Below are 115,343 nucleotides of genomic sequence, written 5' to 3'. Positions count from 1 at the left end.
CACGGCCAGGAGTTGCTGCTTGAACAGCGCCTGCAGCTTGTCCAGCGCACCTTTGCTATCGGCCTCGAAACGCAGCACCAGCACCGGTGTAGTATTCGATGCCCGTACCAAGCCCCAACCCACGGGATAATCAACCCGTAAGCCATCGATGTCGGTAATGCTACCTTTACCAAACTTTCCATCCCGGCCCAGCTGTACCAGCTTGTCCACCAGAGCAAACTTGTTCTCTTCGGTAACGTCGATATTAATCTCAGGGGTACTCAGGCCTTCGGGGAAGGAGGCAAACAGCTCACCGGCCGGGCGGGATTCAACTCCGAGAATTTCCAGCAATCGTGCAGCGCTGTAGAGGCCGTCGTCGAATCCGTACCAACGTTCCTTAAAGAAGATATGGCCACTCATTTCGCCCGCCAGCAAAGCCCCGGTTTCCTTCATTTTTGCCTTAATTAGCGAGTGACCCGTTTTCCACATCACCGGACGGCCACCGTAGCCACTGATCAATGAGGTCAAGCGACGAGTGCATTTAACGTCAAAAATGATATCTGCCCCGGGATTACGGGAAACCACATCCTTGGCAAACATCATTAACAAACGATCGGGGTAGATGATTTTGCCCTGGTCGGTGACCACACCCACCCGGTCGCCATCGCCATCAAACGCAATACCCAGATCCGCACCTTCCGCTTTTACTCGCTCGATCAGATCCTTCAGGTTAGCCGGCTTTCCCGGATCGGGATGGTGATTTGGGAAGTTGCCATCGACGTCACAAAACAGGGGTATAACATCACAACCCAGCTCTTCAAAAAGCCGCGGGGCAATATCACCAGCCACGCCGTTACCACAATCGATGACCACTTTCAGGGGCTTGGCGATCGCCACATCATCGCGAATCCGCTCAATATAGTTTTCTCGAAGATCAACCTGGCTATGCTCGCCCTTTCCACGGGCAAAGTCACCTTTCACGATGCGCTGGTAAAGAGCCTGGATCGACTCATTGGCCAGCGTGGTACCGTTGATGACGATCTTGAAGCCGTTGTAATCAGGGGGATTATGACTGCCCGTCACCATAACGCCAGAGTTAGCATCAAGCTCGTGAGTCGCATAATAAAGAACCGGCGTCGGCACCATGCCAATATTGATGACGTTACAGCCGGTTTCCATGATGCCTGCAGCCAACGTATCGCTTATTTCAGGGCTTGAAAGACGACCGTCAAAACCTACCACTAAAGTAGATTCACCCTGTTCCAAAGCCTCACTGCCCAGGGCCATGCCCAACAGGCGCACCGTCGAACTTTGCAAGGTATCACCGACCACTCCACGAATATCATAGGCCCGGAAAATAGACGCGGGGACCTCATCCCCGGCGCCATAGTCATCGCCCAGTAGCAGATCTTCATCCTGATCGATGTCATCGATATCGAGAATATCCGTGGACTGGAACAGCGGTGAGGTTTCATCCGATACATCCGGGAATCCCTGCTCATCAAGGCCCCCCTCATCGACGGCCATAGCCGGGGGCTGCGCGCCGGTCAAGGGTTGCATGCCAGCAGGCGATTCCACAGGATCAATACTCGCGGCTGATTGCGGGACTTTCACCTGTTGCACAAGCTGTGACACCGTCAGTGCCACGTTATGAAACATTTCCAACACAAACGCGTTACTTTGAGCGGGCTTACGCTCGAGCAGTTGCTGGATAAAAGACACCAGCAATGCAGTATCGCTACGCGCCTCGCGTTCAAACATGCGATAGCCGACAAAGCTGCTTATCAGGATCAATGCGAGGGCAATTACCAGACCAATCAGCAGCGGCACCATGGAATTTGGCCCGCCTTGAGCCAACTCGGCAGAGGGCCGAAACTGGATTTTCCAGTAGCTGCTGCTGGTTACTCGAAGCAGCGGTGTAGCACTGGCACTCGCGCTACCCACCTTGAACAGCGTTCGCCCCCCGGAGCCATCAAAATCCTGAATCAAGGCAATTTCACCCAGGGAGTGATCAATACCTTTAAACAAATCATTGAGTAATGAGGCATCCCAGGACACCAAAACAGCGGCCAATACTGGCCCGGACGCTTGTTCACGAACCGGAGCAACCGCCAGTAACAAGCGCTTCTTACCCACAGTGTGCACTTCCGGATAAATATTCTGTTTGGCTTGCTTGGCCTTGCTGACCATATCCCTGGCCGAATAATTCATCGGGGCCGGGCCTGTCTCGTCCAGCGCATTATCACCCTTGAGTAAAATTCGAATCTGAAGCGCTTTCGGTAACGCACTGGTAAAGCGCTGCTCAAGCCGGTCCAGTGTCGCCTGATCGCTGTTTTTGGCAGCACTGAGCAGCTCCGGATCGGCTGCCAGCCCTTTGAGCTGGGCATTCAAGCGTCGCAATTGTTGATTCACCAGTGCTGCCGATTGGTTCAATTGGGTTTGCCCAATGGCATCACGATAATGGCTATTACCCGCTTCTATTAACAATAGATAGATCACCGCCATAGCCACAACCACACCCAGCACCGCGCCGCCCGCGGCAATCAGGCTGTACTTCAGCGTGCTGCTTTTTTTTCCTATCCGGGTAGTTTCAGCCGCCTGTGGCGCTACCGCTTCTTCCTGGTCCTTCGACTTTTTGGAAAACAGTTTCACAATTCTTTTCCCCAAGATCCCGTGTCATTTATCCATAGCTGTGCAGGCATCCGCCATTCGCACGGCCTTTCTATTTTGTCGTTTTAGCATCTAGTTGTTGGGCAAAGAGCGTTATCAAGCTATGTGATAACGACTGCTTGGATACCTGGGCAAAGCTCTGCTCAAGGTTCTCACCCAATACAGTGACGGCATTATCGTCGCTGTTAAAACCAATTTCCGTGTCAGAAACATCATTCGCCACGATCAGATCCAACCCCTTACGCATCCGTTTATCTGCCGCGTAGCTGAGTACATCGCGGGTTTCTGCGGCAAAGCCAACGACGAAAGGTCGCTGCTTCAGCGCCGCAACCGACGCGACTATGTCCGGATTGCGTACCAGTGTTAATTGCAACGCATCGTCATCGGTATCAACCGATTTTTTGATTTTATGCTCCTGTACGGTAGCAGGACGATAGTCGGCAACCGCCGCGCAGGCAATGAACAGGTCGCAGTCGATAACACGCTGATGAACTGCCTCCAGCATCGACTGCGCACTTTCAACATCGATCCGCGTTACCCCAGCAGGGCACGGCAAACTGGTCGGACCACTAACCAGGACCACTTCAGCGCCAGCATGGCTCGCGGCTTCTGCCAGCGCGAAACCCATCTTGCCCGAGCTGTGGTTGGAGAGGTAACGCACCGGGTCGAGGGCTTCACGAGTTGGCCCCGCCGTTATCATCACTCGCTTGCCGTTTAGAACCGGCTCAGGAAAAGCCCGGCAAACGCCATCGACCAACTCCGGCACCTCCAGCATTCGACCGGGACCATTGTCACCGCAGGCTTGCAGACCTACCGCAGGGCCCAGCAGTGCAACTCCCTGGCCGCGCAGCACCTCCTGATTACGCTGTGTCGCCGGGTTACTCCACATCGCCTGGTTCATCGCGGGCGCCAACATAACCCTGGCATCCGTTGCCAGGCAAAGGGTTGTCAGTAAGTCGCCGGCATGACCATGAGCTAGCCGAGCCATAAAATCTGCCGTCGCGGGTGCCACCAATACCAGCTCGGCCCAACGGGCTAATTCGATATGCCCCATGGCGGCTTCAGCTGCTGGATCCAGCAGGTCCGTCGAAACGGGATGCCCCGATAACGCCTGAAGGGTGAGGGGAGTAATAAACTGCTGGCTGCCCCGGGTCATGACTACCCGAACCTCAGCCCCCTGATCCTGTAATCGGCGAACCAGCTCTGCACTCTTGTAGGCGGCCACACCACCTGTGATACCGAGAAGGATCCTTTTATTTGCTAAGCACTGCATAGACTGCCCATCTAGGTAAGTAGGTAATTACAAACCATTAAAGATACCACTGAAATGTGCTGTTGCGTACCCTCAGAAGGACAGCAGCCTAAGGCTTCAACTGCTACTTTCTATTACAACCCGTCATTTTTTATGTGCAACAAGGAGGTTGCAATGGCGATTACAGACTGGCCTGCCATGGAGCGGCCCAGAGAGAAGCTATTGGCCAGGGGCGCCAGTCAGCTGAGCGATGCCGAGCTGCTGGCTATTTTTCTCCGCACAGGCATTACGGGTCGCTCGGCGGTCGACCTGGCACGGGACATGTTGCAAACTTTCGGCGGCTTGCGAGGGATACTGGAAGCCGATCAACGTCGGTTTTGCGCGGAAAAAGGCCTTGGCGCGGCAAAATACAGTCAGCTACAAGCAGTACTCGAGATGAGCCGTCGGCACTTGGCCAGCGAAATACAGCGGGGGGATGCGATCACCAGTAGCGAAGCGACTCGCCATTACCTGCTGGCCCAACTTCGCCACCATCAGCATGAAGTCTTCGCTTGTATCTACCTGGATAACCAGCACCGCATTCTCGACTACGAAGAAGTGTTCCAGGGAACTATCGATTCGGCGGCGGTTTACCCCAGGGAAATCGTTAAACGTTGTCTGGGGGTAAATGCGGCGGCCGTCATTCTAGCGCACAATCACCCCAGCGGAGTAGCTGAGCCCAGCACCGCCGATATTCAGATCACCGAACGCCTGGTCGCCGCCCTATCCCTGATGGATATTCGAGTACTCGACCATATGGTGGTGGGTGACCAGCAGGTGATCTCTTTTGCCGAACGGGGCCTGATGCCAATCACCTGACAAGTGGCCGGCAAATCAGGGCTGCAGGGTGAAAATTCACCAATTTTGTTGCACCCCCCCAACCCTTCTGGTATAAAGCACTGCTCTTTGAGGGGACCCGCGGCAAATGACCCCTCGACAGCGATCTACTCGCTTTCCGAATTCAGATTTCATTGGTCTTGGCGGCACACATGCCGACAAGTGGTTGAGAGGCTTTTTAACATGTCTAAGGTTTGTCAGGTAACTGGAAAGCGTCCAGTAGCCGGAAATAACGTATCACACGCTCAAAACAAAACGCGTCGTCGTTTTTCACCCAACCTGCACTATCATCGTTTCTGGGTTGAGTCCGAGAAACGTTTTGTGCGTCTACGCGTTTCTGCCAAAGGCATGCGTGTAATTGATAAGAAGGGCATCGACAACGTTCTTGTCGATCTCCGCAAACGTGGCGAAAAGGTATAAGGAGCGAAACCCATGCGCGATAAAATCAAATTGGTGTCCTCTGCTGGTACCGGTCACTTCTACACTACCGACAAGAACAAGCGCACCACCCCAGATAAGCTGGTGATCAAGAAGTTTGATCCGGTGGTACGTAAGCACGTCGAGTACAAGGAAAGCAAGATCAAGTAAGCTTGTGGCTTTCCTGTACTAAAAAGCCCGCTTCTGCGGGTTTTTTTATGTGACTATCAAATTTTTGTGCGTTTTTTGATCAAAGCTTTTCAAGGTGGGACATTACCATGAAGCCAGAACTGCTCTCCCCGGCGGGAACCCTGAAGAATATGCATTATGCCTTCGCCTATGGAGCCGATGCGGTGTACGCCGGGCAACCTCGCTACAGTCTGCGGGTACGCAATAACGATTTTAAGCTTGAGAACCTCGAGCAAGGAATTCAATTCGCTCACCAGCAAGGCAAGCAGTTCTATCTGGCGAGCAACATTGCGCCCCACAACAGCAAAGTCAAAACCTACCTTAAGGACATCGAGCCGGTTATCGCCATGAAGCCCGACGCCCTGATTATGTCCGATCCCGGGCTCATCATGCTGGTTCGGGAGCAATGGCCCGATATGCCGATTCATCTCTCGGTTCAGGCCAATGTGGTTAACTACGCCGCCGTTAAATTCTGGTATCAGATGGGCGTCAGTCGCATTATCCTCTCTCGCGAGCTGTCCCTGGATGAGATCGAAGAGATCCGCATGCAATGCCCGGAGATGGAACTTGAAGTCTTCGTTCATGGCTCCTTGTGCATCGCTTACTCGGGACGTTGCCTGCTGTCAGGCTACATCAACCATCGCGATCCCAATCAGGGCACCTGCACCAACGCCTGCCGCTGGAAATATGACTCCCATGAAGCCACGGAGACCCCGTCCGGCGACATCGTCCCCGTACAACAGATGGATCCAGCTGCTGAAACGGTTGAGCCGCAGTTGGGTGAAGGCGCTCCAAGCGATAAAATCGTCCTGTTGCAGGAACAGGGTCGCCCGGATGATTACATGCCTGCGTTCGAAGACGAACACGGCACTTACATCATGAATTCCAAAGACCTGCGAGCGATCCAGCATGTCGAACGACTGACCAAGATGGGCATCCATTCACTCAAGATCGAAGGGCGCACCAAGTCCCACTACTATGTTTCCCGCACGGCCCAGGTTTACCGCCAGGCCATTGACGATGCGGCGGCGGGCAAAAGCTTCGATCGCGGGCTAATGGATATTCTGGAAAATCTTGCCAGCCGGGGCTATACCGAAGGTTTCTACCGCCGTCACGTGCATGATGAGTACCAGAATTATGAGCGGGGCAATTCCGTCAGTACCACCCAGCAATTTGTCGGGGAAGTCGTTGAATGCGACCAGGGCATGGTCACCATTGATGTCAAAAATCGCTTCCAGCTGGGTGATCAGCTGGAACTGATGACCCCCCAGGGCAACCATCGCTTTACCCTGACGTCGATGGAAAACCACAAGGGCGCCAGCGTTGAAGTCGCCCCCGGCAACGGCCACCGCGTTCGCTTCCCGGTAGGTGACCTGGATGTCGATCCACACGGATTACTGGTCCGTGACCTGCCCACAGCAGCTGCTGGCAACTGATATCTACCTGCGGCCGGATGCCTGTTCCTTCCAAATTATCTGGGCTGTGGCTCTTATTTCGAGCTATTTGGCGGTAAGCATGTGAGGGTGGAAGTCATGAATTTCAGGCAAAAAAAACCCTGACGATCGGGGGGAGGCCAGGGCAATGCATAATCCATAGAATGAGGAATGTCTCATCGCCAATAATAGTATCCCAGTGATGCAGGTCTCTCTATGCGTACAAATGGCTACGGCATTTCGGTTTATACCTATACCAGCATTTTTACCCTGACCCCAAAGCACCATAGGCATTCCCCCTTAACGCTCTGTATTTGTAAACATCAGGCCGCTCGGGCCAAGCCATTTTACGACGAGGACGATATACTAGGCCCTCTTCTCGCATGGAGTAAGTAATGTTTCGCATTGGCGTTTTGGGTTCTGCTTTTGACCCCCCAACCAAGGGTCATGTTGACGTTATTGAGCAAGCAGCTACCCGGTTTGATCTTATTCTGCTGGTGCCTTCTGCGCGTCACGCGTTTGGCAAACGTAGCCAACCCTTCGCTCACCGAGTCGCCATGTTACAGGCTCTTTGCGAAACCCTGAACCCTCCCTGTGCGCTTGAAGTTTCCACCATCGAAGCCACTTTAGCTGCCAATTCAAACAGTCCGGTCTACACCTTTGACCTGCTAACGGCTCTCGAGGCGCAGTTGGGACCTGCGTATTCGAACCTTGAACTCGGTTTTATTCGCGGCCCCGACAACGCCGACCCCAAGGTCTGGCAGAACTTTTATCGCGCCGCAGAGATCGAACAACATTGGCCCATTTTTACAGCCAAGCAACGGATCAGGTTCCGCAGCAGCGATGCTCGGGTCCTGCTGCAAGGCCCGGCAAGGGTTGACCGCGATGCCCTTTGCACAATACTTCCAGACAGGGTTGTCGACTACATACTCGCTAACGATCTGTACGCACCCTCTGCGCTAAACCGCGTGCCACATTACAACCAGCAGGATGTTCAGGTGCTCGAACACGAACGCTGTTATGACGGTTTTTTTAAAATGGATCGTTATCAGCTCCAGCACCGCCGCTTCGCCGGGGGCTGGACTCACACACTGAGCCGTGAAATATTTCTGCGCACCAAAGCCGTGGCCATGCTGCCCGTTGACCTTCAACGCCAGCAAATTGTCCTGGTGGAGCAATTTCGTATCGGTGCATATGCGGCAGGTTTTTCCCCATGGATGCTGGAAATAGTCGCCGGCATTCTTGAGGACGGTGAAAGCCCAGAGGAGCTGGTACGCCGTGAAGCCATGGAAGAAGCCGGGCTTGAAGTAGGGGCTTTGCTTCCGGTTTGCCAATACCTGCCCAGTCCCGGCGGGAGCTCAGAAGAACTGGAAATATTCTGTGGTCTCGTGGATGCATCGACAGCCCAGGGTATTCACGGACTGGAAGCCGAGGGCGAAGATATTCGCGTACATGTCGTCAGCATCGACCAGGCCCTCGATCTGCTCCAGGATGGTGAACTGAATAACGCCGCCACCATTATCGCCCTACAATGGCTGCAATTGAATTTACCCCGATTACTTAAGGAGCATAATCCGTGCGACTAAGCCCAACGATACTCGTCCTGATAGCGCTTCTGCTTAGCGCCTGCGGCCATCAACCTAGCCAGATTCAAAGCAATGCCCGCTGGGCCTTAATGCCGCTGGCCGATTACACCAATAACGAAGAGGCCGCGGAGTGGGTATCACACCTGATTCGACAGGCATTACCTGCGCGAGGGGTGCGTCAATTCTCCGAGATGCCAGCTACCGAAACCCAGGGATCCAATGCCCAGCTGCATCAGGCCGACCGACACCAGCAAGCTCTCCAATGGGTTAATCAGGGATCCTTTGATTATCGTTTTCAGGGCAGTATCGATCAGTGGGAAACCGACTCACAGGGAAGAGCCCAGGTTGACCTGGAACTGGAACTGATTCAACAAAGTGATCAAAGCAGTCTATGGCAAACCCGGGTAGCAGCACAGGGTCGCGCAGGAGAATCACCAGAGGAAGTTGCTCGCAGGGCCGTCAGGGATGCCCTGCGCGCGCTTCCATTGGATGACTAGTCAATTTCCCAATCAGGCTTCGACCGACACCCGATTTCGACCTTGCTCCTTAGCTTTATACAACGCCGTATCGGCACGCTCAAACACTTCGGCCACCGTATCCCCGCCGCGGAATTCAGTAACACCAAAGGAGGCCGTGATTGTTAAAGCATCACTCTTATAATGCAGGGGTGTGACCTCGATCGCGGCGCGGACCTTTTCCGCTACCTGCTGCCCTTCCTGTAACGCTGTATTGGGCATCAGAATAATAAACTCCTCCCCTCCATAGCGGGCAATAAAGTCGACCTCTCGCAGGTTCTTCTGCAATTGGCGGGCAAATATTCGCAGTAGTTTATCTCCGGCCAGATGGCCAAAACGATCATTCACATTTTTGAACAGATCGATATCGGCAACAGCCAGCACCAAAGGCTCCTGGTACCGTTTCCAGCGGGCGTATTCGCTTTCTACCCGGGTTTCATAAGCTAATCGATTGGGCAGACCGGTTAACCGATCGCGGGTTGCTCGTGCACGTTCTTTCGACAGATTAACTTTTAGCTGCTGAGTTTCCTGTTCCATCTCCTGCATGCGGCTCGTCAGCTGCTGCAACTTGTCAGCCTGCTCATTATGCTCCAGTTCCTGCTTATGCACTTCAATGGTCTGCAATATCGTATCAAGTCTCTGGCCAACATCTTCCTTCAGCGCTTCCAGATCGGTGGCTGCCTCCATGGAACGCTGCAGGTGATCAATCCCCTCTCTCAGGCTGGCATCCAGCTTCTCGTTACTGCCCCTGGCCTGTTGCATGCCTTGCCGAACCAATCCAGCTCGCGCCTGAAAATCGGCAAGGCGATCGTGTATCACTTTTAGATAGTTTTCAAATTCGTTCCGAGTCTGACCCACCGTGCCCAAGACAATACGGTTCATCCGCTCCAGATTTGGCACCAGTTCGTACCAGGTAATACCACCATCAATATTTCGCTGTAATGAGTAACTGTCATTTTCAAGGCGATCGGGAATGGCCAGCTGGCTCAGCAGATCCATCAAGGTAGAGCCGATATGTCGGGACAATAGAGTAAAGTCCTGACCCAGTACATCCTGCTCCTGCTGGTCAGTGGTTTCAGGCTCATCATGCTCGAGAGCACCATCTTCAGCATTCTGATCTTCGGCGCCATCAGATACTGACTCCTCAAGCGCAGCTCGCCGCCCGCCCGGCTCGGCCAGGTCGAGTGTGCTGTCTTCATCCGCAAGCAATTCTTGTTCAGTGGCTATCTGTTGCTGGGTGTCAGAGTCTTCTCTCGTCTCGGGATAAATCTGGGCCTCTTGCTCATTGTCGCCACTGAACAGTCGCCGCCAAAACGGCTTTTCGGCCGGCTGAACTATCGCTCCGTTGCCCATCTGCATCAGCACATCACGTTGATGCTCCGCCATTTTTTCCAACAAGGGAGGAAGATCCTGATACCCTTTGAGTTGCTTCTGAAGCGCTTTTTCCTCCTGGACCAGACGTTTCTGCAGGGCTCGGTCTATGTCGCAATTTCTCAGCTGGGATAAAAGCTGGGACAACTGCTCTCGCAGCTGATCGAAATCCTTTCGATCGAGAACAATACCCGCGCGTTTCTGCACCTTGTCGACTAATGGCCCAACATGAATGTCTCGGGTGGCTCCACGCAACTGGTCAGCTAGTGCCTTGATACTCTCATCCAGCTCACTGTCGATGCCACGGCAAACCAGCATAACTACCAGCAGGGTTTTGCGCAGTTCATCAATCTGTTCCTGCATCGCCTTTTCGAGGCTATCACGCTTGTCCAGGCTACTGAGGTATTTACTGCGCCAACGTTCTGCGCTGTCACCATTATCATCTGCCACTGCTAAATAGCTCCCGTCATTTCAAAACTGTTATCTATCTTCAGAGTCTAGCTGCTCGATGGATATTAATGCTACCTAATGAACCGGTGGTGCCAGACGAAGCTCCAGACCAACCGGTAGATGGTCGGACAGGGGGAAATCAAGCACATCAACCTTATCCACCCGTATACCCGGGCTAATCAAAATATGATCCAATGCCCGAGTAGGCCGCCAGCTGGGGAAAGTGGGCACACCACTGTGAGCGGCAATCAAACCACTACCTTCCAGCGGAGATCGCTCGAGCAAAGCCGCTACCTGAGTATTCATATCTCCCATCAATACCGTGTGAGTCGCATCACGCATCAGGCTGCGGATATAACTTAACTGCTGGTTGCGACTGCGACGACTCAACGACAGGTGAAGCATAATCACGAGTAATTGACTGCCATCGATTTGATAGCGACTGACAATAGCTCCGCGTCCCGGGATGAGTCCCGGTAATTTATGGTCTTCCAGACTTTCCGGGGGTAGTCGACTCAGCAAACCATTACTATGTTGTGCAAACCGCCCCATATTGCGATTTAACTGTTGATACCAATAGGGGAAGGCTCCCTGTTGCGCCAGATACTCGATTTGGTTGATGTAACCACTGCGCAGGCTGCCACCATCCACCTCCTGCAGGGCGACCAGATCGTACTGACGTAGTAAACCGGCAATTTGTTGAAGGGAATCAAGACGGTGGCGATGGGGAAGCAGGTGCTGCCAGCAGCGAGTCAAATAATGGTGGTATCGTTCAGTTCGATTGCCCACCTGTACATTAAAACTGAGTAACCTGAGGGGGGTACCTTCTCCGTAGGAGACGGGTGATTGAGGTTGCCACACACGTTGGCACTGAGCACGGTGGGAAATACCATGGAAACGCCGGGCAAAGGGTTTAACGGACTCCATTGAATTGCCCCCCATTTACAAGGGGGCAATACGCCCCCTATAACAACAACACAGACTTGCCGATTACTGGCGGGCTTTGAGTTCTCTCTCCACCAGATAGGTAGCCACTTCGATCATCTTGGCGTTGCTACCGGCACTTTGTCCAGTGATACGGTATTTACCGTTAACAATAATAGCTGGCACGCCACGGATCTGGTATCCACGGGCCTTGGAATAGGCCTGTTGCATCTGGTTTTTTACCCCAAAGGAATTATAGGCTTCATTAAATTGTTCGGCGCTAATGCCATAGGGCTTGAGAAAAGCCGCCATTTTTTCTGGCGTATCAAGACGATTACCCATCTGGTGGTAGGCTTCAAAAATCGCCACATCCACCTCATCACCGAGGTTCAGTTCTCTTACGGTATAGAAAAGTTGGGCGTGGGTTTTCCAGATGGCAGAGAACATCGCTGGCGTCTTGGTAAAATAGGCGCCTTCGGGTAACTGTTTACTCCAGGGCAACACCAGAGGCTCCAGGTTGTAGCAGTGCGGGCAGCCATACCAGAACATCTCGTTAACTTCGACCTGATCCCGATTCATGGTCGGAACCGCTTGTGGCAGACGATCGTAATGAACGCCCTCCTGAAAGGTTTCTGCCTGTGCCATCAGCGGCAACCAACACAACAAAACAAGTACTCGGCGCAAAAGCTTGGCCATCAATAATCTCCTTGGTCGAAACGAATCCTGAATGGGCGACAGTGTCGCAAATATTTTTACTCGGGTGAACAAGAAACCCGATAAACGGCGAAAAGCTTTCACCGAGGTGGCGTCGCACGCTTTCTGCTGGATGTTAGCTGAGACCCCTGTAGGGCTATAAAGTGCCATGCCACTCTAAACAACGGGCCGTAGGCCACAATTAAGGGCATAAAAAAAGGTGGCCTGAGCCACCTTTTCTAGCGAACCAACCATCAAGCTAGCGCAAACCCTCAATAAAGCTGGCGAGTGCATCCACCTCTTTATTGCTGAGCTTCTCGGCAATGTCACGCATGATGCGCGTATCGCCATCATTTTTACGCTCACCTTCACGGAAAGCGCGAAGCTGCTTGGCCGTGTAGTCGGCTTTCTGGCCGCTCAATGCCGGGAAACCTGCCAATTCGTTACCCTTACCGGTTGGCGAATGGCAAGCATTACAAGCGGGAACGCCTTTCGCAGTGATGCCGCCACGATATACGGCTTCGCCCAATTCAACCAAAGCGGGATCCGCTGCGCCCTGCGCCGGGGTTTGTGAAGCAAAGTGCGCCGCGATATCGGCCAGATCCTGCTCGGACAGGTTGTCCAGCATGCCGGTCATCTCAAGAATGGGGCGAGCACCGGATTTAACATCTTGCATCTGCTTGATCAGGTAGCGTTCGCCCTGACCAGCCAGGTTGGGGAAGTTTGGCGCTGCACTGACGCCACTTGCGCCATGACAAGCACCACAGACCGCAGCTTTAGCTGCCCCTGCTTGCGCATCACCAGCAGCATGTGCGGTGACAGAAACCCCCAGGGTCAACATCAGACTTACAATCACTTTTTTCATCGGCGTACCCAGTTATAACCTATAAATTTTGGAATTATGTCAGCTTTCTCTGCACAGACTCTTCGGCCCATTGCCCAGAAAGCGCGTCCCCTCGCGCCCAACTCATTAGCAACCTACTGGCTGTTTATGGTTGCCTATGGTAAAAACCGCGCCATTATATACCAACAGTACCAAAAACGTAATCAGAGGCAGTAACCATGGCTGATAGCCCAGCGAACATCCTTCCGGCCCCCGATTATCGAGCCGCCCATTACCTGAAAAGTTCGCCCACACTTGCCCTTTGTCCTGCCGACCAAGGGCTTGAGGTCGCCTTTGCCGGGCGCTCCAATGCCGGTAAAAGCAGTGCTCTCAATGCCCTGACGCAATCCAGCAAACTGGCTCGGACCAGTAAAACTCCCGGCCGTACCCAGATGATCAACTTCTTTGCGATGGATGACCACCGCCGTTTGGTTGACCTGCCGGGTTACGGGTATGCCAAAGTGCCGGAAGCGATGAAGATCGAATGGCAAAAACATCTGGATGAATATCTGAGCGGTCGCCAAAGCCTGTGCGGCATCGTGCTGTTGATGGACATTCGTCACCCTCTCAAGGAGTTCGATCTCACTCTGCTTAACTGGGCACACAGTTGCCAGCTACCGACCCATGTTCTGCTCACCAAAGCGGATAAACTCAAATACGGTGCCGCTCAAAAAGCCCTGATGGCTGTCCGCCAGCACTGCAAGGCGATGTCAGAAGTAACGGTGCAGTGTTTCTCAGCACCCAAGAACACCGGCATCGATGAGCTCACTCGTCAACTCAATAGCTGGTTCAGCGCTCCTTTGCTCGATATGGATGCCGACACTAATGAGGTAGAGGGCGAGCAGGAATAGGCCCTAATGGGCCTCTTCCCAGTTATCACCTTCACCCACTTCAACCAGCAGGTCCACATCCAGCGCGGCGGCTTGCGACATAATGCTGACCAGTTGGTCGCGAACTTCATCCACCTGAGCTTCCGCCACCTCCAGAACCAGCTCATCGTGCACCTGCATGATGATGGCCGCATCCAGCTCTGACTCAAGCAGCCAGCGGTCAACATCAATCATCGCCCGCTTGATAATATCGGCCGCAGTACCCTGCATCGGCGCATTAATGGCTGTACGCTCCGCCGCCTGGCGACGCATACCATTGCGTGAATTGATTTCCGGCAAATACAAGCGTCGACCGTTCAGGGTTTCAACATAACCTTGTTCTCGGGCCTGCTCACGGGTTCGCTCCATATAATCGAGTACGCCGGGATAACGCTCGAAATAAAGGTCGATATATTCCTGTGCCGACTTACGTGTCACCCCCAGCTGCTTGGCCAGGCCGAACGCCGACATACCGTAGATCAGGCCAAAATTAATCGCCTTGGCACTGCGTCTTTGCTCTGTGGTCACTGCCTCCAGGGGGATACCAAATACCTCAGCCGCCGTCGACCTGTGCACATCACGCCCTTCCTGGAAGGCTGCTATCAAACCGGCATCACCAGACAGGTGGGCCATAATGCGGAGCTCAATTTGAGAGTAATCCGCAGCCAGCAATCGATAGCCTTTATCCGCCACAAATGCCTGGCGGATTCGGCGACCCTCTTCGCTGCGCACCGGTATGTTTTGCAAGTTAGGGTCAGAAGAAGACAAGCGCCCGGTGGCCGTGACCGCCTGATGATAGGAGGTATGCACCCGGCCGGTGGCAGGGTCAATCTGCTGAGGCAGCTTGTCGGTATAGGTCGACTTCAGTTTGGCCAGGCCGCGATGCTCCAGTATCAGCTTGGGCAGGGGATAATCGAGTGCCAGCTCCTGCAAGATCGGCTCAGCAGTAGAAGGTTGGCCCTTGGGGGTTTTTTTAATAACCGGCAGCCCCAGCTTTTCGAAAAAAATCTGTTGCAGTTGTTTGGGCGAACCCAGGTTAAACTTTTCCCCCGCCAGCTCCCAGGATTCGGTTTCCAGCTCATCCAGACGACGCGCGATCTCCTCACTCTGCTGCTGCAATAGCCAGGGATCGACCAGGGCACCGCGGCGTTCGGTTCTGGACAACGCCGACAACAGGGGCAGTTCCAAGGATTGATAAAGCTTTAATAACTCGGCTTCAGCCTCTAACCGAGGCCAAAGTACGCGGTGCAAACGCAGTGTGATATCGGCATCTTCGGCGGCATAGGGCCCCGCCTGTTCGAGCTCTACCTGATCGAAGGTTTTCTGCTTGGCGCCTTTGCCAGCGACCTCCTCAAAAGTAATGGTACTGATACCCAGGTGGTTGTTGGCCAGCGTATCCATATCGTGGCGGCTAGCCACCGAATCGAGTACGTAGGATTGCAGCATGGTGTCGTGGGCGATGCCCTGCAGGTTAATCCCCGCTCGGGCCAGAACGCTCATATCATACTTCAGGTTTTGCCCAACCTTGCTGCGTTTCGGGTCTTCCAGCAGGGGCTTCAACTGCCCCATCACCCAATCACGATCGAGTTGCCCGGGGCAACCTTCATAGCTATGAGCCAACGGCACATAGGCGGCTTCTCCGGGTTCGATAGCAAAAGACACGCCGACAATCTCGGCCTGCATATAGTCCAGACTGGTGGTTTCGGTATCGAAGGCAAACAGCTCTGCTGCCTGTAAACGTGAAAGCCATTCAAGGAACAGGGGCTTGTCGGTCACCAATTGGTAGTCCACAGCCGCCGGCGCCTCGGTGGTCAATGCGGCCGATTCGTTTTTGCTGCTGGCAAGCTCATCGATCCAACCTCGGAACTCCTGCTCACGAAAGATCTCGAGCAGAAGCTCATTATCCGGTTCGGAGGCCACCAGGGCGTCAATGCCCTGGTCCAGCTCAACGTCGCATTTGATAGTGGCCAGTTCATAGGACAGGCGAGCGAGTGCTTCGTGCTCTGCCATTTTCGCTGGCAAGCTTTTCGCTCCACGAAAACCCAGCTCGGGGATTTTATCCAGGTTGGCGTAAATGGCATCGATACCGCCAAGCCCTTGCAACAGCGCCAACGCAGTTTTTTGCCCAACACCCGGGACACCGGGAATGTTGTCCACGCTATCGCCCATCAGTGCCAGGAAATCGATGATCAGCTCGGGGCCAATACCAAACTTGTCCCGCACCCCTGCAACATCGAACCGAGTGTCGTTCATGGTGTTGATCAGGCTTATATGCTCGTTGACCAGCTGGGCCATATCCTTGTCACCCGTCGAGATCACCGTATCGACGCCGGCGGTTGTTGCCTGAGCTGCGTAGGTACCGATGACATCATCGGCTTCGACCCCCGAAACACTGATCAAGGGCAACCCCATCGCTTTGATAATGCGATGAATAGGCTCTATCTGTACCCGCAGGTCGTCCGGCATCGGCGGTCGGTGGGCCTTGTAATCAGGGTAAATCTCACTGCGGAAGGTCGGTCCCTTGGCGTCGAAGATAACCGCCAACTGGCTACCCGGGTAGTCGGCCTGCAAACGCCGGAGCATACTGATCACACCCTTTACCGCCCCGGTCGGCTGGCCTTTTGAGTTATTCAGTGGTGGCAGGGCATGGAAGGCACGGAACAGGTAGGAGGATCCATCAACCAACACCAGGGGTGCCGAGGCAGTTTCTTTCGTCATGAAGCAACACTTTTGGTTAGGGTAGAGTTACAATGGGTTCAGGGTCACCGAGCCATCGAGTAGCCTATTCTAACTGATCGATTTCCGAGGATACTAATGAGACGTTTGTTGCTGGCATCATTATTAGCACTTTCTACCAGTCTGACTGGTTCTCTGGCCCTGGCCGAAGAACGCGGCGAGATTCGCCCCAATACTGAAGTCGTCATCCACGAGAAAAAAGACAAGGTGATCTACGAGTACAGCACCAACGGCTTTATCTACGCCTATAAAGTTGTACCCAAGGTTGGCGGTAAACCCGGCAAGCCCTATTACCTGATAGCGGCCGACAACGAGGGTAACTTTTTCCGTACTGATGATGTCGGCGCCCTGACCCCTAACCGTATTGCTATTCCATCCTGGAAAATTATCGAGTGGTAGGACGGGTACATTCAGCGATGGTAGCAATCAGCTGCCGCTGGTGTTGAAAATATCCCGTTGCATTCGGCTCGATATCCCCGGCCAACGGATCCAGTTGAGCAACCTGTACCTCCAACCCGGTTACCAGTCGGTTCAACATAGCCGACTGAAACTGGGGCTCGGTAAACAGGCAGCTTTCACCGGCAGCCAGTAAACGCTCACGCACAGAAACCAGGTGACGAGTACCAGGTTGCATCTCCGGGCTCAGGGTAATTGCCCCTTCGACCTGAATGCCATAAAACGCCTCCAACCCCTGATAGGCATCATGGAAGACAAAGATTTCTCGCTGGGCTGGTACCTGTAGTAGCAAGCGGTTTTCTGCCACCAGATTATCCAATCCCTGCTCAAAGCGCTCCAAATTCTCTTGGTATGTTTGAGCAAATGCAGGATCTGCTGCGACCAGAACTCGCGTCATCTGCACCGCGATTTCACGGCCCTCGTCAGGGTTCAACCACAGGTGAAGATCCGTCCCTTCCTCGTGATCATGCTCATGGTTATGCCCATGATGATCATCGTGGTCATCATGGGCCTGCGATTCACCTGCATCGACAAATTGTTGCACCCGGATGCCATCCGTTCGGTTCGATAACAGCTTTTGCAAGTAGGGCTCCATCGCCGGACCAATCCAGAACACGACTTGGGCGTCTGCCAAGCGCTTCAGGTCCGAGGGCCGAAGGCTGTAACCATGAGGCGAGGCACCGACCGGGACCAGCAACTCAGGTTGACTGACGCCATCGGTGATCGCTGCAGCGATCAGCTGCAAGGGTTTAATCGATGTCATCACCTTGACCGGTTGGATATCGGCCTGGGCGGACATAGACAGGCACAACAGCAATGCACCCAGCGAGCTGCACAAAAATCGCATCATTTTCAGATAAGCCTTCGGTAAAATAGAGGGGGATGTCGATAAAAGAGATGTTATATAATAACAAATGTATTTTTCGCGGAACAAGCCGATTATGACCCTTTCCTCCGACAATCAGTCCGATGCCTTCCTGGGTTGCGCTCCCCACAACCACCAGCATTGCATCGATGACGCCCTGCGTACCGCACGGGAACAGTGCATCCAGAGTGGGGCCCGGTTAACCCCGCTGCGAGAACGGGTGCTTGAGCTGGTCTGGCAGAGCCATGAACCCCTAGGGGCCTATCAGATTCTGGAGAGCCTGACCCGTGAAGACGGTCGCCGTTCCGCGCCGCCGACGGTGTATCGCGCCCTGGAGTTTTTACTCGAGCAAGGCCTGGTCCACCGGATTGCATCCCTGAACGCCTTTATTGGTTGCCCATTTCCCGGTAAGGCCCATGAAGGCTATTTTATGATTTGCTCTCACTGCTCCGTGGCTATCGAAATTCAAGCCGATACCCTGCAAGCCCAGTTGCATCAACTGGGCGAAGCGCATGGCTTCCAGATTGAGCAATCGGTGGTCGAGGTCTCTGGCTGTTGCTCCGCTTGTCGCCAGGCAGGTATAGCTGAATGAGTTCAGCATTACTTAAGGTCCGCGATATCTGTTTCAGTCGCCAGCAAAGGCGATTACTGGATCGGGTTAGCTTCGACCTTCATCCCGGGGAAATCATGACTCTGATTGGCCCCAACGGCGCGGGTAAAACCACCTTGGTGCGGATCATTCTCGGTTTGATCAAGGCCGATAGTGGTCACTGTGAGCGCCAGTCCCGGTTGCGCATCGGTTATATGCCGCAGAAGATACACATTGAACCAACCTTTCCATTAACCGTTGAGGGTTTTCTTAAACTCAACGGTAAACCCAGTCAGGATCAGCTTGACGCCGCCCTTCATCGAGTCGACATCTCGCAGCTGGCCCGGCAACGTTTGCAAAAACTGTCCGGAGGGGAGATGCAACGGGTGCTGCTTGCCAGAGCCTTGCTGCAAAAGCCGCAACTACTGGTACTCGATGAGCCCGTGCAGGGCGTGGACATCAATGGCCAACGTGAACTCTACAACCTGATTCGCTCCATACGCGATGAACAGGGCTGCGCGGTTTTAATGATCTCCCACGACCTTCACCTGGTGATGGCTGCGACCGATCACGTAATCTGCCTCAATCATCATGTTTGCTGTTCAGGCCACCCTGATCAGGTCAGCAATCACCCCGCTTACCTCGAGCTGTTTGGTGATAATCAGCAAGAATTTGCCGTCTACACCCACCATCATGACCACAACCATAATATCGATGGCAAGGTGGTTCCCTGCGGAGAAGAGCATGTTTGATTTTCTCATCTATGCTCTGCTGGCCGGTATTGGGGTCGCCATCGTCGCAGGTCCCCTGGGCTCCTTTATCGTTTGGCGCCGCATGGCGTATTTTGGCGATACCCTCGCACATTCCGCCTTACTGGGCGTCAGCCTGGGTTTTCTGCTCGATCTGCCCTTAAATCTGGCGGTTGTGGTCTGCTGCTTGCTACTGGCTCTGTTGCTGGTCAGCCTGCAACGCCGGAGATTGATTGCCACCGATACCTTGCTCGGCATCCTGGCCCACAGCACATTATCTCTGGGCCTGGTGGCCGTCAGTTTTATGGACAACGTTCGCATCGACCTGATGGGGTACCTGTTTGGAGACTTGCTGGCTGTCGGCCCCCAGGACCTGTTATGGATCTATCTGGGGGGGGCCTGCGTAGTTCTGACCCTGGTTCTTCTTTGGCGTCCCTTGCTGGCGATTACGGTCCATGAAGAACTGGCTCAGGTAGAAGGACTACCAGTTGACTGGATTCGCCTGGCTCTGATGCTCCTCATTGCCCTGGTGATCGCCGTGGCCATGAAGATTGTTGGCGTGCTACTGATCACCTCTTTGATGATCATTCCTGCCGCAGCCGCACAAAGAATCTCAACATCCCCGGAACAGATGGCAATCCGTGCTAGCCTTATTGGGGTAATCGCCGTCAGCTTGGGGTTGGCTTTTTCCTATCTTGCCGATTCACCGACAGGGCCCTCCGTTGTGGTTTGTGCGGCAGCGCTTTTTCTGGTGACCTTGGTGTTGCCATATCCCAGAGCGGTAGAGTAAGTTAAACCTTGATCGCATAACGACAAAAGAAAAATGCCTTTTCGATTCTATTTACCATTAATCATTGTTCTGGGTTTTCTCGCTGGCTGTGCTCAACGCGCCGCGTCACCGCCCCCGGAAAAACCAGATTTGACTGCTGCTCAGGCAGCGCAAGAGCGCCAGCAATGGCTGGTCGAGCAAATCAAACAAGACATCAGGGATAACCGGTTAACGACACCGCAAGAAAACAATGCCATGCAAAAGCTGGCCTTGCTAAGCGATCCCGCCGAGCAACAACGTTACCGCCGTAAAATCGCCCATCGCTATGTGCAGTTAGCCGAGCGGGAGCTGGATCGAAACAACTATATCCAGGCCAGCAGCTATGCCATAAAAGCCGAAGAGATTGCCGACAATGCCGACGGCCTGAAACAGGTTCGCCAGCGCATCCAAAGCTATCGTGAGCAAGCCGCGGCTGTTCCTATCCCGGCTCAGATCCCCCCCCCTAAGAGTGTCGAGTCACTGGCCGATAAGGACGTACTGGAAACCCTCTACCTGGATCAGTCTGAGGTAGCGGAGCGCAAATTTGAGCTTCGTTATCGCATTGATCTTGTGATCGAGAAAACCGTCAAGCGAAACGCCCTGTTGGAGATGTCCAGCCAAAATGAGCAAGACGCCCGCTGGCTTGGTTCAGTGCTTCGCTCACGAATTCGATTGAGCCACCCTCATTTTGACCTGGTGCTGTTCTCCACCATAAACACCGATCAGGAACCCCGCTTTCGTCTTTATGAGCGTACACCCTGACTACCTCATTTAACGCGGTGCCCAATGGATTGCAAAGCCAATCCCTGAGCAAGGCTGGATCTCACCCTGCCAGGCCCTGGCTTGTACTGGGTGTTCTGGCTCTGGCCGGTGCCGGGCTTTTTTCTTTATTACTGGTGCTGTCCCGCACGCCGGTTATCGGTGCCTGGTTTCCCTGGGCCGATTTCTTTCGCACCGCGTTGGTGGTTCATGTCAATCTGTCGGTACTGATCTGGTTTCTCAGCTTCAGCGCCTTGTTATGGAGCCTGGATACCGCACCAGGCCAGAAAGGTATAACCCGAACCAGCCAATGCCTGGCCTATGCCGGCACAGGGATTATAGTGCTGGCGCCTTTCTTAGGCGCTGCCGATCCCCTTTTGAACAATTATGTACCCGTACTGCAGCACCCGTTGTTTTATAGCGGTTTAGTGTTATTCGCCGCGGGCGTTGGTTTACAAGCCCTGCAGCGATTGTTCTCGGCTAATAAGGGCTATTTGGGTTCGTTGACCACCGCCGTGCGTTTGTCATCCCTGATGGTGCTGGCCACCCTGCTGGTATTGGCCTTTACCTGGTCACAACTGCCCATGACAGGCCCGGCCGAAAGCTATTTTGAATTTTTATTCTGGGGGCCCGGTCATCTGCTCCAGTTCAGTCATACCCTGGTGATGTTGCTGGCCTGGATCGCCCTGGCCGGTAGCGGGGCAATCGTCCAGCTACGAGGTCAACGATGGCTCAATACACTGGCGAGTCTTGTGCTAATACCCGCCCTGTTAGCCCTGCCTATTCTTTGGCAATTCGAGGCCTCATCCATCGACTCTCGTCTTGGTTTTACCGAGCTAATGCGTTTCGGCGGCCTTAGTTCTATCCCGTTGGCGCTCTTCGCCCTATGGCAATGGCGGGTAGCAGGTTCTGAGGCCAGTATCGGACACCGGGCCCTGATCTGTTCACTCCTTTTGTTCGCCAGTGGCGGCGTATTGGGTTTTATGATCGAAGGGATTAACGTGGTTATACCCGCCCATTATCACGGTTCAATTGTGGGTGTGACTCTCGCCTTTATGGGTTTTAGCTACTACTTGCTGCCTCACCTGGGGTTCGCTACTCCCTCCGCACAGTGGGCACGCTGGCAGTTGACCATCTACGCCAGCGGTCAGTTAATGCATATCATAGGCCTGGCCTGGTCAGGCGGGTATGGTGTGCAGCGGAAAACCGCCGGCGCCGCCCAGGGACTGGATCAACTCCCCGAGATTGCCGGCATGGCCTTAATGGGGGCCGGTGGCCTGGTATCCATTATCGGCGGTTTGCTTTACCTGATTGTCATGCTCAGGGCTATGCGGCGCTAAACAGCACCCCCATATAATGATCCAGCAATAGGGCAGCAAATAACATACTCAAATAGAAGATCGAGTAGCCAAAGGTTTTCATCGCCAGCTCGTCCGTATCGCTTCGGTACAGTGCCCAGGCCTGCCAGATAAATCCAACACCCAATACCAACGCCGCAGCAAGATACAACAAACCGCTCATCTGCATGGCAAAGGGCAACAGGGTCACCGCGAGCAGCATCCAGGTATAGATCAGGATATTGAGCTTGGTAAATGGAATACCGTGGGTGACCGGCAACATAGGCAGTCCTGCTCGGGCGTAATCATCGCGACGCCGAATAGCCAATGCCCAAAAGTGAGGCGGAGTCCAGGTAAAAATAATCAGGAACAGCAGGAACGCCTGAGTGTTGACCTCACCGGTAATAGCTGCCCAACCCAGCACTGGCGGTGCGGCTCCGGCAATCCCGCCCAGGACAATGTTATGCGGTGTGCGGCGCTTCAAATACACGGTATAGATCACTGCGTAGCCAATGATGGACAGGAAACTCAACACCGCCGTCAATACGTTAACCCAGACACTGAGCACCACCATCGATACCACTGCCAGGGCGATCGCGAAAATCAGTGCCTGAAGGGAGCTGATCTCTCCCTGCGGCAATGGTCGCCCCTGAGTTCGCTCCATCACCGCATCAATACGCTGATCAAACCAGTGGTTGATCGCCGCACCACTGGCTGCTGCCAATGCAATGCCAATGCTCCCCAGAATAAACAGATCCATCGGAATGGCACCAGGGGTCGATAGCAGCATACCGACCACCGCAGTGAACAGTATCAGCGCTACGACCTTGGGTTTGCACAGTTCAAAATAGCGACGCCAAAGGCTAGGGGCATCGCTGATCATTACGGTCTCGGACATGACCACCTCTCTTTTTATATTTTCTTTTTATTATTAGATCTCACCGTCAATGGCGAGTAGTCAGCTGATAGTTCAACTTTACAACTATCAACAATAGTAGTGCAGCTCCACCATTATGTGCCACCGCGATGAGCGTGGGCAGGTGTAATAATACGTTGCTAATGCCCAGGCCAACTTGCAACAGCAACAATACCAGTAGCCAGGCCCCGGCAGTGCGCAGGGCACTGTCGGTTCGTCGCCTTAAAAGCATCAAACCCAATAGCCCCAGAGTTAAAAACGTCACCAGAGCACCGATACGATGGCTAAGATGTACCGTTACCGCCGCTTGATTCGAAAGCCGCCCCCCCTCGTAGTTGACTCCCACCTCACGCCATAGGGTAAAGGCTTCTTTAAAATCGGTTGGCGGCCACCACTGCCCCTGGCACAGGGGGAAATCGGGGCAATGAAGTGCAGCATAGTTGGTGCTGGTCCAGCCGCCGAGAGCTATTTGACAGAACAGCAGCAGCAAGCCTAACCGAGCCAGGGGTTTTAACCTTTCGCGTCGCCAACCGCGGCTACGACTGAACAACTGTTTGGTATCTCGCTGTCTTAGATAAGCGAGCCATAGCAAAGCCAGAGTCAACATTCCCATTAACAGATGCAGGGTGACCACCGCCGGCTTTAATAATAGTGTGACGGTCCACATACCCAACATACCCTGAAAAATCACCAGTGCAACCAGCAGAAAAGGTAAGCGCAACTGTTGTCGCCCCTGACCTCTGTGTCTCCATGCCTGTATCGCTATCCATACAATAACCAGACCCAGCGCAGACGCCAGATAGCGATGCGCCATCTCCTTCCAGGCTTTACCTGATTCCAGTGGGCGGTCCGGGTAAGCGCTGTTCGCGGCTTCTATCTGCATCTGGGTTTTGGGGACGACAAGTTGACCATAACAACCCGGCCAATCAGGACAACCCAGCCCGGCATCGGATAACCGTACGTAGGCGCCAAGGGTAATCACCGAAAAGGCCAGTATTACGGCCAACAGCATTAATCCGGCCGACGCTCCCTGGCGACCCTGAATGCTATCCAATGGCCGATACCTTCAACAGTTTGAGCAGATCTTTAACAATATCTTTGGGGTTGGTTGTCGCCTCATAACCAAGAATCACATCGCCGCGTGGATCGACAATAAAAATACTGTTCTCGATGCTGTTCAACTGCGATTCCAGAGATTTCTTCAGGCGTTGTAGTGAAACCTGCTCGCTTGAGGACAGCTGCAGACCTGGCCAACGCTCCAGCTCTTGCCGGTATTCCTGTTGGACAGTAGGTGAAATGATCAGCAAGCGAGCAACACGTCCTTGCTCGACACCCGTTGCTCGCCTTATCTGGCGCATATGAAATAGGGTTTTGGCGCAGGCCTCATTACAGACTTTGGTGGAAAAGGTGAGTAATACCCACTTTTTGTTGAGTTGTTGCTGCCCTATAGATTGGCCTTTCAGATCATGGACAGAATCGATCGCCAGATGCGGGGACGGATTCAATAGTACACCATGATTATTGGTTCCAAGCTCGGGCATTTCGCCGCTGTAAAACCACCAGAGGCCCACAATATAGGGCAAGCCGAATAACACTAACATCGCCGGTATAACCCAGTATCCTCGGCGAGCAGGTTTGGCTGCGCTTTCAGTATTCATTCAGAAGGGCGCCTCTTTTTTATTGTTAATGATAAGTATGCTGCAACAGAAAAGAGGGCAAATACAAGCCAATGCAAAAAGTATCCATAGTGCATACCAATTTTTGCGTTAAATGGCGCCCATTGCCGTTGGTAGCCGTCGGCTACCTTCGGGTCCAGTTGTAGCACCCAGGAGATAACCGGTTGATTGAGTTGTAACGCCAGATAGTTCAGATCAATATATTGCCAAAGCCCATCAACGTACAGATCCGGGCGCTCCATATCTGCACCAATAACCGGCCTCGATTTTGGCGGCATCAAGCGCCCAAAAACGGTTACCTCTCCCAATGGCGTCACTACCGACGGTAATTGATTACGGTTTGGACCAACGGCAATCCAGCCAAGATTGACCAAAATAATTTCGCCACTGTTACTCAGCTTAAAGGGGCTGATCGCATAGAAGCCGGCTTTTCCATCGTTCACAACATTGTCCAGCAAAAACGCTTGCTCGTTCAGATACCGCCCCCTTAACTCAACCGGTAAATAGGCCGTGGGGTCAATATTTTCAAAGGAGGAAATCTCTACTGGTGCCGCCGAAATATATGCGTCTATCTTTTTCTGCAATTGCTCTTTTTCCTGCGCGCGCTCCCACTGCCACACCGCAAGCCCGACAAAAAAGCTAACCATCAGCAAGAACGCCAGGCTTAGCCACCAGGAAAACTGAAAGTGGTAACGCTCACTCAACATCAGGAAAAAGCCAAGGAGATTTTTGACAGCGATAGTCAGCCTGCATCAATTTCGGGTAACCTAGAAGAAAAAAGCGCGTAGAAAACGCCGAAGGAGTTTCCACTATGTGGTTTAAAGTCTTGATCGCTCTGAACATACTGCTGATTATTGTGAGCCTGGCCAGTGGGCTTTTCTTCCTATCCAAAGACAGCAGTGAAAAAACCCGTGTAGTGAAGTCCCTGACGGTACGAGTTGTATTATCGGTTTCCCTGATCCTGCTTCTGATTATTGGTTATTACACCGGGGCTATTCAACCCAATGCGGTTATGTAATAACTCGTATGTTTATAACCAGTAGACAAAAACATACAGTCCCAACCAGACAAAATCGACAAAGTGCCAATACCAGGCCACACCTTCGAAACCAAAATGTTCCTTGGGCGTAAAATGGCCTTTTATGCAGCGGATCAAAATCACAATCAACATGATCGTGCCCATGGTGACATGTAAACCATGAAAGCCGGTCAACATATAGAAAGTTGAACCATAGACTCCTGCATTGAGTGTCAAACCCAGTGCTTCATAAGCATGAATATACTCGTAAGCCTGAAACCCTAAAAAGATAATACCGAGCAGCACAGTTACCGCCAAACCGGTCACTAGATGACCACGCTGATTCGCTTTCAACCCCCAATGTGCCCATGTAATAGTGGCACCACTGGTCAACAGAATGATGGTATTGATCAAGGGAATGCCAAGCGGTCCCATCGCTTCACGGGCTGGCACATAGGATGATTCGTCCGGTAACTGAAGCAGGGGCCACACATCCTTGAAGCCTTCCCATAAAAGATGCGATGACGCCAGATGACCTTCACCGGCTAATGAGGGAATGGCTATCGTTCGGATATAAAACAGAGAACCAAAAAATGCGGCAAAGAAAAAAACCTCCGAAGCAATAAACCAGCCCATGGCCTGCCGGAAGGAAACACTCACCTGATCGTTATAGCTACCAGAAACGCTTTCTCGAATGACATCCCCAAACCAGCCAATAAACAGATAGATCAATATTGCCAAACCGACAAATGAGATCGTAGAACCCGCACCCACATCATTGACCGCCAACACCACACCGAACAACGTTGTAAATACACCGACCGCTCCAATGATCGGCCAACGACTGGGCTCGGGTACATAGTAGTGCTGATTGCCTGTTGCCATGCCAATTTCCTCTCGTTAACTGCCTGACGGCTGCTCTATCAATGCGGTTGCGTTTTTGAGTTGACTGCGATCGGTGTCCATTAAGGTATAGGAGAGGGTAATCACTTGATACTCCTCCGGTATATTTGCATCCACACTAAAGCGTAATCGCATTTTTTTGGTTTCACCGGCCATAAGCGGTTGTTGGCTAAAACAAAAGCATTCGACCTTTTTCAAATATTCATTCGCTTGCCAGGGTGTCACACTGGGTATCGACTGGGTAACCACATCAACACCACTTTGATTGGTGATCTGGTAATCCATATCCATCACCTCTCCCGGCACTACTTTCATTCTCCGTGTCAGGGGTTTTAGCTCGAACGGCGCACCTGCATTCACCGTGGCATCAAACTCCATCGTCACAAGACGATCTATTGCAACAGGCTGCTGGGACAACTCCTCCAGCGAAACCCGGTTACCAATGGAATCCAGATTATTAATCCCCAAGGCACCACAAATAAGCTGATACAGCGGCACCAACGCAAAACCAAACCCAAACATTCCCACCACCAGTGCCGACAACAGTGTCGCAGTGCGTAGGCGAGGATTGTTGAGTATTTTTTGCATCTTTTCTCCGCTAACTCGACGCCGATGCAATCATCAGCATCAGGGTAGTCACCGTTAATGCCAGGGCAAAGACACCTAATATCAGCGCCAGTACGACATTATTGCGTCGCACTTTTTCATCGGGTTGCCAGTGAGCCATCTACTTGACCTCGGGCGGTGTTTCAAAGCTGTGGAACGGAGGTGGCGAACTTAATGTCCACTCGAGTCCCGGGGTTCCTACCTGAGCGCCTTCCCATGGCATATCACCGGCTTTCTCGCCACCCCGAATGGTTTTAATAATGATGTACAGAAACAACAGATGTGACAGGCCGAAGATAAAGGCACCAACACTTGAGATCATATTAAAATCGGCAAACTGATGGCTGTAATCAATGATGCGCCGGGGCATGCCTGCCAAACCGGAGAAGTGTTGTGGGAAAAATGTCAGATTGAATCCGATTGTGGTCCACCAGAAGAACAGCTTGCCCAGTTTCTCGTCGTACATATTGCCGGTCCACTTGGGTAACCAATAGAACACGCCTGCGTAGAGCCCAAACAGTGCCCCGGGTATCAAGGCATAATGAAAATGAGCCACAACAAAATAGGTGTCGTGATACTGCATGTCAGCAGGCACTACAGCCAACATCAACCCGGTTACCCCGGCAAATGAAAACATAACGATGATGGCAATTGCGAACAGCATGGGCGTTTCAAAAGTGAGCGACCCTCGCCACATGGTAAAAATAAAATTAAAGATCATCAGCCCAACCGGAATTGAAATCAGGATTGTGCCGATCATAAAGTACGTGGTTACGGCTAATGACATGCCAATTGTGTATTGATGATGCGCCCATACCACCAAGCCCAACAGGGTCAGTATGATCATAAAAATAACCAGGGGCTTATAACCAAACAGCGGCTTGCGCGAAAACGTTGGAACAATCATTCCCAACACCCCTATAGAGGGCAGTAGCAGGACATAAACTTCCGGGTGGCCAAAAAACCAGAACAGGTGTTGAAACAGCACCGGGTCGCCACCGCCTGCGGCATCAAAAAAACTGGTGCCGAAATGACGATCGAACAATAACATGGTAACGCCACCCGCCAGCACTGGCATAACCAGCACCAACAGGAACGCCGTTAGCAACCAGGCCCAGACAAAGATCGGCATCTTCATCAAGGTCATGCCAGGAGCCCGCATATTCAAGATAGTTGTAATAATATTTATGGACGCCAAAATCGATGAAATACCCAGAATATGGAGGGTAAAAATCGCCAAATCCATCGACATACCGGCCTGAATCGATAGGGGAGGGTACAGTGTCCAACCCGTATTTACGGGGCCGCCTGTACCAAAATAAGGGGCCAGCATCGACATAATCAACATAATGCCGCCAGCAGGTAACAGCCAGAAACTCAGATTATTTAACCGCGGCAGGGCCATGTCCGGCGCGCCTATCTGCAGGGGAATCATCCAGTTTGCCATGCCCGCTGCTGCCGGCATAACCAGACCGAAGACCATGATCAGCGCATGATTCGTTACCAGATTGTTATAAAGATCAGGATTCAGGATCTGCAGACCAGGCATAAACAGTTCTGCCCGAATTACCATCGCCATCCCGCCGCCGAGGAACAACATGACCAGCGAAAAAATCAGGTACATGGTGCCAATATCTTTGTGGTTGGTACTGAACAACCAACGCTTGATGCCCGTCGGGGCGTGGTCGTGATGGGTATCCTGATCCAGAGCTACAGTGGTCATTTTATTATCCTCTAACGCGCCGCTTTGATGGCAGCGGGTTGCACCAGATCACCTGAGTCATTACCCCAGGCGTTTCTTTCGTACGTTACGACGGCCGCGATTTCCAAATCATTCAGCTGGCTACCCCAGGCCGACATCGCTGTTCCTGCTTTACCATTCAGGACAATATCGATATGTGCCGAGACATCACCCAGCGCAATCGCGCTGCCTTTCAACGCGGGGAATACGGGCGGTGTTCCTGTACCTTCAATTTGGTGACAGGCAGCGCACGTTCGGTTGTATACACTTTCGCCTCGAGCCATCAACTCGGCCTTGGACCACTCTTTCTCTGCTGTAGCCTCGGCCAGTTGTGTCGCTTTCTGCTGTTTTTTATCCGCAACCCATTGCGCAAACTCCTGCTCGCTTACCGCCTTTACAACAATCGGCATATAGGCATGGCGTGTACCGCAAAGTTCAGCACATTGGCCATAATAGGTGCCTTCCTGTTCGATAATGGTCCAGGTTTCATTAATGTATCCGGGGATAGAATCTTTTTTCGGTGCCACCGCTGGCACCCACCAGTTGTGCAGTACGTCGCTGGCAGTATGCAAGAAACGGATCCGCTGATGGGTCGGCAATACCACCGGATTATCAACTTCCCGTAAATATCCTGGACTCGATAAATCCTCATTATTCAGATTACTGACAAAGCTAATGTCTTGATCCAGGTATTCGTAGGTCCACTTCCACTGGGAACCTATAACCTTGAGTGTGAGGTCCGCCTCTTCATAGGCTTCCACATTTTTCAGGGTTTTGGCCCCAGGTCCTGCAATACTCAGGTCGATGCCGAGCACGATGATGGGCACTAGAATCCAGCCCCAGGTACCAAAGCGACTATCGTTAAAATCCTGATCCGCTTCGCTGCCCTGTGATTTACGGAAACGATAGATGGTAAAACCTACCAAGCCAATCACCGCTACCATGATAATGGTGGAGACCAGTGTGGTGAGCATATGCAGATCGAATATCTCGGCGGTAAGCGGAGAAACGGGCTCTGGAAGGTTCATCTTTAATTCAGCCGACGCATCGAGCGCCAACCCTCCTATGCCTGCACTCAAAGAACGCCAGCGCCACTGTGCCAGGTTGGGCATCATCACCTCATCTCTTAATGTCCGTTTACACGAGGTGTAGCCAGTCGCACTACCTCGGCAATTTTGAGACCGTTGCTTTTCTTATTCTTGTTGATGACGGTTCCATAACAGCACCCGTTCCTCGAGCAACAACCTGAAATAGAACCATTACGCACAAATCAGTATAGGTACAGGTTTTCTTGCATTGCAAAGAAATGGCTGAATTTCACGACGAAGGCACGCTATAAGACCGAAATTGTCGCCTTTTCCGATTTTTTATCACTCTTTCTCCACCGTTTAATCTCTCATTTATTTAATACCGCGTCGCCTTATTCCTCCCCGTTTCCCGTGAATGATGAACAATGAGCAAATAGCCGATTCGTCTAAACAAGCGCCTTTGCGTTTTTTAGCTATCGTCTACAATCAACTCTATAAATGTCAGCAACAGAGTATTGCTGATATCAAAAAGGTGGTGCCTGAACAGTTTTGAGTAAATAATGGTGTCCAAGGAGTTGCTGTTTCAGCATCTAGACTTATTAGCTTCGCAGCTTGGCTTTATTCGATTTTCGTATGCCAATGTTGCCAGTCATTCGGTGGCTTTTGATTCTGCATTAGGCTCACCGAGGGGAATCAGTATGAGTGCAGACGCGATACGAGAACTCATTGCCAATGCGTTACAACAAGAACATCAACATCAACACCTTGCCGCTCACCTTAACTCTCTGAAAAATGGACTCCACCCACTTTTAGGCCTTGATCGCCCAACCGCAAATACAAAGCTGCTCGAATTTTCTATTCAGTACATTAATTATGTGCCTGAATTTATTGAAGTTGTCGATGATAGCGTACGTAAGTCCGGCGTTAATGAACTGATCAGTCCTTTCCTGAGCATCGTTTCCGAATACTTTCTGTCACCTTCGCCCGCCATCAATGGCCACGCCGGCCTCATTGGCCTGCTGGATGAAGCCTATTTGGGGCATCGACTTTTTGAGGAAGTGAATGATATTTTCTGGAGCCGTGGGGGCTTTCCCCTAATTCCACTCGATACCAGTCAGGCCAATGTAATTGCTCACGCCATTGTTGGCGAACCCTTTGCCAACGAACTCGACAGCCTGGTCGAGCATGCGGTATCAGGCCTTGGTCGTCGATTCGAAGCCCTGGAGCAGGGCGGTTTAGGGCGCTTCATTAAAGAACACGCCCAACACTGGAAGCAGGGAGAACAACAATGGCCATGTCTGGCCGGCGAGATGGGTTTGGACTTTAAATTACGCCAACACTACCTGAAAGCGATTTAACTCTGATTTTTTTTTGTGGATGCCGGAAACGAAACCAGCCGAAGCGGTTGCAATTCTGCATCCGCTTCTTGCTTGGGAATCACGCGAGTGGGTATTTCGGATACCGTCAAACTGTCCTGTGAATCCGTAAATCCACACGACACACACTCACGTTTTTCCGGCTTACCCCCTTCTTGAATCACCACCAGGCGGTCCATTTTATTACAGGATGGGCAAACGGCACCGGCGATAAATCGTTTTTTAATGGCCACTCGTTACTCCACAATACCGCTATGACGCAAAAGCGCATCAATACTGGGCTCACGTCCCCGGAACCTCTTAAACAGTTCCATCGGCTCTTCAGAACCGCCTCGTTGCAATATGCATTGCAAAAAGCGCTGGCCAGTTTGCTTATTAAAGATGCCTTCTTCCTCAAAGCTGGAGAAAGCATCCGCCGACAATACTTCTGCCCACTTATAACTGTAATAACCCGCGGCATAGCCACCCGCAAAAATATGGCTAAAGCTATGCTGGAAGCGATTGAATACCGGCGGTTCGATCACGGAAACCTCGTTGCGAACCTTATTGATCGTCGACTGAACATCCAAGCCCCGGTCATAGTCCTGGTGGATTAAAAAATCAAACAGGGAAAACTCCAATTGCCGAACCATCATCATACCCGACTGAAAATTTCTTGCGGCCAGCAGTTTATTGAGCATTTCTGCCGGCAAAGGCTCACCCGATTCATAATGTCCCGAAATCAGCGCCAGACCCTCGGTTTCCCAGCACCAGTTCTCCATAAACTGGCTGGGCAATTCTACCGCATCCCAAGGCACACCATTGATGCCAGAGACTCCAGCGTAGTCAATTCGGGTTAACAGATGGTGCAAGCCATGGCCGAATTCGTGGAACAATGTGGTTACTTCGTCGTGGGTCAGCAGCGCGGGCTTGTCACCGACCGGGCCATTAAAGTTACATACCAGATAAGCCACGGGAAGCTGTATTCCTTCGCTGAGTTGCCGGCGCACTCTGCACTCATCCATCCAGGCCCCGCCACGCTTGTTTTCCCGCGCGTAAAGGTCCAGGTAGAAGCGTCCGATGACCCCATTCTGATCACTCACTTCGTAGAATCGGACATCGGAATGCCAGCTAGCCACACCTTCTTTTTGTGATATTTCAATGCCGTATAACCGCTTGACCACTTCGAACATTCCAGAAATAACACGTTCAGCTGGAAAATAAGGCCGCAACTCTTCCTGCGATATGGCGAACGTATGCTGCTTTAGCTTTTCACCGAAGTAGGTGATATCCCAGGCTTCGAGTTCATCCTGTGCGTGCTCCTGTTTGGCAAATACCTGTAATTCCTGCAGCTCACGCTCGGCAACGGGTTTACTGCGTGCGGCTAAATCCCGCAAAAAACCGGTAATTTGCTCAGGGTCTTCGCCCATTTTGGTCGCCAGGGATAATTCCGCGTAGTTGGCAAAGCCCAACAACTTGGCCAATTCGAAGCGTAATGCCAGAATCTCGTCGATCAAGGCGCTATTGTCCCATTGCCCGGCATGGGGACCTTGATCGGACGCTCGGGTAGAAAACGCGGTATAGACTTCGCGCCGCAGCTCGCGATTATCACAGTACATCATGACCGGCAGGTAGGATGGAAATTCGAGGGTTAACAGATAACCGTCCTGGCCTTTGGCTTGCGCCGCCTGCCTAGCTGCCTGTAAAGCAGAGTCTGGCATTCCGGCCAGCTCCTGCTCAGTCACAACCAGTTTGGACCAAGCCTGGGTAGCATCCAGGACGTTCTCAGAGAACTTACTGGTCAGCTCCGATAGCCGCTTTTTCAACTCCCCGTAACGCTGTTGCTGCTCCGGTTCCAGCGCAATACCCGACAGACGAAAATCGCGCAGGGCATTATTGACCACTTTCTGCTGGGCTATGTCCAGGTCTTTAAACCCTACACTGTCGGCAAGCTTTTTATAGGCCTGATAGAGATCAGGATTCTGGCCCATTTCGGTGGCATACTCAGACAGCAACGGCAAGCAAGCGTTATAGGCATCACGTAATTCCGGGGAATTAACCACCGCATTCATGTGGCTCACCGGGGACCAGGCCTGGTTTAAGCGATCATCAATACCATCCAGGGGTGCAACCAGACTATTCCAGTCAGCCGCCTCTTCCGTTTCCGCCTGCGTGGCGAGCAACGCCCTGATCTCGTTACGGCTCTCCTCCAGCAATTGCCGAATCGCGGGCTCGACATGGCCAGGCTCGATTTGGTCAAAGGGGGGGAGATTATTGGTCTGCATCAAGGGGTTGCTCATGTAAGATTCCTGTTCACTAAAACTCAGCTTGGGTTCGGGTTAGAATCTGCGCAGCCCATGGGTTGAAGGCGCAGCCTGGTTGTTAATCAAGACACCCGGTTCAGGGCTGCCTGTTTCACGCATCGGTTTTATTCCTGCAGAACTCATACAATGGGTTTCTCAACCACTGTTTTCAATAGGGGTTCTACTAATGAGCCAATCAATTCGTTCATTTAACGCGCTTACGCCCCAACTCGGGTCTCAGGTTTTTGTTGATCCTTCCGCCGTCGTTCTGGGTGACGTGGCTCTGGGAGACGACTGCTCGGTATGGCCAATGGTCGTTATCCGCGGGGATATGCACCGTATTCGCATCGGCCAACGTTGCAGCATTCAGGACGGTTCCGTACTCCATATCACCCACGCTGGGCCCTACGATCCGGATGGCTTTCCGTTAACGCTGGGCAACGATGTCACGGTCGGGCATCAGGCCACACTTCACGGCTGCACAATCGGGGATGAAGTTCTGATTGGTATGGGTGCTATGGTAATGGACGGTGCAGTGGTGGAATCACAAGTTGTACTGGGTGCTGGAAGCCTGGTTCCCCCTGGCAAGCGGCTGCAGAGTGGTTATCTCTATGTGGGTCGCCCGGCCAAAGCCATTCGCCCATTAACCAACAAAGAACTCAGCTACTTTACTTACACCGCATCGAACTACGTCAAACTCAAAAACGATCACATTGAGCAAAACTACGTTTAACAACATTGGCACCGGATCGGTTAACCCGGCGCCAAAGCTGCTTAAGGCATCAGTACCAGTCGAGTATCGGTACGGGACAGCGCCTTCACGGATTTGCCTTCGTTACCAATGCCACGCAGGATGCGAACCCCATCATCAACCACCGCCATCAGGCGATCGAGGTTCTCGGCTTCTACGTAAAAGATGGTGTCCTGGGCACCGAGCACGGTATGAGCACAGATGATTTCCGGATTTTTGGATAACAACCGTTCGCTAATATCCAGAGCACTGGCAATATTGATATCGGCAAAAATCCAGGCCGCGGTTTTTTCCGGGTGCCCATGCAAATCGGCTGACAGATGTTTGCCATGACACTCCAGGGAGAGGCAGGTTTGAGTATGAGAAATGGGGTTAAATTTGGCTTCAATCAACGCGGAGGCCTTTTGGGTAATGACTTCTCGCATCGCTTCCAGACTTTCCGCCTCACCGTAGCAGATCAGATCCGTCGGCCCGATCAGGCAGTGGACCAGCACGATCTCGTCGATTTTAAGCAACTCTTCACGAATTTTGTGAACGTCGTTATCACCGGCATCAACCAGAATAAAAAAACCCAGTTTGGAATCCACAGCCCTGCTCCTGTCGTCTGTAACAAGTCAAAATGGCAAGCCGAAACGGCCCACCTATCGAGTCTCTAACTGCCGTTCATAATAGCAGGAAGGGCATCGAAGATATTGTCTTTTATCAAGTCTCTGGGGCGAGGGATTGCCTTTTACGCTTCAAGCGCAGAGGGTTAATTCCCCGCCAATTCCGTCCGCAAGACTTGCAGAACGGGTTGAGTATCAGGACGCACTCCGCGCCAGCAAAAGAAAGCCTCAGCCGCCTGTTCTACCAACATGCCCAGACCATCGATGCAAGCCTTAGCCCCCTGTCTTTCGGCCCAGAGATTAAATGCCGTAGGCTCTGCTCCATACATCATGTCATAACAGGTCGTTTGTCTGGTTACCAACCCCTTGGGTAAAGGCGGTACATCCCCCTGCAAGCTTGCCGATGTGGCGTTGATAATGACATCGAAAGGACCAGACAGCTGATCATATGGAAGGGCCTCTATAGCACCCTTACCAGTGAACATCTTTTGCAACTCTTGTGCTCGGGCCTGAGTTCGATTGGCAATCACCAACTCGACAGGCTTTTCGGCCAACAGGGGTTGAATAACCCCACGAGCCGCACCGCCAGCCCCCAGTAGCAATAGCCTTTTACCCGTCAGGGCTACCTTCTGGTTCTTGACCAGATCGGTAACCAGCCCGGCACCATCGGTGTTGTCGCCGACCAGTTCACCCGCCTGATTGATCCACAGGGTATTAACCGCCCCCGCCAGTCGCGCTCGTTCACTCAGCTGCTGTGCTTGTAGCCAGGCTTCCTGCTTGAATGGAACGGTAATATTTAGGCCTTTGCCTTGGATAAAAAAATCCTGAACTGCGCTCGAAAAGTGACCCTCTTCGACCTGTTGTTTAGAATATTCCAGGTCCTGTCCGGTTTGTCGGGCAAACAGGCTGTGTATTTGTGGAGACTTGCTGTGGCCAATGGGGTTGCCCATGACGGCATAACGATCGACCTTGCTCATGACACTCCCTTCAACCAATCCCGGGGTTTCAGGTAGTCTGCAATCTCGGCTTCCCGGCTGCCCGCTTCCGGAGCCCAGTTATAGTCCCAGCGAACCTGGGGTGGCAACGACATCAAAATGGATTCAGTCCGCCCGCCGGATTGCAACCCAAACAATGTGCCTCGATCGAACACCAGATTGAACTCCACATAACGCCCACGCCGGTAGCACTGAAACTCTTTTTGCTCTGGCGTAAACTCAAGGTTTCGACGGCGCTCCACGATGGGTACATAAGCCGGTAAATAAGCATCTCCGACGGCTTGCATCAAGGCAAAACTCTGCTCGAAATCCTGTTCATTATAATCATCAAAAAACAGCCCACCCACACCGCGATGCTCATCCCTGTGACGCAGGTAAAAGTACTCGTCGCACTGCTGCTTGAAGCGGCTATAGATCTCATCACCAAATGGCTGACAGGCATCGCGTGCCACCCTGTGCCAGTGAACACAATCCTCCTGGAAAGGGTAGTAGGGGGTCAGGTCAAAGCCGCCACCAAACCACCATACCGGCTCCATCCCCGGTTTTTCGGCGATAAAAAATCGCACATTGGCGTGGCTGGTTGGGACAAAGGGGTTATTGGGATGCATCACCAACGATACCCCCATGGCCTGAAAACCGGCCCCGGCTAATTCGGGTCGCTGAACCGTGGCAGATGGTGGTAACTGGTCGCCAAAGACATGGGAAAAATTGACCCCGCCTTTTTCAAACAGCGCTCCTTCACCAATAACCCGGGTTCGGCCGCCACCGCCAGCATCGCGTTGCCAGCTGTCCTCAACGAAACGCGCCTTACTCTCTAGCGCCTGCAGTTGATCGCAAATACGATCCTGCAGATCTATCAGATATTGCTTTACCTGCTCAATTCGATCGGCACTGCTCACCCGATACTCCTTTATTGTTATCTCAAGCGGGACGAAGCTCGCGCCCGGTCGCCAATTCTCTGATTCGTGAAGGTCCCGTCTGCCCACCTAAAGCACCGGGAACAATGGCCCCCAACTCGTCAGCAAAGGCCTTGTGAACCTGCCAAATCTGCCGCATGGCGGGTTGTCCCGCCCGGTTGGCAGAGGTCGACACCAGAGGTCCGCCAAAGGCTTCGCAAAGCGCTGCCACTACCGGGTGCGCACTAACGCGAACCGCTACCGTCTGATGCTCTCCCTTAACCCACCAGGGAACCCATTGCTCGGAATCCTCAACCACCCAGGTGTTGGGCCCCGGCCAGCTCTCCAGCAATTGCTGCAACTGTGATTGCGATAAGGATTGTAACAGTGGACTCAGTTGCGTGATGGATGATGCGACCAAAATCAAACCTTTTTGCCAGGGCCGCTGCTTGATATCAAGCACCTTGGCAACCGCATCCCGATTCCAGGGATCACATCCCAGGCCCCACACACCCTCGGTGGGATAGGCAATGGCTTCTCCCACCATTAATGCTTCCAGTGCCGGGACCAAGCGCCAGCGCATCAAACAACTCCCGCTCGGATAGAGGCGTTTGCTGTCATTACCCACACAGTGCCATCACAAACTCTGGAGTCCGGCGCTAGCGGGATAAGGAAATTGCTCATGAAAGCGTCTCGATTGCGGCCCATATAAAGTGGCCGAAAACTAACTCAGTCCCTAGCCAGTTGCAAGCCTGCAGCACTAATAGCAGCGTTCGTAGCCTCCGGGTACCCTGCGTACCCATCCGGCCACTTCCAGGCGTTGTAAAATCAACATCAGTTCGGTCACAGGTTTTGCACTGCGGACGACCAGAAGGTCCAGGCAACAGCTTTGTCCATCGAGTAAACCCAGCACCTGCTGCTCGTCCCCACCAAGCGTGGTGCTATCCGGTGCTTCCTCAGTCATCGATTGAGCCACCGCCGAGGGCAATATTTGCGGGGCCAAAACAGCAATGATCCCTTCGCTGTTATCAACCAGGGTCGCCCCTTCTCGAATAAGCTGATGGCAACCTGCGCTAAGGCTATTACGGATAGAGCCAGGAATAGCAAACACCTCCCTATTCTGTTCCATTGCCAGCCGGGCGGTAATCAAGGTGCCGCTTTTTAACCCTGCCTCAACCACTAATATGCCTCGGCTTAATCCACTGATCACGCGGTTACGGCGAGGGAAGTTTCCCGCCCGTGGCTCTAATCCTAAACAGAATTCAGATATCAGAGCGCCGCCGGTATCCACCAATTCCGCAGCCAACTGGCTATTTTCGGCCGGGTAGCAACGGTCGATTCCTGTTCCCAGTACCGCCAGAGTAGGGGCCTGGGCCTTGAGGGCACCACGATGAGCCTGGGTGTCTATGCCTCGAGCCAGACCACTGGTCATGGTCAAGCCATAAAGGGACAGTTGATAGGCAAACTCAAAGGCGATTTCGGCCCCCTGATAAGAGCATTGCCGTGATCCTACAACCGCAATCTGTGGCGATAGTAAGGCCTCCACTTGACCTCTGACATAGAGCAGCGGCGGTGGATCGGGCAATTGCCTGAGTAATTCCGGGTAAGCATCATCTTCCAGACACAACACATGGTTGCCAGGCTCGTTCAGCCATTGTCGAGTGCGTTCCAGTTGACGGCAGCCATATTGCCAAAAATCACCTCGCTGCTGATGCCATTCCTTCAGAGCCCGAGCGGTGGCAGCTGGCAAGCCGGGTACAGTGTTCATTCTTGAATGATCAAGCAGGGCTGATGGATGCTCAATTACCCGGAGCAACTGTTGGCTCCGTATCGGGCCTAATTGAGGCAAAAGATGCAATAACAGCCAGGGAACCAAACGTTCCCAGGGTTCAGACAGGGTATCCATCGATCGTCCTTGATCTTTGAACAGGCATTAAAAAAGGCTGCCGAAGCAGCCTTTTTAGTGTAGCCCCTATCAGGGGTTTTCCAACTGGTCGCCGACCAGCAATGGTTCGGTCGTCTCCAGCACGATGCCGAAGCTGACCTTTTCGAAGGTTTTGAAGATCATCAGCAAACCAACACGATGGGCTGGCATGGTCACCTGCTCTTTGCGCTTTTCATCGATCACCGTAAGCTTACGGTTAATGGCTAAAATATTGCCGGGCTTGAGACCTTCACGGTCGCCACGATTGACCAGCACATTATCAAATTGGCCAATCTGGCTGATGCCACCCGCTACCCCAACAATTTCGCCGTCGATAGCGGCTTCGGGAGCACTGGGATAGAAGGTAGAATCGATTCGACGCTCTTCACTTTCCAGCAGTCGATCTCCGGCACGAATCTCGGATTCACTTCGGGTCACGAGCAAGGTCGCTATCTCACCTCGAATCTGTTTGACGTCCGCAGCGCCCAGATCAACCGCCATCACCCCCAGGGCTTCCTTGGTCTTGGGGTCAATAATGATGTCGCCTTGACGGTAGATGCCATAAGCCGGGGCATTGCTGTCGAAGTTGCCTCGAGCATAAATAGTGTCATCAACGCCGCTGACCACTCTTTCCTGGGCTGCGGTGACAATATAGGGCGCTCCGGTCAAAACTTCAGCGCTGGCAACAACGCGGCTACGTTTCAACAGGCTGTTGATTTTATCCAGGGGAATCGCAGGAATCACCGAGTCGATGGGCGTAGAGCGAACCTTGGGGCCCAACTTTATGGTACGGCTGGCTTCTCCGCGAGAAGTAACCGTCAGTCGAGGCTTACCATCAATGTACACCAGGCTGATAACATCACCTGGATAGATCAAGTGTGGATTTTCAATTTGGGGGTTGGCGTGCCAGATCTCGGGCCACAACCAGGGGGAATTCAGGAAGCTGTTGGAGATGTCCCATAACGTGTCGCCCTTGACGACCTCATAGGTATCCGGATGTCCGTTCTTCATCGGACCGTCAGCGGCGATCGCAGACCAGCTCATCAGGCAGAGCAGGGCAGCCCCTAGCAGCGATTTCCTCATGATATATCTTCCCTATATGGTGTCTTTCTGACGCGCAACAATCGTTTATTTAGTAGCGGACTATAGCCCAAGCAGCTGATTTTTGCAGTGAAATAGCCGCGACTCAGGTCACAGACCCAAACATTAATCCCATATTGTTCATAATCTTAGCAGCACATCTTACCTTATTACTACAACAAACTGGTCTTTTTATACTCAAAGCCGCTAAAGCCATACCGACAATTGTCAACGGCCCGGCATGGGCATAAAATTGCAGCCTTATCAGCCTCGGTGCTGGCGCTCGATGCGCTTCGCCATTACAAGAGAACGACCAGACATTCCCATGGCACTACTCGATATCCTCGAATTTCCCGACCCTCGTCTTCGTACCAAAGCCAAACCGGTGCAAACCGTCGATGCCAGCATCACCCAATTGGCCAACGATATGCTCGAAACCATGTACGAGGCACCAGGCATCGGTCTTGCGGCCACCCAGATCAATGTTCACCAACGGGTTATTGTGGTCGACGTCAGTGAAGACAAGAGCGCACCACACGTTTTTATTAACCCGGTTATTAATGCGATCGGCGATGAACTTGAAGAGAGCCAGGAAGGCTGCCTGTCCGTACCCGGCTATTATGAATCTGTTCAACGCCCAGAGCGCATTCGGGTTGAGGCGCTCGATAAGGAAGGTAAGCCTTTTACCCTTGAGTGCGACGGCCTTATGGCCGTATGCATCCAACACGAGGTGGATCATCTTAACGGCAAACTGTTTGTGGATTACCTTTCTCCTCTAAAACGTAACCGCATTCGCAAGAAGCTGGAGAAAAGCCAGCGAGCTAACCGCTAGGGGTTCTGACTTATGAGTACAGCTCCTTTACGCATCTTGTTTGCCGGCACTCCCGAATTTGCTGCCCACCATCTCAGTGCCCTGATCGACAGTGAGCATGAGGTCGTTGGGGTTTATACACAACCTGATCGACCTGCTGGCCGAGGTCGCAAACTGACCCCGAGCCCGGTTAAATCGGTTGCTCTTGCACACCAGATTCCGGTAGAACAACCTGTAAGCCTGAAAGATCAGGATGCGCAGCAAACCCTGGCCAGCTACCAGGCTGACCTGATGGTAGTGGTCGCCTACGGCTTGATCCTGCCCCAGATAGTGCTGGATACACCGCGTTACGGTTGCATTAATGTTCACGCCTCACTACTCCCCCGCTGGCGTGGTGCAGCCCCGATTCAGCGCGCCATCGCCGCAGGGGATAGCCACAGCGGCGTCACCATTATGCAGATGGATGCCGGCCTTGATACTGGCGATATGCTGGTCACCGTCGAATGTCCGATCCTGCCAACCGATAATGCCAGCGATCTGCACGATCGCCTACAGGATATCGGTGGTCCGGCATTGCTCGAGGCGATTGCCGAAATCAGCACCGGGGCTTCAAAACCCCAAAGCCAGGATGATGCCCAGGCGAACTACGCCCACAAACTGGACAAACAGGAGGCCCGGCTCGATTTCTCCCTCGACGCAGATGTTCTCGCCAGGCAGGTTCGTGCCTTCAATCCCTGGCCCGTCTGCCATGCAAAGCTCAACAATGAGCGTGTGCGCATCTGGGAATCCGAGGCCATTACCGCACCCCAGAATGCGAGCCCAGGCACTATCGTGGCCAGCAACAAGCAGGGGGTCGATGTCGCCTGCCACAACGGGGTATTACGATTATTGACACTCCAGTTTCCGGGTGCCAAAGCGCTCAGTGCTCGTGATCAACTCAACAGTCGAGCCGAACAGCTCGCCGTTGACCAGTGTTTTGACTGATTTATGATCCTACCGGTACGTGCTGCGGCAGCAAATGCCCTGGCCAAAGTGATCCACCAGGGAAAATCCCTTGGTCAGGCACTGCCTCAAGCCGCCGAGCAGGTTGATAGCGCCAATATCGCCCTGCTCAGCGAACTTTGTTACGGCACCTGCCGCTGGTATTTCAGCCTGCGCTCGATCAGCTCCATATTGCTCGACAAACCGCTGCGCGAACAAGACACCGATATCGAAGCCTTGATCCTGCTAGGCCTGTATCAGTTACGATCCCTCAATATCCCGGCTCATGCCGCGCTGAGTGAAACCGTCAACGCCTGCGGCGCTCTTGAAAAACCCTGGGCCAAAAAACTGCTCAATGCACTGCTCAGGCGTTATCAACGGGAAGCGGAATCGATCGAAGCCCAACTGGCCAGTAGCGATGTGCCTGCCACGGCCCACCCCAAATGGATGATCAAGCAATGGCAACGGGACTGGCCCGAACAATGGCGGGAGCTAAGCAATGCCAATAACCAGCGTCCCCCCATGACCCTGAGGGTCAATCAACAACAAACCGATCGTTCGAAATACCTTGAGCAGAGTCGAAAAGCGGGCCACGAAGCCAACCCCTGTGAACACTCTCCATCAGGAATCACGCTGGCCTCCCCCTGCGACGCAACCGCGTTGCCGGATTTTGCGCAAGGGGCCATTAGCGTTCAGGATGAGGCAGCGCAACTTGCCGCCACTCTGTTGCCGCTCTCTCCCCAACGGCGAGTCCTCGATGCCTGTGCAGCACCCGGGGGCAAAAGCTGCCATTTACTGGAGAAGCAACCCAGCCTGGATCTAACCTGTCTGGAAGTAGATGCCGTCCGCGCCCAACGAATTGAGCAAAATCTTGAGCGACTCAAGCTATCCGCCAAGCTGGTCATTGGCGATGGCACACAGCCGCAACAGTGGTGGGATCAAACTCCCTTTGATGGCATCTTGCTCGATGCCCCCTGCAGCGGCACCGGTGTAATTCGGCGACACCCCGATATCAAGCTGCTTCGTCGCCGAGAGGATATTGCGCAGTTGGTGGAGCTCCAGCAACAGATTTTGCAGGCACTCTGGCCTCTGCTAAAGCCGGGCGGATTTTTGCTCTACGCAACCTGCTCGGTAATGAAAGCCGAGAACAGCGACCAGGTTGGTCACTTCCTGAACCAGCAAGAGGATGCGGTCGAGATTCCCATCACTGCCAACTGGGGTCAAGCCGATTCCCACGGACGACAGCTATTCCCCCAACCCGGTGGCCATGACGGTTTCTACTACGCTCTCTTGAAGAAAAAAGAATTGGCGAGTTAGCAATTGCTTACTTACCTGCGAACTCACCTTGCATACATACAAGCAGTTGATATGCTTGCTTGATAAAATTCAGCGTGCCGATATGGACAACAATAAGGCAACAGATTAGACCATGAAAATTATCATCCTTGGTGCCGGTCAGGTCGGTGGAACCCTGGCCGAGAACCTCGCCAGTGAAGAGAATGACATCACCGTGGTCGACACGGACAACGGTCGTTTGCGGGAACTGCAGGACCGACTGGATATCCGTACGATCGAAGGCAAGGCCTCCTTTCCCTCTGTGATGCGCCGGGCCGGGGCGGATGACGCCGATATGCTGGTCGCGGTCACCAACAGCGACGAAGTCAATATGATTGCCTGCCAGGTCGCCTATTCCCTGTTTCGTACGCCGACCAAAATTGCTCGCATCCGTCAACCCGACTACCTCAAGCGCCCCGAGTTGTTCGATAAGGGCGCCTGCCCGGTGGATGTGATCATCAGCCCAGAACAGGTCGTCACCCATTACGTCAAGCGGTTGATCGAACAACCCGGCGCCCTGCAAGTGCTCGATTTTGCCGATGGACGAGTCCAGCTGGTCGCAGTCCGCGCCTACTATGGCGGGCCCCTGGTCGGTCAGGAGCTGCGTTATATACGCGAACATATGCCCTCGGTAGACACGCGCGTCGCGGCCATCTTCCGTCGTGGTAAATCCATCACACCGGAAGGCTCAACGGTTATCGAAGCCGACGATGAGGTCTTCTTTATCGCTGCCAGCCGCCATATTCGTGACGTTATGAGTGAGTTGCGCCGTCTCGATAGCATTTACAGCCGGGTCATTATCGCCGGAGGCGGTAACATAGGGGAGCGTCTGGCTCGATCGATCGAAGATCGTTACAACGTCAAATTGATCGAGCGCAGCATGGAGCGCTGCCAACAGCTTGCCCAAACCCTCGATAAGGCCCTGGTGTTCCACGGCAGCGCTTCGGACAAGGAGTTACTGGTTGCCGAAAATATCGAGGAAACCGACATCTTCTGCGCCCTGACCAATGATGACGAAGCCAATGTCATGTCGGCCATGCTGGCCAAGCGTCTCGGGGCTCACAAGGTGATGGCGCTGATCAGTAACCCGGCCTATGTTGATCTGGTTCAGGGGGGGGAGATCGATATCGCTATCTCTCCCCAACAGGCGACTATCGGCAGTTTGTTAACCCACGTTCGAAGGGGGGATGTGGTTAATGTTCACTCCCTGCGCCGCGGTGCTGCCGAGGCTATCGAGGCCATTGCCCACGGCGACGAAAATTCATCCAAGGTAGTTGGCCGCACCATTGGCGAGGTCAAACTGCCCCAGGGCACCACCATCGGCGCCATTGTGCGCGGTGAGGAGGTACTGATTGCTCACGACCATATCCGTATCGAATCCGAGGACCACATTATTCTGTTTCTGGTCGACAAGAAGCGTATTCGTGAAGTCGAGCAGTTGTTCCAGGTTGGATTGACCTTCTTCTAACGAGCCTTATTCATGCACTTCTCGGTCATCTTGCGAATCCTTGGTCTGCTACTAATGCTGTTTAGCATCAGTATGCTGCCGCCGCTCCTTATCGGCTGGATCTATAACGACACCCATCTCGAAGCCTTCGGCTATGCCTTTGTCATCACCCTGGTTACCGGCTTTATTATCTGGGCACCAGTCTACCGGGTTCGACAGGAGCTGAGGACCCGTGACGGCTTTCTGGTTACCGTGCTGTTCTGGGCGGTACTGAGTGGCTTTGGTTCCTTGCCGTTTATGCTACACGAAAACCCCGCCATCAATGTGGTCGATGCAGTGTTCGAATCGATGTCCGGGCTGACCACAACCGGCGCCACGGTACTGACCAATATCGACGAACTTCCCAAATCGATTTTGTTCTATCGCCAGCAACTGCAATGGCTCGGGGGCATGGGCATCATCGTGCTGGCAGTGGCCATTCTGCCCATGCTCGGTATCGGTGGCATGCAACTGTATCGCGCCGAAACTCCAGGCCCGGTTAAAGACGCCAAACTGACTCCCCGTATTACCGAAACCGCCAAGGCGCTCTGGTATCTCTATCTCAGCCTTACGACCGCCTGCGCGGTGGCCTACTGGGCCGCCGGTATGGATCTTTTCGATGCCGTCAGTCACAGTTTTTCAACTATCGCCATCGGTGGCTTTTCGACCCACGATGCGAGTATTGGTTACTTCAATAGCCCGACGATCGATGCTATTGCCGTCGTTTTCATGCTGATTGCCGGCATTAACTTCTCATTGCACTTCTTTGCCTGGCGCCATCGACAGCTCGGACATTACCTTCATGACCCGGAGGTGGTGGCCTATTTTGTGATTCTGGGTGGGGTTTCACTGATCGCCGTGCTGGTACTCAGTATCAGCGGCACCTATGGCTTTGGGGAGTCGATCCAATACGGTATTTTCGAGGTGGTCTCGATCGCGACAACCACCGGTTTTAGCACCACCGATTTCTCCGTATGGCCCACCTTTCTGGCCTATCTGCTGTTCCTAACCAGTTTTGCAGGGGCCTGCGCGGGCTCCACCGGCGGTGGCATGAAAGTGATTCGAGTACTGCTGATCTATCGTCAGGGGGTCCGGGAAATTACCCGAATGCTGCACCCGAACGCTGTGATTCCCATCAAGCTGGGGCGTAAGGCGGTTCCCGATCGTGTTGGTGAAGCGGTCTGGGGATTTTTCTCCGCCTACGTGTTTATCTTTATTTTGCTGTTTTTGGCTTTGATCGCGACCGGCCTGGATCTTCCTACCGCATTTTCTACCGTCGCATCCTGCATGAATAACCTGGGCCCGGCGTTAGGTGATGCCTCGATGACCTACGCTGAACTCCCCGACAGTTCCAAGTGGATTCTCAGTTTCGCCATGTTGCTCGGTCGACTCGAGATCTTTACCCTGCTGGTTCTGTTTACCCCCATGTTCTGGCGGCGCTAGGCCGATAGGAGGCTCCATGAATAAATGGGATCAACGATACCAACAGGCCAGCGAACCCGGCACCGCCTGCGAATTACTCGCTGAGAACCTGCATCTTCTTCCGGCCAAGGGTCGTGCCCTGGATCTCGCTTGCGGCCTGGGCGCCAATGCCCTGCTACTCAATCAACAGGGATTGACGGTAGAGGCCTGGGACTGCTCCGCTGAAGCCATCAAGCGAGTGGAGGAGTTTTCAGCCGGGTTGGTAGCCAGCCGCCAGATCGACCTTGAATCGGTCACTCCACCGCTGGTCCATTTTGATGTGATAGTGGTTGCTCACTATCTTTATCGCCCCCTGTGCCACTGGATTCAAAGTGCACTCAATCCAGGCGGTGTGCTTTTCTACCAAACCTGGCATCAGCTCAAACAATCCGATAAGGGACCTTCGAATCCGGATTATTTGCTGGCGCCTAGTGAACTGTTAACGCTGTTTCCCCACCTCGATGTGCGTTTCTATCGCGAAGAAGGCGACTGCGGTGACCTGAGTCGGGGGCAGCGCGATATGGGCCAGTTGATCGCACAAAAGCCGTCCCTGTAACTCAATGCGTTGTCACAAGTACCAAAGGCGTTATCTTCCCGGCGCTTTCTCCAGGCTTTGCTAACGTTGCGTCATCGTGGTTGGCAGGTAGGTCGCAATCTCAGGAAACCAGGTGATTAGCAGCACCGCCAACAAAATTAGCAGGAAAAAGGGCAGAGCGGCTCGTGCTACGTAAAGAATATCCTTCCCAGTCAGAGCCTGAATCACAAACAGATTAAACCCGACCGGCGGCGTGATCTGGGACATCTCGACCACCAGTACAATATAAATACCAAACCAGAGCAGATCGATGCCCGCTTGCTGCACCATCGGCAACACCACAGCGGTGGTCAGCACCACTACGGAAATTCCATCCAGGAAGCAACCCAGGATGACAAACAGCACCGTCAGATAGATCAACAGCTCCAGAGGCGACAGCGACAGCATGCCGATCCATTCGGCTAATGCCCGTGGAATTCCCAGGAAACCCATTGAAATCGTCAGGAAGTGGGCACCGACCAGAATTAAACCAATCATGCAGGAGCTTTTTACGCCACCTAAAAGACTTTGTTGAAAACTTTCCAGACTTAATGCACCAGTTGCCATCGCAAGAAACAAGGCACCCAGCACACCCAATGCTGCCGCCTCTGTTGGCGTGGTCAGGCCGCCATAGATAGAGCCCAACACGAAGGCGATCAGCAAAACTATGGGCAATAGCTGACGCAGGGCCTTTATCCGGGAAGCCAGGGGTATTCGGGTTCGCTCTCTCGCCGGCAGCTGGTCACTATTCAATAACGACCAGAACATGGTGTAACCCATAAACAACACAATCAATAACAAGCCGGGCAGGGCACCCGCTATAAACAGCCGACTTATCGATACTTCGGCTGCCACGCCATAGACAATAAGAATGATAGATGGCGGAATCAACAGCCCAAGCGTGCCGGAACCGGCCAGGGTGCCCACAGCCATGCGGTCGCTGTAACCTCTGGCTTTGAGTTCCGGCAACGTCATTCGACCAATGGTTGCTGCGGTAGCAGCGGACGAGCCTGAAACGGCAGCAAATATGCCACAACTCAATACATTCACATGCAATAGTTGACCGGGCAGGGCATTCAACCAGGGCGACAACCCTTTGAACAGGTCCTCCGACAACCGGGTTCGAAAGAGTATTTCCCCCATCCAGATAAACAACGGCAATGCGGTCAAAGACCAACCGGTAGAAGCCCCCCAGGTAGATGTGGCAAACAGCAGGCCTATCTGCTCATTACCCGCTAACAGCATGCCGATAAGCGCCACGCCCACCAGAGATAGTGCCACCCAGAGTCCACAGGCCAGCATCAGCAGCATGCTAATAATCAACACCAGAGAGAGTACTGCCGTATCCATCAAATCTCTTCCAGATTAGTGTTGTCGTCTTCACGCTGCAGATATTGTGCTTTCTGGCCACAAACTACGCCATACAAGGCATCTGCGATGGCCAGGGTAAGAGCCAGGGTGCCCAAGGCAACCGGCACCTGGGGAATCCAGATCGGGATTGCAATATAGCCGTAGGAAACCTCTTCGAAGATATAGGATTCCCAGACCATGTAGCAGCAGTAATAGGACATATACATCGACAGCAACAATGCACTCAGCAATACCGCACTTTCCTGGAGACGCCTCAGTCCCGGCGGCAACCAGCGAATCACCAGATTAACCCGTATATGCCCTCCCTCTCGAAAGGTATAGGCCAAGCCCAAAAAGGTCGCTGCCGCCAGGAAATAGCCGGAAAAGTCTTCCGCCGAAGGAACGATCATGCCCAGTAAGCGGCCAACAATTTGCGCGACAATAATCAACGTGATGGCGACGATACAAAATCCGGACAGATATCCGGATGTCAGATACAACTTATCCCGTAAGCTGGGCATGGATCATCCTCAACAAACCGGCTGGCCGGAATGGCAAACCGGTTGGGTGACTTACTGTGCGTAGTTGTTCAAGATGTCGGTAATTTCAGGGCCAGATTCCTGCTGCCACTCTTTCACCATAACCTCCCCAATGATGCTCAATTCAGACATCAGTTCGGGGGATGGTTGGCTTACCTTGATGCCATTTTCCGCCAGGGCTTTGGTGTCTTTCTTTGCCTGAATCCTTACTTTTTTCCAACCTTCGGCTTCGGCTTTGGCCGCCGCGTCACGGATCACCTGTTGGGTTTTCTTATCCAGGCGTTTAAAAGACTTGCTGTTGGCGACCACAACGTTTTTCGGAATCCACGCGCGCACATCGGTGAAATCGGAAAGGTAATCCCAGGCCTGACCGTTAACGCCTGTCGAGGGAGAAGTGATCATGGCATCGATGATCCCCGTACTGAACGCCTGGGGAATTTCGGGTACCTGTACCGTGGTTGGTGTGGTATCCATCAACACGGCCAAACGGGAAGTAGAGGGACTGTAAGCGCGCATTTTCAGCCCTTTTAGGTCGGCTAAATTAGTAACAGGCGCTTTGGTGTAGAGGCTCTGAGCAGGCCAGGCAACGGTATACAAGAGGGTCATTCCCTCTTTCGCCAGTTGCTTTTCCACCTCGGGTTTGGCCGCCGCCCACAAGCGTTCCGCATCATCGTACGAGGTGGCTAAAAATGGAATATTATCGTGTTTAAACACCGGATGGGTGTTGCCCATAATGCCGATAAAAATCTCGCCCATCTGTACTTGCCCGGTACGAACCGCTCGGGGGATTTCCGGATGTTTGATTAAGGAAGCACCGGAATGAACCTTTATATCCAGCTCACCACCCGTGTTGGCCTTGATCTCCTGCGCAAACTGATAAGCGATTTTTGTGGGTAGGTTTGCATCGCCATAGGGCGTCGGCATATGCCATTGCGCAGCCGATACGGTGGTTGCCAGTAAACCACTTAACAGAGCTATCGCACTGAGAGAGTGTTTGATCATTGAGGTTACTCCAACTGTCTTATTGTGTTTATTGTTTCTGTCGAATTCCTACTACTGCGCAACAGAGTAATGATCCTAGGCCATGCTCCCTAGCTTGTCGATACTCCTTACTTACGACTGCAGGCTACTGCCATACTGACGTTTATCTACGGGTAAAGGCAATAGTATCTCACTTTATAATCGACGTAATTGGCAACCCTGTTGCAAGTTTCTTTTGCCTTGGCTTTCTGTTATCACAGGGCATTCCGCTCAGGGCATTGCCCTTACCCACAGCCCTATCGCTTCCACTTATCCCCGGAGTACAGCTGATGAGCCAACGAACACTCCTTGTCACCGGCGCCTCACGAGGTATCGGTCGAGCCATTATTGAAACCCTGGCCGATGATTTTTCACAGGTTGTCGTGCACTTCGCCCACGACCCTGAGCCGGCTCAACAGCTGTGTTCGCTACTGCAACAACGCAACGTTAAAGCCCTGGCCCTTTGTGCCGATATCAGCGACGAACAGCAGGTCCTGGCCCTGTTTGATCAAACACAACATCACTTCGGCGACATCCATGCCGTGGTACAAAACGCCGGGGTTAATAGCAACGGCCTTATTGCTACCACCGATCTTGCACTAGCGGAGTTTCAGCGCCTGCACCGAATTAATGGTCAGGGTGCATTTTTGGTACTCAGGGAGGCCGCACGACGGGTCGTCAATAACGGTCGTATCATTGCTCTGTCCACCACAGTCAACCGGATCCACAGCCCCGGTTATGGGGGCTACGCAACCAGCAAGGGTGTCGTCGATCATCTTGTGCCAATTCTTGCCAAAGAACTGGCAGCCAAAGGCATTACGGTTAACGCTGTAGCCCCGAGTGCCGTTGACACGGAGCTGTTTCGACAAGGTAAAAGCGACCAGGTCATTGAGGCGATTGCCGGCGCTCAACCTATGGGTCGTCTGGGCAAGCCCGATGATATCGTCCCGATCGTGCAATTCCTGGCTTGCGAACACAGTGGCTGGATCAGTGGGCAAATCATCGGCGCCAACGGTGCCCTGGCTTGAATTCATTCGATTCAGGCCAGGGCTGTTGAAGCAATCAATGTTTATTGCGGCCTAGTGCACCACTCCAGGCAGGCAAAGGGTACGTTAAGACTCTCAGAGTTCCGGACCCAGCTTCCACCCTTACAGTTTTAGATTCACTAAGGTCCTACCTCGAACTTGCCCTTTGATCATCTGCTCTGCCAGCCCAGGTAAAGCCTCGAGACCAACTTCCTGTTCCATATCACCCAACAGATCCATGGGCAGATCTTTTGCCAAACGCGCCCAGGCCTGATGACGCCGTCCCAAAGGACACATCACCGAGTCGACCCCTTGCAAGCGAACATTGCGCAAAATAAACGGCATCACGGTTGTTGGCAGTGCGAAGCCAGCAGCCAGGCCACAGGCTGCAACGGCACCGTTGTAATCGGTTTCCGCGATAATCCGAGCCAAAATCGTGTCACCCACGGTATCGATACCACCGGCCCAGCGTTGTTTTTCCAACGCCCTGGGGGCCGCCGCCATCTCTTCACGGCTCAATAGTTCGGACGCACCCAGGGCGCGCAGGTAGTCGTGGGTTGATTCACGACCGGTAATCGCCGCCACCTTGAAACCTAGCTTGGCCAGAATGGCAATTGCAACGCTACCCACCCCCCCGGCTGCCCCACTGACCACAATGGTTCCGCTCTCTGGCGTCAGGCCAGCATCTTCCAGTGCCATCACGCACAGCATTGCCGTTAATCCGGCGGTACCGATTGTCATGGACTGCCTGGGTGTTATGCCATTAGGGAGGGGCACCAGCCACTCGGCCTTCACCCTTTGTTGTTGGCTGTAACCTCCCCAAAACTGTTCTCCTACCCCCCAGCCGGTTAATACTACCTGGTTGCCGGGGGCGTATTCCGGATTTCCCGACTCTACAACAGTGCCCGCCAGGTCGATCCCCGGCACCATTGGCCATTGGCGTACGATCTTACCGGTGCCGGTAATGGCCAACGCATCTTTGTAGTTCAGGCTTGAATACTCAACCTCCAGCAAGACTTCCTCTTCCGGAAGATCAGTCGGATTCAAGCGTTCGACCTTGGCCCTGGTGTTACCTTCCTGCTGAGTCAGTACCAATGCTTTAAAGGGGGTAGGGCTCATTGCGATCTTCTCCTGAGGTTATTTTCAGATTCTATTAATCAACACCATTTCATCAGTAAATATATTGCAGTCGCTTAACCATACGCACCATCAGACCATAGCCCAAGCACTAACAGGTGTTTGCACGGACATCCATCAGCTTTCGATGTTCTCTTTTGACCCATCAAGCCCTGCGATCCGCTTGCAACCTATGGTTTTTACTCTATGATTTTCGTCTCTCCCCACATTGTGCAGGTATTATCATGGAGTACATCGTCTATCTTTCCGGTGAAATTCACACCGACTGGCGTGAACAGATCAGTGCTGGTGTCGAGGCTGCAGGCCTTCCGATCTCACTTTTTTCTCCCGTTACCAACCATGAGGCCAGTGATGAAGTCGGGGTTCGCATACTGGGCGATGAGGAAAAACCCTTCTGGAAGGACCACAAAGCCAGCAAGATTAACGCCATTCGCACCAATAATATGCTGCAACAATCCGATATTGTGGTGGTTCGTTTTGGCGATAAGTACAAGCAATGGAATGCCGCCTTCGATGCGGGTCAAGCCGTTGCCATGGGCAAACAACTGATCGTGATGCATTCACCCGAGCTCACTCATCCGCTGAAAGAGGTCGATGCCCAGGCCATGGCCGTGACCGAAACCCCCCAGCAGGTTGTCGATATTCTCAGCTATATCTGCCAGCCTTGATATCTTGCTTGCGGGGCTAGCTAACAGGCCCCGCAGTAACCGCCCGCAAATCCCCAGCTCATCTGTATTTCCCATATCGTAACAGGGTATAATTCGGCCCATTTTTCGTCATCCGCTCAGCCCGATTGAGCGGAAATTCTGAATAGATTGGGGAATCCACGTGTCCTACGAATCGACACCCGAGGTAAGTACCTTTCAGGGGCTGATACTGACCCTGCAAAATTACTGGGCCAAACAAGGCTGTGTTATCCAGCAACCACTCGATATGGAAGTGGGCGCCGGTACCTTCCACCCTGCAACGTTTCTTCGTGCCATTGGTCCCGAGCGCTGGAGTGCTGCCTACGTGCAGCCCAGCCGTCGTCCTACCGATGGCCGCTACGGCGAAAACCCCAATCGACTCCAGCACTACTACCAGTTTCAGGCCGTAATAAAGCCCTCACCGGACAATCTGCAGGAACTCTACCTGGGTTCTCTGAAAGAGATGGGCATTGATCCCCTGGTCCACGACGTTCGCTTCGTTGAGGATAACTGGGAATCACCTACTCTGGGTGCCTGGGGTCTGGGCTGGGAAGTCTGGCTCAATGGCATGGAAGTCACCCAGTTTACTTATTTTCAGCAGGCCGGCGGCCTCGAGTGCTACCCGGTAACCGGAGAGATCACTTATGGTCTCGAACGCATCGCCATGTATATTCAGGGAGTCGATAGCGTCTATGACCTGATCTGGACCGACGGGCCTCAGGGTAAAGTCACTTACGGCGATGTGTTTCATCAAAATGAGGTCGAGATGTCGACCTTTAACTTCGAACACGCCGACACCGACGAGCTGTTCCGCCAATTCGATTTCTTTGAGCAGCAAAGTGCCAAGCTGGTTGAAAACAATCTACCGCTACCCGCTTATGAATATGTACTCAAGGCCTCCCACACCTTTAACTTGCTCGATGCTCGCCATGCCATCTCTGTTACCGAACGCCAGCGCTATATTTTACGTGTTCGAACCCTGGCTCGCGCTGTTGCCCAAGGCTACTTCAACACCCGCCAGCAACTCGGATTCCCGCTCGCCGATGAACATATTCGTCAGGAAGTACTCGCCAAGCTCGACAGCGCTCAGGAGGAGAAGTAATGGCCGCTCAGGATTTTCTGGTAGAACTGGGTACCGAAGAGTTACCCCCAAAAGCGCTACGTAAACTCTCCACAGCTTTCACCCGGGGTATTGAAGAGGGCCTAAAACAGGCTGGACTCGGTTATGAGGCCATCAAAAGCTATGCGGCTCCTCGCCGTCTGGCCGTTCAGATCACAGGCCTCGCCAGCGAGCAGGAAGATCAGGCAGTGGAACGCAAAGGCCCGGCAGTACAGGCCGCCTTTGATGCCGACGGTAACCCGACCAAAGCTGCGCAGGGATTCGCCCGTTCCTGTGGTGTTGAAGTCTCCGAACTGGAAACTCTGGAGCAGGGTAAGGGTGCCTGGCTGGTTTACAAGTCCGTAACGCCTGGACAACCCACTGCGGCTCTCCTGCCCGATATTGTTGATCAATCCCTGACGCAACTGCCTATCCCCAAGCGCATGCGTTGGGGCGATTCCCGTACCGAGTTTGTTCGCCCCGTGCATTGGTTGGTTATGTTGTACGGCTCCGAAGTGATCGACTGCGAGTTGCTGGGACTGCGCTCTGGTCGTGAAACCCGTGGGCATCGCTTTCATTTCAACCAAAGCATCAGCCTGGCTAACGCCGCAGAGTATGTCGATCTATTGCGCAATACTGGTTATGTCATAGCTGATTTTGATGAACGCCAAAGCCTGATCCAAAAGCAGGTCGAAGAGGTTGCTGCCAGTATTAAAGCCAGAGCCGTTGTCAGTGACGATTTGCTCGACGAAGTCACAGCGCTAGTGGAGTGGCCGGTTGCTTTAATGGGTCGTTTCGACGACGAATTCCTCAAAGTCCCTGCTGAATCCCTGGTGTCGTCGATGAAAGAGCACCAGAAGTATTTCCACATGGTCGATGATACCGGGGCACTGCTTCCTCACTTTATAACGATCAGCAACATCGAAAGTAAGGATCCACAGCAGGTTATTAGTGGCAATGAAAAGGTCATTCGCCCTCGTTTGGCCGACGCCAAGTTCTTCTACGACAATGATTTGAAAACCAGCCTGGCTGACAAGCGAGAACGCCTAAAGCCCGTTGTTTTCCAGGCCAAGCTCGGCAGTCTGTACGACAAAACCCAGCGTATTGGTTCCATTGCTGCACAAATCGCCAGTTTGATTGATGCTGACACGCACCATGCGCGTCGTGCCGGTGAACTCAGTAAAGCGGATTTGCCCTCCGACATGGTGCTCGAATTTGCCGATCTGCAAGGCACCATGGGGCAATACTATGCGCGCCATGACGGCGAACATAGTGATGTTTGCGCTGCTCAATTCGAACAGTACCTGCCACGCTTTGCCGGAGATCAACTGCCCGAGACCCTGATCGGCTGCGCTGTTTCTTTGGCCGATAAGCTGGATACCCTGGTGGGCATTTTTGGTATTGGTCAGCCGCCTTCCGGTAATCGTGATCCCTTCGCCCTGCGTCGTGCGACTCTGGGAGTGTTACGTATTCTGGTGGAAAAGGAGCTGTCTTTCGACTTGCGTCCCGTGCTTTACCATTGCGTCGAGGCTTACCAGCAGGCTGGCATCCAGTTACCCTCCGATCCAACTGTGGATAACACTGTCGATAAACTTGTGGATAGCATCCTTGAGTTTATGCTCGAGCGCTTCCGATCCTGGTACCAGGATCAAGGTATCGATGTCGAAGTTTTCCTTGCCGTTCGAGCCCTGTCCCCAACCAATCCGCTTGAATTTGATCAGCGCGTGAACGCGGTAAATCATTTTCGCTCACTGGATGCCTCCAGCACCTTGGCCGCTGCTAACAAGCGGGTCTCCAACATTCTGGCCAAAGCCCAGGATGCCAACCTACCATCCGAAATTGACCCGGATCTGTTGGAGCAGGGCGCAGAACAAGCGCTATACGATACGCTGCGTGAAAAGCAATCCGAGGTGGCTCCGCTGCTTAGAAACGGTGATTTCCAACAGGTTCTAGTATCTCTTTCGGTGCTTAAGGAACCTGTGGATAGCTTTTTTGACGCCGTACTGGTCAACGCCGAAGATGACAAAGTTCGCCGTAACCGCCATGCGCTCCTGCGACAGCTAAGAAACCTGTTTCTTGAAGTGGCTGACATCTCTCTGTTGTAGTTTCACGCGAGCCGCCCTATATCGGGTGGCTCAGCGGAAAATCCCGATGGCTCAGAGGTACTGATATGGCTCTTATCATTCTTGATCGTGACGGTGTTATTAATCAGGACTCCGATGACTATGTGAAATCACTGGCGGAATGGATCCCTATTCCCGGCAGCATCGAGGCCATCGCAAAGCTCAGTCAGGCTGGTTACAGCATTGCTATTGCCACCAACCAGTCGGGATTGGGTCGCGGCTATTTTCAGCAATCCGACCTTGATGCCATGCATCAGCGGTTGGTTGCTCTGGTCGAAGCCGCCGGGGGCTCCATCGACCACATTGCTTATTGCCCACACGCACCGGATGACGGCTGTGCCTGTCGCAAGCCAGCCAGTGGCCTTATCGATACCATCGAGCAGGCTCTGGGTGTCAGTGCCAAAGGCAGTTATATGGTAGGCGACTCCTTACGGGACTTACAGGCAGGGGTCAGTAAGGGCTCACTACCAGTTTTGGTTCGTACCGGTAAGGGTGAACGAACTCTCGCAAAGGGAGATTCGTTATTGGATCAAGCTCAGGTTTACGATAGCCTAGAAGCCTTCTCTACCGCGCTGTTAGCAAAGGAGTGCTGTTAAGCATGGTCTCTCTGGTTCGAACATTGCTGTTTTACCTGTTACTTAGCCTATGGACTGTGTTTATCTCCTGCTGCGTTATCATTTTTTCACCAGTAGTTCCCAAGAAGCAGCGCCATACTCGCTTTGTTACTCCCTATGGCAAAGGCTCCATGCTGCTCTGCCGCTATATCTGCGGTATCCGTTATCGGATTCATGGCCAGGAAAACATTCCTGAGGTTCCCGCCGTTATTGCTGCCAATCACCAAAGCACCTGGGAAACCTTTTTCCTGCAAACCCTGTTTACCCCTCAAGCGACAGTGGTAAAGCAAGAGCTGATGCTGATTCCCTTTTTCGGCTGGGCGTTCCGCTTGTTGGGCGCCATCCCCATCGATAGAGGTAACCCCAAGAAAGCCCTTTTGAAGATTATCCAAATTGGAACAGATTATTTAAAAGATGATGTCTGGGTTTTGGTTTTCCCTGAAGGAACCCGTAAACCCGCCGGCCACCCAGGGCGCTTTACTCAGGGCGCAGCTGCGATGGCGACACGCAGTGGCAAGCCGGTCTTACCGATTGCCCATAACGCCGGTCATTGCTGGCCTGGCAAGGGGGCATGGATCAAGCAGCCCGGCACCATTGATGTTGTTATCGGGCCACTGATCGACTGCGAAGGTAAAAACAGTAAACAGATTACTGTCGAAGCGGAAAACTGGATCCACAGTACCCTCGAAGGCCTGGATCATAACCAGCCCGCACCCGGCGTACTCAACGAGCAGCAAGGCTAATCCGGAGCTTTAACAGCTTGCTAGGAGCGTTTTACAAACCTGGTCAGGATAACAATTCGCTGACCATTCACGCGACCTTCAATCTGTTCCTGATTGTCCTGAACCAGTGAAATACCTCTGACGGCTGTCCCTCGCTTGGCCGTAAAACCGGCCCCTTTTACGGTCAGATCCTTGGTCAGGGTAACCGTGTCACCCGCCGCCAGCGACACTCCGTTGCAATCCTTATGGACAACCGTTTCCTCAGCCCCTGCTTCATTCTCTGCTTTGGCCCAGGCCAGGGTTTCTTCGTCCAGGTACAGCATATCCAGAAGATCCTGCGGCCAACCCTCCGATCGAAGCCGATGCAACATGCGCCAGGCCAACACCTGAACCGCTGGCACCTGACTCCACATACTGTCATTCAGACAACGCCAATGGTTTGCATTGATGCGCTCCGGGTTATCCAGCTGTTCACTGCAGGTGGCACATACTAAGACCGATTGCGCAGCCGTGCCATTGGATGTCGGGGGGACAGGATAAACCTGAAGGCTATCGGTTGAGGTACAGAGCTCACACCGGGATTCACTTCGAGCCTGCAATTCAGCTTCGGTTGACATAAATTTTACCCATATGAAAAATCACGAATTATAGAGGACTGGCCAGTTCACGGATAACCTTTACCCACCACCAAACCAGTATCAACACTTTTCGTTCTTCAAAAAAAAGCGCCCCGAACTTGGAGCGCTTTACCAGGACCGTCACATCAATAACGCTTAATCAAAGCAAGCTACTGATTTGTAAGGAATTACACATCGAGGTTAGCAACAGACAGGGCGTTGGTCTCGATGAAATCACGTCGCGGCTCTACATGATCACCCATCAGCGTAGTAAATATCTGGTCAGCAGCGATCGCGTCTTCAATGGTCACCCGGAGCATGCGGCGGCTCTCGGGGTCCATGGTCGTTTCCCACAGCTGGTCAGGGTTCATTTCACCCAGTCCCTTGTAGCGCTGAATATTGTGGCGCTTGGTTGAGTCATGCATCAGCCAGTTAAGACCCTCCTCGAAACTGATTACAGGCTGACGACGTTCGCCTTTAATGATGTAGGCATCCTCTTCCAGCAAACTATTCAAGCGCTCACCAAGCGTGACCATTGACAGATAGTCTCTTGACTCAAAAAACTCGACGCTCAGTTTATAGTGACTATCCACACCATGATGTATCTGGGTGATAGAAGGAATCCAGGCGTTATGTTCGCGATCTTCAATTGCCTCAATAGTGGAAGAGCGGCCAGCTAACTCAATCTCTTCGACCTGGCCCGCCAACTTGCTACACCAGCTTTGTACCTTTTGCTGGTCTTTCAGATCTTCGGGACTCATACGATCCATATAGATCAAACGATTAAGCACCGTTTCCGGGTAGATACGTGAGAGGCGTGAAACAATGCCCTCGATGCGGCGGAACTCTTCAACCAGCTCTTGCAGCGCGACACCGCTGATACCGGGTGCATCTTCATTGACATGCAAAGACGCATTTTCCAAAGCAGCCTGGGTCAGGTAGCCGGTCAATGCCTCGTCATCTTTCAGGTATTGCTCCTGTTTACCCCGTTTGATTTTGTACAGGGGAGGCTGGGCAATATAGATATAGCCGTTTTCGATCAGCTCGGGCATCTGACGGAAGAAGAAGGTCAGCAACAAGGTTCTGATGTGAGAACCATCGACATCGGCATCGGTCATGATGATGATATTGTGATATCGGAGCTTCTCGATATTAAACTCGGTACGACCAATACCGCAGCCCAGCGCTGTAATCAGGGTTCCGACTTCGGCAGAGGAGAGCATTTTGTCGAATCGGGCTTTCTCTACGTTAAGAATTTTACCCTTCAGAGGGAGTATTGCCTGGGTTTTACGGTTACGACCCTGCTTGGCTGATCCGCCAGCGGAATCACCCTCCACGATGTAGAGTTCAGAAAGGGCAGGGTCCTTTTCCTGACAGTCAGCAAGCTTGCCTGGCAGACCCGCAATATCCAAAGCCCCTTTACGGCGGGTCATCTCCCTGGCCTTACGGGCAGCTTCACGGGCACGAGCCGCATCCAGCATCTTACCCACTACCAGTTTAGCGTCCTGCGGATTTTCCAACAGATAGTCGGAAAAGCCGGTATTCATCTCTTGTTCTACCGCGCTTTTCACCTCGGACGATACTAATTTATCTTTGGTTTGGCTGGAGAACTTGGGGTCAGGAACCTTGACTGACACAATTGCCGTCAAGCCTTCACGGGCATCGTCACCAGCCGTGTTCACTTTCTGCTTTTTGAGAATACCTTCTTTCTCTATATAGCTATTCAGCGTACGGGTCAGGGCTGCTCGAAATCCGGCCAGGTGGGTACCACCATCCCTCTGGGGAATGTTATTGGTAAAGCAGTAGATACTTTCCTGGAAGCCATCGTTCCACTGAAGGGCCACCTCAACACCAACGCCGTCTTCGCGCTGGGTGTTGAAGTGAAAGACTTCATTGACCGCGGTCTTGTTGCTATTGAGGTATTCAACGAAGGCGCGTAATCCACCATCGTAGTGAAAGAGTTCTTCTTTGGCGCTACGCTCATCGATCAAACGAATCGCCACACCGGAGTTAAGAAAAGACAGCTCTCGTAAGCGCTTGGCCAGCACATCGAAGCTGAAGGCAATATTGTTGAAAGTGTCCTCGGAAGGGTAGAAGTGTACTTCGGTGCCTGACTCTTCTGTTTCACCAACCACACTTAATGGGGCCTGAGGCACACCGTGAGTGTAAATTTGCTGATGTACCTTACCAAGACGCCGTACCGTCAACCGCAATTCACGGGAAAGGGCATTCACCACGGAAACCCCTACACCGTGCAAGCCACCGGAAACCTTATAAGTGTTGTCATCGAATTTACCACCGGCGTGTAACACCGTCATGATAACCTCGGCTGCCGACACTCCTTCTTCTTCATGAATATCTACCGGGATACCACGCCCATTATCCTTAACACTCACGGATTCATCAGCGTGGATAATGACCTGAATCTCACTACAATGTCCGGCCAATGCCTCATCAATGGAGTTATCGACGATTTCGAAAACCATATGGTGAAGGCCGGTCCCGTCATCAGTATCTCCAATGTACATACCAGGGCGCTTTCTTACCGCATCCAACCCTTTAAGTACCTTGATGTTCGATGCATCGTAGTTTTGTTCAGTCATTCAAGACTCCTGTTGTGAACCTGTTTTATGCTGGTTCGACTCTGAGATATTCCCATGTTCCACGTGAAACACTTTAATCCTTGCATCATCTGGCCACATGCCCGCCAGTGAGCTTTGTTCTATACAGGTGACAAACACCTGACAATCCAGTTTAGCCAGCTCATCACAAAGTACTTGTCGGTGATGCTTATCCAGCTCAGCCGCGAGGTCGTCCACCAAAAATACAGTTGCTCGTTCCATCAGCTGTTGGAACAGGCGGGCCTGGGCCAACTTCAAGGCACAAACCAGCACCTTTTGCTGGCCACGAGAAAGACGATCGATCGCATTTGATCGCCCAACCCGTATGTAAAGATCAGATCTGTGGGGGCCCATATGGGTATAGCCGGATTTGAGATCACGCTCGTAGTTTTTTTCGAGCACTTCTTCATAACTGGCCTTACTGTCCCAACCGCGATGATAGAGCAACGTCAGCTCTTGCTCATCAACCCCCAAATCAAAACGCTGGGCGATCTCACGAAACAGAGGCGCCAACTGTTTAAAATAGGCTTGCCTCATCTCATCTAGCAAAGGCGCATTTTTACAAAGCTCTGCATCCCACACGGACAACACAGAACTGTCAATTTTACCATATCTAAGCAAGTGATTACGCTGTTTTAATGCTCCCTGAAAGTGCTTCCACAAACTAATAAAGCGGTGTTCCACGTGAAACACTCCCCAATCAATAAACTGGCGTCTGGGTTTGGGGCCACCCGTTAATAACATAAAGCTGTCAGGAGTGATTAATTGCAGTGGCAATAGTTCTGCGAGGGAGGAGGCCGCACGCTGAGGCGCACCGTCGATGCGCAACTCACCGCTACCATCGATACTGCGCTTTACACCAAGGCGGTGTATCGATTGATTCTGTGTAAGCTCACCAAATACAACACAGTCACGCTCCCCATTACGAATAATGGGTTTCAGTTTTGTACTTCGAAAAGAGCGTGCTAGACCGAGAAGGTGTATGGCTTCGAGGACAGAGGTCTTGCCACTGCCATTTTGACCGGTGATTATGTTAACGCGAGGGGAAGGGGAGAGCTGCGCTTCCTGAAGGTTACGCAGCTGGTTTACCCGAATACGGGAAAGAGGCATAAAATATCTACGAAGTTATAAGGCCGCTTAAAGTCGCATCGGCATAACGACGTAGAGAGAATCGCTATTCTCTTCCTCCTCCAGCAGTGCAGAACTGTTCGGATCTGCCATGGTGAATTTAACATTGTCACCACTGAGTACCGAGAGCACATCCAGCACGTAGCTAACGTTAAAGCCGATCTCCAGGCTATCACCCTGATAATTCACTGATACTTCTTCCTGGGCTTCTTCCTGCTCAGGGTTGTTGGCTGTGAGGGTCAGACTACCATCCGTAAGAACCAGGCGGATACCACGGTACTTCTCATTGGACAAAATAGCGGTCCGGTTAAACGCCTGGCGAAGCATTTGCCGATCACCGATAACCGTTTTATCGCCACCTTTAGGCAGTACTCGGTCGTAATCCGGGAATTTTCCGTCAACCAATTTGGACGTAAAGGTAAAAGAACCTGTATTGGCGCGAATGTGATTGGTACCCAGCGACAGGGTAACGGCCTGGGGGCCTTCGGTAAGCAAACGAGCCAACTCCATAATACCTTTACGGGGAACAATAACCTGATGTTTGTCCTGCACAGTACTGTCGGCTTCTACCGTGCAAAGTGCCAATCGATGACCATCCGTTGCTACCGCGCGCAGGCTGCCGTTATTGATTTCAAACAAAAGCCCGTTAAGGTAATAACGGACATCTTGCTGAGCCATCGCAAACCCGGTGCGGTCGATCAAGCGACGAAGTTTCTGCTGTTCTATAGAGAAGTTGAGAGAATCAGCACTTTCCTCAACACTCGGAAATTCCGTAGCGGGAAGGGTAGATAGGGAAAAACGACTACGACCCGACTTAACGATAAGCTTTTGATCGTCCTGGGTGAGTTCGATCAGAGCCGTATCGGGAAGCGCTTTGCAGATATCCATTAACTTCCTGGCAGGAACCGTGATCTCACCCTCTTCGGCGGGGTGTTCAAGTTCTACACGACCAACCAATTCCACTTCAAGGTCAGTACCGGTCAGCGAGAGTTGGTTGCCCTCGACCACCAATAGCACATTAGAAAGAACCGGTAAGGTTTGTCTACGCTCTACGACACCAGCAACAAGTTGCAGTGGCCTGATAAGTGCTTCACGGCTAATGGTCAGTTTCATAGTCTTTCTCTGTTCAGTCCCGGTACAAAGTAATTTGATGGTTATTTTAAACTGCTAAGCGATCAAAGTCGGCGTAGTTTTTCGTTAAAAGTGATTATTACCAGTTTGGCGATCAGGTGGTCAACGAACGTAACAGACTTTTGTAATCTTCCCGAATTTCGCTGTCGGTTTCGGTGAGTTCTTTCACCTTCCGGCAGGCATGAAGGACCGTGGTGTGATCTCTGCCGCCAAAAGCATCGCCTATCTCCGGCAAGCTATGATTGGTGACCTCCTTGGAAAGCGCCATAGCTACCTGTCGAGGCCTGGCAATGGAGCGACTTCGGCGCTTGGATAATAGATCCGAGATCTTGATCTTATAGTATTCTGCTACGGTGCGCTGAATATTGTCGATGCTGACCTGTTTCTCTTGCAGGGCAATCAGATCCTTGAGGCTTTCGCGAATCAATTCGATGGAAATGTCCCGTCCCATAAAGCGTGCGCTGGCAATAACTCGCTTGAGGGCACCCTCGAGATCTCGCACATTGGAACGGATTCGCTGACCGATAAAGAAGGCACAATCATGAGGCAGTTCGATCTGAACCTGTTCTGCTTTCTTCATCAAGATAGCGACACGGGTCTCCAGCTCAGGGGGTTCAACAGCCACCGTCAATCCCCAACCGAAACGAGACTTTAAGCGCTCTTCGAGCCCATTGATCTCCTTAGGGTAGCGATCGCAGGTGAGAATCATCTGTTGCCCACCCTCAAGAAGAGCGTTAAACGTATGGAAAAACTCTTCCTGTGAACGCTCTTTATTGGCAAAAAACTGTATATCGTCGATTAGCAAGGCATCGACAGAACGGTAAAAGCGTTTAAAGTCATTAATCGCATTAAGTTGCAGGGCCTTAACCATATCCGCAACGAAACGCTCACTGGTAACAAAAATGACCTTGGCATTGGGGTTAAGGTCAGCTATATGGTTTCCAACCGCATGCATCAAGTGAGTTTTACCGAGACCCACACCACCGTAGAGGAAAAGTGGGTTATAAGCCGCCCCAGGATTTTCAGCCACTTGCTTGGCGGCAGCCAAAGCCAGTTGGTTCGATTTACCCTCTACAAAGCTGTTAAAGACAAAGGATGTATTAAGGGAACTGTTGTGCTTGATTCCGCCTTCCACCTCAACAACACGTTTTCCAGAAGGAGGTGGCGAGGTTGGTGGTGGAGTCGAACTTGTAATAATCGGTGATTCTTGAGCTGAAATAGTGCTTATTGCTGAAGAAGGGCTCTGCCCCACTGTGCGGGAGGACGGCTGCGATTGACCGGGTAAGGAGTCCCTCTGGGTGATGGAAGCGCCCCGAGAATGAGCTTGCACTCTGGATCGGTAACCTTCACTGCGCTCTCCACGGTCAACAGGAACAGTACCCGTATGACCACCTCTGGATGAAAAGGTAGGGGTCCTGTTAGCAACCGCCATATGAACTTCCGGGCTATAGTCTGCGCCTAGCTCCTGAACAACTTCGCGAATACGATTAAGAAACTTATCACCCACCCATTCAAGCACGAAACGATTCGGAGCTAATAAGGTAATAACATTATTCTCTACCTCTACCTTTAAAGGGCGAATCCAGGTATTGAACTGTTGCGCAGGAAGCTCATCCTGCAAAATGGCAAGGCTCTGTTGCCACAGATCGTTAGGCACTATTGGACTCCGGAAGGGCTTTGGATAAATATGGATAAGGTTGTTAATTCTACCTGCTTCCAAACCACTTATCCACACAACAGAATATGAAAACCCAGTCAAAAAAGAGTAATTAGTCTTTACTTATCAGTATGTTACATATAAATCTAATATTGAGATGCAACAAAAATAGAAAGTGGATAAGTTTGTGAATAAAAAAGCAGAGACAGGTTCTTAAGCGATAAGAAAAAAGCCCAGATATGGGTAGTATAATGCTGGAAAGTACTAGATATAGGTGATCAAAAAATAGCTAGTCCATAGCCGCCTAAACCATTGACGCCCCATGACAAATTCCCTAAAATTGCGCGTCCTCAAGTGGGGTCTCGTCCTGCTAGAGTTTACTCGCGTAAGTTACAGGTAACTGAATCATGAAAAGAACCTTTCAACCCAGCGTTCTGAAGCGCAAGCGTACTCACGGTTTCCGTGCTCGTATGGCTACTAAAAATGGCCGTCTTGTTATCAAGCGTCGCAGAGCTAAAGGCCGCAAGCAACTCGCAGCCTAAGTTTGAGTGACAGCCGCTATTGGCAACAAGGTAGGATTCGACCGTAGCCTGCGTCTTCTTAAAGCCGCTGACTACAAACGAGTTTTCGATGGCGCCGAGTTTAAGGTATCGCACTCCAACTTGCTGATACTGTCTCGACGCAATAGCTATGACTACCCTCGATTGGGTTTGGTTATCGCCAAGAAGAATGTTCGGTTTGCGGTATCGCGTAACCGAATCAAGCGTCTTATTCGAGAATCCTTCCGCCACCATCAGGCTGAACTCAAAGGGCTGGATATAGTGATACTAGCCCGCAAGGGAATCGATAGGAAAGACAACCCGGAAATATCGGGCCTTCTTATCAAGCAGTGGCAAAGGCTTCAGCAGCGAAGCCAGAAATCACAGACCTTGCCAACCCCATAAAAAAAGACGTGTAAATCACGTCTTTTTTTATGGCTGATCCTTAACTATTGTACAGTCTTCAGCCTTTTTGGCATGCCACTAAGGTTGGGGGGATGGAAAAGGATCAATATCACGTATAATGCTGCCTTTCCGCTGCAATCTGCAGCCCGATATTCACCCAAAAAACGGCTAGTATTCCATGGATTTGCAAAGAACTATCCTCGTCGTAGCACTGGCGGTTGTTGGCTATCTACTGATATTACAGTGGAACAATGACTTCAACCGAGCTCCAGAGACCCCAATCGAGCATGCAACCCTGAGCAACCCCGCGTTGCCTGCTATTACAGCGGAAACCGAATCAAATACGAATTCAGATGCTCCCACTCCGGTCGATAGCACCGATACCATGCCTGTGGCACAAACCCAACAAGCAAGCGGCAATCTGATCACAGTCACTACGGATCTGATGCAACTCGAGATCGATCCTAGAGGCGGAGACATCGTCAAAGTCGCCCTGCTCGATTACCCTCAACATAAAGAAAATCCTGACCAGCCGTTTGTGTTGCTTGAACGCACTCAACAGCGCACTTTCGTTGCACAGAGCGGACTAACCGGGCGCGACGGCCCAGACCGTAATGGCCACCCTCTATACAGTAGCGGTAAGGCAAGTTACGAGTTAGTCGAAGGCGAAGACGCACTCACCGTTGACCTGCAGTTGGTACAAGACAGTGTCACTATCACCAAGCGTTATGAATTGCGTCGGGGTCAGTATGATATAGCGGTTAAGCACCTGATTAATAACGCAGGTTCTGAAGCCTGGAAAGCCAATTTTTATGCCCAGCTCAAGCGGGATAATTCTGGTGATCCCAGTAACCAGGGTTCCGCGACCAGCTTCAGTACTTATCTCGGAGCCGCAGTTCGCAGTTCGGACGAACCCTACAAGAAACTGGCATTCGGCGACTTTAAAGACAGCCCATTTAAAGAAACCGTGGACGGTGGCTACGCGGCTATTTTACAACATTACTTTGTTGCTGCCTGGGTACCGGATGCCAGCAATTCGCACACCTACCAAACCAGAACCGCGGGCAATGGCGACAATATCATAGGTTTTGTCGACAGTGCTCTGGAAGTAGAACCCGGAAAAAGTGCAGAGGTCAGCGCCTCACTCTATGTTGGACCCAAGCTGCAGGATCGCCTGGAAGCATTGTCTCCGGGTCTTGAGCTTACGGTGGATTACGGCATCCTGTGGTTTATTGCTCAACCGCTGTTCTACATCCTGACCTTTATACACTCCATGGTGGGTAATTGGGGATGGGCGATTATCCTCTTGACCGTTTTGGTCAAAGCTCTGTTCTATCCTTTGTCCGCCGCCAGCTACCGTTCTATGGCTAACATGCGACGCGTTTCCCCAATGCTGGCCAGCCTGAAAGAACAGTTTGGCGATGATCGTCAAAAGATGAGCCAGGCAATGATGGAGCTCTATAAGAAAGAGAAGATCAACCCGCTTGGCGGCTGTCTTCCTATTCTGGTTCAAATGCCTGTATTTATCGCTCTCTACTGGACGCTGCTGGAAAGTGTCGAGTTACGCCAAGCGCCCTTCATGCTCTGGATCGATGATCTCTCGCAAATGGATCCTTACTTCATTCTGCCACTGATCATGGGTGCCTCTATGTTTGTTCAACAACAGTTGAACCCGACGCCTCCCGATCCTATTCAGGCACGCGTCATGAAGATGATGCCTATCATCTTTACTTTCTTCTTCCTCTGGTTCCCGTCAGGCCTTGTACTGTACTGGGTGGTTAACAACTTGCTGTCGATACTCCAGCAATGGATGATTACACGACAGATTGAGGCTCAAGCGAGCGCCAAGTAAGTATCCAGTGGAAAACCTCTCTAAAGGCCTTAATACTCTATGTTTTAAGGCCTTTTTTTATGCTCGGTGAAAATGATGACATCTCACACTAATAAAACAGAAACCATTGCAGCAATTGCCACAGCACCAGGAAGAGGCGGTGTCGGTATCGTTAGAGTTTCAGGGCCTCAGGCAAAACCAATAGCAAAAAAGGTTTGTGGTAAACCCCTTAAAGCGAGACATGCTCACTACGGATCTTTTGAAAATGAAAATAATGAGGTGATAGATCAGGGGATTGCACTGTTGTTTGAAGGGCCGAACTCATTTACCGGGGAAGATGTACTGGAACTACAAGCCCATGGTGGCCCTGTAATTCTCGATCTACTATTACGAGCAGTACTCACAATAGGGGCCAGGCAAGCACGCCCCGGTGAGTTTTCCGAACGCGCATTTCTCAACGATAAAATAGACCTGACACAAGCAGAAGCGATTGCTGATCTGATAGATAGCTCATCTGAGCAAGCGGCTCGATCGGCGTTGAACTCCTTGCAAGGTGACTTCTCACGGTTGATCAATGAACTCGTGGAAGGACTAATCAGGCTGCGTATTTATGTAGAAGCGGCCATCGACTTTCCGGAAGAGGAGATCGATTTCCTGGCCGATGGCAAGGTAGCCAATGATCTCCAGGCTCTGCAGTCCGAATTGGATAGTATCCGCAGGAAAGCGGGACAGGGCGCTATCCTTCGCGAGGGTATGACCGTGGTCATCGCTGGTCGTCCCAACGCCGGCAAGTCGAGTTTACTCAATGCCTTGTCGGGTAAAGACAGCGCCATTGTTACCAACATCGCTGGCACAACCCGAGACCTGCTTCGCGAACAGATCCATATCGACGGCATGCCATTGCATATCGTTGATACTGCCGGGCTACGCGATAGCGATGATGCCGTAGAGCAGATCGGGGTCAGTCGAGCGCTAGCCGAGATAGAAAAAGCCGATCGTGTGCTGCTTATGGTAGATGCTACAACAACCAGTGAAACCCGGGCTGAGGCAATCTGGCCAGAGTTTATCGACATGCTACCCGACCCCGGAAAATTAACCCTGATACGCAACAAGATCGACCAGAGCGGTGAGCAGGCTGGTATCGAGGCTCTGGGTGAAACCAGTCTGATAAGGCTTTGTGCGACAAACCAGCAAGGGGTAGAAGCGCTGCGCCAGCACTTGAAACAATGCATGGGTTTTGAAGGCACCACAGAGGGCAGCTTTATGGCCCGCAGGAGACACCTGGAAGCACTGCGGCAGGCGCAGCAATGCCTGGATAACGGCAAGCTCCAATTGGAAAGCCTGGGGGCTGGAGAGCTACTGGCAGAAGATTTGAGAGCTGCCCAGCATGCTCTCGGGGAAATAACCGGAAGCTTTAGTTCCAATGACCTGCTTGGGCGAATTTTCTCCAGCTTCTGCATCGGGAAGTAACTAAAACCACCAGAAAAGGTCGTTTTTGTTCCCCGCAAACCCTGTGCGTAACGCATGTATCAACAGGGGTAAGAAGTAGTGGATAACTTAGGGTGTGTATAAGTCGCTTTTTATCCACACCCTATGCAACCCTAACCCCCAGCATACCTAAGGCTTTACAACAGCCTTTGTAGGCTTATAACTTATTGTTTTTATAGTATAAAAAGGCCTTTTCCACACAAAATGGCTTTGCTATATATAACAACATCATTAAAAAAACATATATATAAAATACTTAAATTAACTTTAATAACTTCTATGGGCTGAATATAAAAAGCTTCTTTTTTAGCCACTTGCCTTTATACTTGTGCCCCCCAAAATTCCTGAATCAATTCCTTGGCCACTGTTCGCCAAAAGGTGGATCCTATGGACTATCCCTCTCGCTATGGCGTGATCGTCGTTGGTGGCGGCCATGCCGGTACAGAAGCTGCACTTGCTTCAGCCCGTATGGGCGTGAAGACACTCTTGGTGACTCATAATGTTGAGACCCTGGGACAGATGTCCTGTAACCCTGCGATCGGGGGCATCGGTAAGAGTCACCTGGTGAAAGAAATAGACGCCCTGGGTGGTGCGATGGCGATGGCCACCGACAAGGGGGGGATTCAATTTCGTGTGCTCAATTCCCGTAAGGGACCGGCTGTAAGAGCTACCCGAGCTCAAGCCGACCGTGTTCTTTACAAGGCAGCAGTGCGATCGATACTGGAAAACCAAGCGAACCTGGAAATTTTTCAACAGTCCGTTGATGATCTGATTGTCGAGCAGGATAAGGTCATTGGCGTGGTCACACAGATGGGGTTGCGATTTTACAGCGACGCAGTGGTGCTAACAGCCGGTACCTTTCTTGGCGGTGTGATTCATATCGGTATGGAGAACCACACCGGCGGCCGCGCCGGAGATCCTCCCTCCAACAGCCTTGCCAGGCGACTACGTGAACTGCCATTTCGGGTTGAGCGACTGAAAACCGGTACGCCGCCCCGTATTGATGCTCGCAGTGTCGATTTCTCGGTGATGACCGAACAGGCAGGGGATAGCCCCACTCCCGTGATGTCGTTTATGGGCTCCCAGGCGGATCATCCTCGACAAATCAGTTGTTACATCACCCATACCAACGAGAAAACTCACGATATTATTCGTAAAGGCCTCGACCGATCCCCTATGTACACCGGTGTCATCGAGGGTATTGGTCCACGCTATTGCCCGTCGATCGAAGATAAAATTAATCGCTTTGCCGACAAAACCAGTCACCAGGTTTTTGTCGAGCCCGAAGGGCTTACGACCCATGAACTCTATCCCAATGGCATATCGACCAGCTTGCCCTTCGATGTTCAGCTGCAGCTGGTACGATCCATGCGAGGTTTTGAGAATGCCCATATCGTGCGTCCCGGTTATGCCATCGAATATGACTTTTTTGATCCGAGAGACCTGAAACCCTCGCTGGAAAGCAAATTCTTGCAGGGAATATTTTTTGCCGGCCAGATTAACGGTACAACCGGTTATGAGGAGGCCGGAGCCCAGGGCTTGCTTGCCGGGCTCAATGCCGCCCGGCTCAGTCAGGATCACGAAGCCTGGTGTCCTCGCCGCGATGAGGCTTACCTTGGGGTTCTGGTCGATGACCTGATAACCAATGGTACTTCCGAACCCTATCGCATGTTTACCAGCCGCGCCGAATATCGACTGATATTGCGAGAGGACAACGCCGATTTACGCCTGACCGAAAAAGGTCGGGAACTGGGACTGGTGGGTGATGAGCGGTGGCATCGCTTCGAACACAAGCGCGAGTCCATTGAACGTGAACAGCAGCGCCTGAGCAAAACCTGGGTACAGCCGGAGACGGAGAGCGGCAAGGCCATCTCTGATTTACTGGAGAATCCCATTAGCCACGAGTACAGCCTGATCGAGCTGTTACGCCGACCTCAGTTGAGTTATGCGCAGTTGATCGAAGTGACTGGCAAGGGGGTTGAAGACCCACAGGTGGCAGAGCAGGTAGAGATCCAGACCAAATACCAGGGCTATATCGATCGCCAGACAGAAGAGATCGAACGATTGCGCAGTCATGAGCAGACCCTGTTGCCCGAAGACCTGGATTATGAGGCTATCTCCGGACTGTCCAATGAAATTCGCCAGAAGCTGAGTGACAGTCGGCCTGATACTTTGGGCCGGGCGTCGCGGATTCCAGGAATTACTCCGGCGGCGATCTCTCTGTTGCTGATTCATCTCAAGAAGCGATCCATGGTCAGGAAACAAGCTTGATGACTCAGGTCGATTATCTCGCCAGGGCGCTCTCACAAGGCATTGAACGGCTAGGGCTAACCATAGAGCAGCCCCACCAGGAAAAGCTGTTGGCGTATTTACGGTTACTGGCCAAGTGGAACAAGGCCTATAATTTAACCGCAGTGCGTAATATTGATGAGATGCTGCCCCGTCACTTGCTTGATAGCCTGAGTGTAAGTCCTTACTTAGAGGGGCGGCGCCTGCTGGATGTTGGGACGGGCCCGGGCCTGCCGGGTATCCCACTTTCGATCATTTGTCCCAATCGGGAATTTACGTTACTGGATAGTAATGGTAAAAAAACAAGGTTCTTGCATCAGTCAGTTGTTGAATTGGGCCTTGGCAATATCAAGGTATGCCAAAGCCGCATCGAGGCGTTTGAGTGCCCTGAACCGTTCGACGCAATCCTCTCTCGAGCTTTCAGCACGCTGTTAGACATGGTGAAAGGCTGTTATGACCTCTGTGCAGACGGGGGGCGGTTCCTGGCAATGAAAGGGGTTTACCCACAGCAGGAGCTGGATGATCTGCTGGAACATTACCCACAACTCGTTGTGGAAGCGGTGCACCCTCTGGATGTACCGGATAGCGAAGGCGAACGGCACCTGGTAGTGCTCGGTAAGCCGCAAGCATAAACAACAGGGTACTGACGTGGGCAAGATATTAGCGGTAACGAATCAGAAGGGCGGGGTAGGCAAAACCACGACCTGTATTAATCTGGCTGCCTCCCTGGTAGCGACCAAGCGTTCCGTGTTGCTGGTAGATCTCGATCCACAGGGTAATGCCACCATGGGCAGCGGTGTGTCGAAGAATGAGTTAGAGCGCTCTGTGTACGATGTCCTGGTGGGTGAATGTGAAATCGAGCGGGCCATACAGGCAACCGGAGAAGCCGGTTATGATATTTTACCCGCCAACGGTGATCTGACGGCCGCAGAAGTGGAGCTGCTGGATCTCAGTTCCAAGGAGAAGCGTCTGTCCTACGCTCTGCGCAAAATCAGCGATAATTATGATTTTATTCTGATCGATTGTCCGCCTTCTCTGAATATGCTGACAGTCAACGCCTTGAGTGCGGCTAATGGCGTGATCATTCCCATGCAGTGTGAATATTATGCTCTGGAAGGTTTGAGTGCCTTACTCGACAGCGTCAAGCGAATCACCGAGGTGTTAAACCCCGAGTTGGGAATTGAAGGCTTGCTGCGAACCATGTACGACCCTCGTAACAGCCTGACCAATGAGGTCTCCGCGCAATTGACCCAGCATTTCGGTGATCGGGTTTATCGTACAGTGATTCCGCGCAATGTTCGTCTGGCCGAAGCCCCCAGCTACGGCCTGCCGGCCATGGCGTACGACAAACAATCGAAGGGCGCACTTGCCTATCTGGCACTAGCCGGTGAGCTGATACGCAAGCAGCCACCATCTCCGCAGGCTATCTCTGCTTGAGCGGGAATAACCGAGGGTAATCAGGGACGTTATGGCAGCAAAGAAACGAGGATTGGGGCGCGGTCTTGATGCGTTATTGTCTGGCAGCGCATTACCCGATGCCAGCGATGGTAACCAGTCCGTCACCGACGGTAAACTGACCGAGATACCGGTTGAATTTATTCAGCGCGGCAAGTATCAGCCGCGCCGTGATATGCACCCGGAAGCCCTGGAAGAGCTGGCAAACTCGATCAAGGTGCAGGGGGTTATGCAGCCCATCGTTGTGCGCCCTATCGACATCGACCGTTATGAAATTATCGCCGGTGAACGTCGCTGGCGAGCGACCCAGAAAGCGGGACTGGATCGGATTCCAGCCATTGTGCGCGAAGTTCCCGACGAAGCTGCTATCGCCATGGCGTTGATTGAGAATATTCAACGTGAAGACCTGAATCCGATCGAAGAAGCCATGGCTTTGCAACGCTTACAGGACGAATTCGAGTTAACCCAGCAACAGGTGGCCGATGCGGTTGGCAAATCCCGTACTACGGTAACCAATTTACTGAGGTTGATCGGACTGAACGCCGAAGTCCGTACCATGCTTGAGCATGGTGATCTGGAAATGGGCCATGCCAGGGCCATGTTAACCCTGGAAGATGACTTGCAGATGGAGGCGGCACGTTCGGTGGTCGCTCGGTCATTATCGGTGCGTCAGACCGAGGCGTTGATTCGTAAGCTGCAGCAGCCAGCCTCACCATCGACCCAGCCCGAGGCAGTTAACCCCGATATTCGTAACCTGCAGGATTCATTGGGAGAACGTCTTGGGGCCTCGGTGCGTATTGATCATAGCGCCAAAGGCAAGGGCAAATTGGTGATTCAATACAACACTCTCGATGAGCTCGATGGCATCCTGGCTCATATCAAATAGTCTAATACGGTAGTTTTGTGTGTGAGCTGCCCATTGGCCACCACTGATTCAAAATAGCCTATTTTGTATTTGGGTGTTCGGTGGCCACTAGATATTGTTATTGCTCCCTAGAAAGACCCCCCCTTAACCCTGAAAATTCAGTGGTAAGGTGGGGCCGTAAGCCCCCTTCGGTAATTACTTATACACGGCCTGCTGGCTATTGAATGAGGGGGGTATTCCCCCTATAATCAGCACGCTTTCAACCTGGGTGGGGTATATACCTAGGTTCAGAGATTTCGGGGGGTAACAGGGTGAATGTGAGCTGACGTGAATGGACCCGCTTCTCACAATAGTCGATCGCCGCTGTATCGACTGATCGCGTTGCAGGCAATAGCAACCTTATCGATCGGTCTGGTATGTTCCCTGATAAGTTTCGAAGCAGCGTATTCTGCGCTATTGGGTGGGCTTGTGTTTATGCTCCCTAATGCGCTCCTGATTTATAAGGCCTTTTTTGCGATTAAGGTGGGATCGGCCAGAAAAATCGCCAACTCGATGTATGTTGGTGAAGCGATAAAGTTTGGTTTGACAGCATTATTATTTGCGGCGGTTTTTGTTTTTGTTAGCCCCCTCAATGCACCGGCGCTGTTCGTAACCTTCTTTGTCGTGTTGATGATTAATAGTCTCTCGCCCCTGCTGAACGGGCGATTGAACGACAGTTAACATTTTTGAGAACTTGGTATGGCTACTGAAATTACCTCATCGTCGTATATTCAACACCACCTCACCAACCTTACTTATGGTCAGCTTCCTGCCGGTTATGAGCGAGCCGATGGTAGCGTGCTTTCCGAACCCCTTTGGACGTTTGCGGCCTCAGGTCAGGAAGCGGGCGCCATGGGGTTTATGGCTCTTAACCTGGACACCATGGGAATCTCTATCCTGTTGGGCGCTGTTTTTTACTGGATTTTTCGGAGTGTTGCCAAAAAGGCCACTGCCGGCATTCCTACTGGAACACAGAATTTTGTAGAGATGATTGTTGAGTTTGTTCAAAGCAACGTCAGCAGCATGTTTCCCTACAGCAATCGCCTGGTTGCGCCAATGTCGCTGACGATCTTGGTCTGGGTGTTCTTTATGAACCTCATGGACCTGGTGGCTATAGACCTGATCCCTGAACTGGCAAAGATTATCGGGGTTTCCGTATTCGGTGCAGATCCGCACCATGTATTCTTTAAAATCGTACCTTCCACCGACCCCAATATCACCATGGCGATGGCGATGTGTGTGTTCGGTCTGATGCTGTTCTACAGCTTCAAGGAGAAGGGCGTCGGTGGTTTTCTGGGAGGCTTGTGTTTACACCCTTTCAGCAGCAAAAACATGGTAGTACAAGCCTTATTTGTTCCAGTGAACTTTGTTCTGGAGCTGGTCGATCTGTTGGCCAAGCCGGTTTCTCTTGGCTTGCGACTGTTCGGCAATATGTACGCTGGAGAGATGATCTTTATTCTGATCGCTCTGATGTACAGTGGAGGATTCCTGGTGGGAGTTCTGGGTGGAGGGCTCCAGTTGGTATGGGCGCTGTTCCACGTTCTGATCATCTCTTTGCAGGCATTTATCTTTATGGTTTTGACCATCGTGTACATGAGCATGGCTTATGACACGGGTGAAGATCACTAAAGCGTTTTTTTAATAACTAACCTTAGTAAATCTGGAGAAAAACAGTGACTGAAGCAACTGCTCTGTTGGTAATCGCAAGTGGCATCCTGATGGGTCTGGGCGCTGTAGGTGCGGCAATTGGTGTAGGTATCCTGGGTTCCAAGTTCCTGGAAGGTGGTGCACGCCAGCCAGAACTGATCCCAATGCTGCGTACTCAATTCTTCATCGTTATGGGTCTGGTTGACGCCGTTCCTATGATCGGTGTTGGTCTGGGTATGTACATCCTGTTCGTATTGGCTGGATAAATTTAACACCACGACATCAATTCCAATTTAACGGAGAAGCGGTGTGAACTTTAATTTAACGTTTATCGGCCAGATGATTGCGTTTGGCGTATTCGTTTACCTGGTAATGAAGTATGTTTGGCCGCCCATTCTGGCGGCAATGGACGAGCGTCAAAAGTCTATTGCTGATGGTCTGAGTGCTGCTGAGCGCGCTTCGCGAGATCTCGACCTGGCCCAGAAAAAAGCCGGTCAGGAGATGCGGGAAGCCAAGCAGCAAGCTGCTGAACTGATCGACCAGGCAAACAAACGCTCTAGCCAGATCATTGATGAGGCCAAAGAACAGGCCCGTTTAGAGGGTGAGCGATTGCTTGCTGCTGCACAGTCTGAGATTGAGCAGGAGAAGAATCGTGTCAAGGAAGCGCTTCGTGCGGAAGTAGCAGCGATTGCTGTTGCCGGTGCTGAGAAGATTCTGCAGACCTCTATCGACGAGAATGCTCACAGTGAGATGCTCGACAAACTCGCTAAAGAACTTTGATAGAGGCTAATCATGGCAGAGTTAACCACAGTAGCCAGGCCATACGCTAAAGCAGCGTTCGAGGCAGCCCAGGCATCTGGTGAGCTGGACCTTTGGGCCGGCATGCTCGAGTTTGGTGCTGCGGTGGCACAGGATGAATCCATGAAGTTATTCCTGGATCATCCGGCACTGAGTCGTGAACAGAAGGCCCAGGCTTTTGCGGATGTCTGCGAGAGCAAGCTGAATGAAGGGGCGAAAAACTTCTTCACAGTAATGGCTGAAAATAACCGTCTGGTGTTGTTGCCCGAAGTATTGAATTTATTCGAATACTACAAGGCTCAGCAAGGAAAGCAGGTCGATGTTGAAGTCGAGACTGCTTTCGATATGAGCAAAAAGCAACAGGACGCACTGGTACAGGCATTGAGTAAAAAGCTGGATCGCAAGGTAAACCTGAGCAGCGAAACTAACCCGCAGTTATTGGGTGGTGTGGTCATTCGCGCAGCCGATCTGGTTATCGATGCTTCTGTTCGCAGCAAAATCTCGAAACTGGCCGAGGCGATTAACTCCTAATTAAATTAGGATTTGAGGATAAACGCATGCAGCAACTAAATCCCGCTGAGATCAGCGAAATTATCAAGAAGCGTATCGACAAGCTCGACGTTTCTTCAGAAGCCCGTAATGAGGGCACCATTGTCAGCGTATCCGACGGTATCGTTCGGATTCACGGCCTGGCAGATGTAATGTACGGTGAGATGATCGAGTTTGATGGCGGCCTTTACGGTATGGCCATGAACCTCGAGCGCGACTCCGTTGGCGCCGTAATTTTGGGTAGCTACGAATCACTGGTTGAGGGCGGCACTGCTCGCTGCACCGGTCGTATTCTTGAAGTACCGGTTGGTCCTCAACTGTTGGGCCGTGTCGTCGATACTCTGGGTAACCCCATTGACGGTAAAGGCGCTCTGGGTACAGAACTGACCGCACCGGTAGAGAAAGTAGCACCGGGTGTTATCGCCCGTCAGTCAGTTGATGAGCCAGTTCAAACCGGTTTGAAAGCGGTTGACGCCATGATTCCAATCGGCCGTGGCCAGCGTGAGCTGATCATCGGTGACCGTCAGGTAGGTAAGTCCGCGGTAGCGATTGATACCATCATCAACCAGAAAGGCACAGGCATTAAATGTGTCTACGTTGCCATCGGCCAAAAGCAGTCTTCGATTGCCAACGTCGTACGCAAGCTGGAAGAGCATGGCGCAATGGATCACACTATCGTGGTCAACGCGGGCGCTGCCGACTCCGCTGCTCTGCAGTTCCTGGCACCTTTCGCGGGTTGCTCCATGGGTGAATACTTCCGTGACCGTGGCGAAGATGCCCTGATCATTTATGATGACCTGACCAAGCAGGCTTGGGCTTATCGTCAGATCTCCTTGCTGCTGAAACGTCCTCCGGGTCGTGAAGCTTATCCTGGTGACGTTTTCTACCTCCACTCCCGTTTGCTTGAGCGTGCTGCTCGCGTTAATGCGGACTACGTAGAACAGTTCACTAACGGTGAAGTGAAAGGCAAGACCGGATCTTTGACTGCTCTACCTATTATCGAGACCCAGGCTGGTGACGTATCTGCTTTCGTACCAACCAACGTAATCTCGATCACCGATGGTCAGATCTTCCTGGAAACCGATCTGTTCAACTCCGGTATCCGTCCTGCTATTAACCCGGGTATCTCCGTATCCCGTGTAGGTGGCGCAGCCCAGACCAAGGTTATCAAGAAGCTCAGTGGTGGTATTCGTACCGCACTGTCTCAGTACCGAGAGCTGGCGGCATTCGCTCAGTTCGCGTCTGATCTGGACGAAGCAACCCGTGCCCAGCTTGAGCATGGTGAGCGTGTAACCGAGCTGATGAAGCAGAAGCAGTACTCGCCGATGAACATCGCCGAGATGGCTGTCAGCCTGTACTCCGCTGAGAAAGGTTACCTGAAAGACGTTGAGCTGAATAAAGTTCTGGATTTCGAATCAGCCCTGATCTCTTACGCCAACAGCGAATACGCTGAGTTGATGGCGAAGGTTTCAGAGACTGGCGGCTATGACGATGAGATCGAGGGCACCTTGAAAGAGATGCTTGAGAAGTTCAAGTCAACTCAAACCTGGTAACAAGAGAAAGGCCAGCCGCTTAGCGACTGGCTTTTCCGTACTACCCAAGGGTAGTGCCAGCAAACCAGAAAGGTGAGATATGGCAGTCGGAAAAGAGATACGTACACAGATTGGTAGCATCAAAAATACGCAGAAGATTACCAGTGCCATGGAAATGGTGGCTGCGAGTAAAATGCGTAAAGCTCAAAATCGTATGGAAGCCAGCCGCCCTTACGCCAAGCGTATTCGTGAAGTGGTTGGTCATGTTGCAAACTCATCACCTGAGTACCAGCATGCCTACATGGATGAGCGCGATGTGAAACGCGTTGGATACATTATCGTATCAACCGATCGTGGCTTGTGCGGCGGCTTGAACATCAATATGTTCAAGCATGCGATCAAGTCGATGCAATCCTGGTCTGAACAGAAAGTAGACGTAGATATCTGCGTCGTGGGTAAAAAAGCTGGGGCGTTTTTCCGCCACTTTGGTGGCAATGTTGTAGCTGCGATCAGCGATCTGGGTGATCAACCCAATATTGCAGATTTGATTGGTGCGGTTAAGGTGATGCTGGATGCCTACGATGAAGGCAAGATTGATCGCCTGTTCCTGGTGTACAACGATTTTGTTAACACCATGACCCAACGCCCGGTTGATGAGCAGTTGCTACCTTTACCCGCAGCTGAAGATGAATCGTTGAAGCACCATTGGGATTACATTTATGAGCCCGATGCAAAAGAACTGCTGGATGGTTTGCTGGTTCGCTATATCGAATCACAGGTGTATCAGGCAGTTGTTGAAAACGGTGCTTGTGAGCAAGCTGCGCGAATGGTGGCAATGAAGAGTGCAACCGATAACGCGGGCGAGCTGATTGATGAACTGCAGTTGGTTTACAACAAAGCTCGTCAGGCTGCGATTACCCAAGAAATTTCAGAGATAGTAAGTGGCGCGGCTGCCGTTTAAGGCACCGATGACCAATGAGTATTTATAGAGGATCCTACTTATGAGTAGCGGACGTATTGTACAGATCATCGGTGCCGTGATCGACGTGGAATTCCCTCGCGACAGTGTACCCAAGGTATTTGATGCCTTGAGTGTCGAAGGGAAAGAAACGACCCTGGAAGTTCAGCAGCAGCTGGGCGATGGCATCGTGCGTTCAATTGCCATGGGCTCGACCGAAGGTCTGAGCCGCGGTTTGAATGTTGCCAACACCAAAGAGCCTATCAAGGTACCGGTTGGTATCGAGACTTTGGGTCGCATCATGGACGTGTTGGGTAACCCTATTGACGAGCGTGGCGAGATCGGTGAAAAAGACCGTGCTTCCATTCACCGCGAAGCTCCGACCTATGCCGAGCAATCAGCATCTTCGGATCTGCTGGAAACCGGTATCAAGGTAATCGATCTGGTTTGCCCTTTCGCCAAGGGTGGTAAGGTTGGTCTGTTTGGTGGTGCCGGTGTTGGTAAGACCGTCAACATGATGGAGCTGATCAACAACATCGCCCTGAAACACTCCGGTTTGTCAGTTTTCGCCGGTGTTGGTGAGCGTACTCGTGAGGGTAACGACTTCTACCACGAGATGCAGGAAGCGGGTGTTGTAAACCTGGAAAAACCTGAAGAGTCCAAGGTTGCGATGGTTTACGGCCAGATGAATGAGCCTCCAGGAAACCGTCTGCGTGTTGCCCTGACCGGTTTGACCATGGCAGAAAAATTCCGTGACGAAGGTAAAGACGTCCTCCTGTTCGTCGACAACATCTATCGCTACACCCTGGCGGGTACCGAAGTATCAGCTCTGTTGGGTCGTATGCCTTCTGCGGTAGGTTATCAGCCTACACTGGCAGAAGAGATGGGGCGCCTGCAGGAGCGTATTACCTCCACCAAAACCGGTTCTATCACCTCTATTCAGGCGGTATACGTACCGGCGGATGACTTGACCGACCCGTCTCCAGCGACCACTTTCTCCCACCTTGATGCGACCGTAGTACTGAGTCGTGATATCGCCGCTAAGGGTATCTACCCTGCGATCGATCCTCTCGATTCTACTTCACGTCAGCTGGATCCTCTGGTTATCGGACAGGAGCACTATGATGTGGCTCGTGGCGTTCAGGGAACTCTGCAGCGTTACAAGGAACTGAAAGATATCATCGCGATTTTGGGTATGGACGAACTGTCTGAAGAAGACAAACTGACCGTAGCCCGTGCGCGTAAGATTGAGCGTTTCCTTTCCCAGCCGTTCTTCGTGGCCGAGGTATTTACCGGATCTCCAGGTAAGTACGTTTCTCTGAAAGACACCATCGCTGGCTTTAAAGGCTTGTTGGCGGGTGACTACGATGATCTGCCTGAGCAGGCGTTCTACATGGTAGGCTCTATCGACGAGGCTATCGAGAAAGCCAAGAAGGTATAAGTTGTGCAGGCGACCACCTTGGTGGTCGCCGCCACTGAATTCACGACAAGAGGCATATAACGATGGCAATCACAGTTCATTGTGACATCGTCAGCGCTGAAAAGGCGATCTTCTCCGGACTGGTAGAGACGGTCATTGCCTACGGTAGCGAAGGCGAACTGGGTGTTAAGCCTGGCCACGCGCCCCTGATCACTGGCTTGAAGCCCGGCCCTATTCGCATTACCAAGCAGAATGGGGAAGAGGAGATTTACTACATCTCTGGTGGTTTTCTGGAAGTACAGCCTAACAATGTCAAGGTGCTGGCTGACACGGCTCTGCGCGCTGACGACATGAGTGAAGCGGCTGCCGAACAAGCCAAAAAGGATGCCGAAGACGCATTGGCTAATCAGAGCTCCGAGCTGGATTATTCCCGTGCGGCGGCACAGCTGGCGGAAGCCAGTGCGCAGCTGAGAACCCTCAGACAGATCCGTGATAAAGTAAGTAAATAGCGGAACCTGAGTGGTTTACAATAAAGGGCAGTCTGCGGACTGCCCTTTTTTTATTTGGGTTACACTCTTTATTCGTTCACTTCTATTAAACAGGTTGAGTGCATGCGCGTTGATATTGTAATTTTGGCCGCTGGCCAGGGCAGCCGAATGAAGTCCTCTTTACCCAAGGTGTTACACCGTATTGCCGGTAAGCCGATGGTGCAACATGTGATCGAGCGGGCCCAGGAATGCGCCGACCACTTTGGTGGTGGCAATATTCATGTTGTTGTTGGTCATGGCGGTGAACAGGTGAAATCAGCGTTACAAGAGTTACCGGTTTCCTGGGTAGATCAGCTCGAACAAAAAGGAACCGGGCATGCCGTTGCCCAGGCCTTACCCAATATCAAAGGCGCGGATCGGGTGTTGGTACTTTATGGCGATGTTCCCCTGACCTTGGCGACTACCCTGATAGAATTGGTCGGCGCATTGGATGCAGCGCCACTGTCTCTGCTGACGGTAACCCTCGATGACCCAACAGGATATGGCCGCATTATTCGCAGCGATAACGGTGATGTTACATCGATCGTCGAGCATAAAGATGCCAGCGAAGTTGAGCTTAAAGTAGCGGAAGTCAATACTGGCATTCTGGCCAGCACCGGTGAAAATCTAGGACGATGGCTACCTGCTCTGGATTCTAATAATGCACAGGGCGAGTTTTACCTGACCGATATCGTAGCAATGGCCGTTAAAGAAGGTGGCCGTGTGGCTCCTTGCAATGCTGAAGTCGAGCAAGAGGTGCAGGGCGTGAACAACCGCATGCAATTGGCGTCACTGGAGCGCTGGTATCAAAGGCAACAAGCCGATCGTTTGATGGCTGAAGGTGCGACCTTAATGGATCCATCCAGAATCGATGTTCGAGGAACCTTAAGCATAGGTAATGATGTTCTGATCGATGTGAACACAGTATTTACGGGCAAGGTAGAGATTGGTGAAGGTGCCAGTATTGGACCTAATTGTGTAATCAGCGATTCCACAATTGGTGAGGGATCGGTTATTAAAGCCAATACTGTTTTGGAGCAGGCAATAGTTGGTAATGATTGTGAGGTAGGCCCTTATGCACGGTTACGTCCAGGAACAGAGCTTGAAGAAAAAGCCAAAATCGGTAATTTTGTAGAAACAAAAAAAACCAAGGTGGGCGAAGGTAGTAAAATTAATCACCTGAGCTATGTCGGGGATGCGGAGCTGGGCACCGGGGTCAATGTTGGCGCGGGAACCATTACCTGTAACTATGATGGCGTCAACAAATTCAAAACAGAGATCAAAGATGGTGCGTTTATTGGCTCGAACACCTCTTTGGTAGCTCCAGTGAGCATTGGCGAAAATGCGACAACAGGTGCAGGGTCCACCGTTACAAAATCGGTTGCGGATGGTGAGTTGGCCGTTGCCCGCGGTCGTCAAAAAAATATCAGTGGTTGGCAGAGACCTGTAAAAACAGATTAAGCAACCTAACAGTCAGGATTAAAGGAAAGCTTCTATGTGTGGAATTGTCGGGGCCGTTGCCCAGAGGGATGTAGCCGATATTCTTTTGGAAGGATTAAAGCGGCTCGAATACCGAGGCTATGATTCTGCTGGTATGGCAGTTGTCGATAACCAAAGCAACCTGCAGCGCGTACGTAGACTTGGAAAGGTCGCAGAGCTTGATGACGCACTCTCATTACAACCCTTGGCGGGAGGAACCGGAATTGCGCATACCCGATGGGCAACCCATGGTGAGCCCAGTGAAAGAAACGCACATCCTCATGTTTCCTCTGATGACCTGGCTATAGTTCATAACGGAATTATCGAAAACCACGAAACCTTACGCGATGAATTAACAGCTAAAGGGTATGAGTTTTTATCAGAAACTGACACAGAAGTGATGGCTCATTTGATTCATCACGAACTAACAAAAAACAAGGACCTTTTATCCGCTGTATTAGCTGCCGTAAATCAGCTTGAAGGAGCCTACGGAACAGTGGTCATGGATCGAAGAGATCCATCAAAATTGGTTGCCGCCCGATCCGGTAGTCCACTGGTAGTCGGCTTGGGTATTGGTGAAAATTTTCTGGCATCAGATCAGCTTGCCTTACTGCCTGTGACAAGACGCTTTCAATTTTTAGAAGAAGGTGATGTGTGCGAGTTAAGACGAAATCGAATCGATATCTATGATCGCACTGGCAAAAAAGTAACAAGAAAAATTATTGAGAGTGATCTTGACCATGATGCGGGCGACAAAGGCCAGTATCGGCATTATATGCTTAAGGAAATTCATGAGCAGCCAGACTCGGTAAGAAATACTCTGGAAGGGCGGTTAGGTGATAAGCAGGTATTGATCGATTCTTTTGGCGAAAAAGCCGAAGAAATATTTTCAAAGGTGAGGAATGTTCAAATTATAGCCTGTGGCACAAGCTATCACGCTGGCATGGTTGCACGTTATTGGTTTGAAGAGATAGCCGGAATTCAATGTAATGTTGAGATTGCCTCCGAATTCAGATACAGGAAAAGCTTTGTTCCTGCCAATAGTTTATTGGTGACAATCTCTCAGTCCGGGGAGACGGCCGACACACTGGCTGCGCTTCGTCTGGCCAAAGAATCCGGTTACATGGCATCGCTTACGCTGTGTAATGTACCAGGATCCTCGTTGGTACGTGAATCCGACCTGGCGTTTATGACTAGAGCCGGGGCCGAAATTGGGGTTGCATCAACCAAGGCGTTTACCACTCAGCTGGTTTCGTTATTGATGTTGGTTGCCGCGATTGGCCGACACAATGGCATGGCTAATGAACAAGAAGCCGATATAGTAAAATCATTACGCCTATTGCCCAGCGTTATTGAATCGTCACTATCACTGAGCAAACCGATTGAAGCAATGGCTGAGGCATTTTCTGATAAGCACCACAGTTTATTTTTAGGGCGAGGAAGCCAATATCCAATTGCCATGGAAGGGGCTCTCAAGCTAAAAGAGATCAGCTATATCCATGCTGAAGCCTACGCGGCGGGCGAATTGAAACACGGTCCACTGGCGTTAATTGATAACAATATGCCAGTGGTCGTGGTAGCGCCAAATAATGAATTGCTCGAAAAACTCAAATCCAATATGGAGGAGGTCAGGGCACGAGGCGGACTGTTGTATGTGTTTGCAGACAGCGATGCCCGGTTGATGCAAGGCGACAATGTCGAGGTGATAACGCTCAATCGGGTTGCCGATGTGATTGCTCCCATTGTTTATACCATTCCTCTGCAATTACTGTCTTACTACGTTGCAATTATTAAGGGCACCGATGTTGATCAGCCAAGAAACCTGGCAAAGTCGGTCACTGTTGAGTAGTTTAAAAGTGTGTCGACACTCAGGATGTGAGCAGTAGAGAACATCATATGGGAGTAGGAGTTATCAGCTTAAGGATAACTGCAGTACGAAGCCTGAAGATTTTATTAATGTGTAAAATTTTTCTGCTGACATCCCTTGTCGGGATCATGCAGGGCTGCTCTATTATGAAAATGGAGAGCGAACTAAACCTGTTTAATGAATCGGTCTTTACGGCTGAGTTTGACCTGGTTTCACCCTCGGCGCCCGAAAGCCCTATTGTGATTGTCTTTTATCATCCAGAGGAAAAGGTTTCTCACAGCCTTCGAATCATCAGTAGACCCGGCCATATTTCAACAGTATTTCCCAAGACAACAGTACACGTCGTTGCGTTTTCTGATTTGAATGGGGATCTTGATTGGCAAGAAGGGGAGCCCTACAGTTTCGTCGAACGAAATGAATTTGAGCTTAATGAAAATAGATTGCTGGTTTTACAGCCGCAAGAAGTAGGACCTATTCTGCCTGCTAACCTGAGAGCCTATCTCGACTTAATCCCGGTTAAGCTAGGTGCAATAGTGGATATCGATGACCCTATTATTGGAGAGAAAATTGGCAAGGCTGGATTGTTTGAGCCGCTAACCAGTTTGCAAACAGGAAAAATGGGTTACTATTTTTTGCAGCCCTACGATGGCGACAAGCAGGTCATCTTTATGGTGCATGGTATGAGTGGATATCCCGCTCAATTCAAGCACATTATCAGTCATATCGATCGTCAAAGGTTTCAGGTACTGCTGTTGGCATATCCATCAGGGTTTCCTCTGGAGCAGTTGTCTTCAGGAATCGAAAATGCAATGAATATTTTGCAGCATCGATATGAGTTTGAACGTGTTCATGTGATTGCCCACAGCATGGGCGGACTGATTACACGACGGTGGCTGCAGCGCTGCCAAGAAAGTCAGCGATGTCCTCTACTCGGTGAATACATAACGGTGTCTACACCTTGGTTGGGGCATGAGGCGGCTGCAACCGGCGCCAAAATGTCATCACCTAAAGTCTGGAAAGATATGTCGCCGGGTAGTGAATTTTTACAACGTATTAATTCAATAGAAAAGCGGATTCGAGTGCCCCATACGCTGGTGTTCAGCTACCAGTCTACAGGTGTAATGAATACAGAAGCCAATGATGGCAGTGTGACTCTGGCCAGCCAGTTATCGTACCCAATACAGAAGCAGGTCAATCAACAGCTAGGCATCAGGGAAAGCCATGTAGGTGTATTGTCTAACACAGAGCTGTTTGAATTGATTAATCGGCGTTTGTTTATTTATTAGAGTTTTCAAAAATGAAATACAACACAATAACAACAGGACTATTTCATGACGCAGCAATCCACCAATAGGGTGAAGCAGCAGGTAACAACAAGTGAGTGGGAAACCAGGGTCAATCTGGCCGCCTGCTACAATCTGGTGGCAGAATATGGCTGGGATGATCTGATATTTACTCATATATCGGCCAAGGTTCCAGGGCCTGATCAACACTTTTTGATCAACCCATACGGCATGATGTTTGATGAAATAACCGCTAGCAGCCTGGTAAAAATCGATTTATCGGCAAACAAGGTCATGCCTTCCGAATACGATATTAACCCGGCTGGTTTCACGATCCATAGCGCGATCCATGAGGCGCGCAGTGATGCTCATTGCGTGTTACATCTGCATACAAAAGAAGGGGTGGCTGTTTCTGCCCAGAAGCAGGGATTATTACCTATCTCGCAACAGTCGTTGTTTCCGTTATCCGGGTTGAGTTACCACGACTATGAAGGACTGGCGCTGCGTGATGATGAAAAAGCCAGGCTAGTTAAGGATTTGGGTTCGACTAACTTTATGATTTTACGCAATCATGGCCTGTTAACCTGTGCCAACACGATTGCCGATGCTTTCCTCTCGATGTATATCCTGCAACGGGCCTGTGAGGTGCAGTTATTGGCACAAGCCGGCGGCACAGAATTGACTAGAGTCCCGGAACCCATTATTTCAGGTATGAAAGCGGCGGTTGATCAGGTCACTAATTCGGTCGGAGGTGGTTTGGCTTGGCCAGGATTATTGCGCAAATTGGATCGTCTTGGGGCACCTTATAGGCAATAGTTGATCCGAGTCTGGGTTTAGCTCATTGGCGACAGTACAATAACGCCCAGCAAGTGTTTAACACAGGAGAGTATTTGTGAGTCAGGCGCCCCAAGGTAAGAAAGAACGCCCCAGTTTTGCGGATGTGTATATGGGCTTTGCTTTCCAGATTGCCGAACGTTCTTCGTGCCACCGACTCAATGTCGGTACGGTTATTACCAGTACCGATTACCGCAAGGTGTTTGCGGTGGGTTATAACGGTAATGCCTCCGGGTTGCACAACAAGTGTGACAGTGACATTCCTGGCTCCTGTGGTTGTCTGCATTCCGAGGAAAATGCGGTGATTAACTGCGATACCCCTCGCCACTATGAAAAGTTTGTCTTCGTGACCCATCTGCCTTGCCGCATGTGCGCCAAACGTTTGATCAATCTTGGCGGTGTGAAGCGCATCTATTACGCGGAAGATTACCGGCTACGGGATTCCATCGAGATACTGGCAGAGGTGGGGATTGCCGTTGAACACTTGCCGCTTAAGCGTAACCCGGCCGAGCAAGCATTGATTCGCCTGGCGACCGAGGCTTATCAACAGGAAGTGTTGGCGGGTGAAGGTAACCTTATGGCGGATGATAACCAGACGCCCGATCCCGAATGGATTTCACGTAAGGTGAGTGAATGGCTGCAGGGATAAGTTTGTTGATAACTAATGTATAAGTTGATGGTAAATTGTTAGCGAGCAGTGGGTATGTTGTTGGTACATCAACTTCGAAAATAAACCCCTAAATACCAAGCCCTTTTGCGGATGATATCGTCTATTTCACCACATTATTCTAGAGTGAAACGACGGTTTTTTAACTAGCCTGTGTATAACCTGTGCCGAAAGCTGTGAATAGAAATGTGTTTTGTGGCTTCACTTCGGTGCCCAACAAAGAAAGGTAGTGCGTTTTCGTAAAATTTCCCCTCCATCGAAAAATCAGGAAATGCCACAAGACGTGATAAAAGGGTTGTTTTAAATAACGGCCTGATTATTTTTTATCCAGCATTTTCCGTTATACTACGCGCCCATTTTTTTGGTGTTCAGCATGTCTCTCTCTACTCAAGCCAAAGACCTATTCTCCTACCGCAAATACTGGGCGGAATGTTTTGGCGTCGCTACGTTTCTACCGACTACACGAGAAGAGATGGATGAGCTGGGTTGGGAAGCCTGTGACATCATTGTCGTTACTGGTGACGCCTATGTCGATCACCCCAGTTTTGGTATGGCGGTGATCGGTAGAACCCTGGAGGCGCAGGGCTTTCGGGTGGGTATCATCGACCAGCCGGACTGGAGCAGCAAAGACGACTTTATGCGACTCGGGGCACCCAATCTGTTTTTTGGTGTCACCGCCGGCAATATGGATTCCATGATCAACCGTTATACCGCCGACCGGCGTCTGCGTTCCGATGATGCCTACACACCTGGCGGGCTAGCGGGTAAGCGTCCGGACCGGGCGGCGGTGGTCTATTCCCAGCGCTGCAAGGAGGCCTATAAAGAGATCCCCATTGTTTTGGGAGGCATCGAAGCCAGCCTGCGTCGAATCGCTCATTACGACTACTGGGAAGATAAAGTAAGGCGCTCGGTGGTGGTGGACGCGACCGCGGATATGATTGTCTACGGCAACGGAGAGCGGGCGATTGTCGAGATTGCTCATCGCCTGGCCGCCGGGGACAGCATTGACCAGATTCAGGATGTTCGCGGTACCGCCTTCCAGAGAAAAGAATTGCCCGAAGGCTGGCTTGAGATTGACTCCACTCGAGTCGATAAACTGGGTAAGGTAGCCCCCAAACTGAATCCTTATTTGACCCTGGAAGAACAGGGAATGGATACTCCCGGGCAGGCTAACGAAGACGCGCCCGAAGAGCCGATTAAAGAGCCCGATCTGCAGGTAATCAAGCTTCCCGTCGATACAAAACAAACGGCGCCCAAAGAGTATATTCGCCTGCCAGCTTTTGAGCGTGTCCGTAATGATCCGGTGTTGTACGCTCATGCTTCGCGCATTCTGCACAAGGAAACCAATCCCTATAATGCCCGTGCGATGGTGCAGTCCCATGGCAATAAAGATCTCTGGGTTAATCCGCCGCCCATTCCGCTAGAAACCAACGAACTCGATACGGTGTTTGAGCAACCCTACAAGCGGGTACCTCATCCCAAATATGGTGGGGCCAAAATTTCCGCCTACGAGATGATCCGTTTCTCGGTCAATATCATGCGGGGCTGTTTTGGTGGCTGTACTTTCTGCTCGATTACCGAGCACGAGGGTCGCATTATCCAGAATCGCTCGGAAGACTCGATCATTCGCGAACTGGAGATCATGCGCGATGAGGTGCCCGGGTTTACCGGAGCGGTTTCCGACCTGGGGGGGCCAACCGCCAATATGTACCGCCTGGCCTGCAAAAGTCGGGAGATTGAAGCCAGTTGTCGACGACTTTCCTGTGTTTTCCCGACGATCTGTAAAAATCTTGGTACGGACCATAAGCACACCACGGCTTTGTATCGACGCGCTCGTGCGTTGCCGGGCATCAAGAAGATCTCCATCGCCTCGGGCCTGCGTTATGACCTGGCGGTGGAGGATCCGGAATACATTCGCGAACTGGTTACCCATCATGTTGGCGGCTATCTCAAGATTGCCCCAGAGCACACCGAGGACGGTGTGCTGAATAAAATGATGAAGCCGGGTATGGGCACGTACGATCGCTTCAAGGAGATGTTTGAAGCCATTTCGGCCGAAGCCGGGAAAAAACAGTATCTGATTCCCTACTTTATCGCGGCCCATCCCGGTACGCGGGATGAAGATATGATGAATCTGGCGCTTTGGCTGAAGAACAACGATTTCCGTGCCGATCAGGTGCAAACCTTTTACCCGTCACCCATGGCAACGGCGACTGCGATGTACCATTCCCAGCGCAACCCGTTGAAAAAGGTGGGTTACAAAACCGAAATAGTGGAAACACCGCGCACCGTCAAGCAGCGTAAATTGCACAAGGCTTACCTGCGCTATCATGACCCGGATGGTTGGCCGATGATTCGTGATTCCCTGAAGGCGATGGGGCGAGCGGATCTGATTGGCAATGGCAAACACCAGCTGGTACCCGCAGAACAGCCTGCCGATCACCGGGCCAACGAAGGGCGCCGTGGTCAGGGCGGCAAGCGGTTTGCTACCCAGCACACCGGATTGCCCAAGTTTGCCGCTCCGCGTTCGGGGCGCAAGCCCAAACCCAAAAGCAAGGTTCGCAGCAAGGGCAAGTCAAAACCTCGCCAGCAGTCCTAGCAAGCATTGGCTCTATAGCCGGGCCTGAAGCAGAAAGCCCGATCCTGGGGATCGGGCTTATGCAGTGGTTTGGGTCAGGTTAGATGGCGATCCAGGTGGCTTTGAGCTCGGTGTATTTGTCGAAGGCATGCAAGGATTTATCCCGGCCATTGCCAGATTGTTTAAAGCCACCAAACGGCGCGGTCATATCACCGCCATCGTACTGATTCACCCACACCGATCCAGCACGCAACGCTTTGGCGGTTCGATGGGCCTTGCTCAGATCGGCTGTCCACACGGCGGCGGCCAGGCCGTAGTCGGTGTCGTTGGCAATCTGAATGGCCTGCTCGGCACTGTCGAAGCCGATGCAGGAAAGCACGGGTCCGAAGATCTCTTCGCGGGCGATACGCATCTCATTGCTGACGCCATTAAAGATAGTGGGAGCCACGTAGAAGCCGCCAGAATCCTTATGCAGTTGATCGCCTCCCATTCGTAGCTCGGCGCCTGCTTCTTTGCCAGACTCTATATACTCCAGCACCGTATTGAGTTGGGTTTGGTCCACCACGGCGCCGACATTGGTATCCGGGTCCAGGGGGTTTCCGGGCTTCCAGTGGCTCATCTCTTCTGCCACCATCAGGATAAACTCCTCCCGAATACTCTCTTCAACCAGTAAGCGTGACCCGGCGGTGCAGACCTCGCCCTGATTAAAACAGATGGCCGAAGCCGCAGCACTGGCGGCAGCCCGTAGATCCGGTGCGTCGGCAAACACTATATTGGGGCTTTTCCCGCCAGCTTCCAGCCACACGCGTTTCATATTGGATTCGCCGGCATAGATCATTAGCTGCTTGGCGGTGCGAGTCGAGCCGGTAAATACCAGACTGTCGACTTCATTGTGCAGGGCCAGGGCTTTACCGATGGTGTGGCCAAAACCTGGAACCACATTTAGGACCCCGGAGGGTATACCGGCGTCGAGCGCCAATTGGGCAATGCGAAGGGCAGTCAGTGGCGATTTTTCGGAAGGTTTGAGCACGACACTGTTACCGGTTGCCAGCGCCGGACCCAGCTTCCAGCAGGCCATCAATAACGGGAAATTCCAGGGCACGATGGCGGCCACAACTCCCACCGGTTCACGGGTCACCATTCCGATCTGGTCAGGGGCCGTTGGCGCCAGTTCATCGTAGACCTTGTCTATCGCCTCACCGTTCCAGCGGATGCTGTTGGCGGCACCGCTAATATCGACGGTCAGGGAATCGGAAATGGGTTTGCCCATATCCAGAGTTTCCAGAATAGCCAGTTCGTGCTGATGTTCCAAAATCAGGTCGGCGAAACGAATCAAAATGCGCTTACGATTTGCCGGCGCCATTTGCGACCAGCTGCCGCTGTTGAAAGCCTCGCGGGCATTCGCCACGGCGTTATCGGCATCGGCACTGTCACAAGAGGCAACTTTGCTGAGCAGGCGACTATCAATAGGGCTAATACAGTCGAAGGTCTCCTGGGAACGAGCATCCACATAGCTGCCACCGATAAAGGCACGGCCCTCTATCTCTATTGTGGTGGCGAGTTGTTGCCAATAGGCCAGTGTTCTTTGTTCGGTCATGATGCTCTCCTGGAATGTACGCTTGGGTACCCGATTGTGCTGTTATTGTCTCAAGGCAAACAGACTGAGGTTGTCTGCCCGAAGAGGGTGGAAAAACCATATCATCGATGCTTGATATTTCAAAATATTCAACAAAACATCCGTATAGCCCAGTAAACTTTGCTTTCCCTAGCTTCACTGTTTGTTTTATTTGACATAGTATAAGTTCAAGATTAAGCCTCTTAGAGCTTATAAATATCAATTAAGGATAGATTTCACCGACAGGAAGATGCGAATAATGAACGATAAAACTAATAATCTTGACGCATTTTGGATGCCATTTACGGCGAATCGTCAGTTTAAGGCCGCTCCCCGTCTCCTTGCCGAAGCCAAAGGCATGTATTACAAGACCGACGAGGGACGAGAGATTCTTGATGGTACCGCAGGCCTGTGGTGTTGCAATGCCGGACACAGCCGTCAACCGATTATCGAGGCGGTATCTCGCCAGATTGCCCAACTTGATTACGCGCCCCCCTTTCAGATGGGGCATCCGCTGGCTTTCGAGTTGGCGGAACGATTGGTTCAACATAGCCCTGATGGCTTGAATCGAGTCTTTTTTACTAACTCGGGCTCCGAGTCGGTGGATACGGCGTTAAAAATCGCCATCGCCTACCACCGGGCGCGGGGGCAGGGTACTCGTCAACGCTTGATTGGCCGTGAAAAAGGCTACCACGGGGTTGGTTTTGGCGGTATTTCGGTTGGTGGCCTGGTCAACAACCGAAAGTTTTTTGGCACTCTGCTGAATGGCGTAGACCATCTTCCCCATACCCTGAACATCAAGGCCAACGCCTTTACCCAGGGCTTGCCCGAGCAGGGTGCGGAGCTGGCGGACGAATTGGAAAATATCGTCGCCCTGCACGATGCCTCGACCATTGCCGCGGTCATTGTTGAACCCTTTGCGGGCTCGGCCGGGGTGATTCTGCCGCCCAAGGGGTATCTGCAGCGGCTGCGTGAGATTTGTACTCGCCACGGCATTCTGTTGGTCTTTGATGAAGTAATCAGTGGTTACGGGCGTATCGGTAAAGCTTTCGCGGCGGAGCGTTTTGGCGTGACCCCCGATATCATCACCACCGCCAAGGGCTTAACCAACGGGTCGGTGCCCATGGGCGCGGTGTTTGTCAGTGACGAAATCTACAATACCTTTATGGATGGCCCCGAAGGCATGATCGAACTGTTTCATGGCTACACCTATTCGGGTCATCCGGTGGCGGCGGCAGCTGGTCTGGCGACCTTGGATATCTACGAGCAGGACAAGCTGTTTGATCGCACACTGGAGCTCGAACCCTATTGGCAGGAGTCGATTCATAGCCTCAAGGGTACGGAAAATATCATCGATATTCGTAATCTGGGGCTGGTGGCGGGTATTGAACTGGCGCCTTCGCCTGATGGGGTGGGTAAGCGCGGCTATGAGGTGTTCCTGCGCTGCTTTGAAAAAGGCGTACTGGTACGCGCTACCGGTGATATTATCGCCCTGTCACCGCCACTGATTATCGAAAAAGAGCAGATAGACCGTATTGTCGAGACGCTTGGTGAGGCGATCCGCGAGGTGGCTTAGCTGCGATTCAATACGCATACGAGCATAAGCCCGTACCGTTCGGTACGGGTATCCATAGCATAAACAGGTGAGATTCGATGACGACTGTTATCAGTAATTACGTGGGTGGTCAGTCCACGGTAGCGGGCGAGCGCACGCAAACTGTCTTTAATCCGGCCAGTGGAGAGGCCACCGCAGCGGTTGCCCTGTCCAGTGTGGCTGAAACCCAAGCGGTGATCGCCAATGCCAAGGCGGCGTTTCCCGCCTGGGCTGCCAAAACACCCCTGACCCGGGCCCGCATTCTGTTTAAATTCAAGCAACTGATTGAAGACAATATCGATCACCTGGCGGAGTTGATTACTCGTGAACACGGCAAGGTTCACAGTGATGCCAAGGGGGAGGTGATTCGTGGGCTGGAGGTGGTCGAATTTGCCTGCGGCATTCCCCACCTGTTAAAGGGTGAGCATACCGAATCGGTAGGTACAGCCGTCGATGCCTGGTCGTTGAACCAGCCGCTGGGGGTTGTGGCCGGAATTACCCCGTTTAATTTCCCCGCAATGGTGCCGATGTGGATGTTCCCGGTGGCCCTGGCCTGTGGCAACTGCTTTGTGCTCAAACCCTCGGAGAAAGACCCTAGCGCACCGCTGTTTTTGGCGGAATTGTTGCGTCAGGCTGGCTTGCCCGATGGAGTGTTCAATATCGTCAATGGCGACAAGGAAGCGGTGGATGTGTTGCTAACCAACGATGATATTGAGGCTGTGAGCTTTGTCGGTTCGACCCCGATTGCCGAATACATCTATTCGACGGCCAGCGCTCATGGCAAGCGGGTGCAGGCTTTGGGTGGGGCTAAAAACCATATGGTGGTGATGCCCGATGCCGACCTGGATCAAGCGGTTAATGCTTTGATGGGCGCGGCCTATGGTTCGGCGGGGGAGCGTTGTATGGCGATCTCTGTCGCGGTTGCCGTGGGTGATGTCGGTGATGCCCTGATCGATAAATTGATTCCTCGAGTGCAGGCGCTCAAGGTTGGCGATGGCATGAACCCGGAGATGGAGATGGGGCCACTGGTCAGCCGGGAGCATCTGGCCAAGGTCACCGCCTATGTCGATAGTGGTGTCGAGCAGGGGGCCAAACTGCTGGTCGACGGACGCACTTTGCAGGTTGAAGGCGCCGAACAGGGCTACTTTATCGGCGGCTGCCTGTTTGATGAGGTCACGACCGATATGACCATCTACCAGGAGGAGATCTTTGGTCCGGTCTTGGTGGTGGTGCGGGTACCGGATTACGCCACGGCGGTACGTATTATTAATGATCACGAATACGGCAATGGTACGGCAATTTTTACCCGCGACGGCGATGCTGCTCGCCAGTTTACCCATGAGATTCAGGTCGGCATGGTTGGGGTCAATGTACCGATTCCGGTGCCCATGGCCTTTCACAGTTTCGGTGGCTGGAAACGCTCATTGTTCGGTCCTTTGCATATGCATGGCACCGACGGCGTACGGTTTTATACCCGCAAGAAAGCGGTGACTTCTCGCTGGCCGACCGGGATTCGAACCAGCGCTGAGGGGGTGGCCGAGAAAGGCGCCGAGTTTGTGATGCCGACGATGAAATAGTTGAAATGACGCCTTTCTAGTTTTCGCTACTGCTTTGGCAGTTAAGGCAGAGGGGCGTTTCGGGGCGGACTTCGAGGCGCGGGAAGCCAATGGCTCGGTCGCATTGCAGGCAGTAGCCAAAGTCACCGCTCTCGACCCGGGCCAGCGCCTGGGTAACCTGGCGCAAACGGTTTTCGGCCTGCTGGTTGGTGGCCTTGGCCATGTTTTGCTGCAGCAAGGCGTCCTGACGCGAAACACGACCAAAGGCTTGCTGATCCAGCTCAACCACGGCGCTGCTTTCCTGCCCTTGCTTGAGCAGGGTTAGCAGCTCATCCCGTTGTTCCAGTAACGCCTGTTTCAGTTGCTGCTCCTGCGCTGGCGTGAGGGGAGCGGTGGTGTTACTCATCGTTGGCTCGATAACCGATGCGGAAGCACCCCCAGTGGCGGCCCTTCAGGTAAATAGGCACGGACAGGTCGTGCATCACTTCGCCGGTATCACGCTTGTAGGTTTGTAGCAGACAGGGGGTGGTATTTTTGGCGCAGCGTTGCCCGGTGCGATCACCGAATACGCGTTTGGTGCGGCTGTTCAGCAAATCCTTTTCATAGTCACCGGTCAGCGGCTTGGAGTAGCGCTTGTTATGAGTACCGAAATAACCTTTGTCATCGGTGGCGCCGGCATACGCCAGTTCTTTGCTGCGATCCAGTATGGGTTCCTGGATGGGGGGCAGAACCCGGTCGGTGTAGCTATCAAAGCGGGTGGTGAATTTTTGCGGATTGGTGTCCTTGACCGGCTGGTAATCCCGATCAAAGAGATCTTCCAGGGTGATGTCACCGCTGGCGATGTCTCGTTCGAAGCGTTCAACGATTGCACTTGCGGCGGCTTCGGCTTCGGCCCGTACATCACTGTGCAGGGATTGCACCCCCAACTCCATCAGGCTTGAGTGAATTTCCTCAGCTACATCGGATACTTGCAAAGCGCGGTCTGACACCTGTTCGACACTCTGCTCGGTGTGGTGCAAATGGCTGCGAACCGACTCAATAGCGACCCCAATACCATCGACTTCACCCTTGTTGGCGGCAGCACCATCAGAGATGTTAGCCGCTTGTTGTTGCATATTACCGACAAGATCGTGAATATTACCGAGCTGATCGGCAACGGCCTGGTTTTTGTTCTCCGACTGGGAAATTGCCTCACCCAGGGTGCTCATAGTCTCCACGGCCTTTTGGATATCGCCACTGATACCTGAAATCATAACCCCGATTTCGTCGGTGGCGGCGGTGGTTTTCTGAGCCAGGTTGCGGACTTCATCAGCCACCACGGCAAAACCACGACCCTGTTCTCCGGCGCGTGCGGCTTCAATAGCGGCGTTTAGGGCGAGTAAATTGGTTTGTTCGGCAATGCCACTGATGACGCTGGTGATCTGCTGAATCTGGTTTGACTTGGTTTCCAGGCTGGCGACAAAACTCGACGTTTCCTGTGCTTTTTCGCTGGTTTCGCGCATTTGCTGGGTGGCGCTGTCGATGGCCTGTTTGCCGGCTTCGCTGGCGTGCAGGGTTTCCTGACCGAGCTGGGCGGCCTCATCAGCCGACTGATTGACCTGATTGGCATTTTCCTGAATACGGCTCGCGGCCTCGGCGATGCCTTCAACATCGCTGACCTCCGCATGTACCTTGGAGGTAATGCTGTCGGATTGATGCGAGACTTCGGCGGCGGCGATGGCGATCTGACTGCTGCGGGATTCCAGCGCTTGTAAGCGACTGCTCAAGTCCGAAAGGGCGGCAATGATGTCATGTTGCTCTGACCCTTGCGGCGCTTGCCCCTCGTTACCGTGCAAACTGTCGAGGGTATATTGCAGCACCGCTTCGGTGGGTTTTGACAGGGAACGGGATGCCAGGGTCAGGGAGACGACAATGGCCGTCAGGGAGGCGACAAACAGAGCCATGTAATCGGGTAGCAGGGCGTTGAGAGCCAGCCCGATCAGAAGAGCCGAGCCTATGCCGGCAAGAATGGGAATCAGCAAGCGTGAAAAATCAAGATTGTTCATGATGAGCCTTTGTCGCGTTAGCTGTCAGCGGACAAGATTTCTGCCGTCTTGTTATTTATGTTTGATAGCTATCGGCCCATCATAGATATTATTTAAGTCTGATAACAACCCTACCATCGTCTTTGCTACAGTGGCTGGCTTGCCTGATCAAACGGCGGCATGTTTAATGAATGAACTGGTAGATGAAGGGGAGTGTCTGTGGACTGACTGTGCGGGTGTAGTTCAATGGTAGAACTTCAGCTTCCCAAGCTGACTACGGGGGTTCGATTCCCCTTACCCGCTCCATTTTTTGCGGTTGAACTGGCCTCTGGATAGCCCGTTAAAAGTAAACGCGCAACTTTCGGGTGGTTTTCATTCCGACCGCTCGGCACACTGAAACCCTCGCCATTGTTCAGGAATGTCCATGACTTCTGCCAGTCTTATCCGTTTGTTTTTGCTTGCCGCGATCTGGGGAGGCTCCTTCCTGTTTATGCGTATGGGGGCGCCGGTGGTCGGGGCGGTCTGGTTGATTGAATCCCGAGTACTATTGGCGGCGTTGTTTCTGTTGCTGGTTGCGTTGGTGACCCACAGAGCCTTAAATGCACGCCGGCACTGGCGCCATTATGCGGTACTGGGGGTGGTAAATTCAGCCCTGCCTTTCCTGTTTTTTGGTATCGCCGCGCAAACCCTGAGTGCCTCCCTGTTGTCGATCCTGAATGCCACGGCGCCACTATGGGGGATGATCATAGGACTGGTCTTGGGTTATCAGAAAATCAGTTTGCGCCTGATATCCGGGTTGGGATTGGGTTTGATGGGCGTTGCATTATTAGTGGGGCTGGACGCCCATTTGGTTGCGTCCGGTGCAGGGCTGGCTGTGCTATCGGCTTTGGCCGCGGCGTTTTGTTATGGTGTTGCCAGCAACTATGCCCGTTCGGCTCCCAAAGTGGATTCCTTTGCCAATGCCCATGGCAGTATGTGGGCCGCAACCCTGTTGATCGCTCCCCTGATGCCATTTTTTCCTCCGCCATCGCAGCCAGGTCCGGACATTATGATCGCTCTGCTTCTGTTGGGAGTGGTATGCAGTGGCATGGCCTATCTGCTCTATTTCCGTTTGATTGCCGATGAAGGGGCAACGTCCGCGTTGACGGTAACCTATCTGGTACCGCTGTTTGGTGTGCTCTGGGGTACCCTGTTACTCGATGAAGTTGTCGGTTGGCATACCCTCTTTGGCGGGCTCGCGGTGGTCATGGGTACCTTTTTGGTCACCGGGGTGAGCTGGCGACAATTACTGCCTTCAGGGGGGCAAAGCCATGGATAATCCACAACTCTTTAGTAGCAATCCGAGCAGTGACAAAGCCGGTGAGCCAATCCAGGCGTTGGAAGGTGAATGGGACAGCTCTCGTCAATATCGCATTGTTGCTCGGGCCATCGAATATCTGCAAGCCAACATCCAGCAGCAACCTTCATTGGAGCAGCTCGCCCAGGCCGTTCACCTCAGTCCGCACCATCTGCAACGGGTGTTTGCCCGCTGGGCGGGTATTTCCCCCAAGCGATTTCTGCAATACCTGACCAAGCAAGCGGCGCTTGAATCGCTGCAGGAGTCCCGTGATGTGCTCAGCGCATCAACGGCGGCCGGGTTATCCAGCCCGGGTCGACTGCACGATCTGATGGTAAGTTGTGAAGCCATGACTCCGGGAGAGATCAAGCGCCGGGGTGAAGGTGTCGAAGTGCGCTACGGGGTATCGCCGACGCCCTATGGTGAAGCCTTGTTGGGCTGGACGGATCGGGGGCTGTGCTATTTGGCCTTTCTCGATGAGGATCAGGCGCTGCGCCTGGCAGAATTGGAGCAACAATGGTCGAGTGCGACACGGATTCTGGATGATGCCGGTGCTCTGGCGATGTGTATCCGCATCTTCGACGCCAGGGCTGATTCGGCCCCCTTGCATCTGTTATTGAGGGGTACCAATTTCCAGATCAAGGTCTGGGAAGCCTTGTTGCGTTGCGACAGTACGCGGCCGATCTCTTACACCCAGTTAGCGGCGATGGCGGGCTCGCCCAAGGCGCAACGGGCGGTGGGTAGTGCCATGGCTGCCAATACCATTGCCTACCTGATTCCCTGTCACCGGGTGATACGGGAGTCGGGCGAGTTGGGTAACTACCGTTGGGGCATAACGCGCAAACAGGCGATACTGGCTCGGGAAGCGATTGTACGCCGAGGGGCTCAGTAGATCTTAACCACTGCGGCACAAATGTCCTGCCGCTGTTGAACCCCATCCCGGCGCAGCTTTTTTTGCGCTCGAGTGTTAGGCTTCGACCTTCATTCCCTGCCCGGACTCTGGATTCAATATGGCCATTTCTCTTGACGACTATCGCAAAGCCTGGATCTTCAGGCATCAGGATATGCCGCTGGCCGAAGCCGAACTGGCGCAGCTGAAGCCTTTGGGCGAAGAACGCAGCCTGCAACTCTGGCAACAGCACATCAGTAGCCAGAGCCAGCACCCGGAGCAGTTTGGCGGTGATGACTGGGCCGCCCGTGAGGATGTCTGGAGCGAAGAGGGTGAATGGCAACCCTGCTGGGAGAGCGATGACCCCGACCTGCCGGAAGAGCTGCTGCAAGCGATTGATTGGGCCGACAACACCGTGGTTTACTTCTGTTACAACAATAGGGACATTATCGAGACTCAATGGGCGCTGTTTCGCCGTCACTGGAAGAACTTTCTCTTCTTCGATGACGGCCCTCTGTTGCTGGGCAAGCGTCGTAAAGAGGTGATTCAGTTTCATCAGGATGGCCGTTATTTGCTGGGTCAGCGGCCGAGCTGATCGAAACCTTCGACCTCTTTAGGCCTGGTTGAGCCTTCGTCTGGTGTCTCGCTAACCTTCTTTGGTCTGGACGCCATCGCTATCAGGGAGAGATCGAAGTTGCCATTTCCGTCAAACCAGAGTTACTCCTCCATCTGTCAGAATTTTCGCTGGCAGCTGCCCGAACAGTACAACATCGGCGTCGATGTCTGCGATCGCTGGGCCGAATCCGAGCCCGAACGCATTGCCATTCTGCATAAGCCGACTACGGGTCCTGTGCAGCCGATTACCTATGGTCAATTGCGCCGTGATTCCAATCGTCTGGCCAACTTACTGAACGAACTGGACATCACTTCGGGGGATCGGGTTGCGGTGCTGCTGGGTCAGTGCCCGGAAACCGCCAGCAGCCATATCGCCATCTACAAAATGGCAGCTATCGCGGTGCCCCTGTTCAGTTTGTTCGAACGGGATGCGCTCAGTTACCGGCTGGCGAATTGCGGCGCGCGCGTGGTGATTACCGATCGCAGCGGGGCTGAAAAACTGCAGCCGATTCGCGATCAATTACCTGATCTTATGCATATTCTGGTGATCGATGCAGAGGGAAAAGCGCTCCAGACCCAGTCGGGATGGGTCGATTATGAGGTCGGTTGTGCAGGTCAGAGTGATGCCTTTACCCCCGTTAGCACCACCCCTGATACTCCGGCCCTGATTATCTACACCTCGGGTACCACGGGGCAGCCCAAGGGCGCGCTCCACGGTCATCGCGTGCTGCTGGGGCATCTGCCCGGGGTTGAGCTGTCACACGATCTGTTACCCCAGCCCGATGATCGTATCTGGACGCCGGCCGACTGGGCCTGGATCGGTGGCCTCTACGATGTGCTGATGCCGGCCCTGCATCACGGGGTGACGGTGGTGTCTTACCGGGCGGAACGCTTCGATGCCGAAGCGGCGCTGGATTTGATCGAATCGCTGCAGATCAGGAATCTGTTTATGCCCCCCACCGCCTTAAAGCTGATGCGCACGGTGGAGAACATTGCCGAGCGCTGGTCGTTAAAACTGCGCACCATTGCCAGCGGCGGTGAGCCCCTGGGCAGTGAACTCCTCGACTGGGCTAAAGACCAGTTGGGGGTCAGCATCAACGAATTTTACGGCCAGACCGAATGCAATATGATCGTCTCCAATTGCACCGCCATCATGCCGGCAAAACCGGGATCTATGGGGCGTCCCGTCGCGGGTCACGAGCTGGCGGTGATCGCACCCGACGGACAACCGTTGCCAACAGGCGAGGTGGGTAACATTGCCGTACACCGACCCGATCCGGTGATGTTTCTCAAATACTGGGATAATGACCAGGCAACCCGTGACCGTTTTGTCGGTGACTGGATGCTGACCGGTGACCTGGCCTGGCAAGACGATGAGGGCTATCTCTATTTCCAGGCACGGGATGATGACCTGATCACCAGCGCGGGTTACCGGTTTGGTCCCGGGGAGATCGAAAACTGTCTGTTGGGCCATGACGCGGTAAAAATGGCGGCGGTAGTCGGTATTGCAGACCCGGTGAGAACCCAGATTGTGAAGGCCTTTATTATTTTGCAGGAGGGTGTTGAACCCAGCGATCAGCTGGTGGAGGCGCTGCAACAGCGGGTTAAAAGCCGCCTTGCCGCCCACGAATACCCGCGCCAGATCGAATTTGTCAACGAACTGCCGATGACCACCACCGGCAAGATTATTCGTCGGCAGTTGCGACAAAACCAGGAGTAAGCGGAAGGCTTATTCGCTCACCCGAAGCTGGCTCTGGGCGAAATCATCTTTCAGGTAGTCGATCAGCAGGCGCAGCTTCTTGGCCTGGCTACCACCGGGTGGAAACACGCCATAGATATCGATGGCCGGCAAATCATAGTCCTCCAGAACCGGCTCCAGCGTGCCTTGCTTGATGCGGGGCATGGCATCGTACAGCGGTATGCGCCCCAGACCGTGGCCGCCCTCGACAAAGGCGGTGCGAGCGGCGGCGTTATTGGTACTGATGCTGCCATTCATTCTGACACTGTAGCGCCGCGACCCCTTGCTGAGTTCCAGAGTGTCGTTGGTGAGTTTGTAGATCACCCAATTGTGGCGGCTCAACTGCGCCGGTGTGGTCGGGCGGGGGTGCTGCTGGAAATATTCCGGAGAAGCGCACAGGCAGGTTGGCAGGGTTGAAAGTCGAGTGGCCTGCAAGCCAGAGCTGGGTAGTGGGGCACCACGAATGGCCAGATCGATACCCTCCTGAATGATATTGACCACTTCGTCGGTGAGCATGACATCAAGAGCGATTTTCGGGTACAGGCGATGGAATCGGTTGAGTGCCGGCACAATGGTTTGCAGGCCAATATTGACCGGGCAGGTTATCTTCAGCAGGCCTTCGGGTTCCTGTTTCAGGTTTTCGATATCCCGGTTGGCTGCTTCTGCCTGCTCGGTGATGTTACGACAACGAACATAATACTCCTGCCCGGCTTCCGTCAGGGTAAAGCTGCGGGTCGAGCGGTTCAGTAGCTTGAGCCCCAGTTGGGTTTCGAGCTTCTTAAGGTGGTAGCTGACCACCGCTCGGGAAACACCGACCTGTTTGGCCGCCGCCGACAGGCTGCCCTGTTCAACAATCTGGGCAAACACAACCATACTCTTCAATTGTTCGAAGGGGGTATCCACCGAGCTTCTCCTTGTAGAACGACAACGCCACTTTGCGTTAAAAATAAAACATTAGATATTAATTGCGCTTGATTGTATAAATTTTTAAATCAATAAAGTCAGGTTTCTCTGCATTGTTGAGAGACCTTTGTCCCCCTATATTGTCCAAAACCTGTCAGCGCGGCATGCGCTTACAATCAGCCCATTCAATTCGCCCCTACAATGACGATCGGCAAGATCAGGAGATACAAATGTCTAATGCCAAGGTATTGATGGTACTTACCTCCCACGACCAACTCGGCAACAGTGGTGAAAAAACCGGTTTCTGGGTGGAGGAGTTCGCGGCGCCCTATTACGTCTTTCTGGATGCGGGTGCGGAAGTAATCCTGGCATCCCCGTCGGGTGGTCAGCCCCCCATCGATCCCAAGAGTGAACTGGACGATTTCCAGACCGATGCCACCCGTCGTTTTGCTTCAGATAAGGCGGGACAACAGGCGCTGGCCAATACCCTGCCACTGGCCCAGGTTAATGCTGATGACTTCGATGCGGTGTTTTATCCTGGTGGCCACGGACCCTTGTGGGACCTGACCGATAATCCTCAATCGATCGCTTTGCTGGAAGCCTTTGTTGACAGCAATAAGCCGGTCTCGGCGGTTTGTCACGCCACGGCGGCATTGCTCAATGTGAAGCAGTCTGGCGGCGATCTGCTGGTCAAAAACCGTGCGGTAACGGGTTTCAGTAATTCCGAAGAAGCCGCTGTTGAGCTGACCGAGGTGGTGCCTTTCCTGCTGGAAGATGCGCTCAAGGAGCGCCAGGCGGATTACCAATGTGCAGCGGATTGGCACCCCTTTGCGATTCAGGACGGCTTAATGATCACCGGTCAAAACCCGGCTTCATCCGAGCTGGTGGCGCAAAAACTGTTAGCTCATTTGTCGGCCTAGAAACAGAGACTTTGGGTGCTTACTACCCTGTGAATAAAGCCCTGAGGGGCCTTAAAAAGGATGCTGTATGCTGAATTTTACCTTTCATAACCCGACTCGGATCCATTTCGGTGAAGAGCAAATACAGGCCATTCGGGATGAGATTCCCAAAGATGCCAGGGTGCTGGTGACCTACGGTGGCGGGTCGATCAAACAAAACGGTGTTTACCAGCAGGTGAGCGATGCCCTGGCCGAGCACAGCTGGTTCGAGTTCAGCGGTATCGAGCCCAACCCCCGTTACGAAACCCTGATGGCAGCTTTGGAGGTGATCGAGCGACACCAGATTGATTACCTGCTGGCCGTTGGCGGCGGCTCGGTGATCGATGGCAGCAAGTTTATTGCCGCAGCGGCCCTGTTTGAGGGGGATGATCCCTGGGACATTATCATTAAGCGCAAACCTGTGGCTCAGGCATTGCCGTTAGGCGCGGTATTAACCCTGCCCGCGACGGGATCGGAGTCCAATACCGGAGGCGTCATCACCCGTGCTGGCAACAAGCTGTCTTTCGCCAGCCCATTGGTGCGCCCTTTGTTTGCGGTGCTTGATCCCAAGGTTACCCTGACGTTGTCCGATCGCCAGATTAGCAATGGCGTGGTGGATGCCTTTGTTCATACCATGGAGCAGTACCTGACGGTGCCGGTGAATGGTAAGGTGCAGGATCGTTTCTCTGAAGGTTTGCTGCTGACCCTGATCGAGGAGGGTCCCAAGGCCCTGGCGGCCGAGACTCGCGACGACCTTGAGGTGCGTAGCAATATTATGTGGGCGGCGTCGTTGGCGCTTAACGGTCTGATCGGTGCGGGTGTGCCTCAGGATTGGGCCACTCATATGATCGGTCATGAGATGACCGGTGCCTATGGCGTCGATCATGCGCGCAGTTTGTCCATCGTGTTACCCGCAGTGATGAAAGAGCGCCGGGAGCAGAAGAGGGAAAAATTGCTGCAATACGCCGAGCGGGTCTGGGATATTCGTCAGGGCAGTGAATCGGAGCGAATCGATCAGGCGATTGCCAATACGGAAGATTTCTTCCGTCGCATGGCGGTGCCGGTACGACTGTCCGAAGTGGATCTGGGATCCTCCGATATTGATACCCTGGTGGAGAACCTGGAAAAGCATCGGATGCTGGCTCTGGGAGAAAATCGGGATATCGATCTCGCCATCAGCCGTAAGATTTTGCAAACGGCGCTCTAGGCTCGCTCAGGTTAGGGAACGAATCACCCTCGAACTCCAAGGGGTGATTTGGCCTCAGACGGTGTCGATGGAACAGTAAAGCGCTATTCCAAAAGCGCGATATAAAGGGCAACAACCTTACCCCTTGTGTTGTTGCCCTTTTTACATACATTGCTATGGCAACAATTCCACCCAGTGATTGCTGTCACCCTGCATCGCTTGTACGCGCTGATTGCGCGTGCGCTCCCAGTCATTGACCGGATAACGTCGGTGCCAGTCGAGTAACAGACGCTGCTGGGCGTCGCTCATAGAGAGCCCGTATTTCTCGTGCATATAGAGATAGATTCGGGCAATTTCGCCTCGCACGGATTCCGGCGGTTCGGCTTTTCGGGCTTTGAAATCGACCTTGAAATCACAGGCGCCATACAGCTTCGGCCGCTTGCCCAGCAATGAAAAGCGGTAGTTGGAGCGGTCGCCATTAATCTCGCCGATAGCCGGCACCAGATTATGCAAGTCTGCTTCCATTTGGCGAAATTCAGCATCCTTCCGGCAGGCCTTGCGGCCACCGTTTTGCCAGCACTGCCGTTGATGGCCAAGTGCCCAGGCGGGGACTACGTGCTCCCATTCGATGCGCTCGGCTCGCTTGGGTTGTTTGCGAACCTCATAACCACAGTCGTCAAGATCCGGAATCAGCTTTTTCTGCTGACTGCGATAGCGGCAGTTGCAGTAGAAACTGTTGGGGTTATCGGCGTAGATCTCCCGGGCTTGCTTCTTGGCGCTGCTAAAGTTGGTTGCGGCGCTTAAGTGAGAGCAGGCAACAGCCAGCAGCAAACAGAGCCAGAATGAAGATGGCGGCATAAACAGACCCAATACGGCGAGTGGGGCAGGGGGCCTCACTCAGAGAATCGATGGCGATTATGGGCAATCGAGCCGCTGCTGTAAATGGAAGGTGTTCTGGTTAACTTGGCTGGAGTTCTGAGGGGGCTTCAGGCAAATGAATATGTGGGAAGTGTTGCAGACCGGTGAGTCGAAGTAGCGGTTGCAGGAGCCAATATGTGCGTCTGGCGAAGACTTCAGCGGTTGCCTTCGCCAGACTCGGACCTTAGCTGCTCTTAGGGATTACTGGTTAAGCAGTTTGGCAAGAGCATCTGTCAGATCATCACTGGCGAGCGCAAAACCTTCGTCAAGATCATTGGCTTGCAGCTTTTCTGTGGAATTTTCCAGAGATTCTCCAGTAATGCTGCGAACTCCTGAAGCCATCAGGGTGCCATTAACACTGTCGGAGACCTTGGCTTCTGCAAACAGGTTGACGGCCTGATCACGACCTCCGGCTGCCTGGTTAACTCCGCTAGCGATCAGCGCTACGGGAATGTATTGGTAAGCGGCCAAAGGCTCATTTGAGATATTAACGCCGGTAATAACGATTTCGAGTTTCAATACATCGGGAGCCGGCTGGTCGGCAACTGGCAGACTTTGCTTGAGCTGCTTGGTGATGTGGTCGGTCAAAAGTGATTGCAAAGCGGAGAGAGTTTTTTGGCTGACCTGCTCGGTTGCCTTCGGCTGAGGATGGAAAGCAACGGGTTCGATCAGCACTTTACTGTATTGCGCATTGCCTAGTTCAGGGCTGATCCAGCGCATAACAGTATTACCATTATCCAGCTTAACCTGTTGAAGCTGACTGTACTGTTCATCACTCATAAACCCTGAATAGTTTTCTTTAGTAACCGGTGATTGAGCAGCACAGCCCAGTAGTAACGAAAAGCATGCGATAAGCAGCCCGTTTTTGATCAATGACATCAATAACTCCTTGTATGACAAGCGACTTGTCAGGATGTAAAGGTTATGGGGGAAGTTTAAGAGGGGCAATCACTAGTAACATGCTATCAAAAGGCAAACAACACAATAAAGCGATAGAGACGAAGGCTCAGGTTTGAGCCCGGTGCGCGTTGGTGACACGGTATGCTTTTTTGCCGGTTCGTTCCAGGCGCAGGGTCAGGCAGCGCTCCTCGTTGGCGGTGTCCTTGGTATCCTGATAGAGCAAGGTCAGTTTACCCGCCGTTTCGTCCCAGAAGCCGCGGTCAAATGCCCAGTCGATATTGCCGTCACCGCCATATTCAGCGATCAGTTCTTCAGATCGGGTGGGATTAATACCAGCTTGATTAAGCTCTTTCTGATTTTGTAGCAGCACCAGCTGTTTGGACAGACGAATCACGGATAGCTCCTGCGTTGGGTGGCCCAGTGTAAGAAAAAAGCGGGTCGAAAGGAATTGGGGTGTTGGCTAGCAGGGGGCTGTTGCGAAGCGTCTTTTCGGCGTGAACGTGGACGTGAGTCGGCGTGAAGGGTAATATCCGCCGGGAATTTGAGCAACGAACCTTTCGTACAGGACCCGTTCCATGAGCCTTGCCGATAAAGTACTGGCGGTTAATAACGATCTGCCAATTCGCACCCAGAGGCCTGTCCACAGCGGTAAAGTCCGCTCCGTCTACTGGTTGACCGACGCCGATAGCCAGCGCCTGATCCGTGAACGTGGCTATGATGTAGCGGCTGATGCGCCACTGGCCATAATGGTGATCAGTGATCGTATTTCGGCGTTCGACTGTATCTGGCACGGTGAAGGCGGTATGAACGGGGTGCCCGGTAAGGGTGCGGCGCTGAATGCGATCTCAAATCATTGGTTCAAGCTGTTTCGCGAGCAGGGCCTGGCCGATAGCCATATTCTCGAGATTCCCCATCCTTTTGTCTGGATTGTGCAGAAAGCCCGCCCGGTGATGATCGAAGCGATCTGCCGTCAATACATCACGGGCTCCATGTGGCGTGCGTACACCAAGGGTGAGCGGGAGTTCTGCGGTATCCAGATCGCCGAAGGTCTGGAAAAAGACCAGAAGTTGCCCGAACTGCTGATTACCCCCTCGACCAAAGGCATCCTGAAGGGCATTCTCGGCGTGCCCGAGGTGGATGACGTCAACATTACCCGTGCCAATATCGACGATAACTTCGCCGCTTTTCATTTTACTAGCAGCGACGATATCGACCGCTACGAGAAGCTGCTCAAGGAAGGCTTCGATGTTATCAGCGACGAGCTGGCCAAGCTCGACCAGGTGTTTGTGGATACCAAATTTGAATTTGGTTATGTCACCGATGCCAAGGGCCAGGAGAAGCTGATCTATATGGATGAGGTCGGTACGCCCGATTCGTCTCGTATCTGGGATGGTCCCAGCTACCGCGAAGGCAAGGTTGTGGAAAACTCCAAGGAGGGTTTCCGCCAGTTGCTGCTGAACCACTTCCCCGACCCCGATATTCTGCTTAACAAAAGTCGCATGGACGAACGCCAGGCGTTAGCGAAGGATAATGCCTTGCCGGAGTCGGTGCTGATGGAGGTCTCCAGAACGTATCTGGATATTGCCGAAAAGATTACCGGTAAAAAGCTGGTGTTAGCGGATAATCCAAAGGCAGAAATTATCGAGATTCTGCGCGACCAGTTTGGTTTGATCGACTGATCTAAAAGGGTATCGGTGCCGGGCAGCGATCACGGGGGCCCTGGCCCCCGCAGTCATTTCTCGGTCTGCTTGCTTTAGCGCATTCGCTGCCTGAACCGGGTTATACCGTTCTCAGATACCACTTGTATTCGAGATCCGAGATCGACTTTTCGAACTCGATCATTTCGTGCTCTTTGCAGCAAATGTAGGTGTCGAGAAAATGCTTACCCAGATACTCGGCCATAACGTCGGATTCCCCCAGCAGCCGCAGGGCGTCCCTGAGGTTGTCGGCCAGCGTCTGGCTGAGCTGATTGTAGGCATTTCCTTCGAGCACCGGGGGCGGCGTTAACTGCTTGGCCAGGCCGTGATGGATTCCCGCGAGTAATGAGCTCATCACCAGGTAGGGGTTGGCGTCGGCGCCGGATACTCGATGCTCGATGCGGGTCGCTTCGCGATCACCGGATGGAATACGCAGGGCTGTTGTACGATTGTCCTTGCCCCAGCTAGGTGCATTGGGGGTATAGAATTCCGGGGAAAAGCGACGGTAGGAGTTTACGCTCGGGCAGAACAGCGCCATGGAACTGGGCATCAGATCCAGCAACCCGGCGACGGCTTGCATCATGGTATCGGTGTAGCTGCCGTCTTCATTGGCAAAGGCATTATTGCCAGCTTCGTCCAGCAAGCTGATATGAATGTGCAGGCCATTGCCCGCCTGATCCGGGTAAGGCTTGGCCATAAAAGTGGCTTCGAAGCCGTGTTTGTTGGCAATCCCCTTGATCACACGCTTCAGTAATAGCCCATGGTCGCAGGCGGTCAGCGGGTCATCGATATGATGCAGGTTGACCTCAAATTGCCCTGGGGCGTATTCGGCAATAATGGTGTCAGCGGGGATACCTTGCTGCTGGGCGCTATTGATGACGTCTTCGAGAAACTCGGCGTAATCGTCCAGGTCATCTATGGAGTAAACCTGGGTGTTGTTCTCGCGTTTACCGGTAACGGGAGATAGCGGAGGTTGGGGAGTGTTTTCGTTGCTGAACTCTTTGTCCAGCAGGTAGAACTCAAGCTCCACGGCAACCACAGGCCTAAGCTTTAGAGCTTTAAAGCGCTCCAGCATCTTGCTCAGAACCTGGCGGGGGTTGATCTCAAGTGGCGAGCGGTCGCTGTGGTGCATGGTCATCAGCAATTGGGCTGTCGGCCGCTTTTGCCAGGGCACCATGGTTAAGGTACCGGGGATTGGAAAGCAGAACTTATCGCCATCACCCGTCTCTAAACCAATGCCGCTTTCTTCGACCACATCACCACGAATATCGAGAGAAAAAACGGATTCGGGCAGGCAGATCCCTTTACCATAGGCTTTCTTTAGTACGGAAGGGTCGACGCGTTTACCCCTTATTACACCGTTCATATCGGCGATAAGCAGATCGATGGTGGTCACTTCCGGGTGCTTTTTCAGGAAGTCGGGCGCTTCACTTTGATAAGTAGCGTCAAACATTGGATAACCTTTTTGTAAAATATATTTATCATGGTTTATGCGAAATCAGTGAATCCCAAGCCCGGATTAAAGTCAAGCAAGCCTCGGTGGGGTTGGGTTTCTAAAAAGGGTCTAATGCACCAATTTTGGGAGTTTTGCTCGATTGTTTGCTCGCTTTTAAGGCATAAAATAGTGCTGTTAATTGTCAGGAAAGAACTTTTGTGTTGCATTTTTTTTAATGATATTGTGTGAAAAAACGAACAATAATTAGACTGAAAATTCTGGAATCATATGTCTTATCACAGCCTAAAGCCCATGGTCGGAGTATCGGCCTGCACTCGTCAGCTGGGGATTCATCCGTTTCACGTTGCAGGTAACAAATATCTGGTCGGCCTGGTCGAGGGCTCAGATGTACTGCCGGTGATCATTCCCGCTCTGGGCGATGCACTCGAGGCGCGGCCTACCCTGGAAAGACTGGATGGCCTGTTGTTAACGGGCTCTTACTCTATGGTGCAACCTCACCTGTATGGGGCCGACAGCAGTGTGGACCCTTCCGACTACGATTTACACCGAGATGCCACCACCTTACCTCTTATTCGGGAAGCCATTGATAGTGGTGTGCCGGTGCTGGCAATCTGCCGTGGCTTCCAGGAGATGAATGTGGCTTTTGGTGGTTCATTGCATCAACGCCTCCATGACACCGGACGTTATCAGGAACATCGGGAAGACAAAGAACTACCGATTGACCAGCAGTATGCAGTAGCCCACAGGGTGTTGATTGAATCAGGCGGGGTACTGGCTTCATTAGTCGGCGAGGAGCCCCAAATGGTAAATTCACTGCACACTCAGGGGGTGGACCAGCTCGGATTAGGTTTACAGGTGGAAGCGCGGGCCGAGGACGGTCTGGTTGAGGCCTTCTCCGTGGGTGGCGCCCCCGGATTTAACCTGGCCGTGCAATGGCACCCGGAATGGAAAGTAGCAGAACACCCCTTCTACCTGAGTATTTTTAAAGCCTTTGGCGACGCTTGTCGGCAGAGGGCTCACGACAACAACAGAGGTTAAACATGCAAGCCATAGACAGTTGGCTGAAAGAAAATGGCATTACCGAGGTGGAATGCCTGGTGGCCGATTTTACCGGGATTGCTCGCGGTAAAATCATGCCCGCATCGAAATTTATGAAGGAGCGGGGGATTCGCCTGCCTGAATCGGTGGCCTTGCAGAGCGTGACTGGTGACTATGTCGAGGATGAGCTGTACGACCAGTTAGTGGACCCGTCTGAAATTGATATGCGTTTGCATCCCGATGAAGCCGCCATGTATCTGGTGCCCTGGGCCCTGGAACCCACGGCACAGATTATCCATGACACCTATGACAAGCAGGGGCAGCCGACCGAACTCTGCCCCCGTAATCTGTTGAAAAAAGTGATGGCGCTCTATGACGCCAAGGGTTGGGTGCCGGTCGTTGCGCCGGAACTGGAGTTTTACCTGACCAAGCCCAGTGATGATCCCGATCTGCCACTGGAGCCTCCCGTGGGTCGTTCCGGTCGACAGGAAAGCGGTCGGCAGTCGTTCAGTATTGATGCCACCAACGAATACGATCCGCTGTTTGAAGATGTGTACGATTATTGCGAAGCCATGGATCTGGATGTTGATACCCTGATTCACGAAGAGGGCACGGCGCAAATGGAGATTAACTTTCTCCACGGTTCACCGGTTAACCTGGCCGATCAGGTATTTCTGTTTAAACGTGTCGTACGCGAAGCGGCTCTGAAACATAATGTACGTGCCACCTTTATGGCCAAGCCGGTGGAAGATCAGCCGGGTAGCTCGATGCATGTGCACCAGAGTTTGCTGGACAGTAAAACCGGCAAGAACATTTTCAGTAATGAAGATGGCTCCATGTCCGAGCTGTTTCTCAGCTATATCGCCGGTCTGCAAAAATACATTCCCTACACCATGCCGCTGTTCGCACCGAACGTAAATTCTTACCGACGCTTCTTGCCCGATACCTCGGCTCCGGTAAATGTTGAATGGGGTGAAGACAATCGCACGGTGGCACTACGGGTACCCGATTCGGACGCCGAAGCGCGTCGCATCGAAAACCGCCTGGCCGGTGCCGATGCCAACCCCTACCTTGCCCTGGCCGGTACCCTGCTGTGCGGTTATATGGGAATCGAAGAGGGGTTGAAGCCCAGCAAGCCCGTGTCCGGTAGTGCTTATCATCTGCGTGATCGAGCCGTCCCCGTCAACCTCGAACATGCCCTGGAAAAAATGGAAGGCTGCGAGGCGATGAAAGCCAGACTGGGGGAAAAATTTATCAGCGCTTACGTTGCGGTGAAACGTGCCGAATATGAAAACTTCAAACGAGTGATCAGCTCATGGGAGCGAGAATACCTGCTGCTTAGTGTGTAAAAGCAACGACCCAAGAGAGTGACAATAAAAAGTGGTGGCATTGAAAAATGCACAACATAGAACGGCGCTTTTGACGCCCCCAGTTTTAGGTGATTTATGACGACGGAAACAAAAGCATTGGATACCGCGCAACTACAGGCCCTCGATCGGGATCATCATTTGCACCCGTTTACCGACTTCAAACAGCTCGGTGAAGAGGGGGCACGGGTCATTGAACGAGCCGAAGGGGTCTATTTGTGGGATCGAGATGGCAACAAAATGCTCGATGCCATGGCGGGACTCTGGTGCGTCAATGTCGGCTACGGTCGCAAGGAACTGGCGGACGTGGCGTTTCAGCAAATGCAGCAGTTGCCCTATTACAACGCCTTTTTCAAAACCACTCACGAGCCCGTGGTAGAGCTTTCGCGTTTAATCGCTGAGGTGACGCCAGAGCATATGCAGCACGTGTTTTTTTGTGGCTCGGGCTCAGAGGCTAACGATACCGTGCTGCGCATGGTGCGCCGGTATTGGGATGTCAAAGGCAAACCGAATAAGAAAACCTTTATTAGCCGGGTCAACGCCTATCACGGATCTACGGTGGCCGGGGCGAGCCTTGGCGGCATGAAATATATGCATGAACACGGCGATCTGCCCATTCCGGGCATTGTGCACATTCCGCAACCTTACTGGTACGGCGAGGGAGGCGACCAGACGCCGGAAGAGTTTGGCTTGCAAGCGGCACGGGCACTGGAAGCAAAAATTCTCGAGCTTGGTGAAGACAATGTCGGTGCCTTTATCGCCGAACCGATACAGGGCGCTGGTGGCGTGATTGTGCCACCGGACAGCTACTGGCCAGAGATCAAACGCATTCTGGATAAGTATGAAATCCTGCTGGTGGTGGACGAGGTGATCTGCGGGTTTGGTCGTACCGGTGAATGGTTTGGTAGCGATTACTATGGTTTGAAGCCTGACCTGATGCCGATTGCCAAAGGCCTGTCATCGGGTTATCTGCCTATTGGGGGTGTGGTAGTTGGCGATCGGGTGGCCAAGACTCTGATTGATGAAGGGGGAGAGTTCAATCATGGCTATACCTATTCCGGCCATCCGGTAGCGGCGGCGGTAGCGGCGGCCAATATTCGTATTTTGCAAAACGAAGGCCTGGTGGATCGGGTACGTGATGAAACCGGCCCCTACTTGCAGCAGCGCTGGCGCGAGTTGGCGGACCATCCCTTGGTGGGTGAGGTCAGGGGCGTTGGCCTGGTCGGCGCGTTGGAACTCACCAACGACAAGGCGGCTCGAACCCGGTTTGATGACAAGGGCAAGGCCGGCACGGTGTGCCGTGATTTTTGCTTTAACAACGGACTGATCATGCGGGCAACCGGAGATACCATGATTATTTCTCCCCCCTTGGTGATCAGCAAAGAAGAGATTGATGAGCTGATCGAAAAAGCAAAATACTGTCTGGATCTGACGGCGAAAGCGTTGGGGGTGATCTGACCGTTAGCACACTGAAAGTGGTTGGAAGCAGAACCTAAAGGGAGGAAAGAGTTGTCAAAAATACACCAATTAGGGCAATACCAAGAGAGGTCTATTGACTGAAATAAACAGTTTTAGCAATAGTAAACCTACGCATAACTATAACGAGAATACAGGGAAAACCTATGAAGAATGTCATCAAGAATACAGTGGTTGGGTTAACCGCGGCTTGTGCTTTAACGGCAGGCAGTCAGGCCATTGCGGCTGACAGGGTGCTACACGTCTATAACTGGTCCGATTACATTGCAGAAGACACCATCGCCAATTTTGAAAAGAAAACCGGCATCAAGGTCAGCTACGATGTGTTTGATTCCAACGAAGTGCTGGAAGCCAAGTTGCTTTCTGGTGGTTCCGGTTTTGATATTGTGGTGCCTTCCGCCTCGTTTATGGCGCGCCAGATTCAGGCCGGTGCTTTCCAACCGATGGATCGTAGCAAGCTGAGCAATTGGGGTAATCTCGATGACAATATGATGAAAAATCTGGAAGTGTACGATCCCGGTAACCAATACGCTTTCCCCTATCTCTGGGGTACTACAGGTATTGGCTACAACCCGGACAAGGTAAAGGCCGCATTGGGTGATGCCGCTCCCGTGAACAGCTGGGACCTGATCTTCAAGCCGGAAAATATGGAGAAGCTGGCCGCCTGTGGTGTCGCCGTTCTCGATGCGCCGACCGAAATGCTGCCGGCTGCACTCAAGTATCTGGGTAAGGACCCAAACAGCCATAACAAAGCAGACTATGAAGAAGCGACCCAGTTACTGATGAGTGTGCGCCCTCATATTACCTATTTCCACTCGTCAAAATATATTTCAGATCTGGCCAATGGCGATATCTGTGTCGCCGTGGGATGGTCCGGGGATGTCTTGCAGGCTGCCGATCGTGCTGCCGAAGCTGAAAATGGCGTTACGGTTGAATACGTGATTCCTGCCGAAGGTGCGGGTATGTGGTTTGATATGCTGGTTATGCCTACCGACGCTAAAAATGTCGATGAAGCCTATGAGTTCCTGAATTATCTACTGGATCCCGAAGTGATGGCAGAAATATCTAACTATGTTGCCTACGCTAACGGTAACAGTGCCGCGACCAAGCTGGTAGATGAGGAAATTACTGGTAATCCCGGTATTTACCCGACCCCCGAAGCCGAGAAAAATCTCTATCCCTTCAAGGTGCTTCCCAAGAAGATTGATCGCATCGTAACCCGTGCCTGGACCAAGGTGAAATCCGGGCAATAAGCCGATCAGGTTACAGCGAGCTTCGGTTCGCTGTAACCTGAAGATAAATCTACTTTGTACGATCGGAGACCCCGGAAGATGCCCGTTTTATCGGAAATAGAAGCTGATGATGAACCCTCAACGGGTAGCAAAGGCCATCCTGCTAATCAGCAAGAAAAGAAGTCGGATCTGCTCAGAATAGAAAAAATCACTAAGCAATTCGATGAAACCACGGCGGTTGATGATGTAAACCTGAATATTAAAGAAGGTGAAATTTTTGCACTGCTAGGGGGCTCGGGCTCGGGTAAGTCAACCTTGCTACGAATGCTGGCGGGCTTCGAAAAACCGTCCACAGGCAGAGTCTTTCTGGATGGCGAAGATATCACGGACTTACCGCCCTACGAACGCCCAATTAATATGATGTTTCAATCCTACGCGCTGTTCCCTCATATGACCGTGGCGGACAATGTCGCGTTCGGTTTAAAACAGGACAAGGTACCCAAGGCAGAAATTAAACAGCGGGTCGATGAATTACTGCGCTTGGTCCATATGTCTGAATATGCCCGCCGTAAGCCACACCAACTATCGGGTGGACAACGCCAGCGGGTAGCATTGGCACGAAGCCTGGCCAAACGTCCCAAGCTCCTGTTGCTGGATGAACCCATGGGTGCATTGGACAAGAAACTCAGAACCGAAATGCAGCTCGAAGTGGTGCAAATTATTGAAGAGGTCGGGGTTACCTGTGTCATGGTTACCCACGATCAGGAAGAAGCCATGACCATGGCTGACCGAATTGGCATTATGGACCATGGGGAGATTGTCCAGGTCGGTTCTCCGGTGGATATTTACGAGACCCCCAATTCCAGAATGACCGCTGAATTTATCGGCTCGGTGAATATTTTCGACGGTACTATTTTCGAAGACGAAGCCAGCTATGTACGAATCAAACTGGACGATATGGAGCAACCGGTCTATATCAGCCACGGTATCACCACTCCCGAAGATAACCGCCACGTTTACGTCGCCATTCGGCCGGAAAAAATCGAAATCAGCCGCGACCAGCCCGAGCAAAAAGAGAACTGGTGTGAAGGTGTTGTGGATGACATAGCTTACCTTGGTGGCCATTCTGTGTATTACATCAAACTGGCATCAGGGAAAGTCGTACAGTCTACGTTCTCCAATATAGAGCGCAAAATGGGCCGGCCGACCTGGGAAGATAAGGTCTATATCAGCTGGGAACCGGAAAGCTGCGTGGTACTCACGTCATGAATCTTAAAAAGCTGATCCCGAGTGGCCGATCGCTGGTTATCGGTATTCCCTACTCCTGGCTGGCGCTGTTTTTTATGGTGCCCTTCGCACTGGTAGCCAAGATCAGTTTTTCCGAAGCGGAAATAGCCATTCCGCCCTATACCGAAGTGTTTCGCTATGTGGATGAGACACTGACCATTGCCCTGAATTTGGGTAACTATATATTTCTCACCGGTGACGACCTTTA

108 protein-coding genes and 1 tRNA gene (2 of these 109 running past the window's edge) are annotated in these 115,343 nt (G+C 52.4%); 67 read left to right on the top strand and 42 right to left on the bottom strand.

All coding sequences use genetic code 11. The features are described from left to right. Together MIB40_RS19700 and coaBC are read right to left on the bottom strand one after the other, a co-directional pair. Positions 1 to 2,631, bottom strand: partial view of a phosphomannomutase/phosphoglucomutase gene (locus tag MIB40_RS19700; RefSeq protein WP_319941607.1) — the 5' portion only. 27 nt of this gene lie to the left of the window's left edge; only the first 2,631 of its 2,658 coding nucleotides appear in the window; the start codon lies at positions 2,629 to 2,631; the stop codon falls past the left edge of the window. Between the two features lie 70 nt (positions 2,632 to 2,701). After that, complete coding sequence (gene coaBC, locus MIB40_RS01415; RefSeq protein WP_249689939.1) at positions 2,702 to 3,922, bottom strand: bifunctional phosphopantothenoylcysteine decarboxylase/phosphopantothenate--cysteine ligase CoaBC; 1,221 nt, start codon at positions 3,920 to 3,922, stop codon at positions 2,702 to 2,704. A gap of 153 nt (positions 3,923 to 4,075) precedes the next feature. Here coaBC and radC point away from each other — a divergent pair, with 153 nt between their 5' ends. The 6 genes from radC (at position 4,076) to MIB40_RS01380 (ending at position 8,899) form a co-directional block, all read left to right on the top strand. Then, positions 4,076 to 4,759, top strand: coding sequence for a RadC family protein (gene radC, locus MIB40_RS01410; RefSeq protein WP_249689937.1), 684 nt, complete (start codon positions 4,076 to 4,078; stop codon positions 4,757 to 4,759). Between the two features lie 201 nt (positions 4,760 to 4,960). Continuing rightward, complete coding sequence (rpmB, locus tag MIB40_RS01405; protein ID WP_249689935.1) at positions 4,961 to 5,197, top strand: 50S ribosomal protein L28; 237 nt, start codon at positions 4,961 to 4,963, stop codon at positions 5,195 to 5,197. A gap of 12 nt (positions 5,198 to 5,209) precedes the next feature. After that, positions 5,210 to 5,365, top strand: coding sequence for a 50S ribosomal protein L33 (rpmG, locus tag MIB40_RS01400; RefSeq protein ID WP_249689933.1), 156 nt, complete (start codon positions 5,210 to 5,212; stop codon positions 5,363 to 5,365). A 107-nt stretch (positions 5,366 to 5,472) separates the two neighbouring features. Continuing rightward, positions 5,473 to 6,819, top strand: a complete 1,347-nt coding sequence (gene trhP / locus MIB40_RS01395) for a prephenate-dependent tRNA uridine(34) hydroxylase TrhP (RefSeq protein WP_249689932.1) — start codon at positions 5,473 to 5,475, stop codon at positions 6,817 to 6,819. 392 nt (positions 6,820 to 7,211) lie between these two features. Next, on the top strand, positions 7,212 to 8,402 hold the full coding sequence (gene nudF / locus MIB40_RS19820; RefSeq protein WP_406566424.1) for an ADP-ribose diphosphatase: 1,191 nt from the start codon (positions 7,212 to 7,214) through the stop codon (positions 8,400 to 8,402). Further along, on the top strand, positions 8,393 to 8,899 hold the full coding sequence (locus MIB40_RS01380) for a hypothetical protein (RefSeq protein ID WP_249689930.1): 507 nt from the start codon (positions 8,393 to 8,395) through the stop codon (positions 8,897 to 8,899). The genes nudF and MIB40_RS01380 overlap by 10 nt, the downstream gene beginning before the upstream one ends. 12 nt (positions 8,900 to 8,911) lie before the next feature. Here MIB40_RS01380 and MIB40_RS19695 read toward each other — a convergent pair whose 3' ends face one another. From MIB40_RS19695 to MIB40_RS01360, 4 genes are all read right to left on the bottom strand, one after another. Then, a complete protein-coding gene (locus tag MIB40_RS19695) occupies positions 8,912 to 10,738 on the bottom strand; it encodes a GGDEF domain-containing protein (RefSeq protein WP_249689928.1) in 1,827 nt (608 codons plus the stop codon). 75 nt (positions 10,739 to 10,813) lie between these two features. Continuing rightward, positions 10,814 to 11,665, bottom strand: a complete 852-nt coding sequence (locus MIB40_RS01370; protein ID WP_249689926.1) for an endonuclease/exonuclease/phosphatase family protein — start codon at positions 11,663 to 11,665, stop codon at positions 10,814 to 10,816. 63 nt (positions 11,666 to 11,728) lie between these two features. Then, positions 11,729 to 12,358 (bottom strand): thiol:disulfide interchange protein DsbA/DsbL, encoded by a 630-nt coding sequence (locus MIB40_RS01365; RefSeq protein ID WP_249689924.1) that lies wholly within the window; start codon positions 12,356 to 12,358, stop codon positions 11,729 to 11,731. 256 nt (positions 12,359 to 12,614) lie between these two features. Then, positions 12,615 to 13,220, bottom strand: coding sequence for a c-type cytochrome (locus MIB40_RS01360; protein ID WP_249689922.1), 606 nt, complete (start codon positions 13,218 to 13,220; stop codon positions 12,615 to 12,617). A 197-nt stretch (positions 13,221 to 13,417) separates the two neighbouring features. Here MIB40_RS01360 and yihA point away from each other — a divergent pair, with 197 nt between their 5' ends. Next, positions 13,418 to 14,089 carry a ribosome biogenesis GTP-binding protein YihA/YsxC gene (gene yihA, locus MIB40_RS01355; RefSeq protein ID WP_249689920.1) on the top strand — a complete coding sequence of 224 codons (672 nt, stop codon included), beginning with the start codon at positions 13,418 to 13,420 and terminating at the stop codon, positions 14,087 to 14,089. A 3-nt stretch (positions 14,090 to 14,092) separates the two neighbouring features. Here yihA and polA read toward each other — a convergent pair whose 3' ends face one another. Further along, the gene (gene polA, locus MIB40_RS01350; protein ID WP_249689918.1) at positions 14,093 to 16,825 is read right to left on the bottom strand and encodes a DNA polymerase I; all 2,733 of its coding nucleotides are present in this window, start codon (positions 16,823 to 16,825) and stop codon (positions 14,093 to 14,095) included. Positions 16,826 to 16,921: 96 nt separating this feature from the next. Here polA and MIB40_RS01345 point away from each other — a divergent pair, with 96 nt between their 5' ends. Further along, positions 16,922 to 17,242, top strand: a complete 321-nt coding sequence (locus MIB40_RS01345) for a DUF2782 domain-containing protein (protein ID WP_249689916.1) — start codon at positions 16,922 to 16,924, stop codon at positions 17,240 to 17,242. Here MIB40_RS01345 and MIB40_RS01340 read toward each other — a convergent pair. Next, a complete protein-coding gene (locus MIB40_RS01340; protein ID WP_249689914.1) occupies positions 17,229 to 18,149 on the bottom strand; it encodes a zinc ABC transporter substrate-binding protein in 921 nt (306 codons plus the stop codon). The two genes, MIB40_RS01345 and MIB40_RS01340, sit on opposite strands and share 14 nt — an antisense overlap. A 91-nt stretch (positions 18,150 to 18,240) precedes the next feature. Between MIB40_RS01340 and MIB40_RS01335 the strand changes: the two genes are divergently transcribed. The 5 genes from MIB40_RS01335 (at position 18,241) to MIB40_RS01315 (ending at position 22,409) form a co-directional block, all read left to right on the top strand. Beyond that, positions 18,241 to 18,756, top strand: coding sequence for a Fur family transcriptional regulator (locus MIB40_RS01335; RefSeq protein WP_249689912.1), 516 nt, complete (start codon positions 18,241 to 18,243; stop codon positions 18,754 to 18,756). Continuing rightward, positions 18,753 to 19,505 carry a zinc ABC transporter ATP-binding protein ZnuC gene (gene znuC / locus MIB40_RS01330; RefSeq protein WP_249689910.1) on the top strand — a complete coding sequence of 251 codons (753 nt, stop codon included), beginning with the start codon at positions 18,753 to 18,755 and terminating at the stop codon, positions 19,503 to 19,505. The genes MIB40_RS01335 and znuC overlap by 4 nt, the downstream gene beginning before the upstream one ends. Continuing rightward, on the top strand, positions 19,498 to 20,292 hold the full coding sequence (gene znuB / locus MIB40_RS01325) for a zinc ABC transporter permease subunit ZnuB (protein ID WP_249689908.1): 795 nt from the start codon (positions 19,498 to 19,500) through the stop codon (positions 20,290 to 20,292). The genes znuC and znuB overlap by 8 nt, the downstream gene beginning before the upstream one ends. 129 nt (positions 20,293 to 20,421) lie before the next feature. After that, positions 20,422 to 21,072: a hypothetical protein gene (locus MIB40_RS01320; RefSeq protein WP_249689906.1), complete on the top strand. Its 651-nt coding sequence runs from the start codon at positions 20,422 to 20,424 to the stop codon at positions 21,070 to 21,072. A 29-nt stretch (positions 21,073 to 21,101) separates the two neighbouring features. Then, the gene (locus MIB40_RS01315; protein WP_249689904.1) at positions 21,102 to 22,409 is read left to right on the top strand and encodes a cbb3-type cytochrome c oxidase subunit I; all 1,308 of its coding nucleotides are present in this window, start codon (positions 21,102 to 21,104) and stop codon (positions 22,407 to 22,409) included. Here the strand turns inward: MIB40_RS01315 and MIB40_RS01310 are convergent. The 4 genes from MIB40_RS01310 to MIB40_RS01295 are packed head-to-tail and all read right to left on the bottom strand — an operon-like array spanning position 22,396 to position 25,645. Continuing rightward, positions 22,396 to 23,304, bottom strand: a complete 909-nt coding sequence (locus MIB40_RS01310) for a heme o synthase (protein ID WP_249689902.1) — start codon at positions 23,302 to 23,304, stop codon at positions 22,396 to 22,398. The genes MIB40_RS01315 and MIB40_RS01310 overlap by 14 nt on opposite strands. 46 nt (positions 23,305 to 23,350) lie before the next feature. Beyond that, positions 23,351 to 24,376 (bottom strand): COX15/CtaA family protein, encoded by a 1,026-nt coding sequence (locus MIB40_RS01305; RefSeq protein WP_249689900.1) that lies wholly within the window; start codon positions 24,374 to 24,376, stop codon positions 23,351 to 23,353. Beyond that, positions 24,369 to 24,980: an SCO family protein gene (locus MIB40_RS01300; protein WP_249689898.1), complete on the bottom strand. Its 612-nt coding sequence runs from the start codon at positions 24,978 to 24,980 to the stop codon at positions 24,369 to 24,371. The genes MIB40_RS01305 and MIB40_RS01300 overlap by 8 nt, the downstream gene beginning before the upstream one ends. Next, positions 24,977 to 25,645 (bottom strand): SURF1 family protein, encoded by a 669-nt coding sequence (locus MIB40_RS01295; protein WP_249689896.1) that lies wholly within the window; start codon positions 25,643 to 25,645, stop codon positions 24,977 to 24,979. The genes MIB40_RS01300 and MIB40_RS01295 overlap by 4 nt, the downstream gene beginning before the upstream one ends. 164 nt (positions 25,646 to 25,809) lie before the next feature. Between MIB40_RS01295 and MIB40_RS01290 the strand changes: the two genes are divergently transcribed. Then, positions 25,810 to 26,016 (top strand): twin transmembrane helix small protein, encoded by a 207-nt coding sequence (locus tag MIB40_RS01290; RefSeq protein WP_249689894.1) that lies wholly within the window; start codon positions 25,810 to 25,812, stop codon positions 26,014 to 26,016. Positions 26,017 to 26,028: 12 nt separating this feature from the next. On the opposite strand, the gene MIB40_RS01285 is transcribed toward MIB40_RS01290, so the two are convergent. The 5 genes from MIB40_RS01285 to coxB are packed head-to-tail and all read right to left on the bottom strand — an operon-like array spanning position 26,029 to position 30,381. After that, on the bottom strand, positions 26,029 to 26,901 hold the full coding sequence (locus MIB40_RS01285; protein ID WP_249689892.1) for a cytochrome c oxidase subunit 3: 873 nt from the start codon (positions 26,899 to 26,901) through the stop codon (positions 26,029 to 26,031). A gap of 15 nt (positions 26,902 to 26,916) precedes the next feature. Next, positions 26,917 to 27,507, bottom strand: coding sequence for a cytochrome c oxidase assembly protein (locus tag MIB40_RS01280; protein WP_249689890.1), 591 nt, complete (start codon positions 27,505 to 27,507; stop codon positions 26,917 to 26,919). Between the two features lie 10 nt (positions 27,508 to 27,517). Beyond that, positions 27,518 to 27,646, bottom strand: coding sequence for a hypothetical protein (locus tag MIB40_RS19555; RefSeq protein WP_264758388.1), 129 nt, complete (start codon positions 27,644 to 27,646; stop codon positions 27,518 to 27,520). Further along, complete coding sequence (locus MIB40_RS01275) at positions 27,647 to 29,248, bottom strand: cytochrome c oxidase subunit I (protein ID WP_249689888.1); 1,602 nt, start codon at positions 29,246 to 29,248, stop codon at positions 27,647 to 27,649. It abuts the gene before it with no gap. Between the two features lie 11 nt (positions 29,249 to 29,259). After that, positions 29,260 to 30,381 carry a cytochrome c oxidase subunit II gene (coxB, locus tag MIB40_RS01270; protein ID WP_249689886.1) on the bottom strand — a complete coding sequence of 374 codons (1,122 nt, stop codon included), beginning with the start codon at positions 30,379 to 30,381 and terminating at the stop codon, positions 29,260 to 29,262. Positions 30,382 to 30,992: 611 nt separating this feature from the next. Here coxB and MIB40_RS01265 point away from each other — a divergent pair. Next, positions 30,993 to 31,652: a hypothetical protein gene (locus tag MIB40_RS01265; protein WP_249689884.1), complete on the top strand. Its 660-nt coding sequence runs from the start codon at positions 30,993 to 30,995 to the stop codon at positions 31,650 to 31,652. Here MIB40_RS01265 and MIB40_RS01260 read toward each other — a convergent pair. Beyond that, positions 31,649 to 31,903: a YheV family putative zinc ribbon protein gene (locus MIB40_RS01260; RefSeq protein ID WP_249689882.1), complete on the bottom strand. Its 255-nt coding sequence runs from the start codon at positions 31,901 to 31,903 to the stop codon at positions 31,649 to 31,651. The two genes, MIB40_RS01265 and MIB40_RS01260, sit on opposite strands and share 4 nt — an antisense overlap. A 3-nt stretch (positions 31,904 to 31,906) precedes the next feature. Further along, a complete protein-coding gene (prlC, locus tag MIB40_RS01255; protein ID WP_249689881.1) occupies positions 31,907 to 33,949 on the bottom strand; it encodes an oligopeptidase A in 2,043 nt (680 codons plus the stop codon). A 190-nt stretch (positions 33,950 to 34,139) separates the two neighbouring features. On the opposite strand from prlC, the gene MIB40_RS01250 reads away from it, so the two are divergent. After that, positions 34,140 to 34,685 (top strand): gamma carbonic anhydrase family protein, encoded by a 546-nt coding sequence (locus MIB40_RS01250; RefSeq protein ID WP_249689879.1) that lies wholly within the window; start codon positions 34,140 to 34,142, stop codon positions 34,683 to 34,685. Between the two features lie 41 nt (positions 34,686 to 34,726). Here MIB40_RS01250 and MIB40_RS01245 read toward each other — a convergent pair whose 3' ends face one another. The 6 genes from MIB40_RS01245 to MIB40_RS01220 form a co-directional block, all read right to left on the bottom strand. Then, positions 34,727 to 35,290 (bottom strand): Lrp/AsnC ligand binding domain-containing protein, encoded by a 564-nt coding sequence (locus MIB40_RS01245; protein WP_249689877.1) that lies wholly within the window; start codon positions 35,288 to 35,290, stop codon positions 34,727 to 34,729. Between the two features lie 164 nt (positions 35,291 to 35,454). Next, positions 35,455 to 36,285 carry a shikimate dehydrogenase gene (gene aroE, locus MIB40_RS01240; RefSeq protein ID WP_249689875.1) on the bottom strand — a complete coding sequence of 277 codons (831 nt, stop codon included), beginning with the start codon at positions 36,283 to 36,285 and terminating at the stop codon, positions 35,455 to 35,457. Beyond that, a complete protein-coding gene (gene hemF, locus MIB40_RS01235) occupies positions 36,282 to 37,202 on the bottom strand; it encodes an oxygen-dependent coproporphyrinogen oxidase (RefSeq protein WP_249689874.1) in 921 nt (306 codons plus the stop codon). Before hemF ends, aroE begins: the two co-directional genes overlap by 4 nt. Positions 37,203 to 37,224: 22 nt before the next feature. Next, positions 37,225 to 37,782, bottom strand: coding sequence for an L-threonylcarbamoyladenylate synthase (locus MIB40_RS01230; RefSeq protein ID WP_249689872.1), 558 nt, complete (start codon positions 37,780 to 37,782; stop codon positions 37,225 to 37,227). Positions 37,783 to 37,959: 177 nt separating this feature from the next. Further along, a complete protein-coding gene (gene dprA / locus MIB40_RS01225; RefSeq protein ID WP_249689870.1) occupies positions 37,960 to 39,105 on the bottom strand; it encodes a DNA-processing protein DprA in 1,146 nt (381 codons plus the stop codon). A gap of 69 nt (positions 39,106 to 39,174) precedes the next feature. Beyond that, on the bottom strand, positions 39,175 to 40,206 hold the full coding sequence (locus MIB40_RS01220) for a LysM peptidoglycan-binding domain-containing protein (protein ID WP_249689868.1): 1,032 nt from the start codon (positions 40,204 to 40,206) through the stop codon (positions 39,175 to 39,177). A 322-nt stretch (positions 40,207 to 40,528) separates the two neighbouring features. Here MIB40_RS01220 and def point away from each other — a divergent pair, with 322 nt between their 5' ends. From def to MIB40_RS01190, 6 genes are all read left to right on the top strand, one after another. Beyond that, positions 40,529 to 41,035, top strand: coding sequence for a peptide deformylase (gene def / locus MIB40_RS01215; protein WP_249689866.1), 507 nt, complete (start codon positions 40,529 to 40,531; stop codon positions 41,033 to 41,035). 12 nt (positions 41,036 to 41,047) lie between these two features. Continuing rightward, positions 41,048 to 41,998, top strand: coding sequence for a methionyl-tRNA formyltransferase (fmt, locus tag MIB40_RS01210; RefSeq protein WP_249689864.1), 951 nt, complete (start codon positions 41,048 to 41,050; stop codon positions 41,996 to 41,998). 3 nt (positions 41,999 to 42,001) lie between these two features. Then, positions 42,002 to 43,312 (top strand): 16S rRNA (cytosine(967)-C(5))-methyltransferase RsmB, encoded by a 1,311-nt coding sequence (gene rsmB, locus MIB40_RS01205; RefSeq protein ID WP_249689862.1) that lies wholly within the window; start codon positions 42,002 to 42,004, stop codon positions 43,310 to 43,312. A gap of 112 nt (positions 43,313 to 43,424) precedes the next feature. Next, on the top strand, positions 43,425 to 44,798 hold the full coding sequence (gene trkA, locus MIB40_RS01200; RefSeq protein WP_249689860.1) for a Trk system potassium transporter TrkA: 1,374 nt from the start codon (positions 43,425 to 43,427) through the stop codon (positions 44,796 to 44,798). Positions 44,799 to 44,810: 12 nt separating this feature from the next. Then, the gene (locus MIB40_RS01195) at positions 44,811 to 46,259 is read left to right on the top strand and encodes a TrkH family potassium uptake protein (RefSeq protein WP_249689858.1); all 1,449 of its coding nucleotides are present in this window, start codon (positions 44,811 to 44,813) and stop codon (positions 46,257 to 46,259) included. Positions 46,260 to 46,275: 16 nt separating this feature from the next. Next, positions 46,276 to 46,833, top strand: coding sequence for a class I SAM-dependent methyltransferase (locus MIB40_RS01190; RefSeq protein ID WP_249689855.1), 558 nt, complete (start codon positions 46,276 to 46,278; stop codon positions 46,831 to 46,833). 60 nt (positions 46,834 to 46,893) lie between these two features. Here MIB40_RS01190 and MIB40_RS01185 read toward each other — a convergent pair whose 3' ends face one another. Genes MIB40_RS01185 through MIB40_RS01175 form a run of 3 tightly spaced genes read right to left on the bottom strand, consistent with a single transcriptional unit; the run spans position 46,894 to position 49,742 of the window. Then, positions 46,894 to 48,201, bottom strand: a complete 1,308-nt coding sequence (locus tag MIB40_RS01185) for a TRAP transporter large permease (RefSeq protein ID WP_249689853.1) — start codon at positions 48,199 to 48,201, stop codon at positions 46,894 to 46,896. Beyond that, complete coding sequence (locus tag MIB40_RS01180; RefSeq protein ID WP_249689852.1) at positions 48,201 to 48,722, bottom strand: TRAP transporter small permease; 522 nt, start codon at positions 48,720 to 48,722, stop codon at positions 48,201 to 48,203. Before MIB40_RS01180 ends, MIB40_RS01185 begins: the two co-directional genes overlap by 1 nt. Positions 48,723 to 48,773: 51 nt before the next feature. Further along, on the bottom strand, positions 48,774 to 49,742 hold the full coding sequence (locus MIB40_RS01175) for a TRAP transporter substrate-binding protein (protein ID WP_249689850.1): 969 nt from the start codon (positions 49,740 to 49,742) through the stop codon (positions 48,774 to 48,776). Between the two features lie 308 nt (positions 49,743 to 50,050). On the opposite strand from MIB40_RS01175, the gene MIB40_RS01170 reads away from it, so the two are divergent. Beyond that, the gene (locus tag MIB40_RS01170) at positions 50,051 to 50,788 is read left to right on the top strand and encodes an SDR family oxidoreductase (protein ID WP_249689848.1); all 738 of its coding nucleotides are present in this window, start codon (positions 50,051 to 50,053) and stop codon (positions 50,786 to 50,788) included. Between the two features lie 120 nt (positions 50,789 to 50,908). On the opposite strand, the gene acuI is transcribed toward MIB40_RS01170, so the two are convergent. Then, positions 50,909 to 51,904: an acrylyl-CoA reductase (NADPH) gene (gene acuI, locus MIB40_RS01165; protein WP_249689846.1), complete on the bottom strand. Its 996-nt coding sequence runs from the start codon at positions 51,902 to 51,904 to the stop codon at positions 50,909 to 50,911. A 242-nt stretch (positions 51,905 to 52,146) separates the two neighbouring features. Here acuI and MIB40_RS01160 point away from each other — a divergent pair, with 242 nt between their 5' ends. The 5 genes from MIB40_RS01160 to MIB40_RS01140 all read left to right on the top strand — a co-directional run bounded on the left by MIB40_RS01160 (position 52,147) and on the right by MIB40_RS01140 (position 57,187). Beyond that, positions 52,147 to 52,590, top strand: a complete 444-nt coding sequence (locus MIB40_RS01160; protein WP_249689844.1) for a YtoQ family protein — start codon at positions 52,147 to 52,149, stop codon at positions 52,588 to 52,590. A 160-nt stretch (positions 52,591 to 52,750) separates the two neighbouring features. Continuing rightward, positions 52,751 to 53,710: a glycine--tRNA ligase subunit alpha gene (gene glyQ, locus MIB40_RS01155; RefSeq protein WP_249689843.1), complete on the top strand. Its 960-nt coding sequence runs from the start codon at positions 52,751 to 52,753 to the stop codon at positions 53,708 to 53,710. Then, positions 53,710 to 55,812: a glycine--tRNA ligase subunit beta gene (glyS, locus tag MIB40_RS01150; protein ID WP_249689841.1), complete on the top strand. Its 2,103-nt coding sequence runs from the start codon at positions 53,710 to 53,712 to the stop codon at positions 55,810 to 55,812. Before glyQ ends, glyS begins: the two co-directional genes overlap by 1 nt. A gap of 20 nt (positions 55,813 to 55,832) precedes the next feature. After that, entirely contained in the window at positions 55,833 to 56,426 is a 594-nt protein-coding gene (gene gmhB, locus MIB40_RS01145; protein ID WP_406566426.1) for a D-glycero-beta-D-manno-heptose 1,7-bisphosphate 7-phosphatase, read from the top strand. Between the two features lie 2 nt (positions 56,427 to 56,428). Then, positions 56,429 to 57,187: a lysophospholipid acyltransferase family protein gene (locus tag MIB40_RS01140; RefSeq protein ID WP_249689837.1), complete on the top strand. Its 759-nt coding sequence runs from the start codon at positions 56,429 to 56,431 to the stop codon at positions 57,185 to 57,187. A gap of 20 nt (positions 57,188 to 57,207) precedes the next feature. On the opposite strand, the gene MIB40_RS01135 is transcribed toward MIB40_RS01140, so the two are convergent. From MIB40_RS01135 to dnaA, 5 genes are all read right to left on the bottom strand, one after another. Then, positions 57,208 to 57,783: a PhnA domain-containing protein gene (locus MIB40_RS01135; protein ID WP_249689835.1), complete on the bottom strand. Its 576-nt coding sequence runs from the start codon at positions 57,781 to 57,783 to the stop codon at positions 57,208 to 57,210. 188 nt (positions 57,784 to 57,971) lie between these two features. Then, a complete protein-coding gene (gene gyrB / locus MIB40_RS01130; RefSeq protein WP_249689834.1) occupies positions 57,972 to 60,386 on the bottom strand; it encodes a DNA topoisomerase (ATP-hydrolyzing) subunit B in 2,415 nt (804 codons plus the stop codon). Then, positions 60,387 to 61,514, bottom strand: a complete 1,128-nt coding sequence (gene recF, locus MIB40_RS01125) for a DNA replication/repair protein RecF (protein ID WP_249689832.1) — start codon at positions 61,512 to 61,514, stop codon at positions 60,387 to 60,389. A gap of 27 nt (positions 61,515 to 61,541) precedes the next feature. Beyond that, positions 61,542 to 62,645: a DNA polymerase III subunit beta gene (dnaN, locus tag MIB40_RS01120; RefSeq protein WP_249689831.1), complete on the bottom strand. Its 1,104-nt coding sequence runs from the start codon at positions 62,643 to 62,645 to the stop codon at positions 61,542 to 61,544. A gap of 112 nt (positions 62,646 to 62,757) precedes the next feature. Further along, positions 62,758 to 64,320, bottom strand: a complete 1,563-nt coding sequence (dnaA, locus tag MIB40_RS01115; protein ID WP_249689829.1) for a chromosomal replication initiator protein DnaA — start codon at positions 64,318 to 64,320, stop codon at positions 62,758 to 62,760. 407 nt (positions 64,321 to 64,727) lie between these two features. Here dnaA and rpmH point away from each other — a divergent pair, with 407 nt between their 5' ends. The 23 genes from rpmH to MIB40_RS01000 all read left to right on the top strand — a co-directional run bounded on the left by rpmH (position 64,728) and on the right by MIB40_RS01000 (position 89,391). Beyond that, positions 64,728 to 64,862 (top strand): 50S ribosomal protein L34, encoded by a 135-nt coding sequence (gene rpmH, locus MIB40_RS01110; RefSeq protein ID WP_249689827.1) that lies wholly within the window; start codon positions 64,728 to 64,730, stop codon positions 64,860 to 64,862. A gap of 6 nt (positions 64,863 to 64,868) precedes the next feature. After that, positions 64,869 to 65,264 (top strand): ribonuclease P protein component, encoded by a 396-nt coding sequence (rnpA, locus tag MIB40_RS01105; RefSeq protein ID WP_249689825.1) that lies wholly within the window; start codon positions 64,869 to 64,871, stop codon positions 65,262 to 65,264. Between the two features lie 178 nt (positions 65,265 to 65,442). After that, positions 65,443 to 67,116: a membrane protein insertase YidC gene (gene yidC, locus MIB40_RS01100; RefSeq protein WP_249689821.1), complete on the top strand. Its 1,674-nt coding sequence runs from the start codon at positions 65,443 to 65,445 to the stop codon at positions 67,114 to 67,116. 75 nt (positions 67,117 to 67,191) lie between these two features. Continuing rightward, entirely contained in the window at positions 67,192 to 68,565 is a 1,374-nt protein-coding gene (mnmE, locus tag MIB40_RS01095) for a tRNA uridine-5-carboxymethylaminomethyl(34) synthesis GTPase MnmE (RefSeq protein WP_249690189.1), read from the top strand. A gap of 405 nt (positions 68,566 to 68,970) precedes the next feature. Beyond that, positions 68,971 to 70,854 carry a tRNA uridine-5-carboxymethylaminomethyl(34) synthesis enzyme MnmG gene (mnmG, locus tag MIB40_RS01090; RefSeq protein WP_249689819.1) on the top strand — a complete coding sequence of 628 codons (1,884 nt, stop codon included), beginning with the start codon at positions 68,971 to 68,973 and terminating at the stop codon, positions 70,852 to 70,854. Then, entirely contained in the window at positions 70,854 to 71,504 is a 651-nt protein-coding gene (gene rsmG, locus MIB40_RS01085; RefSeq protein ID WP_249689817.1) for a 16S rRNA (guanine(527)-N(7))-methyltransferase RsmG, read from the top strand. The genes mnmG and rsmG overlap by 1 nt, the downstream gene beginning before the upstream one ends. Positions 71,505 to 71,520: 16 nt before the next feature. Continuing rightward, positions 71,521 to 72,309 (top strand): ParA family protein, encoded by a 789-nt coding sequence (locus MIB40_RS01080; RefSeq protein WP_249689815.1) that lies wholly within the window; start codon positions 71,521 to 71,523, stop codon positions 72,307 to 72,309. Positions 72,310 to 72,340: 31 nt separating this feature from the next. Then, positions 72,341 to 73,213 carry a ParB/RepB/Spo0J family partition protein gene (locus tag MIB40_RS01075; RefSeq protein ID WP_249689813.1) on the top strand — a complete coding sequence of 291 codons (873 nt, stop codon included), beginning with the start codon at positions 72,341 to 72,343 and terminating at the stop codon, positions 73,211 to 73,213. A 306-nt stretch (positions 73,214 to 73,519) separates the two neighbouring features. Beyond that, entirely contained in the window at positions 73,520 to 73,912 is a 393-nt protein-coding gene (locus MIB40_RS01070; protein WP_249689812.1) for an ATP synthase subunit I, read from the top strand. 18 nt (positions 73,913 to 73,930) lie between these two features. Further along, positions 73,931 to 74,860, top strand: coding sequence for a F0F1 ATP synthase subunit A (atpB, locus tag MIB40_RS01065; protein WP_249689810.1), 930 nt, complete (start codon positions 73,931 to 73,933; stop codon positions 74,858 to 74,860). Positions 74,861 to 74,904: 44 nt separating this feature from the next. Further along, positions 74,905 to 75,144, top strand: a complete 240-nt coding sequence (atpE, locus tag MIB40_RS01060) for a F0F1 ATP synthase subunit C (protein WP_319941606.1) — start codon at positions 74,905 to 74,907, stop codon at positions 75,142 to 75,144. 43 nt (positions 75,145 to 75,187) lie between these two features. Then, positions 75,188 to 75,658 (top strand): F0F1 ATP synthase subunit B, encoded by a 471-nt coding sequence (locus tag MIB40_RS01055; RefSeq protein ID WP_249689808.1) that lies wholly within the window; start codon positions 75,188 to 75,190, stop codon positions 75,656 to 75,658. 12 nt (positions 75,659 to 75,670) lie between these two features. After that, positions 75,671 to 76,207, top strand: a complete 537-nt coding sequence (locus MIB40_RS01050) for a F0F1 ATP synthase subunit delta (RefSeq protein WP_249689805.1) — start codon at positions 75,671 to 75,673, stop codon at positions 76,205 to 76,207. Positions 76,208 to 76,233: 26 nt separating this feature from the next. Then, positions 76,234 to 77,778 carry a F0F1 ATP synthase subunit alpha gene (gene atpA / locus MIB40_RS01045; protein ID WP_249689803.1) on the top strand — a complete coding sequence of 515 codons (1,545 nt, stop codon included), beginning with the start codon at positions 76,234 to 76,236 and terminating at the stop codon, positions 77,776 to 77,778. A 79-nt stretch (positions 77,779 to 77,857) separates the two neighbouring features. Continuing rightward, on the top strand, positions 77,858 to 78,718 hold the full coding sequence (gene atpG, locus MIB40_RS01040) for a F0F1 ATP synthase subunit gamma (RefSeq protein ID WP_249689801.1): 861 nt from the start codon (positions 77,858 to 77,860) through the stop codon (positions 78,716 to 78,718). 40 nt (positions 78,719 to 78,758) lie between these two features. Beyond that, positions 78,759 to 80,156, top strand: coding sequence for a F0F1 ATP synthase subunit beta (gene atpD, locus MIB40_RS01035; RefSeq protein WP_249689799.1), 1,398 nt, complete (start codon positions 78,759 to 78,761; stop codon positions 80,154 to 80,156). Between the two features lie 62 nt (positions 80,157 to 80,218). Beyond that, positions 80,219 to 80,644: a F0F1 ATP synthase subunit epsilon gene (locus MIB40_RS01030; protein ID WP_249689797.1), complete on the top strand. Its 426-nt coding sequence runs from the start codon at positions 80,219 to 80,221 to the stop codon at positions 80,642 to 80,644. A gap of 102 nt (positions 80,645 to 80,746) precedes the next feature. Continuing rightward, on the top strand, positions 80,747 to 82,123 hold the full coding sequence (glmU, locus tag MIB40_RS01025) for a bifunctional UDP-N-acetylglucosamine diphosphorylase/glucosamine-1-phosphate N-acetyltransferase GlmU (RefSeq protein ID WP_249689795.1): 1,377 nt from the start codon (positions 80,747 to 80,749) through the stop codon (positions 82,121 to 82,123). A 34-nt stretch (positions 82,124 to 82,157) separates the two neighbouring features. Continuing rightward, complete coding sequence (gene glmS / locus MIB40_RS01020; RefSeq protein ID WP_249689793.1) at positions 82,158 to 83,990, top strand: glutamine--fructose-6-phosphate transaminase (isomerizing); 1,833 nt, start codon at positions 82,158 to 82,160, stop codon at positions 83,988 to 83,990. Between the two features lie 257 nt (positions 83,991 to 84,247). After that, on the top strand, positions 84,248 to 85,294 hold the full coding sequence (locus MIB40_RS19690) for an alpha/beta hydrolase (RefSeq protein WP_249689791.1): 1,047 nt from the start codon (positions 84,248 to 84,250) through the stop codon (positions 85,292 to 85,294). 45 nt (positions 85,295 to 85,339) lie between these two features. Then, positions 85,340 to 86,107, top strand: coding sequence for a class II aldolase/adducin family protein (locus MIB40_RS01010; RefSeq protein ID WP_249689789.1), 768 nt, complete (start codon positions 85,340 to 85,342; stop codon positions 86,105 to 86,107). Between the two features lie 76 nt (positions 86,108 to 86,183). Continuing rightward, the gene (locus MIB40_RS01005) at positions 86,184 to 86,774 is read left to right on the top strand and encodes a deoxycytidylate deaminase (RefSeq protein ID WP_249689787.1); all 591 of its coding nucleotides are present in this window, start codon (positions 86,184 to 86,186) and stop codon (positions 86,772 to 86,774) included. Positions 86,775 to 87,165: 391 nt separating this feature from the next. After that, entirely contained in the window at positions 87,166 to 89,391 is a 2,226-nt protein-coding gene (locus MIB40_RS01000) for a YgiQ family radical SAM protein (protein WP_249689785.1), read from the top strand. Positions 89,392 to 89,470: 79 nt separating this feature from the next. Here the strand turns inward: MIB40_RS01000 and MIB40_RS00995 are convergent, their stop codons facing one another. Next, positions 89,471 to 90,967 carry an aldehyde dehydrogenase gene (locus MIB40_RS00995; protein ID WP_249689783.1) on the bottom strand — a complete coding sequence of 499 codons (1,497 nt, stop codon included), beginning with the start codon at positions 90,965 to 90,967 and terminating at the stop codon, positions 89,471 to 89,473. A gap of 277 nt (positions 90,968 to 91,244) precedes the next feature. Here MIB40_RS00995 and MIB40_RS00990 point away from each other — a divergent pair, with 277 nt between their 5' ends. Both MIB40_RS00990 and MIB40_RS00985 read left to right on the top strand, forming a co-directional pair. Then, the gene (locus MIB40_RS00990) at positions 91,245 to 92,561 is read left to right on the top strand and encodes an aspartate aminotransferase family protein (RefSeq protein WP_249689781.1); all 1,317 of its coding nucleotides are present in this window, start codon (positions 91,245 to 91,247) and stop codon (positions 92,559 to 92,561) included. 77 nt (positions 92,562 to 92,638) lie between these two features. Next, positions 92,639 to 94,156, top strand: coding sequence for a CoA-acylating methylmalonate-semialdehyde dehydrogenase (locus MIB40_RS00985; RefSeq protein ID WP_249689779.1), 1,518 nt, complete (start codon positions 92,639 to 92,641; stop codon positions 94,154 to 94,156). A gap of 16 nt (positions 94,157 to 94,172) precedes the next feature. On the opposite strand, the gene MIB40_RS00980 is transcribed toward MIB40_RS00985, so the two are convergent. Both MIB40_RS00980 and MIB40_RS00975 read right to left on the bottom strand, forming a co-directional pair. Beyond that, positions 94,173 to 94,541 carry a TraR/DksA family transcriptional regulator gene (locus MIB40_RS00980; protein WP_249689777.1) on the bottom strand — a complete coding sequence of 123 codons (369 nt, stop codon included), beginning with the start codon at positions 94,539 to 94,541 and terminating at the stop codon, positions 94,173 to 94,175. Beyond that, entirely contained in the window at positions 94,534 to 96,180 is a 1,647-nt protein-coding gene (locus tag MIB40_RS00975; RefSeq protein ID WP_249689776.1) for a methyl-accepting chemotaxis protein, read from the bottom strand. The genes MIB40_RS00980 and MIB40_RS00975 overlap by 8 nt, the downstream gene beginning before the upstream one ends. Positions 96,181 to 96,391: 211 nt before the next feature. On the opposite strand from MIB40_RS00975, the gene MIB40_RS00970 reads away from it, so the two are divergent. The 5 genes from MIB40_RS00970 to MIB40_RS00950 all read left to right on the top strand — a co-directional run bounded on the left by MIB40_RS00970 (position 96,392) and on the right by MIB40_RS00950 (position 100,719). Continuing rightward, a tRNA-Gly gene (locus MIB40_RS00970) sits at positions 96,392 to 96,465 on the top strand. Positions 96,466 to 96,583: 118 nt separating this feature from the next. Further along, complete coding sequence (locus MIB40_RS00965; RefSeq protein WP_249689774.1) at positions 96,584 to 97,477, top strand: DMT family transporter; 894 nt, start codon at positions 96,584 to 96,586, stop codon at positions 97,475 to 97,477. After that, positions 97,470 to 98,387 carry a methylated-DNA--[protein]-cysteine S-methyltransferase gene (locus tag MIB40_RS00960; protein WP_249689771.1) on the top strand — a complete coding sequence of 306 codons (918 nt, stop codon included), beginning with the start codon at positions 97,470 to 97,472 and terminating at the stop codon, positions 98,385 to 98,387. The genes MIB40_RS00965 and MIB40_RS00960 overlap by 8 nt, the downstream gene beginning before the upstream one ends. A gap of 118 nt (positions 98,388 to 98,505) precedes the next feature. Beyond that, positions 98,506 to 98,979, top strand: coding sequence for a DUF2947 domain-containing protein (locus MIB40_RS00955; RefSeq protein ID WP_249689769.1), 474 nt, complete (start codon positions 98,506 to 98,508; stop codon positions 98,977 to 98,979). Positions 98,980 to 99,078: 99 nt separating this feature from the next. After that, on the top strand, positions 99,079 to 100,719 hold the full coding sequence (locus MIB40_RS00950) for an acyl-CoA synthetase (protein ID WP_249689768.1): 1,641 nt from the start codon (positions 99,079 to 99,081) through the stop codon (positions 100,717 to 100,719). Between the two features lie 9 nt (positions 100,720 to 100,728). On the opposite strand, the gene MIB40_RS00945 is transcribed toward MIB40_RS00950, so the two are convergent. Next, complete coding sequence (locus MIB40_RS00945; RefSeq protein ID WP_249689766.1) at positions 100,729 to 101,640, bottom strand: LysR family transcriptional regulator; 912 nt, start codon at positions 101,638 to 101,640, stop codon at positions 100,729 to 100,731. A gap of 230 nt (positions 101,641 to 101,870) precedes the next feature. On the opposite strand from MIB40_RS00945, the gene MIB40_RS00940 reads away from it, so the two are divergent. Beyond that, complete coding sequence (locus tag MIB40_RS00940) at positions 101,871 to 102,560, top strand: type 1 glutamine amidotransferase domain-containing protein (protein ID WP_249689764.1); 690 nt, start codon at positions 101,871 to 101,873, stop codon at positions 102,558 to 102,560. Between the two features lie 67 nt (positions 102,561 to 102,627). Continuing rightward, positions 102,628 to 103,785: an iron-containing alcohol dehydrogenase gene (locus tag MIB40_RS00935; RefSeq protein WP_249689762.1), complete on the top strand. Its 1,158-nt coding sequence runs from the start codon at positions 102,628 to 102,630 to the stop codon at positions 103,783 to 103,785. A 153-nt stretch (positions 103,786 to 103,938) separates the two neighbouring features. On the opposite strand, the gene MIB40_RS00930 is transcribed toward MIB40_RS00935, so the two are convergent. From MIB40_RS00930 to MIB40_RS00920, 3 genes are all read right to left on the bottom strand, one after another. Next, positions 103,939 to 104,661 carry an endonuclease gene (locus tag MIB40_RS00930; RefSeq protein ID WP_319941604.1) on the bottom strand — a complete coding sequence of 241 codons (723 nt, stop codon included), beginning with the start codon at positions 104,659 to 104,661 and terminating at the stop codon, positions 103,939 to 103,941. Positions 104,662 to 104,883: 222 nt separating this feature from the next. Next, positions 104,884 to 105,561, bottom strand: coding sequence for a DUF3313 domain-containing protein (locus MIB40_RS00925; RefSeq protein ID WP_249689760.1), 678 nt, complete (start codon positions 105,559 to 105,561; stop codon positions 104,884 to 104,886). A 127-nt stretch (positions 105,562 to 105,688) separates the two neighbouring features. Further along, entirely contained in the window at positions 105,689 to 105,976 is a 288-nt protein-coding gene (locus tag MIB40_RS00920) for a hypothetical protein (protein ID WP_249689758.1), read from the bottom strand. Between the two features lie 181 nt (positions 105,977 to 106,157). On the opposite strand from MIB40_RS00920, the gene MIB40_RS00915 reads away from it, so the two are divergent. Beyond that, positions 106,158 to 107,261 (top strand): phosphoribosylaminoimidazolesuccinocarboxamide synthase, encoded by a 1,104-nt coding sequence (locus tag MIB40_RS00915; RefSeq protein ID WP_249689756.1) that lies wholly within the window; start codon positions 106,158 to 106,160, stop codon positions 107,259 to 107,261. A 100-nt stretch (positions 107,262 to 107,361) separates the two neighbouring features. Here the strand turns inward: MIB40_RS00915 and MIB40_RS00910 are convergent, their stop codons facing one another. Then, positions 107,362 to 108,732, bottom strand: a complete 1,371-nt coding sequence (locus MIB40_RS00910; RefSeq protein ID WP_249689754.1) for a glutamine synthetase family protein — start codon at positions 108,730 to 108,732, stop codon at positions 107,362 to 107,364. Between the two features lie 270 nt (positions 108,733 to 109,002). On the opposite strand from MIB40_RS00910, the gene MIB40_RS00905 reads away from it, so the two are divergent. The 6 genes from MIB40_RS00905 to MIB40_RS00880 form a co-directional block, all read left to right on the top strand. After that, positions 109,003 to 109,773, top strand: a complete 771-nt coding sequence (locus MIB40_RS00905; protein ID WP_249689752.1) for a gamma-glutamyl-gamma-aminobutyrate hydrolase family protein — start codon at positions 109,003 to 109,005, stop codon at positions 109,771 to 109,773. 2 nt (positions 109,774 to 109,775) lie between these two features. Next, a complete protein-coding gene (locus tag MIB40_RS00900) occupies positions 109,776 to 111,122 on the top strand; it encodes a glutamine synthetase family protein (RefSeq protein WP_249689750.1) in 1,347 nt (448 codons plus the stop codon). Between the two features lie 96 nt (positions 111,123 to 111,218). Continuing rightward, positions 111,219 to 112,598, top strand: a complete 1,380-nt coding sequence (locus tag MIB40_RS00895) for an aspartate aminotransferase family protein (RefSeq protein ID WP_249689748.1) — start codon at positions 111,219 to 111,221, stop codon at positions 112,596 to 112,598. A gap of 164 nt (positions 112,599 to 112,762) precedes the next feature. Then, positions 112,763 to 113,869 (top strand): extracellular solute-binding protein, encoded by a 1,107-nt coding sequence (locus MIB40_RS00890; RefSeq protein WP_249689747.1) that lies wholly within the window; start codon positions 112,763 to 112,765, stop codon positions 113,867 to 113,869. A 78-nt stretch (positions 113,870 to 113,947) separates the two neighbouring features. After that, positions 113,948 to 115,117 (top strand): ABC transporter ATP-binding protein, encoded by a 1,170-nt coding sequence (locus MIB40_RS00885; protein WP_249689745.1) that lies wholly within the window; start codon positions 113,948 to 113,950, stop codon positions 115,115 to 115,117. Beyond that, a protein-coding gene (locus MIB40_RS00880; protein WP_249689743.1) for an ABC transporter permease subunit crosses the window boundary here: on the top strand, positions 115,114 to 115,343 show its 5' portion. 670 nt of this gene lie beyond the right edge of the window; only the first 230 of its 900 coding nucleotides appear in the window; the start codon lies at positions 115,114 to 115,116; its stop codon lies off the right edge, out of view. Before MIB40_RS00885 ends, MIB40_RS00880 begins: the two co-directional genes overlap by 4 nt.

The organism is Aestuariirhabdus haliotis, assembly GCF_023509475.1.
GTDB classification, from domain to species: domain Bacteria; phylum Pseudomonadota; class Gammaproteobacteria; order Pseudomonadales; family Aestuariirhabdaceae; genus Aestuariirhabdus; species Aestuariirhabdus haliotis.
This window is presented reverse-complemented; position numbering and strand designations above follow the sequence as displayed.

Bases quoted from the DNA above. Each gene is read 5' to 3' on its own strand.
- coaBC (WP_249689939.1), bottom strand. From the start codon at position 3,922: ATGCAGTGCTTAGCAAATAAAAGGATCCTTCTCGGTATCACAGGTGGT.
- radC (WP_249689937.1), top strand. From the start codon at position 4,076: ATGGCGATTACAGACTGGCCTGCCATGGAGCGGCCCAGAGAGAAGCTA.
- rpmB (WP_249689935.1), top strand. From the start codon at position 4,961: ATGTCTAAGGTTTGTCAGGTAACTGGAAAGCGTCCAGTAGCCGGAAAT.
- rpmG (WP_249689933.1), top strand. From the start codon at position 5,210: ATGCGCGATAAAATCAAATTGGTGTCCTCTGCTGGTACCGGTCACTTC.
- trhP (WP_249689932.1), top strand. From the start codon at position 5,473: ATGAAGCCAGAACTGCTCTCCCCGGCGGGAACCCTGAAGAATATGCAT.
- nudF (WP_406566424.1), top strand. From the start codon at position 7,212: ATGTTTCGCATTGGCGTTTTGGGTTCTGCTTTTGACCCCCCAACCAAG.
- MIB40_RS01370 (WP_249689926.1), bottom strand. From the start codon at position 11,665: ATGGAGTCCGTTAAACCCTTTGCCCGGCGTTTCCATGGTATTTCCCAC.
- MIB40_RS01365 (WP_249689924.1), bottom strand. From the start codon at position 12,358: ATGGCCAAGCTTTTGCGCCGAGTACTTGTTTTGTTGTGTTGGTTGCCG.
- MIB40_RS01360 (WP_249689922.1), bottom strand. From the start codon at position 13,220: ATGAAAAAAGTGATTGTAAGTCTGATGTTGACCCTGGGGGTTTCTGTC.
- yihA (WP_249689920.1), top strand. From the start codon at position 13,418: ATGGCTGATAGCCCAGCGAACATCCTTCCGGCCCCCGATTATCGAGCC.
- polA (WP_249689918.1), bottom strand. From the start codon at position 16,825: ATGACGAAAGAAACTGCCTCGGCACCCCTGGTGTTGGTTGATGGATCC.
- MIB40_RS01345 (WP_249689916.1), top strand. From the start codon at position 16,922: ATGAGACGTTTGTTGCTGGCATCATTATTAGCACTTTCTACCAGTCTG.
- MIB40_RS01340 (WP_249689914.1), bottom strand. From the start codon at position 18,149: ATGATGCGATTTTTGTGCAGCTCGCTGGGTGCATTGCTGTTGTGCCTG.
- MIB40_RS01335 (WP_249689912.1), top strand. From the start codon at position 18,241: ATGACCCTTTCCTCCGACAATCAGTCCGATGCCTTCCTGGGTTGCGCT.
- znuC (WP_249689910.1), top strand. From the start codon at position 18,753: ATGAGTTCAGCATTACTTAAGGTCCGCGATATCTGTTTCAGTCGCCAG.
- znuB (WP_249689908.1), top strand. From the start codon at position 19,498: ATGTTTGATTTTCTCATCTATGCTCTGCTGGCCGGTATTGGGGTCGCC.
- MIB40_RS01310 (WP_249689902.1), bottom strand. From the start codon at position 23,304: ATGTCCGAGACCGTAATGATCAGCGATGCCCCTAGCCTTTGGCGTCGC.
- MIB40_RS01300 (WP_249689898.1), bottom strand. From the start codon at position 24,980: ATGAATACTGAAAGCGCAGCCAAACCTGCTCGCCGAGGATACTGGGTT.
- MIB40_RS01295 (WP_249689896.1), bottom strand. From the start codon at position 25,645: ATGGTTAGCTTTTTTGTCGGGCTTGCGGTGTGGCAGTGGGAGCGCGCG.
- MIB40_RS01290 (WP_249689894.1), top strand. From the start codon at position 25,810: ATGTGGTTTAAAGTCTTGATCGCTCTGAACATACTGCTGATTATTGTG.
- MIB40_RS01285 (WP_249689892.1), bottom strand. From the start codon at position 26,901: ATGGCAACAGGCAATCAGCACTACTATGTACCCGAGCCCAGTCGTTGG.
- MIB40_RS01280 (WP_249689890.1), bottom strand. From the start codon at position 27,507: ATGCAAAAAATACTCAACAATCCTCGCCTACGCACTGCGACACTGTTG.
- MIB40_RS19555 (WP_264758388.1), bottom strand. From the start codon at position 27,646: ATGGCTCACTGGCAACCCGATGAAAAAGTGCGACGCAATAATGTCGTA.
- MIB40_RS01275 (WP_249689888.1), bottom strand. From the start codon at position 29,248: ATGACCACTGTAGCTCTGGATCAGGATACCCATCACGACCACGCCCCG.
- coxB (WP_249689886.1), bottom strand. From the start codon at position 30,381: ATGATGCCCAACCTGGCACAGTGGCGCTGGCGTTCTTTGAGTGCAGGC.
- MIB40_RS01265 (WP_249689884.1), top strand. From the start codon at position 30,993: ATGAGTGCAGACGCGATACGAGAACTCATTGCCAATGCGTTACAACAA.
- prlC (WP_249689881.1), bottom strand. From the start codon at position 33,949: ATGAGCAACCCCTTGATGCAGACCAATAATCTCCCCCCCTTTGACCAA.
- MIB40_RS01250 (WP_249689879.1), top strand. From the start codon at position 34,140: ATGAGCCAATCAATTCGTTCATTTAACGCGCTTACGCCCCAACTCGGG.
- aroE (WP_249689875.1), bottom strand. From the start codon at position 36,285: ATGAGCAAGGTCGATCGTTATGCCGTCATGGGCAACCCCATTGGCCAC.
- MIB40_RS01230 (WP_249689872.1), bottom strand. From the start codon at position 37,782: ATGCGCTGGCGCTTGGTCCCGGCACTGGAAGCATTAATGGTGGGAGAA.
- dprA (WP_249689870.1), bottom strand. From the start codon at position 39,105: ATGGATACCCTGTCTGAACCCTGGGAACGTTTGGTTCCCTGGCTGTTA.
- MIB40_RS01220 (WP_249689868.1), bottom strand. From the start codon at position 40,206: ATGAGGAAATCGCTGCTAGGGGCTGCCCTGCTCTGCCTGATGAGCTGG.
- def (WP_249689866.1), top strand. From the start codon at position 40,529: ATGGCACTACTCGATATCCTCGAATTTCCCGACCCTCGTCTTCGTACC.
- fmt (WP_249689864.1), top strand. From the start codon at position 41,048: ATGAGTACAGCTCCTTTACGCATCTTGTTTGCCGGCACTCCCGAATTT.
- rsmB (WP_249689862.1), top strand. From the start codon at position 42,002: ATGATCCTACCGGTACGTGCTGCGGCAGCAAATGCCCTGGCCAAAGTG.
- trkA (WP_249689860.1), top strand. From the start codon at position 43,425: ATGAAAATTATCATCCTTGGTGCCGGTCAGGTCGGTGGAACCCTGGCC.
- MIB40_RS01195 (WP_249689858.1), top strand. From the start codon at position 44,811: ATGCACTTCTCGGTCATCTTGCGAATCCTTGGTCTGCTACTAATGCTG.
- MIB40_RS01190 (WP_249689855.1), top strand. From the start codon at position 46,276: ATGAATAAATGGGATCAACGATACCAACAGGCCAGCGAACCCGGCACC.
- MIB40_RS01185 (WP_249689853.1), bottom strand. From the start codon at position 48,201: ATGGATACGGCAGTACTCTCTCTGGTGTTGATTATTAGCATGCTGCTG.
- MIB40_RS01180 (WP_249689852.1), bottom strand. From the start codon at position 48,722: ATGCCCAGCTTACGGGATAAGTTGTATCTGACATCCGGATATCTGTCC.
- MIB40_RS01175 (WP_249689850.1), bottom strand. From the start codon at position 49,742: ATGATCAAACACTCTCTCAGTGCGATAGCTCTGTTAAGTGGTTTACTG.
- MIB40_RS01170 (WP_249689848.1), top strand. From the start codon at position 50,051: ATGAGCCAACGAACACTCCTTGTCACCGGCGCCTCACGAGGTATCGGT.
- acuI (WP_249689846.1), bottom strand. From the start codon at position 51,904: ATGAGCCCTACCCCCTTTAAAGCATTGGTACTGACTCAGCAGGAAGGT.
- MIB40_RS01160 (WP_249689844.1), top strand. From the start codon at position 52,147: ATGGAGTACATCGTCTATCTTTCCGGTGAAATTCACACCGACTGGCGT.
- glyS (WP_249689841.1), top strand. From the start codon at position 53,710: ATGGCCGCTCAGGATTTTCTGGTAGAACTGGGTACCGAAGAGTTACCC.
- MIB40_RS01140 (WP_249689837.1), top strand. From the start codon at position 56,429: ATGGTCTCTCTGGTTCGAACATTGCTGTTTTACCTGTTACTTAGCCTA.
- MIB40_RS01135 (WP_249689835.1), bottom strand. From the start codon at position 57,783: ATGTCAACCGAAGCTGAATTGCAGGCTCGAAGTGAATCCCGGTGTGAG.
- gyrB (WP_249689834.1), bottom strand. From the start codon at position 60,386: ATGACTGAACAAAACTACGATGCATCGAACATCAAGGTACTTAAAGGG.
- recF (WP_249689832.1), bottom strand. From the start codon at position 61,514: ATGCCTCTTTCCCGTATTCGGGTAAACCAGCTGCGTAACCTTCAGGAA.
- dnaN (WP_249689831.1), bottom strand. From the start codon at position 62,645: ATGAAACTGACCATTAGCCGTGAAGCACTTATCAGGCCACTGCAACTT.
- rpmH (WP_249689827.1), top strand. From the start codon at position 64,728: ATGAAAAGAACCTTTCAACCCAGCGTTCTGAAGCGCAAGCGTACTCAC.
- yidC (WP_249689821.1), top strand. From the start codon at position 65,443: ATGGATTTGCAAAGAACTATCCTCGTCGTAGCACTGGCGGTTGTTGGC.
- mnmE (WP_249690189.1), top strand. From the start codon at position 67,192: ATGACATCTCACACTAATAAAACAGAAACCATTGCAGCAATTGCCACA.
- mnmG (WP_249689819.1), top strand. From the start codon at position 68,971: ATGGACTATCCCTCTCGCTATGGCGTGATCGTCGTTGGTGGCGGCCAT.
- rsmG (WP_249689817.1), top strand. From the start codon at position 70,854: ATGACTCAGGTCGATTATCTCGCCAGGGCGCTCTCACAAGGCATTGAA.
- MIB40_RS01075 (WP_249689813.1), top strand. From the start codon at position 72,341: ATGGCAGCAAAGAAACGAGGATTGGGGCGCGGTCTTGATGCGTTATTG.
- atpB (WP_249689810.1), top strand. From the start codon at position 73,931: ATGGCTACTGAAATTACCTCATCGTCGTATATTCAACACCACCTCACC.
- MIB40_RS01050 (WP_249689805.1), top strand. From the start codon at position 75,671: ATGGCAGAGTTAACCACAGTAGCCAGGCCATACGCTAAAGCAGCGTTC.
- atpA (WP_249689803.1), top strand. From the start codon at position 76,234: ATGCAGCAACTAAATCCCGCTGAGATCAGCGAAATTATCAAGAAGCGT.
- atpG (WP_249689801.1), top strand. From the start codon at position 77,858: ATGGCAGTCGGAAAAGAGATACGTACACAGATTGGTAGCATCAAAAAT.
- atpD (WP_249689799.1), top strand. From the start codon at position 78,759: ATGAGTAGCGGACGTATTGTACAGATCATCGGTGCCGTGATCGACGTG.
- MIB40_RS01030 (WP_249689797.1), top strand. From the start codon at position 80,219: ATGGCAATCACAGTTCATTGTGACATCGTCAGCGCTGAAAAGGCGATC.
- glmU (WP_249689795.1), top strand. From the start codon at position 80,747: ATGCGCGTTGATATTGTAATTTTGGCCGCTGGCCAGGGCAGCCGAATG.
- glmS (WP_249689793.1), top strand. From the start codon at position 82,158: ATGTGTGGAATTGTCGGGGCCGTTGCCCAGAGGGATGTAGCCGATATT.
- MIB40_RS01010 (WP_249689789.1), top strand. From the start codon at position 85,340: ATGACGCAGCAATCCACCAATAGGGTGAAGCAGCAGGTAACAACAAGT.
- MIB40_RS01000 (WP_249689785.1), top strand. From the start codon at position 87,166: ATGTCTCTCTCTACTCAAGCCAAAGACCTATTCTCCTACCGCAAATAC.
- MIB40_RS00995 (WP_249689783.1), bottom strand. From the start codon at position 90,967: ATGACCGAACAAAGAACACTGGCCTATTGGCAACAACTCGCCACCACA.
- MIB40_RS00990 (WP_249689781.1), top strand. From the start codon at position 91,245: ATGAACGATAAAACTAATAATCTTGACGCATTTTGGATGCCATTTACG.
- MIB40_RS00985 (WP_249689779.1), top strand. From the start codon at position 92,639: ATGACGACTGTTATCAGTAATTACGTGGGTGGTCAGTCCACGGTAGCG.
- MIB40_RS00980 (WP_249689777.1), bottom strand. From the start codon at position 94,541: ATGAGTAACACCACCGCTCCCCTCACGCCAGCGCAGGAGCAGCAACTG.
- MIB40_RS00975 (WP_249689776.1), bottom strand. From the start codon at position 96,180: ATGAACAATCTTGATTTTTCACGCTTGCTGATTCCCATTCTTGCCGGC.
- MIB40_RS00965 (WP_249689774.1), top strand. From the start codon at position 96,584: ATGACTTCTGCCAGTCTTATCCGTTTGTTTTTGCTTGCCGCGATCTGG.
- MIB40_RS00960 (WP_249689771.1), top strand. From the start codon at position 97,470: ATGGATAATCCACAACTCTTTAGTAGCAATCCGAGCAGTGACAAAGCC.
- MIB40_RS00955 (WP_249689769.1), top strand. From the start codon at position 98,506: ATGGCCATTTCTCTTGACGACTATCGCAAAGCCTGGATCTTCAGGCAT.
- MIB40_RS00940 (WP_249689764.1), top strand. From the start codon at position 101,871: ATGTCTAATGCCAAGGTATTGATGGTACTTACCTCCCACGACCAACTC.
- MIB40_RS00935 (WP_249689762.1), top strand. From the start codon at position 102,628: ATGCTGAATTTTACCTTTCATAACCCGACTCGGATCCATTTCGGTGAA.
- MIB40_RS00925 (WP_249689760.1), bottom strand. From the start codon at position 105,561: ATGTCATTGATCAAAAACGGGCTGCTTATCGCATGCTTTTCGTTACTA.
- MIB40_RS00915 (WP_249689756.1), top strand. From the start codon at position 106,158: ATGAGCCTTGCCGATAAAGTACTGGCGGTTAATAACGATCTGCCAATT.
- MIB40_RS00910 (WP_249689754.1), bottom strand. From the start codon at position 108,732: ATGTTTGACGCTACTTATCAAAGTGAAGCGCCCGACTTCCTGAAAAAG.
- MIB40_RS00905 (WP_249689752.1), top strand. From the start codon at position 109,003: ATGTCTTATCACAGCCTAAAGCCCATGGTCGGAGTATCGGCCTGCACT.
- MIB40_RS00900 (WP_249689750.1), top strand. From the start codon at position 109,776: ATGCAAGCCATAGACAGTTGGCTGAAAGAAAATGGCATTACCGAGGTG.
- MIB40_RS00895 (WP_249689748.1), top strand. From the start codon at position 111,219: ATGACGACGGAAACAAAAGCATTGGATACCGCGCAACTACAGGCCCTC.
- MIB40_RS00890 (WP_249689747.1), top strand. From the start codon at position 112,763: ATGAAGAATGTCATCAAGAATACAGTGGTTGGGTTAACCGCGGCTTGT.
- MIB40_RS00885 (WP_249689745.1), top strand. From the start codon at position 113,948: ATGCCCGTTTTATCGGAAATAGAAGCTGATGATGAACCCTCAACGGGT.